Source organism: Micromonospora sp. C95, assembly GCF_018070465.1.
In the GTDB taxonomy this organism is placed as follows: Bacteria; Actinomycetota; Actinomycetes; order Mycobacteriales; family Micromonosporaceae; genus Micromonospora.
Genome location: NZ_JAGPXT010000009.1, coordinates 114,864 through 228,347 on the forward strand (window position 1 = coordinate 114,864; position 113,484 = coordinate 228,347).

A 113,484-nucleotide genomic window follows, 5' to 3' on the forward strand; every position below is an offset into this window, starting at 1 on the left:
TGGCGCCCGCCGGCCCGGTACGCCCCGGAGGACGAGGTGGCCGACGACGACACCCCCACCCTGGTCGACCTCGCCTCCCGGCGGGCCCGCCGAGCCTCCTCGGCGGAGAGTCGGCGCCGTCGTCGGGCGGATCCGGATTCGGTGGACGGCGCGTACTGGGCCGGGCTGCGGGGTGAGGCCAAGTGACGACGCGGACCACCGTTCCTCCGGTGGCCGCCGTGGGGGAGCCCCGGCTCACCGCGGGGTTCGCCGAGTTCGGCCGGCTCGACCTGCGTGCCCACGAGATGGTGCACGGCCCGATCAGCCCGATGGAGCCGTCCAACCTGCTGCGGCTGGCCGAGGGCATCCAGCTCAAGGGCAAGGGCGGGGCCGGTTTCCCGTTCGCGCGCAAGCTGCGGGCGGTGTTGGAGTCCTGTGAACGCCAGGATCTGCCGCCCGTGGTGGTGGTAAACGCCACCGAGGGCGAGCCGGCGAGTTGGAAGGACAAGGTGCTGCTCACCCGGGCACCGCACCTGATCCTCGACGGTGCCGCGCTCGCCGCGTTCGCGCTTGACGCCGAGGAGATCGTGCTCTGTGTGGCCGACGACATGGTGGGCCGGGACTCCCTGATGGAGGCCCTGGACGAGCGTCGGATGCCGGTACCGACGAGCGTCGTGACGGTGCCGCACCGGTTCATCAGCGGTGAGGGCGGCGCGCTGGTGAACGGGATCAACGGGCTGCCGCACATTCCACCCGGCACCAAGAAGCGTTCCAGTGACTCCGGCGTCGGCGGGCTGCCGACCCTGCTGTCGAACGCCGAGACGTACGCCCAGGTGGCGGTCGCCGCCCGACTCGGCCCGTACGAGTACGCGGCGCTCGGCACCGACGACGAACCCGGCACGGTGCTGCTCAGCGTCACCGGCGCGGCCAAACGCCACGCGGTGGTCGAGTGTGCGGCCGGCACCCCGTTGGCCGAGATCCTCGAACTGTGCGAGGTGCCGGACGGCCCCGGCATCCTGATGGGCGGCTACCACGGGAAATGGATCACCCGGGAGGCGGCCGAGCAGGCCGAGGTCTCCCGCAAGGGCCTCGCCGCGGTCGGTGGCACCCTCGGCGCCGGCATCATCGTCCCGCTCGCCGACGACACCTGCCCGCTCGGCGAGGCGGCGCAGGTGGTGCGCTACCTGGCCGGAGAGTCCGCCGGGCAGTGCGGACCGTGCAAGCGTGGGCTGCCGGACCTGGCCCGCGCCGTCGACCTGGCGGTTTCCGGCAGCGCCCCGGTGGAGGTCGTCCGGGCCGCCGCCGGCGACGTCAAGGGCCGTGGCGCGTGCAGCCACCCCGACGGTACGTCCCGGTTCGCGCTCTCGGCGATGGAGGTCTTCGCCGACGACCTGAAGAAGCACACCACCGGCGAGGGCTGCGGTCGGCGGGTCAAGGGCCTGATGGGCCTGCCCGGCGCTCCGGACCCCGACCCGCAGAAGCTGGTCCTGGACTGGTCCCGGTGTGACGGGCACGGCCTCTGCGCCCACGTGGTGCCGGACTTCATCCGGCTCGACCAGAACGGATACCCCGCCTTCCCGCCCACTCCCGTACCGACCTGGCTGCGGGAGGGCGCGGTGAAGGCGGTGAAGGTCTGCCCGGCACTGGCGTTGCGGCTGACCCAGGCCTGAGCCCGCCGACCGTGGCGGCTCCGCTGCCCGGACGACGGGTGTGTGAACCGAAGGAGACGCGGATGGAGTCGCTTTCACCGAGGAGACGGTCCGCCGGGGCGGCCATCGCCGCTGCGCTCGCCGCCGTGCTGGCCACCGCCGGTTGCGGTGCCGGTCCGGACGCCGAGGCGGCCCCGCCGGCTGGTCCGACGTCCAGCCCGGTCGACACCGTGTCCCCGTCGACCGGGCCGACCGGCCCGGTGCCGGACACCCTGCGGTTCACCGGCACCACCCTGGACGGTGCGGCCTTCGACGCCGCCACCCTGGCCGGCCGACCGGTGGTGCTCTGGTTCTGGGCGCCCTGGTGTGCCACCTGCGCCAGCCAGGCATGGACCATCGCCGAGATCGAGCCCGGCTTCCGGGAGACCGTGCCGATCATCGGTGTCGCGGGGCTCGGTGAACGCAAGGCGATGACCGACTTCGTGACCGAGTTCGAACTGGGCCCGATGCCGCAGATCGAGGACCGGGCGGGGGCGATCTGGCGCCGTTTCGAGGTCGTCGAGCAGAGCACCTTCGTCATCATCGACCGCACCGGCCGGATCATCCATCAGGGCTGGCTCGACGGCGAAGACCTGACCCGCCGAGTAACCGCCCTGGCTGGCTGACCCTGCCGCCGCCCCACCTTGTTGACCATGAGGTTGGCGGCACTGTCGATCTCCAAAAGTGCCGCCTACCTCATGATCAACGCGAGGGGGACTGTCAGGGGGTGAGGCGGTCGGTGTTGAGGCGGGGGCGGAGGACTTCGGGGACCAGGACCGAGCCGTCGGGCTGCTGGAACTGTTCCAGGATGGCCGGGAGGAGGCGGCTGGTGGCCAGGGCCGAGCCGTTGAGGGTGTGCACGAAGCGGGTCTGCTTGCCACCCGGCTCGCGGTAGCGGATCGCCGCCCGACGGGCCTGGTAGTCACCACCCCAGGAGACCGACGAGACCTCCTTGTACTTCCCGGTGCTGGGCATCCACACCTCGATGTCCAGCGTCTTGCGCATCGAGGCGCTGGAGTCGCCGGCCGCCAGCAGGCTGCGCTGGTAGTGCAGGCCCAACCCCTCGACCAGGCTCTCCGCGTGGCCGACCATCTGCTCCAGCGCCGCGTCGGCCTGCTCGGGCAGGGTGAACTGGAAGATCTCCACCTTGTTGAACTGGTGGCCCCGGACGGTGCCGCGCTCGTCGGAGTGCGAGCCGGCCGCCTCGCGCCGGTAGCACGGGGTGTACGCGAACACCTTCAGCGGCAGCTTCGCGGTCTCCAGGATCTCGTCCTGGTACGCACCGAGGATCGCCGTCTCCGCCGTCGGCAGCAGGAACTGCCCGCGCGGCGCGGACTGCTTGTCCAGGTGGTAGACGTCGTCGTAGAACTTGGGGAACTGGCCGGCGGCGAAGCCGGCGCTGTCCAGCAGCAGGTGCGGTGGCAGGAGGAACTCGTACCCGGCCTCGATGTTGCGCTCGATCAGCCAGTTGATCAGTGCCCACTCCAGCCGGGCACCCAGGCCGGTGTACATCCAGAAGCCGGAGCCGCCGAGCTTCACGCCGCGTTCGTGGTCGACCAGGCCCAGCATCCGGCTCAGCTCGACGTGGTCGCGGACCTTCTCGATGGCCGGTGGTGCACCGAAGGTCTTCACCACCCGGTTGGCCTCCTTGCCACCGGGCACCACGTCCTCGGCGGGGAGGTTCGGTAGCTCGCTCATGGTGGTACGCAGCCGCGCCTGCACCTCGTCGAGTTCCGCCTCCAGCTCGGCTACCTGCTTCCGACCGTCGTCGGAGGTGACCTGCGGCTCGACACCGGCCCGCTTCGCCTGCGCGTACGCCCGGGCCTCGGCCTTGCGGCGCTGGCGTTCCCCGTCGATCTCACTGATCAGCCGGCGGCGCTCCCGGTCGAGCTGCTGGATCTGCTCCAGCACCCGGTCGACCTCGGCGGCGTCCATTCGCTTCGCCAGCGCGGCCGCCACCGCGTCGCGATCCTTCCGGATCAACTCCATGTCGAGCATGCTGCTCCGTACGCCTCCGTCCGGGCTCGGGTGGACCTCCAGATGCTACCGTCGCGCCCGAATCGCCCTGCCTCCCGCACCCGCCACCCCGAAACGGCGGTCAGAGCCGGATCGGCATCAGGATGGAGAAGGCGGCCGAATCGTCGGGGCGGCGAATGGCCAGCGGGGTGACCGGGCCGTCCAGCTCCAGCACCAGGCGCGGGCCACCCGCCGCGTGCAGCGCGTCGAGCAGGTATCCCCCGTTGACGCCGACCCGCAGCTCGACCTCGGCCCGACCGGCTCCGTCGTCGGCCAGTTCGTCCGGTCCGAGCAGGCGTACCGCGTCCCGGCCGCCCAGTCCCAACACGGTCACCGGCAGCGGGCCGCCCGCGTGTTCGCGGGTCACCGTAGGGGCTCCGGAGCGCAGCGCGGCGACCAACCACGGCGCGTCGACCGGTACCCGGCGGATCGGCGCGCCGGTCGTTGCCGGCAGCAGGGCGCGGTAGTCGGGAAAGTCGTACGGCAGGGTCGTCACCCGCAACCGGCGCCCGGCGACGTCGGCGACGACCTGCCGGCCGACCAGGGTCAGCCGCACCTCGTCGGTGGGTGCCGCGTCGGACAGCCGACGCAACCGGTCGACCGCGGCCACGGGCAGCAGGGCACGCACCGCCGGACCGCGCACCACCGCGTCGGCCGTCGCCACCGCCATCCGGTGCCGGTCGGTCGCCACCAGCCGGACGCCCTCGTCGGTCACGTCGAGCAGTACACCGGCCAGCACCGGCAGCGCCGGATCGGCGCCGACCGCGAACCGGACGGCGTCCACGGCGGCGGACAGTTCCTGCCCGGCCAGGACGAGCCGGGTGACCGGCGGGGGATGGTCGGCGGCAAGCAGGCGACGGATTCGGCTGGCCTCGTGACGTGCCTCGGCCAGCCCGTCCGCCAGTCGGCCGAGGTGCGCCTCGATCAGCCGGTGCACCACCGGGGGTTCCGCGCGTACCGCCCGGGCGATCTCGGCGACCGGCAGGCCGATCCGCCGCAGCCCGGCCACCAGCCGGGCCGGTGCCACCTGGTCGTCGGCGTACCACCGGTACCCGGTGACCGGATCGACCCGGGCCGGGACCAGCACCCCCGCGGCGTCGTAGAACCGCAGTGCGCTCACCGTCAGCCCACTTGCCCGGGCCAGCTCACCGATGCTGCGCAGGTCACTGTCCACGACCCGATCCTGCCCCCTCGACCTGGTCGAGGGTCAAGCCCGCCCGGCGCCGGGGTCAGGAAGGCACCGTTTCTTCCGCCAACGTCCGGAAGGTGATGCCGGCGGCGGTGAGTCGGTCCAGCAGCGCGTCGCCCATCGCGGTGACCGGGGTGACCTGACCGGCGGTGGCCGGCAGGTCGTCGCAGGCCAGGCAGAGCGCCGACTCGGCGAGCATCTTCGCGGTCTCGTCGTAGCCGGGGTCGCCGCCGGCCACCTCCGTCACCACGCGGCGACCGCCGCCGACGCCGACGAACCGCACCCGGAACCACGACTTCGCCCGCTGCTCGGCGCTCGGCCCCTGCCCCGAGGCGAGCCGACCGAGCAGCCAGCGTCGGGTCGGCGGCAGCTTCACCAGCCCGACCACGGCACCGAGCGCCGCACCGGCGGCCAGCACCGTCGGCAGCCGCCGTACCGCCGCGAAGTGTCGGTAGCGGAAGTCCGGACCGTACTCGGGGCGGGCCGCCGCCGAACGGCGGACCACCTGCGGATCGATGGTCGGCAGCGGCACCGCCCAGACCGGCAGGTCCCGCGAGCGGGCCAACCGGCCCGGCACGGCCCGGACCCGACGGTCGGCCGGGCGAGGCTCGGCGGCGCGGCGCTCGCGGGCCGCCCGCGACGCCTCAGCGGTACGCGAGAAGGCGGTCAGCGCCGAGTGGTACGTGCCGGCGGAGAACCGCCCGCCCGCCCGCACATACCCGTCCACCGTGATCGGGGTGTCGGCGGGCAACTGCTTGATCGTGAACCAGACACCGAGGTCGTGCGGTATCGAGTCGAAGCCGCAGGCGTGCACCAGCCGGGCACCGGTGCGCACCGCCTCGGCGTGGTGGCGCAGGTACGTCCGGTCGACGAACTCCGGCTCACCGGTGATGTCGAGGTAGTCGGTGCCGGCGGCGGCACAGGCGGCCACCAGCGGCTCGCCGTGCTGCACGTACGGGCCGACGGTGCTGGCCACCACCCGGGCGTCGGCGGCCACCGCGCGCAGCGAAGCCGGGTCGGTGACGTCGGCGGTGAGCAGCGGCAACCCGGCCAGCGCCGGGTCGATCGCGGCCAGTTGGTCCCGGACCGCGGCCAGCTTGTCGGGGTTGCGCCCAGCGATCGCCCAGCGCAGCCCCGGCGGCGCGTGCCGGGCCAGGTAATGTGCGGTGAGCCCGCCGGTGAACCCGGTCGCCCCGAACAGCACCACGTCGTACGACCGTTGGGCAGCCATCCCGCGATCATGCCACCGTCGCCGCCGATCCGCCCGGTGCCGGTCACTGCGGGGTGAACACCGCGCGCACGCACTCCTCGGGCCGGTCCCGGAACAGGGCGTACCCCTCGGCGGCCCGGTCCAGCGGGAAATGGTGTGTGGCCAGGTGCTCGGTACGCAGCTCGTCGCGGGCCATCCGGTCCAGCAACATCGGGATGTGGCGCTGGCCGTGCTGGCGTCCGCCACGCACGGTCAGTCCCTTGTGCACCACGGGGCCGGCCGGGAACCCGTCGACATGACGGACACCACCGTTGAGCACGAAGACGCGGCCACCCTTGCGGCAGGCGTACACCGCCTCCCGGACCGCCTCCGGCACCCGGGCGCGGCCGGTGAACCGGTCGGCGAGCGACCGGTGTTCCCCGGCGGGCCCGCCGACCGCCTCGACACACACGTCCGGTCCCCGGCCACCGCTGAACTCCCGCAGCTGTGCCGCGACATCGGTGTCCCGCCGGTCGATGGTCTCGACACCGAGATGCTGCCGCGCCATCAGCAGCCGCGCGGGGTGCCGGTCGACGACGACGACCACCCGCTCGGCGCCCAGCAGCCAGGCCGCCCGGGCGGCGAGCTGACCGACCGCGCCCGCTCCCCACACCGCCACCACGTCGCCGGGGCGTACCTCGCCCGACTCGGCGCCCAGCCAGCCGGCCGGCGCGGCGTCCGAGGCGAACAGCGCCCGGTCGTCGCCGACGGACTCCGGCACCGGGAACGCCCCGACGTCGGCGTACGGCACCCGTACGTAGTCGGCGTGGCCGCCGGCGAAGCCACCTGCGGCCCGGGGCTGGCCGAAACAGCCGGCCACCGGGTGACCCCACTCCGCCTCGCTCGCGGTCGGGTCGGTGCTGCCGTTGTCGCAGCACGACGGCAGCCCCTGCCGGCAGTACCAGCAGGCACCGCAGGCCACCGACGCGCAGACCACCACCCGGTCGCCGATCCGGTGCCGGCGTACCGCGGCGCCCACCTCGACCACGTCGCCGAGGAACTCGTGGCCGAGCACGTCACCGGCGGCCAGGCCCGGCGGCTGGCCGGTGAGCAGCGGCAGGTCGGCGCCGCAGGTGGCGCTGCGCCGCACCCGGACGATCACGTCGTGGTCGTTGCGCAGCTCCGGATCGGGGACCTGACGTACGGCCAACTCGCCGCCGTCGGTCCAGCTCAGCGCTCTCACCGTGGCGGCCCCTCCGTTGGCGTTCGGGGGTGCCGGCCGGCAGCACCGGCCCGCGCTCGCCGGGCGGACGGTCGGCACGTAGCACCTCACCGGTCTCGGCGAGCTGCTTGACCTGCCACAACGTCTGTCGTACCAGCAGGCCGGGGTCGTCGCCGAGCAGGTGCGCGGCGAGCCCGGGCCAGGCCGCGTCCGGTCGTGCCCGGGCCGCCAGTTCGGTACCCCGGCCGCCCGGTGCGCGCGCTACCGCGACCTCGACGGCACCGCCGAGTCGGCGCAGCGGCTCCGGCCAGACCGCGGCGGGCAGCACCTGCTCCGGTGGCCGGTCGACCGTCACCACCTGCCAGCCTGCCGAGCGCCGCGCGGGCCGGGCCCGCCGCCGCAGGACGGCGGTACGCGCGGCCCGGACCGCCGCCACGCCGAGGGCGCCGGCCACCGCGACAACTGTCCCGACCCGTCCCACCCGTACCTCCAGCCCCCGCTCCCGGCCGTGTCGTCCCGTCACACCGACCGGCGTCGGCGGTTGATCCGGTTGGCTCCGCGACCCGTCCGCCCAGCTCATGGCAAGCGTCGCCGCCGGCCGGGTGAACCCGGTTCCCCCGGAAGGGGTGAACGGTCGCGGGTCGGGTAACCGCCCGCCGCAGGACCGGGGGAGGAAACACGCGTCCGTGGGGGTGGGGCCGGATGCCGGATGACCGCAGCACCGTCCAGGCCGACACGGCGGTCCGCGCACCGGGCGGCCCACCCCTGCTGGCCTCCCGGCTGGCACCCGCCGTGCCGGGAGAACCGATGGTCCTGCGGCCCCGGCTGGCCCGGTTGCTCGACGACGCGGTGCGCCGCCCGGTCACCCTGCTCCGGGCGCCCGCCGGCTGGGGCAAGACCACGCTGCTCGCCACCTGGCGGCGGACGCGGCAGGAGGCCGACCCGGGCGCGCCGATGCCGGCCTGGGTGTCGGTCGAGGCCGGTGACGACCCGGACCGCCTCTGGTCGTACCTCGGTGCCGCGCTGCGTTCCGTGGTGGATCCGGCGGAAACGCCGCTGCCAGGCCGGGCACCGAGCCCGGACGAGTTGGAGATCCTCGCCGCCGCCCTGGCCGCCCGGGACCAGCCGGTGCTGCTGATCGTGGACGACCTGCACCGGATCACCGAACCGGCGGCGCTGGCGGGTCTGGAGTTCCTGCTGCGCCACAGCGAGCAGCGGCTGCGGCTGGTGGCGGCCGGACGGACCGGTCCGCCGCTGGCGCTGCACCGGCTGCGGCTGGCCGGGGAGCTGACCGAGATCGGCCCGGACGACCTGGCTTTCACCGGCGACGAGATCGCCGACCTGCTCACCGCGCACGGGGTGGCGGTACCGGTCGCCGCCGTGGCCCGGCTGCGGCAACTGACCGGGGGATGGGCGGCGGTGCTGCGGATCGCCGCACTCGCCCTGGGTGAGCGACCGGATCCGGAGCGCTGGATCAGCGAACTCGGCGCCGACCAGCCGGAGATCGCCGGCTATCTACGGGCGGAGCCGTTGGCCGGGCTGGCGCCGGCGGACCGCGAGTTGCTGCGCCGCGCGGCCATCGTCGACGCCGTCTGCGCCGATCTCGCCGCCGCGCTCAGCGGTGCCGCGGACGCCGAGGAACGCCTGAGCACGCTCGCCGACGACAGCGGCCTGCTGCACCATGACGGCGGCCGGCCGGTCTGGTACCGGTGCCATCCGCTCCTGGCCGACCTGCTGCACCGCGAACTGGCCCGGTTGCCCGGGGACGAACTGCGCGACCTGCACCTGCGGGCGGCCGGCTGGTATGCCGGCAACGGCCGGCCCGCCGCCGCGTTGCGCCACGCGCTCGCCGCCGGTGACTGGACGGCAGCCACTGATCTGTTCGTGATCCAGTGGCCGGAACTGGTGCCCTACGAGCGGCCGCCCGGCGTCGGGCCGGCGCCCGCGCCACCCCCACCGGAAGCGGTGGAGCGCGACCCCGAACTCGCGCTGGCCTGCGCCGCCGAACGCGCCCTCGACGGCGATGCCGGCGCGGCCGTGGCATACCTGCGGCAGGCCGGCAGGCACAGCCGGCGGCTGCCGCAACCACGTCGAAACCGGTTCGGTCGGCTGGTCGCCGCGGTCGAACTCACCCTGGCCCGGCTGGCCGGCGACCCGCAGGCGATCCGGTCCGCCGCCGCCCGTCTGCTCGCCACCGACGAGGGCCACCCGACCGGCGACCCGCCGACCGTACGCGCCGTCGCGTCCGCCGCCACCCGGGCGGTCAAGCGTGGCCACGCCCCAGCGGCACCGGCCGGCGTGGGGATGCCCTCGGCCGAGACCGCCGACCCGGCGACGCCGACGGGCGGCGCGGAGCCGCCGCCGGCCGAGGTTGCTGGACCGGCGGCGGTGGTGGCGGGCAGTGGTGTCGCGGGGATGCGGGGACACGCCGGTGAGGACGCCGACGTGCGGGCGGTGGCCGGCACCGCGCTTGCCCTGCTCGCCCTGGACGAGGGCGATCTGGCCGGGGCGGCCACCGGCTTCGCGGGAGCGCTGGCGGCCGCCCGGGCAGCGGCGCGTCCGCGTACCGAGCTGGTCTGCGCCAGCCGGTGGTCGCTGGTGACGGCGTTGCGTGGGGAGTTGCGCGCCGCCGAGCAGGTGGCCCGGTCGGCGCTGGCCCTGCCACCGTGCCAGGGTTGGTCGGCGCTGCTCGACTGCGGGTACGCGCATCTGGCGCTGGCGGTCGTGGCGCTGCACCGGGACCAGCCGGCGGAGGCCGAGGCCCACCTGGGGCTGGCCGCACCGGCCGGCGGTGAACCGGTGCCCGGCGCGGTCGCCGGTTGGTGCCGCGCGTGCCTGCGCCACGACGAGGGTGAGGTGAGCGTCGGTCATCGGCTGCTGGTGGAGGCTCGCGCCGGGTGGGGTGCACGCGGCGGTGAGCTGGGCTCGTGGTTGCGCGCGGCGGAGCTGGATCTGCACAGCGCGCGGGGCGACGTGCAGACGGCCCGGGAACTGGTCGGCGACCGGCCGGCCGAACCGGCGACCGGTGCGGCGGCGGCGCTGGCCGTCGCGGCGGCCCGGACCGAGCTGCGGGCCGGTGACCCACGGGCCGCCGACCGGCTGCTGCCCGACTGGACCGCCGAGCCGGCGGCCGACTGGCCGCTGCCGGTGCGCCTCGACGCCGCGCTGCTGGCCACGGTGCTGGCCGTCCGGGCCGGTGACGACCGTCGGGCGGGCCGGATGTTGGAGCAGGCGCTCGACCTGGCCGCACCGGAGGATTACCGTCGCCCGTTCCTGCTGGCCGAACCGGGAGTGCGGGAACTGCTCGCCGCCCACCTCGACTCCGGCACCGCCCACTGGCCACTGGTGAGCGACCTGGTGCGCGCCGTCGACACGCCGGCCGGCCAGGCGGGCGGCACGGGAACCGCCGACGCGGCGGTGGCACCGCTGGACGAGCCGCTCACCGAGCGGGAGCTGACGATCCTGCGCTACCTGCAGAGCATCCTGTCCAACGTGGAGATCGCGGCGGAGCTGTCGGTCTCGGTCAACACGGTCAAGACCCACGTCCGCAACATCTACCGCAAACTCGACGCCACCCGCCGCCGCGACGCCGTCCGCCGCGCCCGCCAACTCCATCTCATCTGACCTGTCCCACCCGCGACCCCTCCCGTCGATCATGGAGTTGTTGTGCCGCCGCCCGGCGTGGCGGGACAACAACTCCATGATCGACGAAGCTCAGGGGGTGGCGGCGTCGATGGTGGCGAGAAGGGTGGCTGGGGCGAAGTCGCCGTCGTGGCGGATGTCGTCGACGAAGAGGGTGGGTGTGGCGTCCACGCCGCTGCGGATGGCGCCGACGAAGTCGTGCCGGATCCGGTCGCTGTGGGCGTGGCGTCCGATCTCCGCCTCCACCTCGTCGACGGGCAGGCCGAGCTGCTCGACGCCGAGCGTCAGGTGCACCGGATCCAACTGGTCCTGGTGTTCGTAGAGCCAGTCGTGCATCTCCCAGAACCGGCCCCGCCGGCCGGCGGCCTCGGCGGCCTCGGCGGCCCGCTCGGCGTACGGGTGCACGTTGGTGATGGGGAAGTGGCGGTAGACGTGCCGGACCGTGTCGGCGCGCTGTCGCAGCACGTCCGTCAGGGCGGCGTGGACCAGGCCGCAGAAGGGGCACTGGAAGTCGCCGTACTCGACGATCGTCACCGGTGCGCTGCGCGGACCACGGATGTGGTCGTGCTCCGTGACGGGTGTGCGCAGTCGCGCAGTGACCTGCAGGGGCGTGGTCAGCTGATCGGTCATATCCCCCAGCCTCGGACCGGGTCGGGTGAGCGCGGCTCACCCGACCCGGGTGGTTCCGGGCGGCTCAGCGCAGCACCGGGGCGACCGCGATGTGGTTCTGCACCTCCCGGATGCCGGGAGCGGACCAGACGACCCGTTCCACCTCGGCGCGTTCCGGCATCGAGTGCACCAGCCCGCCGAGCAGTACCGTGTCGCCGTGCACCCGCACCGTCACCTGTTCGGCTTCGGTGGCGCGGTTGCGAGCCAGCGCGTCGACGATCCGCCGGGCCAGCAGGGTGCCGTCGGGGCGTACCTGCGGCCGGACGGTCATGCCGTTGCTGACCCCGCGTACGCCGTTCAGTTGGCCGACGGCCTGCTCGGCGGCGCGACGCTGGTACTCCCACTCGACCTCGCCGTGCAGGGTCACCCACCCCTGCGAGACCGTCACGTCGAGCGTCTCGACCGGCACGAACGCCTGCCACTGCAGGGCGTGCTGGACCGCGGCGGCGATCTCCGGGTCGGTGCGTTCGGCACCGGTCACCAGTCGCACCGCTAGGTCGTTGGCCACCGCCCGCACCTGCGTGACCCGGTGCGCGGCACGCTCGGCCGCCCACTTCTTGGCGTAGCTGTCCACCCGTCCGGTCAGCGTCACCACGCCCTCGGTGACCGCCACGCCGATCTCGTGCGGCCGTACCCGGGGCTCCCAGCCGAGTTCGTCGAGCACCGAGGACTGGATGTCCTGATCGGTGCGGTTGATCGTCGAGATGCTGGCCATCGGTCGCTCCCTTCTCACCAGGGGTGGTGCGGACCGCTCAGCAGGGCCGCCGCGAACCGCTCGCAGTCCGGCCCGGTGCGGTGCGCGCCGCCACCCCGCGCGGCTGACCCGCCGGTGTCCGGCGCGAGCCGGCCCGGCCGCTGTACCCACGCCTGGTCCGGCGCGAGCCGGCAGGGCCGCTGCACCGGTACCGGGTCCGGCGGTGCCGGCGAGTCAGGTCCCGCCATGACCGAGCCTGATGGGTGTCCGGGTGAGTCGCCCTCACCCGTATCGGGCGAGGGCGGCGCCGGTGGCCATGGTCGGCGGCCGGAACACGTCCGGCGGCGAACGGTTCATCCTGCCGACGCCCGCGCTCGCCAGGTCCGGTGCGGGCACCGGCCGGCGGTGGGCCGGCAGCACGACGGGCCCCGCCCGGCCTCGTCGCTCGGTGGGGCCCGTCGTCCGGGATGCGTCAGTTGACGGGATCGGTGGGGTCGGCGGGGGAGTCTGGCCGGTCCACGTCGACGAACTCGATGTCCTCCATGGCGCGGTCACGACTTCCGGCGGCGCGTGCGGCGGTGCCGGCCGCCCAGCCGACCGCCGCACCGACCAGGACGGCGCCGATCAGCAACGTCCACGGCAACGCCGGCCGGCGTCCGGCGAGCGCGTCGAAGGCGAGGCTGGCGCGGTGCCGGGCCTCCTCGGCGGCCGACTCGACCAGGTCCCCGGCGTCGCCGGCGAGGCCGGCGGAGTTGTGCCGGGCGGTGCGGGCGGTGTCGCGGATGCTGTCGCCCGCGTTGTTCACCGCCGAGACGAGGTGCTGCCACGCCTGGTCCGCGATCCGCTCCGGCTTGCTGCGGCGGTCCAGCAGATGTGTTCCGAACATGATGATTCCCTCCTCGACAGAGCCGGAGCCGGTGCACGCATCAGCTGTCGGCGGCGTTGTCCGGCCGGTGGCGGTTCGCATCGGAGGCTGTGCCCCCACCGGCCCGGCCGCAAACCCTCAACCGCTCTCGCCCGGCCCCGAGGGATCGGCGCGTGCCCTGGCTGCCGTCCGGACCGGACCGGGTTCGCGGGTTACCGGGTTCGCCGGTTCGGGCCAGGGTCAGCGGGTGACCACCGCCACCACCGCTGCCCGGGCGAAGTCGTCGTCGTCGTCATCGTCGTCGTCACCGTCACCACCGCCGCCGAACCCGCAGGCCAGCACGAGGGCGAGCAGGGCACTGACACCGGCGAGCGCAGCGAGTCTGCGAAGCATGATGTCGTCCTCCCGTCATAGGGGTCACCCGTGATGCTAGGCACACCGCGCCACCCTCGCTTGTCCAGCGCAGGTCAGGTCGGTTCTCGCGGGGCACGCCGGCAGGGCTGGCAAGACGACGTGGGGGGCCTCGGCCCGCTACCCTGGTTCGGCGGCGTCGGCGTGGCCGCGCGCCAAGTGATAAAGCCAATAAAGTTCGGATATGGGTGATTTGGCATGCCCCTGTCCGTGAATTGCTCATCCCGAGGGGTGGCGACCGAGGTGGTTGAAGGAATACTGTCGGTCGCGGCCCGCGTACTGATGAGGCGCCCGTCGTACGGGCGAGTGGAGGTGCTCGCGTGAGCCTGTCGATCCTGCAGACGGTTCGGCCTGGTGGTGTCATCGAGATCGCCCCTCGAGGCGAGATCGACGTCGACACCGCGTACGAGGTGAAAGAGGCCATCGCCGAGGTGCTGGCCAAGGGGCGGCCAGCCCGGATCGAGCTCAACATGCGGCTGGTCACCTTCATCGACTCGGTGGGCATCAGCGCCATGGTGGCCGGCTTCCAGACCGCGGAGGTCAGCGGAGTGAAGCTGATCGTCACCGAGCCGAGCCGGTTCGTCCACCGGCAGCTCTGGGTGACCGGCCTGCTCGGTCTCTTCGGCGCGCCGGAGCCCTACTACGCCGGGGCCGCCACGGCCTCCGAGGTGGTCCCCGGGGCGTGACCCGCCCCGATCGGCCGACCGCCGGGTCACTCCCCGTCGAGGCCGGACAGATCCACGTCAGCCACCTCGGTGACCGCCCGCACCGCGGTCACCGAGGCGTAGCCGTCGGCGAGCAGGGCCAGGTCCGTGCCGGGCTGTACCGCCTGGCCCGGCTCCTCCAACGACGTGCGCACGAAGCCGTGCCCGGATTCGGCGACGGTCATCTGCACCTGCCCGAAGGTCGCGAGGGTGGCCTGGCGTACCCCGCGCAGCCGCCCCAGCGGTAGGTCCGGCGAGTTGACGTTCAGGACACTCTCCGTCGGCGCCGCGGTCAACCGAGGCAGCAGATCCAGGGCGACCCGGGCGGCGGTGGCCCAGTTGCGTTCGGCGTCGCGTACCCGGGCGGCCGCCGCCACCGCGGCACCGCCGCTGGCCGCGGTCGCCTCACCGGCCGAGAGCACGTCCAGCGAGACCGCCATCGCCCGGCAGCCGTTCGCCGCGGCGGTGAAGGCGGCTCCCACCGTGCCGGAGTGCAGCACCGCGCGTCCCGCGTTGGCGCCCCGGTTGATTCCCGACAGCAGCACCGACGGCGGCGGTCCGAAGGCACCGTGCGCGGCGATGAGCGCGATGAACCCGGGTGACCCACCGACGCCGAACGCCGGCACGCCGTCGAGGTCCGGCAGCGGATGCTCGCGGACCACCACCTGCCCGTCCTGCTCCATCGCGCTCATCGCGGCGCTGGTGCCGCTGGCCTCCTCCAACGGGGCGGCCACCACCACGTCGAGGCCCCGGTCGACGGCCGCCCGGGCCAGCGCCTGGATGCCCGGCGCGGCGATCCCGTCGTCGTTGATGATGAGCACCCGTAGCCTCACCGGCCACCCGCCCGTTGGGCCAGCTCGTCGGGGGTGGTCCGCTCCTGCGGACGGCTGCCCGCGGGTTCGAGTCGGACCCGGTCGACGAGGCCGTTTATCGAGTCGAGTCGGCCGGTGCCGAGGCCGTGCCGGGTGACGTTGAGCGCGCCGGCCGCCGCGCCGGTGCGGATCGCGGTGCGGACATCGCCACCCCGGGCCACCACGGCGGCCACCCCGGCGGTCATCGAGTCGCCCGCCCCGCGCGGGTCGGCCGCCTCCAGGCGCGGCATCTGCACCGCGAACACCTCGCCGTCGACGAGCGCCAGGGCAGGCTTGTCGGCGCGGCTGACCACCACGTTCTCGGCGCCGGAGGCGTGCAGGTCGTACATCGCGCGGGTGAGCTGCTCCTCGTCGTCGCCGTCGGCCCGGCCGTCGGCGATCAGCTCCTCGTGACTGACCTTGAGGAAGAAGACACCGCTTTCCAGGACGGCGGCGAGGTGCTCGCCGCAGAGGTCCACCACCACCCGGCCACCGTTGGCGCCGAGATCGGCGGCGAAGCGCCGGTAGAGGTCGGCGGGGACCAGTGACGGATGGTTCGGCCCGCTCAACACGCTCACGGGCGCGCGCAGGCCCTCGCCGAGCGCGAGGTTGTACAACTCGTCCAGCTCGTGCCGGCTCAACGGCTGGCCGATCACGTCGACAACCTCCCGACGGGTACCCTCGCGGCGGTCGTGCACGTACCCGCCGGTGCCGCCGGAGTCGCGGGTCACCACCTTGAGGTCGACGCCCTCGCTTACCAGCAACGGCTCCAGCACCTGCCCGACCTCGCCGCCGAGCGCCGCGCAGAGCACCACGTCGACGCCGAGGGACAGCACCATCCTGGCCTGCCACACCCCCTGCCCGCCCGGGTGCAGGTGCAGCTCCGGTGCGTCGCTCGGCTGGTCGACGGTGACGGTCAGCAGCGGGGTCGGCGCGAAGATCATGACGCGGCCGGTCATCACCGCACCCCGTCCGTACCGTCGAGCCTGGCGATTCGCTCGTTCATCAGCGTTCCTCCCCGCTAGCGGACAAAAACCGCTTCCTGGTACGACGGTAACCAAGGGGACGCGCCGACGCGCGCCGAAGAGACGGTGCCCGGCGGCACACGGAGAAAGCGCAACGCCGGGTGAACCGCTCGTGAAGAGCGGTTCACCCGGCGCGACGAGGAGTCAGTACACCGACAGGTGAACGTGATTGGTGTGGTCGCTGGACGGGTCACCCCGGGCACCGCTGTACGACTTCCAGCCGCTGCTGGGCAGCCAGATCTGCCTGTACCAGATCACGTAGAGCACCGCGAGCCGGTCGGCGTTGTCGACGAAGTACGCCGCCAGGTTGTTGCCGTAGGAGCGGTCGCCACCGGTCGCGTCCCCGCCGAAGCCCTTCTTCTGGGCCGCGAAGTCGCAGGCCCGACCCTTCGGGTGCTCGCCCGAGCCGCCGGACCGGTAGCAGGACACGTACCGGGTGAAACCGGCCGACTTGGCCTGCTTCAGCGCGTGCAGGGTGCGTGGGGTGATGCAGCCGTTGGCCGGGGTGGGGTCGTTGACGCTGCACGACTCCGAGGGCCACGACCCGTCGGAGTTGCGCGGGGCGGGCTTGGCGGTGGGGCTCGACCCACCGCTGCGCGACGGTGACCGGGCGGCCCGTTCGGCGGCCCGGGCCCGCTCGGCCGCCTCGTCCCGCTCGATGGCCACGGTCAACGCCCGTTCGGCCTGGTCCTTGCGCTTGGCCATCACGGCCACCTGCTTGCGCTGTTCCTGGATCTCCGCGTCCAGGGCCTGCTTGGTGGTGCTGACCTCGTCCCGGGCGGTCTGGAGTTCACGCAGCGCCCGGTCCTCGTTGGCGGCCACCGCGTCCAGCGCCGCCGCCCGGTCCATGAAACCGGCCGGTGACCCGCTGTGGAGCAGCGCGGACGCGGCGCCCAGCCGCCCGGTGCGGTACGCCTGCGCGGCGATCTCGGCGACCTTGGTGCCGCGCTCGGCGACCTGGCTCTCGGTCGTCTTGAGCTGCTCGGCGAGCTTCTTCTGCCGTTTCACCGAGCGGTCGAGCGCCGTCTTGGCGTCGAGGTAGCCCTTGCTGGCCGCCTCCAGTTGGGCGCGCAGTGCCGGGGTGCCACCCTCGTCGTCCACATCGCCCGGGGCTGCCGCCCGCAGTGGCTGCGGAGCCGCGCCGGCCGGGGCGAAGGGGGCCAGCGCGACGCCGAGGGTGAGGGCGAGCGCGGCGGCGATCAGGGCCGTCGTACGGGCGGCCGGTCTTACCGTTGCCACTGCTGGCATGCAAATGTCCTTCCGTCAGCCGCCGACCGGGTTAGCTGACGGGTTCGGGACGGAAGATCCCTACCGCTCGCGCGGATGCACCCCAGGAACGTGGTTCCCCGGTTCGCCCTGGCGGGCGATTAGGCGGCGGCCGCCGCCGGCACCGGTGGGTGCCGCCGGGCGATGGCCGGGTCAGAGCCTACCGGTGCGCACGTGACCGGTGCAGCTGCTGTTACTGCTGGTGTTCGGTTCTTGACTAGTAGACCAGAACAAATCGGATAATAGCCCCATTTTCTCGATTGGCCTGGTCACCACTGCACCGCTCCGCAGCCCCCGGGGTCGGGACGCGGTTCGACCTGGAGGGTCGCGTGCTCGATCTGGAAGTCCTCGTGCAGCGCCGAGCGGGCCGCCGCCAGGACGGTGCCGACATCGGCGTCCGGACTGACCGTCAGGTGCGCGGAGGCGACCTCCATGCCGGAGGTCAACGTCCAGACGTGCAGGTCGTGGACGCCGGCCACGCCCGGCACCGCGGCCAGCCGGTCGTGCACCGCGGTGACCTGCAGGTGTTCCGGTGCGGCCTGGACCAGGATGCGTACCGCCGCCCGGCCCAGGCGCCACGTCCGGGGCAGGATGAACACGGCGATCGCGACCGCCACCAGCGGATCGGCCCACCACCAGTCGGTCACCGCGATCAGCAGAGCGGCGGCGATCACGCCCAGCGAGCCGAGCAGGTCCGCCAGCACCTCCAGGTAGGCCCCCCGCAGGTTGATGCTCTTTCGCGCCCCCGGGCGCAACAGGGCGAACGCGGCGACGTTGGCGAGCAGGCCGAGCGCCGCCACCACGAGAACCGGGCCGGCGAGCACCTCGGGCGGATCGCCGAACCGACGTACCGCCTCGACCAGCACGTACACCGCCACGCCGGAGAGCAGTACGGCGTTGGCCAGGGCCGCGAGCACCTCAAGCCGGTAGAGCCCGAAGGTGCGTTGTGGGTCGGTGTCGGCTCGCCGGGTGGCCGCCACGGCCGCGAGGGCCATGCCGATGCCCAGCACATCGGTGAACATGTGCCCGGCGTCGGAGAGCAGGGCCAGCGAACCGGTCCGCAGGGCGGTCACTGCCTCGATCACCATCAGCGCACTGAGCAGGGCGAACGCCGCCCACAGCCGGCCGGAGTGGCGGTGTGCGGCGTTCGACACCGCAGCGTGGTGATGGTCATGGCCGGCGCCCACCCAGACACCTTGCGTCGTCCGCCGGGCCGGGGACGAAGCTATGCCAACATCGCTATGTGTGCAATCGTCGGGTGGGTCGCGGTGCTCGGGCTCAACCGGTCGGGTCGACGGTGGTCAACCGTTGGGTGGCCCGGGACAGGGCGACGTAGAGGGTACGGACGCCGGAGCCAGGCTCCGCCCGGATCTCCGTCGGGGCGACCAGCACCACCCCGTCGTACTCCATGCCCTTGGCCTCCAGGCTGGTCACCACCTGCAACCGCTCCCCGCCAAGTGCCCCCAACCAGGCCGCGACCTGGTCCCGCCGGGGCACCGGGGTGATCACGCCGACGGTGCCCGCCACCTCGCCGAGCAGGGCGCTGGCGGCCGTCACGACGGTGGTCTCCAACTCGGGTACCGGCACCACGAGCTGGACCGGATCGACCCCGGTGGACCGGACCGCGGTGGGCAACGCGAGATCCGGGTACGCCCGCCGGATCTCGGCCGCCGCCACCGCGAAGATCTCCGCCGAGTTGCGGTAGTTCGTGGTGAGGGTGAAGCGGTGCCGACGACGGCGACCGAGCGCCTGGTCACGGGCGCGGGCCAGCTCCTGCGGATCGCCCGTCCACGCGGTCTGCGCCGGGTCACCCACCACCGTCCAAGACGCCAGCCGACCGCGCCGGCCCACCATCCGCCACTGCATCGGCGAGACGTCCTGGGACTCGTCGACCACCAGGTGGGCGTAGTCGCGGTAGTCCTCGGGGCGTTCCCGGGCGGCCTGCCGGGCGGCCCGCTGCCGGTCGGCGAACGTGCTCAGCTCGCGTACCCCACCGGCCAGCTGGAACGGGTCCCGCTTCGGGCGGGCGGGCCGCATCGGCTTGCCGAGCAGCGCGTCCAACTCGTCCAGCAACGCGACGTCGGCGACGGAAGGCCCATCCGTGGCCAACCCCCGGTACGCCGCGCCGAGCAGCCGGATCTCGGCACCGGAGAGCAACCCCGAGCCGTAGCGGCGCAGCCGCTGTGGATCGGTCAGCCAGGCGAGCACGTGCCGTGGATGCAGCCGGGGCCACCACGCCTTCAGGAAGTCCCGGAAATCCGTCCGGTCGATCAGCTCGTCCTCGAAGGCGCGCTGCTCGGGCAGCCCGGTGATGCCCAGCCGGCGGGCCTGCGCCCAGAGCGCGGCGAGCACGCCGTCGAAGCCGGCCCGCCGCACCTCGTTGCGGCGGGCGCCGCGAGGCAGCGCGCGGTCCCGGATGGCGTCCAACTCGGCCCGCTCCAGCCGCAGCAGCGTGCCCCGGTACAGCAGGCGCAGCTCGGTCGGGGCGTCGGGGACCGCGTCCCGGGCCGCCCGTTCCAGCACCCGGCGCATCCGCAGCGAACCCTTCACCGCCGCCACCTCGGGCGGGTCGGTGCGGGTGGCCACCACCCCGGGGAACAGGGTGCCCAGCGAGTGCAGGGTGGCGGTGTCCTCGCCGAGCGACGGCAGCACCGAGGCGATGTACTCGACGAAGACCGAGGAGGGGCCGATCACCAGGATGCCGCCTCCGGCGTACCGGCTGCGGTCGGCGTAGAGCAGGTACGCCGCGCGATGCAGCGCCACCGCCGTCTTGCCGGTGCCCGGGCCGCCGGAGACGAGGGTCACCCCCGAGCCGGGGGAGCGGATCGCCTCGTCCTGCTCGCGCTGGATGGTGGCCACGATGTCCCGCATGCCGCGACCGGTCGTCCGGGACAGGGTGGCCAGCAGCGCACCGTCGCCGACCACCGGCATGTCCGGTGGGGCGGCGTCCGGATCCAGCAGGTCGTCCTCGATCCGGGTGACCCGCTCGCGGCTGGACTGGATCGTGCGGCGCCGGACGACGCCGAGCGGCTCGGCCGGCGTCGCCTGGTAGAAGGCGGCGGCGGCCGGGGCCCGCCAGTCCACCACCAGGGTGGTGGCGTCCTCGTCGCGGATGCCGAGTCGCCCGACGTACAGGGTCTGCCCGTCACGCAGGTCGAGACGGCCGAAGACCAGGCCCTCGTACTCGGCGTCGAGCAGGTGGCGTCGCTGCGCGGCGTGGAAGACCATCGCGTCCCGCTCGACAAGCGCACCGAAGTTGCCGACCCGGGCGAGCCGGTAGCCCTCCCGTTCCGCGTGGACGGCGGATCGGCGCAGCTCGGCCAGTCGCGCGTACACCCGGTCGAGATGCCGTTGCTCGGCGGCGATCTCCTGATCCAGGGTGCTCTGGTCCACCGCTCGCTCTCCTCGTGACGCCGCCCGGCCAACCGCACGAGATTACGCCCCGCGTTCGACCTGGCCGGAGGGGCACCTTGGCCGGGGGTGCTCGACGGTCAGCCGGGGATGCGCCGTCCGGCCGGGAGGTCATCCAGAACCCGGCGCAACACGCCGGCCAGGGCGGCGTTGACCTCCTCGGGCCGCTCCATCATCAGCATGTGTCCGGCACCGGGGCAGACGGTCAGGTCGGTGGCCGGCAGCGCGGCGGCGATCGACTCCGCGCACGGCGGTGGGGTGAGCCGGTCCCGGTCGCCGACCAGCGCCGCCGCCGGCAGGTGAGCCAGTGCGGTGAGCGTGTCCAGCCGGTGCTGGGTGCCGATGGAGGCCCGGAACCCGCCGATCGACCGAAGCGAGGCGCGGGCCACGGCCGAGGTGACCAGCCGGATGTCGGTGGGGTCGCAACGGTCCCCGAAGAGCATCCACCGGATGCTCGGGCGGAGCGCACGCAGCAGGGCCCGGGGCGGTCGCCAGGCGCCGCAGCGGGCGAGGACTCCCGCTCCGGTGGTCTCGGCCAGCCGGATGATCCGGGCGATCCGGGGAGAAAGACCGTAGACGGTGTGGGTGTGCCCCTCGGCGGTGGTGGAGACGAAGACCAGACCGGCGGTGCGTCGGGAGAAGTGGTCCGGGTGGCGGTGCGCGTACTCCATGATGGTCATGCCGCCCATCGAGTGGCCGACTAGCACCACCGGGCCGGTGGGCGCCACCGCGTCCAGCACCGCGGCCAGGTCGTCACCGAGTTGGGCCAGCGTGGCCGTGGGCAGGGTCATGCAGCTGGACCGGCCGTGCCCGCGCGCGTCGTAGGTGACCACCCGGACCGAGCCGAACGTCTCGCGGAGGGCGGCCACCTGCCGGTGCCAACTGCGTCCGTCCAGGGTCCAGCCGTGCAGCAGCACGGCGGTCACCTCGGCGTCGGTCGGGCCGGTGGTCTCCACGTGCAGGCGCACGTCGTCGCCCAGCCGTACCTCGGTCGGCTCCGGCATCGCCACCTCCCAACGGCGCACGGTCGTGTAACACCGGGGATACCCGGTGGTAACACCGGCTACCCGTCATGACAACACGCCAACCGGGTTGTTGAGAAGATCTCGTCGATCGGCTCCGCCGAGGGCGACGGCCCGGCCAGGCTGAGAGGCATGGCAACCACGGGGGGAGTACCCGCCGGCTCCGCGCTCGCCGGTCAGGCCCGCGGGGGCACGCCGCGCGCGGCCCTGGCCGAACTGCTCGCCGGCAACCGGCGCTTCGTCAGCGGCCAGCCGGTGCACGGCCATGACGTGACCGCCGCTGCCGCGACCGCCTCGGGCGACCAGCAGCCGTACGCCGTGGTGCTCGGCTGCATCGACTCGCGGGTGCCGCTGGAGGCGATCTTCGACCAGACCTTCGGCTCGATCTGTGTCATCCGCACCGGGGCACACGTGCTGGACCGGGCGGTGCTCGGCTCGATCGAGTACGTGGTCGAGGTGTTGGGCGTACCGCTGGTGATGGTGCTGGGCCACGAGCGGTGCGGCGCGGTGCAGGCGACCATCGACGCGCTGCGCAGCGGTCGGCGTCCGGCCGGCGCGCTGGCCCATCTGGTGGACCGGATCGCGCCGGCGGTCACCGAGGTGGGACTGGACGAGCCGGACCTGCTGCCGCTGGCCGTCCGCCGGCACGTGGCCCGCACCGTCGCCGCGCTGCGCGCCGACCCGAGGCTGGCGCCGCCGGTCGCCGCCGGCCGGCTCGCCGTCACCGGCGCCCGCTACGACCTCGCCACCGGCGAGGTCGCCCTGCTGGACCCGCCGGAACGGGCCTGAGCGGCCGGCGGCGGACCTCGTCGGCCGGGATCGCCGCAGCCGGCGCGGTCACCGGCGGTCGCTGCGCACGGCGAAACGCCCGCCGGGGGCGACCCGACGGGCGTTCACAGGCGGTGCGGAGAGGGCGTGCCCTCGGCCGATCAGGCCTCGAAGACGCCGGCCTCGACCAGGCGCTTCTCGGTGGCGTCCCAGCCGTCACCCGGGTGGGCGGCGTTGAGCCCGTTGAGCTCGGCCCGGATCTTGGCGGCGTGGCCGGCGGCGGCCAACACCCGGATCTCCTCGACGAAAGCCTCGGAGTCGGTGCGCAGGTGCGCCGTCCTGCCGTTGGTCAGGTTCCGCACGTAGGCGTGCTTGCCGCCGTTGAGCGGGATGACGTACTTGAACTCGCCCAGCACGCTGAGGGCGCCACCCTGGCCAGCCTGGCCGGCCCGGACTGACGCGCGCGCGGTCTTAGAGGTGTTGCTCGCCACGGAGGTACTCCTTGCAAGACGTACGGAGGACGGAACGTCCGGGGGCTGATGCGGGCGCCGTCAAGGCGAGACCCGCGGAGGCTTACGCGGCACAGGCCGCCGATGGAACTGTACACGACCCACGATGCCGGCTGGTCATCGCGGCGTCACGAGGTGGAACCCCGGTCACCTGTCCGGGTATTCCGGGCGGCGGATTTTCCGATTCCCTGGCGTACCATCCGTCACAGCAGTCATCATGTGTTCCACAAGCCCGGATCGGGCGAGGTCGTAGGGGAAGACGCACCTCGCACTCCGGGAGGTCACCGTGCCAACGCGTGGCGTCGTATACGTCCACTCGACCCCGCTCGCCGTGTGCTCGCACGTCGAGTGGGCGATCGCGCGCGTCCTCGCCGCGCCGGTCAACCTGCAGTGGACGGCCCAGCCCGTCGATCCCGGTGCCCGCCGGGCCGAGTGCGGGTGGTCCGGTCGCCCGGGAACGGGCGCCGAACTGGCCGCTGCCCTCCGGCAGTGGCCCATGATTCGTTTCGAGGTCACCGAGGAGCCCAGTCCGGGCGTCGACGGTGAGCGCTTCATGCACGTACCGGGCCGGGGCCTGTTCCGGGCGACCGTGGGCGCCGCCGGGGACATCCAGCTCGGCGAGGACCGGCTGCGCAGCATCATGGCGGGCGCGCGGGCGCCGGAGGCCCTGGCCCACGCCCTCGACAAGGCCCTCGGCACCGCGTGGGACGCCGAGTTGGAGCCGTACCGTCACGCCGGGGACGGCGCGCCGGTGACCCTGCTCACCCGGGTGGGCTGACCGGGGCGCGGGCCGAGGTCGAGTTGCCCGGTACGCGGTGAACTGGTGGGATGGTCCGCGTGTCGACTACCCCTCGGCGCGTCGCCGCCGCGCTCGGCCTGGTGACCGCGCTGCTCGTCGCCGGCTGTTCCGGGGCCGGTCAATCTCCCTCGGCGGGCCCTGCCTCCACCCCGGTTCCGCAACCCGCGCCGCCGTCGAGCGCCCCGCCCGAGGATCCGGCCACCCTGGCCGCGACCCTGGTCGCCGAACTCGCCGACGAGGACCTGGTCGGCCAGGTGCTGATGCCGTACGCCTACGGCGACCACGCGACGAAGGTGTCGTCCGGTTCGGCGGCCGGTAACCGGGCGCTGGCCGGGGTGGACACGCCCGCCGAGATGATCGAGAAGTACCGTCTCGGTGGGCTGATCCTGGTGGGCTTCAGCGCGGACGACCCCACCCAGGGCAACCAGGAGACCACGAACGTCGACAACCCGAAGCAGGTCCGCCGACTGACTACCGGGCTGCGTGAGGCCGCCGGGCGGCTGACCGCCGGCGGAGCGCCCTTCCTGATCGGCACCGACCAGGAGTACGGCGTGGTCACCCGGATCACCGACGGGGTCACCATGCTGCCCAGCGCGCTCGGTGCCGGCGCCGCCGGTGACCCGGACCTGACCGAGGCCGCCTGGCGTGCCGCCGGCACCGAACTGACCGCCATGGGCGTCAACGTCGACTTCGCGCCGGTCGCCGACGTGCTGGTGACCCGCAGCGCCGTGATCGGGTCCCGGTCCTTCGGCTCGGATCCCCAGCGGGCGGCCGACCAGGTCGGCGGCGCGGTACGCGGGCTGCAGTCCGCCGGGGTGGCCGCCACCCTCAAGCACTTCCCGGGGCACGGGCACAGCGCCGTCGACTCCCACACGGACCTGCCCCGGCTGCCGCAGTCCCGGGGCAAGCTGGCGGCCGAGGCGTGGCCGCCGTTCACCGCCGGCATCGAGGCCGGCGCGCTGGCCGTGATGTCCGCCCACCTCGACGTGCGCTCGATCGACCCGGGCGTGCCCGCCACCTTCTCGTACAAGCTGCTCACCGAGGTGCTGCGCGGGGAACTCGGCTTTCAGGGTGTGGTGATCACCGACGGGATGAACATGGCGCCGGCCCGTCGCTTCCCGCCGGGCGAGGCGGCGGTGCGGGCGCTGAAGGCCGGCAACGACCTGATCCTCATGCCGCCGCACGTCGGCCAGGCGTACGAGGGGCTGCTGACCGCGCTGCGCGACGGCACGCTGCCCCGCAGCCGACTGGTCGAGGCGGCCACCCGCGTGCTGACCATGAAGTTCACCCTTGGCGACGCACCCGCACCGGAGTTGTCCACGCTTGGCGCAATGGCACATCGCGAGGCGGCCACCGCGCTGGCCGCCGGCGCGGTGACCGTGCTGCGCGGCCGGTGCGACACCGGCGTCCGTGGGCCGGTGACCGTCACCTCGTCGGGCGGGCGGGCGCACACCCGGGCGGCGTTGACCGAGGCCCTGACCGCCGCCGGCGTGAAGGTGGTGCCCAAGGGTGGCACCGTGGTGCATCTGGTCGGCTACGGCGACGGCGCGCAGGATCTGCGCACCGGCGCGGCCGTCACCGTCGCCATGGACACCCCGTACGTGCTGGCCAAGGCGAAATCGGCCACCCTGCTGGCCACCTACTCGTCCAGCCGGGCCTCGATGACCGCGCTCGCCGACGTGCTCGCCGGCAAGGCTCGCCCCGCGGGCCGCTCCCCGGTCAAGGTGCCGGGGCTGCCCCCCACCACCTGCGCGGACTGACCCCCCGCCCGGGATCAGGGCGCCGCGACGAGGGTGTCGCGGGCCAGCCGGTACGCGGGCAGCACGTCGAGCGGCTCACCGAGGCTGGTGCTGCTCGCCTCGATGAGCACCGTCCGGTCGGCCACCGTCACGGCCAGCGCCCACTCCCGCACGTCGGAGTCGGTGAGCGCCCGCCGGCTGAGCCAGGTCGCCTCCACCACGTCGAGGTCGCCAACGCGGGCCTGGCGGTACTGCGGCCCGCTCGACTCCGGCTCGGCGGTGACGAACGCCTCCAGCGCCTGTCGGGCCGGGGTGCTCGCGTCGTCGGCCGTCCAGACGCGCAGGAAACCCGGCACCGCCGCACGTCCGTCCAGTTCGCAGCGCACTGTCGAACCGCCGCGGCGGGTCAGCGCCTCCGCCACGAGGTCACCCAACTCGTCGGTGGCCTCCGGAGTCTCGATCGGCTCCGCCTCCCAGCCGTCGGCCAGCCCGAAGGTGACCGGCAGCGGGCAGGGCGCACCGCCGCCGACCGTGCCGAGGGCCTCCGCCGCGGCCACCTCGTCGTGCCACGGCTCTCCGGTCGTACCGCCGGCAACCTCCCCGGTGTCGCCGCACCCACCGAGCAGTCCGATGGTCAACGTCGCCGCCGCGATCGTCAGTCGTCTCACGTGCCTCAACCCCCGTCATTGATCGACAAGGGAGCCAGCAAAGCGGTGTGGCGGGCGGGCGTCAAGTCGTGGTGCCGGGCGGCTGCCCCGTCGGTCCCGGAGTGTCGGGAAACACCGCAGGTCATGGCGTTTCCCGACACCCGAGTCGGCTCAGGGCCGGGTGAAGACCAGCGCCACGTTGTGACCGCCGAAGCCGAACGAGTTGTTCAGCGCGGCGGGTACGTCCATGTGCCGGGCCTTGTTGGCCGCCACGTCCAGGGTGAGACCGTCGTCCGGGTCGTCCAGGTTGATCGTCGGCGGCACCACGCCGTCGCGGATCGTCAGGATGGTGGCGATCGACTCCAGCGCGCCGGCCGCGCCGAGCAGATGACCGGACATGGACTTGGTGGCGGTGAGCACCGGGTGGTCGCCCAGTGCGGCCCGCAACGCGGTGATCTCGGCGATGTCGCCCACCGGGGTCGAGGTGGCGTGCGCGTTGACGTGGACGATGTCGGACTTCGCCACGTCGGCGTCGGAGATCGCCTTCGCGATCGCCCGGATCGCGCCCGCGCCCTCCGGGTGCGGCTGGACGATGTCGAAGCCGTCGGAGGTGATGCCCGCGCCGGCGAGCCGCGCGTACACCCGGGCGCCCCGGGCGGCGGCGTGGTCGGCGCGCTCCAGCACGATGACGCCGGCGCCCTCGCCGAGCACGAAGCCGTCGCGGCCCTTGTCCCACGGGCGGGAGGCCCGCTCCGGCTCGTCGTTGCGGGTGGACATCGCCCGCATCGAGGAGAAGCCGGCGATCGGCAGCGGGTGGATGACCGCCTCGGTGCCGCCGGCCACCACCACGTCGGCGCGGCCGGCACGGATCATGTCCAGGCCGAGCGCGATCGCCTCCGCGCCGGTCGCGCAGGCACTGGCCACGGAATGCACCCCGGCGCGGGCTCCCAGCTCCAGGCCGACCCAGGCGGCCGGTCCGTTCGGCATCAGCATCGGGATGGTGTGCGGGGAGACCCGCCGTGGACCGGACGCCTCCAGCACGTCGTCCTGGGCGAGCAGGGTCAGCGCCCCGCCGATGCCCGAGCCGACGCTCACACCGAGCCGCTCCGGGTCGAGGCCGGAGTCGGCCAGGCCGGCGTCCGACCAGGCCTGATGGGCGGCGATCAGGGCGATCGCCTCGGAGCGGTCCAACCGGCGCAGCTTCACCCGGTCGAGCAGACCGGCCGGATCGACCGCGAGTTGGGCGGCGATCCGGACCGGCAGTTGCGCGGACCACTCCTGGGCGAGTGAACTCACCCCGGAGCGGCCGGCGAGCATGGCGTCCCAGGTCGACGCGACGTCCCCGCCCAGCGGGGTGGTCGCGCCGAGCCCGGTGACGACGACGTCGATGCGACTCATGATCAGGACTGCGCCTCGATGTAGCTGACAGCGTCCCCGACGGTCTTGAGGTTCTGTACCTCGTTGTCAGGGATCTTGACGCCGAACTTCTCCTCGGCGGCGACCACGACCTCCACCATGGAGAGCGAGTCGACGTCCAGGTCGTCGGTGAAGGACTTCCCCTCGGCCACGTCGTCCGGGTTCACCCCGGCAACCTCTTCGAGGATCTCGGCGAGGCCGGCGGTGATCTCGTCACGGGTCATTGCGGTGGGTTCCTCTCATCGGGTTCTCTCGACGGGGTGGCGACGCCACCCGTCGTTCCTCGGCGCCGAGCGCCGTGGGGGTATCAGGGGCAGCGGACGACCTGACCGGCGTAGGTCAGGCCGCCGCCGAAGCCGAACAGCAGCACCGGGGCACCGGAGGGCACCTCGCGGCGCTCCACCAGCTTGGACAGGGCCAGCGGGATGCTGGCCGCGGAGGTGTTGCCGGACTCGACGATGTCCTTGGCGATGATCGCCTGTGGGATGTTCAGCCGCTTCGCGATGCCGTCGATGATCCGTGCGTTGGCCTGGTGCGGGACGAAGGCGGCCAGCTCCGACGGGTCGACACCGGCGCGTTCGCACGCCTGCAGGGCGAGCGGTGCCAGCGCCGTGGTGGCCCAGCGGAACACCGTCTGACCCTCCTGGGCGACGTACGGCCGCCAACCTTCGATGCGTACCGCGTCGCCGCGCTCCGGCACCGATCCCCAGACCACCGGGCCGACCCCCGCCGGCTCGTCCTCGGCGGCGGCGGTGACCACGGCCGCGCCCGCGCCGTCGCCGAAGATGATGCAGGTGGATCGGTCGGTCCAGTCGGTGAAGTCGGACAGCTTCTCCGCACCGATCACCAGGGCGTTGCGGGACGCGCCGGCGCGGATCGCGTGGTCGACCGTGCCCAGCGCGTACGCGAAGCCGGAGCAGGCGGTGTTCACGTCGAACGCCCCCGGGACGTTGATCCCCAGCTTGGCGGCGACCCGGCAGGCCACGTTCGGGCTGCGGTCGATCGAGGTGCAGGTGGCCACCACCACCAGGTCGATGTCGGTGGCGGTCAGGCCGGAGTTCGCCAGCGCCTTGTCGGCGGCGGCCGCGGCCATGTCGGCGACCGTCTCGTCACCGGCGATCCGGCGGGTCGCGATGCCGACCCGGTCGCGGATCCACTCGTCGCTGGTCTCCACCAGTTGGGCGATCTCGTCGTTGGTCACCACCCGGGACGGCTGGTAGTGCCCGAGGGACAGAATTCGGCTGCCCGTCATGACGAGGCCTCCCCAGCGTGGTCGCGAGACGTGAGCGGACTGTTTTCGTTGACCGGACCGTCCACGGCCGTGCCGTGCCGGGCGATGAGCTCCCGGGCGGCGGGCAGGTCGTCCGGGGTCTTCACGGTGACGATCTCCGGCGCACCGGCGCCGGCAAGCTCGCGCTTGACCAGGCCGGCGAGGGTGCCGGCGGGCGGCAGCTCCAGCACGGCGGTCACGCCGAGGGCGGCGAGAGTGGCCATGCAGAGATCCCAGCGGACCGGGGCGGTGACCTGGCGGACCAGCCGGTCGAGCAGCTCCCGGCCGGTGTCGACCGCCGTCCCGTCGAGGTTGGACAGCAGGATGCGGTCCGGATCGCTCGGGGTGATCCCGGCGGCGACGGTGGCCAGCGCCGCCTCCGCCGGAGCCATGTACGGGGTGTGGAACGCGCCGGCCACCTGCAACCGGACGACCCGGACCCGCTGCGGGGGCTCGGCGGCCAGCTTCTCCAGCCCGTCGAGCGCGCCCGCGGCGACGACCTGACCCTTGCCGTTGCGGTTGGCGGCGTGCAGCCCGTGCGCGCTGATCGCGGCGGTCACGTCGTCCGGGTCACCACCGAGCACCGCGGCCATGCCGGTCGGCTCCAGCGCGCAGGCGGCGGCCATCTCCCGGCCGCGTACCCCGGCGAGAGTGATCGCCGCCTCCGCCGGCAGCGCTCCGGCCAGCGCCGCCGCACCGAGTTCACCGACGCTGTGTCCCGCGGTCACCGCGACCTGGCGCATCGGCAGGTGCTCGGCGGCGAGCAGCGCGGCGGCGACCAGCAGCGGCTGGGTACGGGCGGTGTCCCGGATCTCGTCGGCGTCGGCGGTGGTGCCCAGGTGCACCAGGTCGACGCCGGCCAGCTCGGACCACGAGCGCAGTCGGGCCTCGGCGTCGGGCAGGTCGAGCCAGGGCGTCAGAAAGCCGGGTTTCTGAGAACCCTGGCCGGGGCAGAGTACGGCGAGCACGTCTATGACTCTCCTGGATACCCATGGGTTGCGCTGTGCCGGCTGGCACCAAACCGCACTAGGACAGTTGGAGGGATCCTACAAAGACTGACGCTGGTCATCACCATGCTGTGATCTTTTACTGACTGGTGGGGCCAATGTCTGGGTCGGCACCACCGGGTCGAGCCGGCCGACCGTCAACGCGACCCGCAGCGCGAACGCGTCCCGGGGCGCCAGCGGGCTGAACCCGGTCACCTCGGAGATCCGCCGCAGCCGGTAGCGCACGGTGTTCGGGTGCACGTACAGGGCCCGGGCGGCGCTCTCCAGCGTGCCGCCGGCGGCGAAGAAGGCGTCCAACGTCTCCAGCAGCTCGCCGCCGGCGCGGACCAGCACCGCGTACACGTCATGGCGTAGCCGCCGGCGGGCCTCGGCGTCGCCCGCCAGGGCCCGCTCGGGCAGCAGGTCACCGGCGTGCACCGGGCGTGGTGCCGCCGGCCACGCCGGCGCGGCCCGGTATCCGGCCAACGCCGCCCGGGCCGACTCGGTCGCCTCGTCCAGGCTCGGCACCGCCGGGCCGACCACCACCGGTCCGTCGCCGAAGGCGGTGAGCAGCTTGCCGGTGGCCGCGACCGGGTCCGCCGCACCGCCGAGCACGATGACCAGGCGGTCGCCGTGCACCCCGCCGATCACCTCCACCCCGATCCGGCGGGCCTGCCGGTAGACGGTGTGCAGGACAGCGGCGACCTCGCCGCCGGGGGAGTGACCGACCGCCACCGCCACCGGCGGCGCGTCCGTCCAGCCCAGCGCGGCGGCCCGACTGGCCAGCACGTCCGGCGAGTCGCCGCGCAGCAGCGCGTCCACCAGCAGGGCCTGCAACCGGGCGTCCCAGGAACCGCGCGATTCGGCGGCCCGGGCGTAGACCCGGGCGGCGGCGAAGGCGATCTCCCGGGAGTACCGCAGCACCGCCTCGCGCAGCTGCGGCTCCTCGCCGGGGGCGGCGAGGTCGCCGACCTGCTCCTCGACGACGTCGATGGTGACCTTGATCAGGGCGACGGTCTGCTGGAGGGTGATCGAGCGGGCCAGCGCCTGCGGTGCGGTGGCGAACACCTCGTCGGAAACCTCCTGGGTGCCCTCGGCGGCCCCGCCGCCGGAGCGCAACCACTGGACCAGGGAGCGGGCGCCGGCCTGGGCCACCAGCATCACCCAGGAGCGCTGGTCGGCCGGCAGTTCCCGGAACCAGGGCAGGGTCTCGTCCATCCGGACCACGCTCGCGGTGGCCAGTGCGCCGGCCGCCCGCTCGATCCGGCGCAGCGTGGCTGACAGGTCCGTGCCGCCCGACTCGCTCACCCGCCTAGCCTGACATGCGCTGAGCTGGACCTCGACGGCAGGCGTCGACGCCGGGACGCTGGCCGGTCGACAGGTACGCGCTGCGCGGCCGGTCAGAACCGGCCAGTACGGTGACAGGGCACGTCGGGTGGGCACCGGCGGGTGAGGGCGAGTGTGAGGAGACGCCGATGGCGTACGGGGAGGCCGACCACGGCTGTGCCCAGGGGGAGCCCTGCCGACCGGGCCCGCACGAGCAGCCGGCCCTCGCCAAGCACCACCGCCGGCCGCCCGGCCTGGCGCATCCGGCCGAGCCGGTCGCCGGTCGCGTGCCGGAACGTCCGGAGGACGACCCCGCGCCCGCCCGGCAGCTCGGCGGCGAGCCGCCGGTGCCTCGCCAACGCACCACCGAGCCGGCCACCGCCGGGCCGACCGACCCGACGGCCGGTGGGTGCCGCAGTGACCTGCCCGGCTGGGCCGGGGCGCACCGGCACGGTCCGGTCCGTCCGGCGCACCGCAACCTACGGCGGGAACGCCCGCCGGGTCGTTGGTGCTGAGCGGCGGGACAGGTCAGTCCGGGCACCGCGGTGCGCGCTCGCGGCTCGGACGGGCCGCGAGCGCGACGTGGCTCAGCGGGTACGGCGGCGGATCAGTAGCGCGATCCCGGCGAGTCCGACGGTGATCACCAGCACCACCGCGACGTTCAGCAGGAGCAGGCGGCGCAGGTCGCTGAACGCCTCGTTGATGTCCTGCGCGGGGTTGAGCGCCTCCTCGGGGATGATGCGCTCACCTCCGCCGACACCCCCGCTGACCGCCTCGTAGGTCCGTTCCAACGGCACACCGGCGGTCCGCAGCGTCTCGGACATGCTCACCCGGCCGAGATACCAGGCTGCGCTGACCTTGCGGTCGGGCTGCTTGGCGGGGCGGTAGACGCGCGGCCCGCCGACCGCCTTCGGGTACAGGTCGTAGGTCTGCTTCGGAGCGTCGCCGGCCAGCACCACGACCGTGTACTTCGGACCGAGGTCGGCCTTCTTCGGGCCGCCGGACTGCCGGACCAGGCCCTTGTGGTTGACCTGCTCGATGACGGCGACGACATGCGCGGGGTGGGTGTCGGCACGCAACCGCAACGGCTCGGCGAGCCCGTGCCCGGTGATGTCCACGCCGGCCGGCGGCGTCTTCGGTGCCGCCCCGGCCGTCTCGGCGGAGGTGAGCGACAGCAGCAGCGCCGCCACCGCACCCGCCGTCGCTCCGGTCAGTCGCCTCATCCGTCGGACCATGCCGCCTCCTCGCCCCGTTCGATGGGTGGCCGTGCTGCAGGGGTCACACGTTGGAAGGCTGACGGTGGTGACCCTGCCCGCAGGACAGGTACCCACTCAAAGACTCCGCGGAACGCCGATCGGTTGCAGCTGATGGAAAACTAATTGGAACTATCTGCCGTTGCGACTCGCTCAACGGCCAGCCGCGAAGCAGCGGGCCGGATCTTACCTTCGCGGAGGCCATGATGATGGGCAGAATAACGCGCGTGTCGTGGTCCTGGGCAGTGGTGTTCGGCGTGTCGTTACTGATCCCGACGGTACCGCCGCCGGCACAACCAGTTGTCACGCCGCGGCCCGGGTCCGCCGTGTTGTCAGACCAGACGGACCCGGGCCGCGCGCATCCGGGTCAGGGCGCGCTCGCGCCCGAGCACCTCCAGCGACTCGAACAGCGGCAGACCGACGGTACGGCCGGTGACCGCGACGCGTACCGGCGCCTGGGCCTTGCCGAGCTTGAGCCCGCGCTCCGCGCCGACCGCCTCCAGCGTGGCCTTGAGCGTTTCCGCGTCCCATGAGTCGACCGCCTCGAAGGCGGCGATGGCGGCGTCGAGCAGCTCCGCCGACCCCTCCTTCATCGCCTTCGTCCAGGCCGCCTCGTCGATAAGTGGTGAGTCGACGAAGAGGAAGTCGACGTTCGGCACGATCTCGCTGAGCACCGCGATCCGGGTCTGCGCCAGCGGGGCCACCGCGGCGAACGCGGCGGCGTCGAACTCGCCCGGCTGCCAGGGCGGCGGCGCGATGGTGCCGGTGCCGGTCAGCCAGGGCTGGCACGCCTCGACGAACTCCGCCACGGGCAGCGCCCGGATGTACTCGCCGTTGAACGCGCGCAGCTTCTTCTCGTCGAAGAACGCCGGTGAGGGGTTCACCTCCGTCAGGCGGAACTCCTCCTCGATGACCGACCAGGGAACGATCTCCCGGTCACCGGAGGGCGCCCAGCCGAGCAGCATCAGGTAGTTGCACATCGCGTCGGCGAGGTACCCCTCGTCCCGGTACGCCTCCAGGGCGACCTTGTCGCGACGCTTGGAGAGCTTCTGCCGCTTCTCGTTGACCACCACCGGCACGTGCGCCCAGACCGGCGGCTTCACGCCGAGCGCGTCCCAGAGCAGTTGCTGTTTCGGGGTGTTCGGCAGGTGCTCCTCGGCCCGGATCACATGGGTGATCCCCATCGTCATGTCGTCGACGACGTTTGCCAGCAGGAAGACCGGCGAGCCGTCACCCCGGGCGATGACGAAGTCCTCGATCAGCTTGTTCTCGAAGGTCGGCTCGTCCCGGATCAGGTCCGTCACCACCGTGGCGCCCTCGTCGGGAGTGCGGAAGCGCAGCGCCCGGCCCTCTCCCGGGGGCAACGCCCGATCGCGGCAGTAGCCGTCGTAGCCGGTGTACTGGTTGCCGGTGCGGGCCTGCACCGCCTCCCGGGTGCAGTCGCAGTAGTACGCCCGACCCGCCTCGTACAGCCGCCGCGCGGCGTCCCGGTGCTCACCGGCGTACGACGACTGGAAGTACGGCCCCTCGTAGCTGCCCCGTTCGATGCCGATCCAGTCCAGCGCGGACAGGATGCCCTCGGTCCACTCCGGCTTGTTGCGCGCCGCGTCGGTGTCCTCGATGCGCAGCACGAACACCCCGCCCTGCTGCCTGGCGTAGATCCAGTTCTGGAGTGCCGAGCGGGCACCGCCGACGTGGAACATACCGGTCGGGGAGGGGGCGAAGCGCACACGTACCGTCACGACCTCCAGCCTACGGCGACGCGCTACCGCATTCGGCCAAGGGGTACGCCTCAGGGCACCGAGCGGATCTTCAGGACCAGGACGCTACCGAGCAGGGTCACCGCCGCGGTGGTCGCGTACAGCGCCGGGTACCCGCCCAGGTGGACCACGATCGGCGCGGAGACGGCCGGACCGAGCACCTGCGGCGCGGAGTTGGCGATGTTGATCACGCCGAGATCCTTGGCCCGGTCGGTGGCTCTCGGCAGCACCTGGGTGATCAGCGCGGCGTCGACCGACAGGTACACCCCGTAGCCGGCCCCGAGGACCAGCGCGGCGACCACCGCCACCGGCCAGGTGGGTGCGGCGGCCAGCAGCAGCGCGGCAGCGGCCATCACCACGCCGGCAGCGATCACGAACACCTTCCGCTTGCCGGAGCGGTCCGAGAGCCGGCCGGCGATGACCGTGGTGGCCATCAGACCGGCGGTGTAGAGCAGGATCAGCACCAGCAGCCCGCCCTCGGGGTCGGCGATGCGGACCTCGTCGGTGAGGAAGTAGAGCAGGTAGAGCGTGCCGAAGGCGTTGCCCAGCTGGACCAGGAACCGGGTGATCCACGCCCAGCCGAAGTCCGGGTACCGGCGCGGTGAGACCCACATCCCGGCGAGCAGGCCGCGCAGCGTCGGACGGTGGGTGCGGGGCAGCGGATCGTCCGTCGTACGCAGGGCGAACGGCAGGGCGAGCAGCAGTACCGCTGCGGCCACGGCCAGGTAACCGGCGGTGTTGCCGGTGACCAGGACGGTGACCAGCACGACGCCGAGGACCAGCCCCAGTGCCTGCGGGATGCCGACCCAGCCGGAGACGCCGCCGCGCTGCGCGACCGGAACGCGGTCCGGCACGGCGGCGGTCAGGCTGGCCAGCATCGCGTTGAAGCAGACCTGCGCGGCCACCCAGCCGACGGTCACCGCGAGGACGGTACGCGCCTGGGCGAGCAGCACCAGGGCCAGCGCGCCGAGCACCGCGCCGCCGAGGGTCCAGACGTGCCGGCGACCGAACTCCCACCGGCCCAGACGCAGGCAGGTGCGATCCGACAGGGCACCGGCGAGCGGGTTGGCGAGCACCGCCGCGAGGGCGCCGAACCCGGTGACCACGGCCAGCATGGTCTCCTTGTCCGTCGGTGCGATCTGCCCGATCTGCTGCGGCAGCAGCACCTGGATCGGGGTGAAGAAGGCCATCCAGACGCCGAGGTTGGCGGCGAACAGCAGCGCGATCCAGCCGCGCCGGACCGGCACGGTCGGCTCGGCGAGCGCGGCCGGCAGCGAGGCCGGGGTGGGGTCGACGGTGGTCACCGAGATTCCCGCCGATCGGTCGCGATCACCTCGCGCAGCCAGGCGTACGACGACTTGGGCGTGCGTTGCCCGGTCTCGAAGTCCACGTGCACCAGGCCGAACCGCTTGGTGAACCCCTCGGCCCACTCCCAGTTGTCCAGCAGCGACCAGACGAAGTAGCCGGTCACGTCGACCCCGTCGTCGATGGCGGCCCGGACGGCCCGCAGGTGACCGTCCAGGTAGGCGATCCGGTCCGGGTCGGGCACCTGCCCGTCGGCATCCGGCGCGTCGTCGTAGGCGCAGCCACTCTCGGTGACCTGGATCGGCGGCAGCGCCGGGCCGTACCGGTCGCGCAGCCGGCCGAGCAGCTCACGTAGTCCGTCCGGCACCACCGGCCAGTCGAATGCGGTACGCGGGTAGCCGGTGAGCGGCACCAGCTCGAAGGGCAGTGGCGAGCCCTCCTCGGGGGCGCGGACCGCGGTGGGGTTGTAGTAGTTGACGCCGAGCACGTCGATCGGCGCGGCGATCACGTCCAGGTCGCCGTCGCGGACCATCGAGGTGTCGAAGCCCAGCTCCGCCGGGTACCCGCGCCCGAGCAGCGGATCGGTGAAGAGTCGGTTGTGCAGGGCGTCGTAGGTCGCCGCCGCGGCGGCGTCGGCCGGGCCGGCGTCGGCGACCCGTACCGGGGAGTAGTTGTTGGCGATGGCCACCGGGCTGGTGCTGCGGGCGCGCAGCGCGGCGACCGCGAGGCCGTGGCCGAGCAGCTGGTGGTGGGCGACCGGGAAGGCGTCGAAGAGCAGCATCCGGCCGGGGGCGTGCACACCGGTGGCGTGCCCGAGGCTCAGGTGGATGAACGGTTCGTTGAGGGTGATCCAGAGCCGGACCCGGTCGCCGAGGCGGGCGGCCACCAGGTCGGCGTACTCGGCGAAGCGGTGCGCGGTGTCCCGGTTCAGCCAGCCTCCGGCGTCCTCCAGCGGCTGGGGCAGGTCCCAGTGGAAGAGGGTGGCGACCGGATCGATGCCGTGCGCGAGCAGTTCGTCGACCAGCCGCTCGTAGAAGTCCAGCCCCGCGGGGTTGACCGCACCGGTGCCGCCGGGCAGCACCCGGGGCCAGGCGATCGAGAAGCGGTACGCGGTGACGCCGAGCCCGGCCATCAGGGCGACGTCCTCGGCGTACCGGTGGTAGTGGTCGCAGGTCACGTCGCCGCTGCTGCCGTCGACGATCCGGCCGGGCGTGTGCGCGAAGGTGTCCCAGATGGACGGTCCCCGTCCGTCGGTGCCGGCGGCGCCCTCGATCTGGTACGCGGACGTGGAGACGCCCCAGCGGAAGCCGGTGGGGAACTCGGGCATCGGTGCGGTCGACATACGCCCTCCCGGTGAACGCGAAACGTGCTCGGAACTTTAGGGGGCCGCGAGACCGTGCGCCATAGGCTCCCGAGCGGCCAGAAGCAATACCTTTCGGCGTGTCTTTTACGAACCCGTCCATATACATCCGTTTTTGCGCATAGAGTGCCGAATATCGTGGGATGTCCTCACTGGAGGAAGACGGAAATGATCCTCGTGGAACGCAGCGCGCACGTGGCGGCGCCGGTGGAAGCGGTCTGGGACGTGGTGCAGCGGGCCGAGCAGTTGCCGGCCTGGCTGGCCGGGGTCCGCGCGGCCGAGGTCCTCTCGGGGGAGGGCTTCGGCCGGCGGCAGCTGGTCCAGGCCGGACGCGGAGCCGCGCATGAGGCTGAGGTGATCGCCTATCAGGAGCCGACCCTGATCGGCTGGCGCGAACGCGCCAAGGGCGCCGGTGCCCGAGCGGAGGCGCGCACCGAGATATACGTCCAGCTCACACCCGACGAACAGGAGGGCGGCACGGTCGTACGGCTCATCGTCGTGCGCTGGCCGGCCGGCCCGGTCAAGGCCGCCCTGCTCCGGCTCGGCCTGCGTCGGGTCGGCGCCGACCTGGAGGACTCGCTGGCCCGGCTGACCGACCTGGCCGCCGTCGGCTGACGGGCCGCGTCCCGGCGTCACCCGCGAAGGTGGCGGCCCCGGTGCCCCCTCCAGAGGCACCCGGGCCGCCACCGCTCGTCGCCGCCCGGTTACCTCACACGACCACGGTGAACGCGGCGACGCGGACCTCGTCGAGGTGCCGGAACTCGAAGAACAGCCGGTAGGTGCCGACCGACGGCACGGTGACGCCGAACGCCACCACCGAACTGGGCTGGCTGGCCGCCGCCGGATGCACGTGCAGGTACGCCAGGTCGCCCTGACGCAACGCCACCAGGTGCCCGTACGCGCCCAGGTGCCGTTGCAGGTCGTCGACCGGCCGCCCGTCGTGGCCGAGCCAGACGAGCACCTGGTTGGACTCGCCCGCCCGCATCCCACCGTCCAGGGTGACCGTGTAGCCGTCCACCAGGATCGTCTCCTCCGGTGATGCCAGCGGACCGGCGGCGTACCGGCCGGGCACCGGCACGTCGACACCCAGGGTGACGCCCGCGGGCGCACCCTGCGGCCAGAAGTCCGCGATGGCCCGGAGCGGGCCGGGCCGGGCCGGCGTGACCGTGACCCGCCAGGTGCCGTCGGCCGACATCTCCGGATGTACGTGCTGGTAGCCGGAGAGGTCCCGACCGACCAGGATCAGGTGCATCCGGCGCTCGTGGTTCTCCTGGAACGTGGTGAGCGCCGCGCCGGCCGGGTCGGTGATCCGGAAGGCCAGTTCGCCCGGCCGGCCGGCGGTCAGGCGCGGGGTGTCCAGGGCCAGGGTCCACCCGTCGCGGGACACCTCAAGCCCGCCCGGGCCGTGGTAGGCATGCGCGCCGGAGGCCGTCGGCCGGGCCGGAGCGGACGCCGGGGCGCCGGCCCGCCCGGCGAAGAACCCGACGGTCAGGGTCAGGCCGAGCACCAGCGCGGCGGCGGCGTACCGCCAGAGCGTGCCGCCGGTCGGCAGCGCCGGGTCCGGGCGGGGGCGCCCCGGCTGGGACGCCCCCTCGATCTGGCTGACGGACGTCTCCACCCGATGGTCGGTGGTGGTCATGACAAGCGGGGCTGGAGGACGAACAGCCCCTGCTCGATGCCGCTGACCACCACGATGCCGCTCGGGTAGTACGGGTAGGTGCTCCAGGCTCCGTTCATCGAGGCGCTGTTGCTGGATGGGTAGATGTCGAAGTACCCGGCCTCGGTGGCCTGCCCGCCGGCCACGTTGCGCAGGTCCAGGATGCGCAGCCCGGCCCGGTAGTTGGCCTGGTAGCTGTAGCTGCCCTTGACGTACTGGTTGTGGTCGGTGGCCTGCACCCCGGACGGGGCGCTGTAGGTGCCGATGTGCCGGGGCGCGTCCAGGTCGGCCAGGTCCCAGATGTAGGTCTGCGTCCGCACGCCGCGCCGGGTCTCGTCCAACTCGTCGTCGAGCAGGAAGTACCGCTGGTTGTCGGTGAACCAGCCCTGGTGGGTGTACGCCCGCCCGCTGTAGCCGATGCGGGACAGCTGCCGGGGAGCCGACTTGGTGGTCACGTCCACCACGGTCACCGTGTCCTCGTTGGAGCTGACGCAGATCTCCCGCCCGGTGTACGTGGTGTCCGGACCCCGGTAGACCACGCACTGGGTGTCGTGGGTGTAACCGTCGTTGCTGACACAGCCGGCGTACACCGGGGACTTCGGGGTGCGGATGTCGACCATGTGCAGGCCGCCGCTACAGGTGTTCGTGCCGACCGCGTACGCGTACCCGGTCTGCTCGTTGATGGCGATGTTGTGCGAGTTGCCGAACCGGCTGTAGTGCGTGTTCGCCGTCCAGGTCTGCGGCGCGGTGACGCCACGCAGCCGGGTCAGGTCGAACACCTGCATGCCGTGCCCGGAGACGTCCGCCACCACGTACGCGTGGTCCCGGTAGACCTTGATGTCCCGCCAGATCGCGGTGCGGTTCTGGTACGCGGGCAGGTTGCCCAGGTAGACCGGGGCGGTCGGGTTGGACACGTCCACGAACGAGGTGCCGTTGCGCCGGCCGACGAGCGCGTACTCCTTGCCGGTCTGCGGGTCCGTCCAGCCCCAGATGTCGTTGGCCTGGCTGCCGCCGATGCTGGACAGCGGCAGGAACGACAGCAGGTCGACGTTGCGACAGGGGTAGCCCGACGCCTGGCCGTTGGTGCAGGTCGCGGCGGCGGCCGCGACGAGTTGCTGGGTGGGTTCGCGCTGGGCCATGAACTCCTGGGCCGAGGCGCGCCCGGCCGGGGTGGCCGGGTCGTGTGCCACCGAGGGCGAGCCCGCCGGGAGCATCGACACCACCAGGGCGCCGACGGCCAGGGTGAGGCCGATCCGGACGATTCGCATGAACGCTCCCTCCCGTCGCGCGCCGAGGCGGCGGTGACGTCCCCGGCCGGCGGTGGACGGGCGCGACGGGGGTGGGTCCACGGGCCGACCTGGTGTCCCGGGGTACAGCTGAAACACCTATCGGCAATTGTGGATGCGCTGTGTTACACGAAAAAGATGCTCATCGATACCGGAAGGGTCATAGCGCGCGAACGGGCCCGGCGGGTGTCACACCACGCCGGGCCCGTCCGACCGGGACTACCGCCCCAGGTTCAGCTGTCGCCGCCGGTCTCACCGACCGGGGCGGCGTTGACGTCGTCGATGGCGTACTTCTTGGCCGCCTCGGCCGGCATGTGGGCCGGCACCGCCCCACGCAGCGCGAGCTGCCGCAGCGTCGCGACCGCTACCGACTCGGCGTCGACGTGGAAGTGCCGGCGCAGCGCGTGCCGGGTGTCCGACAACCCGAACCCGTCGGTGCCCAGCGAGGTCCAGTCACCCGGCACCCACCGGGAGATCAGGTCCGGTACCGCGCGCATCCAGTCGCTGACCGCGACCTTCGGGCCGTCGACGTCGGCCAGCTTGCGCTGGATGTACGGCACCCGCTGCTCGGCACCCGGGTGCAGGAGGTTGTACTCCTCGCACTCCACCGCGTCCCGGCGCAGCTCCGTCCACGAGGTCACCGACCAGACGTCGGCGGCCACCCCCCAGTCCTGCGCGAGCAGTTGCTGCGCCTTGAGCGCCCACTGCATGCCGGTGCCGGAGGCCAGCAGGTTCGCCCGGGGGGCGTCCCCCTCCAGCGTCGGGGCGGGGGAGTAGCGGTAGATCCCCTTGACGATGCCCTCGACGTCCACGCCGTCGGGTTCCGCCGGCTGGTGGATCGGCTCGTTGTAGACGGTCAGGTAGTAGAAGACGTTCTCCGGCTCCGCGCCGTACATCCGGTGCAGGCCGCTCTCCATGATGTGCGCGATCTCGAACGCGAACGCCGGATCGTACGCGACGACCGCCGGATTGGTGGCGGCCAGCAGCAGGGAATGCCCGTCCTCGTGCTGGAGCCCCTCACCGTTGAGCGTGGTGCGTCCGGCGGTGGCGCCGAGCACGAAGCCCCGGGCCATCTGGTCGGCGGCGGCCCAGAAGCCGTCGCCGGTGCGCTGGAACCCGAACATCGAGTAGAAGATGTACATCGGGATCATCGGCTCGTCGTGGGTGGCGTACGACGAGCCGGCCGCGGTGAACGAGGCGACGGAGCCGGCCTCGTTGATCCCCTCGTGCAGGATCTGCCCGGCGGTCGACTCCTTGTACGACAGGAACAGCTCCCGGTCGACAGACGTGTACCGCTGGCCGTGCGGCGAGTAGATCTTGGCGGTCGGGAAGATGGAGTCCAGGCCGAAGGTGCGCGCCTCGTCGGGAATGATCGGCACCCAGCGCCGGCCGAACTCCTTGTCCTTCATCAGGTCCTTGAGCAGGCGTACGAAGGCCATCGTGGTGGCCACCTTCTGCTTGCCCGAACCGCGCTTGACGTCGGCGAACCGCTCCGCGCCGGGAATGGCGAGCGGCTTGGCGCTGGTCCGCCGGGTCGGCAGGTAGCCACCGAGCTGCTTGCGCCGCTCGTGCAGGTACTGCATCTCGTCGGACTTCTCGTCCGGCCGCAGGTACGGCGGCAGGTACGGGTTCTCCTCCAGCGCCGAGTCCGGGATGTCGAGGTAGAGCCGGTCGCGGAAGGTCTTCAGATCCTCAAGCGTCAGCTTCTTCATCTGGTGCGTGGCGTTGCGGCCCTCGAAGTGCGAGCCGAGCGTCCAGCCCTTGATCGTCTTGGCCAGGATCACGGTCGGCTGGCCGGTGTGCTCGGTCGCCGCCTTGTAGGCCGCGTACAGCTTGCGGTAGTCGTGCCCGCCCCGCTTGAGGTTCCAGATCTCGTCGTCGGTGAGCCCCTCGACCATCTTGCGGGTACGCGGGTCCCGGCCGAAGAAGTGCTCCCGCACGTACGCCCCGGACTCCGCCTTGTAGGTCTGGTAGTCGCCGTCGGGCGTGGTGTTCATCAGGTTGACCAGTGCGCCGTCGGTGTCGGCGGCGAGCAGCGGGTCCCACTCCCGCCCCCAGACCACCTTGATCACGTTCCAGCCGGCGCCCCGGAAGAACGCCTCCAGCTCCTGCATGACCTTGCCGTTGCCGCGTACCGGCCCGTCCAGCCGCTGCAGGTTGCAGTTGATCACGAAGGTGAGGTTGTCCAGCTCCTCGCGGGCGGCCACCCCGATCGCGCCCAGGGTCTCCGGCTCGTCCATCTCGCCGTCGCCGAGGAAGGCCCAGACGTGCTGGTCGGAGGTGTCCTTGATGCCCCGGTGCTGGAGGTACCGGTTGAACCGGGCCTGGTAGATGGCGTTCAGACCGCCCAGACCCATGGAGACCGTGGGGAACTCCCAGAAGCCCGGCATCAGCCGGGGGTGCGGGTACGAGGGGAGGCCGCCGCCGGGGTGGGACAGCTCCTGCCGGAAGCCGTCGAGCTGGTTCTCGCTGAGCCGGCCCTCCAGGTACGCCCGCGCGTACATGCCGGGGGAGGCGTGCCCCTGGTAGAAGATGTGGTCGCCGCCGCCGGGGTGGTCCTTGCCCCGGAAGAAGTGGTTGAAGCCGACCTCGTAGAGCGAGGCCGAGCTGGCGTAGGTCGAGATGTGCCCACCCACGCCGATCTCCGGCCGCTGCGCGCGGTGCACGAGCATCGCCGCGTTCCACCGCACGTACGCCCGGATCCGGCGCTCGACGTGCTCGTCGCCGGGGAACCACGGTTCGCGCTCCGGCGGAATGGTGTTGATGTAGTCGGTGGTGGTCAGCGACGGCACGCCGACCTGACGCTCCCGGGCGCGCTCCAGCAGCCGCAGCATGACGTAGCGGGCTCGCTTGGTGCCACGGTCGCCAATGACACCGTCGAGCGACTCGACCCACTCGCTGGTTTCTTCGGGGTCGATGTCCGGAAGCTGGCTCGGCAGGCCGGCCGTGATCACCGGGCGCTTGCGTTCCGTAGCCACAGGCGTTCCCTCGGTTGTGTGTGGGATAGGTCTCTAGCGCCATCCTGCCCCGTCGTGGCACTCGGCGTCACGTCCACCCGGCCTAAGGGCGACGCTCGACACACGTACCAACCAGTAACTTTGTCGTTGCACGGCGGTCTCGGCGGCCCGCTGCCCGGTGCGGAAGAATGCGGGGGTGCGCAGTGAGCTGATCACCGTCCGGACCGGTTCCCGGCCGACCGTCCGGGACATCACCGCCGAGGCCGAAAAGTTCGTCGCCGGCGCCGGCGCCGGCGCCGGCGACGGCCTGCTGCACGTCTTCGTGCCGCACGCCACCGCCGGCGTGGCCATCATCGAGACCGGGGCAGGCTCGGACGACGACCTGCTCACCGCGCTGGACGCCGTGCTGCCGACCGACGAGCGGTGGCGGCACCGGCACGGCTCGCCGGGCCACGGCCGCGATCACGTGCTGCCCGCCTTCGTCGCCCCGTACGCGACGCTGCCGGTGCTCGGTGGCCGGCTGGCCCTGGGCACCTGGCAGTCGATCTGCCTGGTCGACACCAACGGTGACAACCCCACCCGGCAGGTCCGCTTCTCGTTCCTGTCCGGCTGACGTCCCGCGTGGGTCAGGGGCGACTGGTCTCGCTCTCCACGGTGCGTTGCCCGGCGTCGACGTCCGCACCTGCGGACCGCGCGGCGGCGGGCGGGTCGTCCCGGGTCAGGTGCAGCCCCGGGACACGGTCCTCGACGACGAACCGGGCGCGGGTACGGGCCGGGGCACCCGGGCTGCTCACGAACGGCAGCACGTCGAAGTCGGCGGTGAGCTGCTCCCTGGTGAGCGTGGTGCGGACGTAACCCCGCAGGTTGTTGTGGAAGCGCAGGTGCGGGTTCCAGGCCAGCCACGGGTGCGTGCCGGTCGCCGAGTCCGCCCCGTCGCCGCCCGAGGTGATCGAGGAGCAGACCAGCTCGCTGCCGACGGTGCGTGAGGTCGGGTCGGCGTAGTCGAGCTTCAGGTCGCTGGCCCAGTGCGCGTGCACGTCGCCGGTGAGCACGACCGGGTTGCGTACCCCGGCCGCCAGCCAGCCCCGGGTGATCCGGTCCCGCGAGGCGAGGTAGCCGTCCCAGGCGTCCATGCTGGTCACCGTGAGCGGCCCGGAGTCGCGGTCCCGCTGGGCGAAGAAGACCTGCTGGGCGAGGAGGTCCCAGCGGGCCGAGGAGCGCCGGAAGCCGTCCAGCAGCCACGCCTCCTGCCGCTGGCCGAGGATGGAGCGGCTCGGCTCGGCCGCCTCCGGGCACGACTGGTAGCCGTCACCGCAGGCCTGGTCGTCGCGGTACTGCCGGGTGTCGAGCAGGTGGAAGGTGGCCAGCCGGCCCCACCGCAGCCGCCGGTAGAGCTGCATGTCGACACCACGCGGCAGCGAGGTGCGGCGCAGCGGCATGTTCTCGTAGTACGCGCGGAAGGCGGCCGCCCGCCGGGCCGGAAAGTCCGGATCGGGCGCCTCGGGCACGTCGTCGGCCCAGTTGTTCTCCACCTCGTGGTCGTCGAAGACCACCGCCCACGGCGCGACGGCGTGGGCCGCCTGAAGATCCGGGTCGGTCTTGTACTGGGCGTGCCGCTGCCGGTAGTTGGCAAGCGTCCGGGTCTCCGGACCCTCGTGGTCGCGCGGGTTCCCACCGGGTGCGTTGTAGGTGTCCCGGGCGTACTCGTACTGGTAGTCGCCCAGGTGCAGGACGAGTTCCGGTTCGGTCTCGGCCAGCCGCCGGTACGCGGTGAAGTACCCGTGCTCGTACTGCGAGCAGGAGGCGAAGGCCATCGCCAGCGTCGCGGGCAGGCTCCAGGGTGCGGGAGCGGTGCGGGTCCGGCCGACCGGCGACAGGTGCCGCTGGACCCGGAACCGGTAGAAGTACTCCCGGCCGGGCAGCAGGCCGGTGAGTTCGACGTGCACGCTGTGCGCGCTCGCCGCGTGCGCGTCGACGACTCCGCGCCGCACGACGTGCCGGAACCGCTCGTCGGCGGCGAGTTCCCAGAAGACCGGCACCATCCGGTCGGGCATGCCGCCGAGACCGTCCTCGGCCAGCGGCTGCGGCGCCAGCCGGGTCCAGAGCACGAAGCCCTCGTGGTCCGGATCACCGGAGGCGACACCGAGGGTGAACGGGTAGGCCAGGACTCTCGCGGGCGGCCGGGACGGAACCGGCGCGGCGCTCGCGGGCAGCGCGCCACCGGCGACTCCGGCGGCACCGGCCGCACTCGCCGCCAGGCCGGAGAGCAGGATGGTACGTCGGGACAACGACACGATTGCCTCCCCAGGTCGGTACGTGGTCCACGGGGAGACTCGCTGCCGTCGATGAATCGGGGGTGAAAGAAAGAACCCTTTCCCGCCGCTATTGCCCGAACAAAGGCCGAGCGCAGCAGACCCGACGAACCGCTCGGCCGCCCGACACCGATCGGACGAGGTCGGCGGGCATCCGGCGACCTAGGATGTGACCATGTCACGGCCGATCATCGCCCCGGTCGGTCCGGAACCGGTCGACCGCACCGGGCTGGCCGGTGACGCGGTACGCCGGATCATGCACATCGCCGACGCCCTGCGGCACCACCAGGATCTCGACATCGCCGCGCTGGGCCTGACCCCGGCCGTGGCCCGCGCCCTGTACCAGCTCGATCCGGACCGTCCGCTGCCCGCCCGCGACCTGGCCGAGCAACTGCGCTGTGACCGGTCCAACGTCACCGCCCTGGTCGACAAGCTGGAACAGGCCGGGCTGGTCGAGCGCCGGGTCGATCCGACCGACCGGCGGCAGAAGACGCTCGTGGTGACCGACGCCGGCCGGCGGATGCGCGAGCGGGTCCACTTCGTGCTCTCCGACTCCCGGCTGCTGACCCCGCTCGACAACGAGGAACTCGCCGCACTTCGTGAGCTGGTGTGGAAGGTCTCCGACGGCGGCTGCCCCGAGGACTGCGGCCCGACCGGGCGGGCATGAGACGCCCTCGACTGTGCGAGGCGTGCGCCGGTCGGTAATGCTGTCGGACGTGACCACCCCGCAGGATCTCGACGACCGGTTCCGGGAGTCCCTGGCCGCCCTCGCCGCACCGCCACACCGTGGCGACCCGGCGCGTCCGGTGGCCGAGGGCAGCGCGCTCACCGGTAACCAACTGCTGGACCTCTTCGACGCCCAGGTCACCAGCCGGCAACTCGATCTGGCCGGCCGCTGGCTGCGCAGCTTCGGTGAGGGCTACTACACCATCGGCTCCGCCGGTCACGAGGGCAACGCTGCGGTGGCGGCGGCCCTGCGGCCCACGGATCCGGCCCTGCTGCACTACCGCTCCGGCGCCTTCTACTGCGTCCGCGCCGCCCAGGCCGACCCGTCCGCGCCGCCCACACCGGCTGTGTCTTCCGCGCCGGCTGTGCCCGCCGCGCCGGTCGCGCCGCCCGCCCGGTCGCCGGCGCAGCCCGTGGAGATCGCCGGGGATGATCCGGCCACCGACGCGGCGGAGGCCAGCCAGCCCGCCGAGGTCGACTCCTCCGGCCGGCAGCCCGCCGTCCCGGACCTGGCGGAACCCGGCGAACGACAGGTCCCCGGTGCGCCGGACGAACCGGCGAGCGGTCCGGTCACGGCGGAAACCGACTCGCCGGGCGGTACGAGCGCGCCCGGTGACCGGCCCGACGCGGCGGGAACCGACTCGCCGGGCGGTGCGGGCGCGCCCGACGGTGGGCCCGACGCGGCGGCGATCGACCCGACGGACGCTGCCGCCGACGACCCCGCTGGCGACCCGGCGGGCGAGGCAGCTGCGGCCGCAGACCGACCGGCAACACTGCCACTTGCCGACTCCAGATCCGCCGCCGTGACCGTGCCGGTCACCGGGCCGGGTGACGGCGTCGGACCCGGCGGCGTCCGGATGACGGTGGTCAAGCGGCCGGTGCCCCGGGCGTACGCCGAGGCGGCCCGGGACGTCCTGCGCGGCATGGTGGCCTCCAGCCAGGAACCGATCGCCGGCGGCCGGCACAAGGTGTTCGGCCGCGCCGACCTCGGGGTGGTCCCGACGACCTCCACCATCGCCTCGCACCTGCCCCGTGCGGTCGGCATGGGTCTCGCGGTCGAGCGACTGCGCCGGCTCGACGCCCGAGGGGAGGCGAACCGGACCGGTGCGGAGCCCGAGCCGACGCCCTGGGCGGCCGACGCCATCGTGGTCTGTTCGTTCGGCGACGCCTCGATCAACCACGCCAGCGCCACGGCCGCGTTCAACACGGCCGGCTGGTACGACCACACCGGCCTGCGCATCCCGGTGCTCTTCGTCTGCGAGGACAACGGGCTGGGCATCAGTGTCCGGTCGCCGCAGGGGTGGGTGGCGACGGCCCTGCGGTCCAAGCCCGGCATCCGGTACTTCGCCGCCGACGGCGCCGACCTGGCCGAGACCTACGAGGTGGCGGTCGAGGCGGCGGCCTGGGTACGCCGGCACCGACGCCCGGCCGTGCTGCACCTGACCACGGTCCGACTGATGGGTCACGCCGGCGCGGACGCCGAGAGCGCGTACCGCACCGCCTCGGAGATCACCGCCGACGTGGCCCGTGATCCGGTGGTCGCCACCGCGCGACGGCTGGTCGACGCCGGCCTGGCCAGCGGCGCGGAACTGCTGGACCGCTACGACGAGATCGGTTGGCAGGTGCGCCGGATCGCCGAGGAGGTGCTCGACGAGCCGAAGCTTGCCGACGCTGCCGAGGTGATCGCCCCGCTGGCACCGCGCCGACCGGTCCGGGTCGCCCTGGCGGTCGCCGACGCGGGTACCCGCGCCGCCGGTCCGGACGCCGGGGCGCGGGCCGAGGCGTTCGGCGGCAAGCCGCCGGAACTCGCCGGGCCGCTCACCCTGGCGCAGAGCATCAACGCGGCGCTCACCGACGGGCTGCTCAGTCATCGGCAGATGGCGGTCTTCGGGGAGGACGTCGCCGCCAAGGGCGGGGTCTACGGAGTGACCAAGGGGCTGCGCGACCGGTTCGGTGCCGCCCGGGTGTTCGACACGCTGCTCGACGAGACCTCGATCCTCGGCCTCGGCCTCGGCGCGGGCCTGGCCGGGATGCTTCCGGTGCCGGAGATCCAGTACCTGGCCTACCTGCACAACGCCGAGGACCAGTTGCGCGGCGAGGCGGCGACCATGCGGTTCTTCTCACAGGGGGCCTGGCGCAACCCGATGGTGGTGCGGGTGGCCGGGCTGGCGTACCAGGAGGGCTTCGGCGGGCACTTCCACAACGACAACTCGGTGGCCGTACTGCGGGACGTGCCGGGCCTGGTGATCGCCGTGCCGGCCCGGCCGGACGACGCGGCGGCGATGCTGCGGACCTGCCTGGCCAGTGCGGCGGTGGACGGCAGCGTCTGCGTGTTCCTGGAGCCGATCGCGCTCTACCACACCCGCGATCTCTACACCGACGGTGACGGTGAGTGGCTCTCTGCCTACCCGGAGCCGGGTGCCTGGGCCGGTGGGCACGTGCCGGTGGGGCGGGCCCGGGTGTACGGCGTCGGTTCGGCCGAGGACGTCACCATCATCACCTTCGGTAACGGCGTACGGATGTCACTGCGGGCCGCCTCGGTGCTGGCCGACGAGGGCATCGGTACCCGGGTCGTGGATCTGCGCTGGCTCGCGCCGCTGCCGGTGGCCGACCTCATTCGGGAGGCCGCCGCGACCGGCCGGGTGCTTGTGGTGGACGAGACGCGCCGGTCCGGTGGGGTGGGCGAGGGGGTGATCGCCGCGCTGGTGGATGCCGGGTATGTCGGCGCGGCACGACGGGTGGCCGCGGTTGACTCTTTTGTGCCCCTGGGTCCGGCCGCCCGACAGGTGCTGGTGTCCGAGGAGGCCATCACCCAGGGTGCCCGTACGCTGCTGGCACGGTAAATTTCGTTCCACCCGGTGCGCCACTTGCGCAGGACGGCGCAACTGTGTGGACTTTGCCTGACGGCGTCGAGCAGACGCCGGCTCGGACGAGATGAGGAGGCACGCGACAGTGAGCGCGACCGCTGGTCAGGCTGCTGACGGGGTACGCAGCCTGGCGGACCGGTTCGGCATCGAGCCGGGGATGGTCGTCATGGAGATGGGCTACGACGACGACGTCGATTCCGATCTCCGGGACGCCCTGACCGACCGTTGTGGAGATCTGGTCGACGAGGACACCGACGAGGTGGTCGACGCGGTGCTGGTCTGGTACCGGGACGGCGACGGTGATCTCTTCGAGCTACTCGTGGACGCCCTCGGCCCGCTGGCCGACAACGGGGTCGTGTGGCTGCTGACGCCCAAGGCCGGCCGCGAGGGCCACGTCGAGCCGAGCGAGATCGCCGAGTCCGCACCCACCGCCGGCCTCCAGCAGACCTCCACGGTCAACGCCGGCAAGGACTGGAGCGGTGCCCGACTCGTGCTACGTCGCGGCGCCAAGGGCAAGAAGTAACCCGACCCACGGCGGGCGACCGAGGCCGTCCCGAACCCATCCGAGGAGTTCGCATGCCCATCGAGGTTGGCGCCGAGGCGCCCGACTTCGTGTTGAAGGACCAGAACAACCAGCAGGTCCGACTCTCCGACTTCCGTGGCCGGCGCACCGTCCTGCTGGTCTTCTATCCGCTTGCCTTCACCGGGGTGTGCCAGGGCGAGCTGACCGAGGTGCGGGACAACCTCGACGAGTACGTCAACGACGAGGTCCAGGTGCTGACCGTGAGCGTCGACTCGGTCTACGCCCACAAGATCTGGGCGGAGCGGGAGGGCTACCAGTTCCCGCTACTGTCGGACTTCTGGCCGCACGGCGCGGTCGCCCAGGCGTACGGCGTCTTCAACGACGTCGCCGGCATCGCCAACCGTGGCACTTTCGTCATCGACCGGGCCGGCGTGGTCCGCTTCGCCGAGATGAAGCTGCCCGGCGAGGCCCGCGACCAGCAAGGTTGGCGCAAGGCCCTGGCGGAGGCCGTGGCCTGACCCGATGCATCGGGTGCGAGGCGTCCGCCCGGGCCGGCGGGTGGCAGGGTAAGCTTGCCAACCGCCGGCCCGCCGTACGGCGTTCCGGGCGCGTAGCTCAGTGGGAGAGCACTCGCCTTACAAGCGAGGGGTCGCAGGTTCGAAACCTGCCGCGCCCACCACACCATCTACTCGGTCCGTCCGCCCGGGTTGAGGATCGCGGGCAGCAGGGTCAGCCCGAACAGGATCAGCATCACGCCCGACCCGAGGTCGAGCACGCCGATCAGGCTGCCCACCGAATTGTGCGTGGTGAAGGGTGACTCGCCCAGGAAGGACATGCTCGACGCGGTGTGCAGGCAGGCCGCGGCAACGGCGCTGGGACCGTAGCCGACCGCGCTGCCGTCGAGGTACCGGTAGGAGCCGAAGGAGACCGCCGCCGTCAGGCAGAGCATGGAGTTGGCCAGCACCATCGACGCGGCGAGGTAGATGTAGACCCGCAACTCCGCGAGGTTCTCCCCGGTCGAGTCGACCCGGGTCCGGTGGAAGCCCGTGGTGAGGAACCGACGGGCGTAGCCGCGTACGGTCAGATACCAGGTCAGGGCCTCGAAGAACATCGCGATGACGATGGCGGCGGCGACGAGTGCGGCACCGAGAGTGAGCCAGCGGGTGCCTGGCGGCCGGGGCAGGAGGAAGGCGGGCCCGGCTGTGCTGAAGACAGTCAACGCGACCAGCCCGGGCGCGGTGAAGCAGACCGTGGCCCAGCACCGCAGCGCGACGGCCGCCGCCCGCCACCGCCGGGATTGTCGCTGCCACCGTAGGTACCGTCGCCGGATCCGGTGATCTTTGGCGCCGAACGGGAAGAACGTGCCGCCGCACTCGTCCAGCAGGCGAAGCTTGGCCGCGTCGTCGGCGGGCGGCATCCGGTCGTACGCGAGCCGGTAGTCCCCTCCCCGCTCGCTGATCCAGCGGATCGCGTTCGTGATGGCGGTCACCTTGAGCAGTCCGTGCAGGATGATCGTGATGTTGAGCAGGTCGACGACGACGGCCACCGCAGCTCACCTCGTCCGGGTGGGCACCTACCGAGAGTATCGAGATTCACCGATCGTATCGGCGTCGACTCACTCGGCACTGGTCCGCTCGGACGATTCGGTGCGGCGTGGTCGGTCCCGCCCCGGACGCGGAAGGAATCAGATGGGCTACGCGCGACTCGACGGCGTCCGATTCTGGTACGAGACGCACGGTGCCGGTCGACCGCTGGTGCTGCTGCACGGCGGGTTCGGCACGGTGGAGACCTTCGCCGCGATCCGGCCGGCGCTGGCGCGGCGTCGCCTGGTGGTCAGCGTCGACCTGCCGGGCCACGGCCGCACCCCCGACACCGGCCGCCCGCTGCGGTACGAGTCGATGGCCGACGACGTGGCGGCGCTGATCGCTCACCTTGGTCTGGGCGAGGTCGAGATGCTCGGCTTCTCCCTCGGCGGTGGGGTCGCGCTGCGGTTGGCGGTGCAGCACCGGCAGCTGCTCCGACGGCTGGTGGTGGTCTCCGCGCCGTGTCGGCGGCAGGGCTGGTTTCCCGAGGTGCTCGCCGGCATGCCCGAGCCCGACGAGGCGGCCGCCGAGCGGATGCGCGGCACCCCACCCGAGCAGCTCTACCGGCGTGTGGCGCCCCGACCGCAGGACTGGCCGCTGCTGTGGACCCGGACCGGTGAGCTGCTGCGCCTCGACTACGACTGGTCCCCGGAGGTCGCCGCGATCACCACCCCGACGATGCTCGTCTTCGCCGACGCCGACTCGGTTCGCCCGGCACACATGGTGGAGTTCTTCGGCCTGCTCGGCGGCGGCCATCGGGACGCCGGGTGGGACGGCACCGACCGCCCTGCTGCCCGGCTGGCCGTCCTGCCCGGACTCACCCACTACGACATCGTCGACTCACCCACCCTCCCCGCGGCGGTCCTGCCCTTCCTCACCCACCCGTCCACCCCGCCCACCTGACACCCCGCCCACCCCTCCGGCCCCAGCAACTTCGGGATTGTTGCCGGGTCACCGCTGCTCCGGGGCAGCAGTTTCGGGGATGTTGCTGGGTCGCTGCGGCTGGAGGCAGCAGTTTCGGGGATATTGCGGACTCGACGCTCGGCGCGGCGCGGGGCGGGGCGGGGCGGGGCGGCGTGGGGCGCGGGCGGGGTCAGGTGGTGGCGCGCTCGGCCAGCCAGGTGAGCAGGACTTCGGCCTGGGCCTGCTGGAACGCCCGGAGGGTGGGGATGCCCGGCGGTGCGGGCAGGCGCGCCCGGTCGGTGAAGAAGCCGGCCAGGCCGGCGTAGAGACCGGTCACCGCGTCAGGGTCGGCTGCGGCGGTGAGCGGAAGCCGACGGATCAGTGCCTCGGTGTCGTGCCCGCCCTGCAGGCGTACGTCGAGCAGCAGCATCGCGGTGTCCAGCCAGTTAGGGCCGCGAGCGGCCCAGGGCCAGTCGACCACTGTGACGCGGCCGGCCCGGTCGACGAGCAGGTTGTCCGCGCGGATATCCACGTGGCACAGGGTGTCGCCGGTCAGCGACGCGAGGCCGTGGTCCGCCCAGGAGCAGAGGTCGTCGAGATGCGTCCGGGCCCAGGCGTTCAACTCCGGGGGCGGGTCGTCGACGATTCGCCGCCAGCCGGCGAATTCATCGGCCAGCCGCTCGGCGATGGCCGGCACCTCGGCCACCGGGCTGGGCGTGAGCGCCGTCGCCATCCGGTTCAGGGCGTCCAGCACCGCGTCGAGTTCCTCGGCGCGCCACGGAGTGACCGGGTGGCGCCCGTCGACGTCGGTGAGCACCAGCGCCACCCAGTGGCCGTCGTCGTGACAGCCGAGCAACCGGGGCGTCGGGGCGTACCCGGGCAGTGCGGCGGTGATCCGCGCCTCGGCCCGGTGCATGTCCGGGGTGTCCGGGTTCTGGGTCGGGCTGGCCGCCTTGACGAAGGCGCGACGGCCGCTGGCGGTGCGTACCCGGTCGGCGGTGCCGGGGGAGTATCCGCCGGGCTGTGACACCGCTTCGATCACCCGGTCACCGAGGATCTGCTCCACGCCGGATCGGACATCGATGGGCAACTGGCCCCACCGCAGCCGATCCCTCGTTTGCGTCCGCATGGCGTCCACGCTGCCCGGCGGCCACCTGTTGGGGCAAGGCGTTTCCGTCGTCGTCGGCACCCCGACGGTCGGCGAGGACTGTCGGGGTGCGAGGCGTCCGTGCGGGCCGGCGGCTGGCAGGGTTGCCGAACCGCCGGCCCGGCCTACGTCGGTCAGTGCGTGAGCACGACCTCGACCTGCTGGCGGGTGCCCCAACCGGTCCGCCAGCACGTCAGCGCCCCGTACCAGCGGATCACTCTCAACACCACTGCCGCGAACACCACCGCCAGCGGCGCCAACAGCCACGTCCACACCCGGTGGCCAGCCGGTTCGTCAGACCGGCGAACCGTCAGGTAGCGCAACGTCTGCGCCCACCCCACGATGAACGTCACCGAGAACAGCCACGGCAGTGCCGTGAGCGTCGGTTCGACCACCGGGGACACGAACACGACGGTCACGAACACCACGGTGGCGACCACCATCGACGCCCAGCGCAGCAGATGTGCCCACCAGGCGTACGACCGCAGCGGCAGGTACCGCACCCGCCACCAGGAGCGGATGAAACTGCCCCGCATCCACCGCAGATACATGCGGCACAGGTGGCCGAACCGGTCCGGCATCAACGCGAACGCGAACGCGGTCGGCTGCTGCACGGTGCGTCCCCGGACCATCGCGAACAACGTCAACAGTGAATCATCGGAGAAGGCCACGGTCCGGCCGAAGAACCTCTCCGTCAGGTAGCCGTCAAGGTTGTCCCGGACGACAGCAGCCCGATAAGCGGCGATCGGCCCGGAGTTGACCCACACCGCCCCGAACACCGACAACGACGACCGGTCGGTGAGCTGGCCCGTGACGAACCACAAGTCGGTGATCCGGGCCAGAAACGACGACCGCACGTTCGCGGCCATCACCACCCCCGCCACCGACTGCACCCGAGGATCAGCGAACGGCAGCAGCAGCTCGTCGAGCGCCCGCGGATCGGAAACCGTGTCCGAGTCGACCGTCCAGTAGATGTCCGCGTCGCCGGTGGTGCGTACCGCAACGGCCTGTGCGTGCCGCTTGCCGGCGTTGGCCTGCACATGCCATGACACCGCGATCCCACACGTGGGGGCGGTGGCGAGAAACCATCGCTTCACGGTCTCGTACCCGCCGACGTCGGTCGAACCGTCGTCCACGACGCAGATGACATCAGGGGTGCGGGTCTGCCTGACCATGGATTCGAGGCAGGCACGCAGCGCCGCCGGGTCCTCGTTGTAGACGGGGACGATCGCCACCACCCGCAATCCGTCCAGGTACTCACGAGCCCGGCCGGTCGCCGTCGCCGGCCGCTCCAGGTAGGCGCCGCCGACCTGCCACAACAGCAACAGGAACATGCCCGCGTACACGTAGGTGAAGCGGTGCCCGGCGCCGTCGAGAGCGCGCGAAACCGCGAACACATGGTGGGCCGCCCATACCGCCGCGGCGGCCAGCACGACCGCCGCCGCGAGCAGCACCCGTCGGGGTCCGATGCGCGCGCTCATCCGTTGATCGTCCGTCCGCGTCGGAATGTCAACCGGATCATGCAGGCACCGGCGACCACCATCAGCACGCCGACAGCGGCGATGGCGAGCGGCAACGACAGTTGAACGACGCCGACACCAGCGGTGCCACCGATGGCGATCACGTCGAATCCGGTGCGGGGCAGGGTGCTACCTGACGACATCGAGCTCTCCGCTCGGGGCTGCGGGGGATGTGACGGCGGGCAGGGTGCAGCCCCAGTCGTGCCCCGGCCGCCGCATGGATCAGCCGCTCGGGGTGCGGGATCCGGTCGACACCCTCGCAAAGCCGTCAACCAGGGTCAACCACGCTCTGTCACCCCATCGAGCTAATGTGTGACCGCCTGAGGCGTGCCGGAGTTGGCCACTGCCGGGGCAAGTCGGCTTGTCGACAGCGGCCCCGCGTGGAATGCCGCAGTCTGTGCGGTCGGCCGCAGACACCGGCCGGACCAGGTCCGCCGGTCGCACCGTCTCATCGGGGGCGAGGAGACCCGCGAGGACTGTTCCCCAGCACAGCGGGGAAACGTCGGAGCGGACGCACCTGGGGAGGAGCGACGGATGACGCGTGCCGGACTGACCATCGGCGTGCTCGGCTCGTACGGTGGGCGCAATCTGGGCGACGAGGCGATCCTCACCGGTCTGCTGACCGATCTGCGCCAACAGGAGCCGCACGCTCGGATCATCGTGTTCTCACGGAATCCTGCGCACACCGCGCTCGCCCACCCGGATGTGGAGGCGGTGCCGTGGGAGGGGGTCAGCCGGACCGACTCGGCCCTCGTGCTGTCCCAGCTCGACCTGCTCATCCTGGGCGGCGGCGGCATCCTCTACGACAAGGAGGCGCGCCGCTACCTGCGGGTGGTTCGGGTGGCGCAGGAGCGGGGCCTGCCGCTGCTGACGTACGCCGTCGGCGTCGGGCCGCTCAACGAGATGGTGGACACCGGCATGGTCCGCGAGACGCTGGCCGGCGCGGTCCAGGTGACCGTACGCGACCAGGAGTCGCGGATGGTGCTGGAGGAGGCGGGCCTGCTCAACCCGATCACCGTCACCGGCGATCCGGCGTTCCTGCTGGAACCGGAGGACTTTCCCGCGCAGTTCCTCCGCGAGGAGGGCGTGCCGGACGGCAAACGGCTGGTCGGGATGAGCGTGCGGGAGCCGGGCCGGGCGGCGGAACGGCTGGACGTGGACGGATACCACCGGTTGCTGGCCCAGATCGGTGACTTCCTGGTGCACCGGATCGACGCGCACGTGCTGTTCGTGCCGATGGAGCGCGACGACATCCGGCACTCGCACGGCGTGCTGTCCCACATGATCGCCGCCGAGCGGGGGCGGATCCTGCACGGCACCTACTCACCGCAGCAGATCCTCGGGTTGATGCGGCACTTCGACCTGGCGGTCGGGATGCGCCTGCACTTCCTGATCTTCTCCGCGATGATGGGCACACCGTTCCTGCCCCTGCCGTACGCCGGCAAGGTCTTCGACCTCGCGCAGCGACTCGGGGTGCCGGCGTTGCGTGGCGTGGAACGTGAGGTGGAGGGCCCGCTGCTGGCCGAGGTGGATCAGTTGTGGGACGAACGCGAGCAGCGGGCCGAGGTCACCGCCCAGCGAGTGGCGCGGGTGTGTGACGAGGCCAGGGGCACCGCTCAGGTCACCCGGGCGGTGTTGGAGAGCCTGCGCAACCGGTCGCTGGTCGAGGTCGGCGCCTGACCGGCGCGGGGGTCGGCTTCAGACCGCCGGCCCCCGCCAGCAGTAGCGCCACTGCTGCCGATCGGTGTCGACGGACTCCAACTCGTAGATCTCCGCTGCCGCCAGCCCCTGTGGCCCCAGGTGATGGTGGGTCAGTGGGGGCCGGCCGTTCGGGTCCAGCTCGACGGTGACGTGCTCACCGTCGGCCGTGCCGCCCACCATCGGGATCTCAACCGTGGATGCCATGCGCCCATCCTGCCCCGGCCGTCGCCGAACCGCAGGGCGAAGCGCGATGATCCTGCCGTCAACCGGGCGCGTTGCACAGGGCGGCGTAGCGGTCCAGGTAGAGCGGCCATCCTCCGTCGTTGGCAACGCCGTCGCGGACGGACTCCCAGCCGGGGCCGTGCCGGTCGAGGTGGCGGTGCTCCAGTTCCACCCGGGTGCGGTGCGGGGTTTCGGCGACGAACCGCACCTCGACCTCGCTGGTGTTGTCAGGCTCGGTCTCGACCTGCCACCGGGGGCTGATGTCCCAGCTGAACACGACCCGGTCCGGCGGGTCGTAGGCGAGCACCCGGGCCCAGCGGCACTCGGTGCCGTCGACGCCACGGTCGTAGATGTGGCCACCGACCCTCGGCTCGAACACGGTCTCGGCGATCGCGACGCCGAGCAGGTTGTGTTCCGGTGGCTTGAAGTCGCCGAAGCGTCCGGTGAACGTGGTGAACGCCCGTTCGATGGGCGCGTTCACGATGATCTGGCGGCGCACCACCACATCCGCTGCCTGGGTCATGAGTCCTCCTCGCTGGTTTGGTCGACGACCTCCTGGTAGCCGTCCAGCGCGCGGTGCCAGAACGTGTCCAGTTGGTCGCGTAGGGCGGCCACGCCGGCCGGGTTGAGCCGGTAGACCCGCCGGGTGCCGGCCTGCCGGTCGACGACCAGCCCGGCGTCCTTGAGCACCTTCAGATGCTGGGACACCGCGGGTCGGCTGATCGGTAGTTCCCGGGCGAGTTCGCCGACGGCACGTGGCTGTTCCGCCAGGCACGCGACGATGGCGCGACGGGTGGGGTCGCCCAGGGCGTCCCAGCCTTCGCCGAATTGGTAAGTAGCCACGAACGGTAAGTTATGACTTACCTAATGGGTTGTCAAGCACGACCCGCAGCGGTGCACTCCGATTGGTCAGTCGCGGGGAAGCAGTCCCGGTGGGTACTCCATGCCGTCGTGGGTGCAGGCGGCAGCGGCGACCCGGGACGCGTACCCGGCCGCCTCAGCCCAGGTGGCGCCGCGCGACCGGGCCGCGATGATCCCCGCCGCGAAGGCGTCCCCGGCGCCGTTGGTGTCGATCACCGGGCCGGGCGGGACGGCCGCCGGAACGCGATGGACGTCCCGGCCCAGGTGCAGATCGGCACCGTCCGCGCCCCGGGTCACCAGCACCGGGCGCGGTGCCAGCGTGCCGGCCACGGCCGCCGCCCGGTCGCCGAGCGCCGCACCGCTGACCAGCACCAGCTCGGCGACGTCGGCGAAGGGGCGGTGGTAGGGGTTGTACCCGTCCCAGTCGTGCAGGTCGGTCGAGGTGCCCACCCCCTCGCCGAGCACGTCACCGAGGTCGGGCAGCAACCCCCGCACCCATCCCATGATCGACAGATGTACGTGCGTGGCGTCCTGGATCAGCTCCACCACCCGGGGTGCCGCGACGGGCGGTGGACCGTCCGAGTCCCGGGGGTCGTACAGCGACATCCGCCGCCCGCCGGGGTCGACCAGGTTCACCGACCGTCGGGTACCCGCCGGATCGTCGGTCAGCACCGCGCGCACGCCGGTACGGGCCAGCGCGGCCCGCACGACGGCGCCGGCCGGGTCCGTACCGACCGTGTCGACCACCGTCACCCGCAGCCCGAGCGCGTGTGCGGCGAGGACCACCCCGGCGCCGGTGTTGCCGACCCGCAGCTCGATCGGGTCGACGGTGACCGAGTCGACCACCGGCAGCGGCAGCCGGGGCACCCGCACCCGCACGTCGACGCCGAGGCCGCCGATCACCAGGAGGTCGCACACGGCGGCGACGCTAGCCGGTCGGCGCCGCCTATCCTTGCCCCGGGTCGCCGTCGGTGTAGCGCGGGCCCGTTTGGTCCGAGGGGGAGTGCGTGCTGGTCGTCCATGGGATGTGGCTGCCTGGCCGGGGTCTCGCGGTCTGGGCCGAGGACAGCACCCTGCCACCGGCGGCCCCGCGCCGCCCCGGCCGGGCACCACGGGCCCGCCCACACCCCTTCGCCGCCGGGCCCGCCTCGCTCGTCGCGCTGCTGGCCGACGCCGCCGAACCGGACGACCTCGGCATGGCGCTGCTGCGCCTGCCCACCCGCGCCGGCTCGCCGCTGGACTCGCCGGAGCTGGTCCGCACCGCCGCCGTGGCACCGGTCCGTGGTCCGGTCACCCTCGCCGGGTGGCAGGTCCCGGTGCTGGCGTACGCCCCGGACGCCGCGCTGTCGTTGCTGCGTACCGTCGAGAAGCTGGCCGCCGCACCCGGCGCGAGCCTGCGTCACCTGGCCGAGCTGGCCGACTTCGCCACCGACCTGGCCGCCCGCGGTCGGGTCCTGCCCAGCCTCGCCGACCCGTCCGTGCCCGCCGACCCGTCCGTGCCCGCCGACCCGTCCTTGCCGGCCGACGCGCCCTCGGCCGCCGACCCGTCCTTGCCGGCCGACGCGCCCTCGGCCGCCGAGGTCTCCGCCCGGGCGGTGTGGCGGCCGTTGCTTACCGGCACGGACGCCGCCTGGGCCCGGTCGCTGGCGCTGGCCCTGCCCCCCGCCGCCCGAGCCGTGGTCGAGGCGGACCTGCCCGCGTTGACGCCCGGCGGCCGGTCCGGGCCCAGCCGAGCGACCCGACCGGGTGCCGACCATCGGCGAACGACGTCGACCGGCGGCCCCGCCGGCGACCTGGGCCGGCCGTCCGCGACGCGGAGGCCCGGCCTGTCCGCGACCTGGGTGTCCGGTGCGCCCGGCGGCCCGGTCGAGGTGCCCGGGCTGCTGGTCGCCGACGCGCTCGACGCGCTCACCGACGCGGCGGTGCGCGCCGCGCTGCCGCCGGTGACGCTGGCCCGGGGGGTGCGACCGAACGGTGCCGTGACCGCCTGGCTGGGCGCGTTGACCGGGCCGCGTCGCGGGTTCACCGCCGAGGCGGCGGCGCTGCGCACGCTCCGCTCCGAGCTGGACCAGTGGCAGCGGGACGCCGCCGGTGGCACGGTGCGGGCCAGCTTCCGGCTGGTCGAGCCGTCGGCCGACGAGCTGACCGAAGCGGTGACGGTGGTGCCCGCCGACCCCGGCGCCGTCGTCGCCACCACCGGCCGGTGGCGGATCGAGTTCGGACTGCGCGCCACCGACGAGCCGGGCCTGCACGTCGACGCCGGACAGGTGTGGCGCGGCGACGGCGTGACCGTGGCCGGTGACCAGCCACCGGAGATCCTGCTGGCCGAACTCGGCCGGGCCAGCCGACTGTGGCCGGAACTGGACGCGGCCCTGCGTACCGCCCGGCCGGAGGCGCTGGAGCTGGACACCGAGGGCGCGCACCGATTCCTGCGCGAGGGCGCGCCGACGCTGCACGCCGCGGGCTTCACGGTGCTGCTGCCGTCCTGGTGGCGGCGGCCCGCCTCGCGGCTCGGCGCCCGGCTGCGGGCCCGCTCCCGCAGCGCACCCGGTGCGGTGACCGGCCCGGACGACCGGGTGGGACTGGACGCCCTGGTCGACTACCGCTGGGAGCTGGCTCTGGGCGACGAGCCGCTGACCTCCGACGAGTTGACCCGGCTGGCGGAGCTGAAGACCCCGCTGGTGAGGCTGCGGGGGCGCTGGGTCGAACTGGACCCGAAGCGGCTTGCCGCCGGCCTGCGACTGCTGCGGTCCGCCGGCGAGCTGACCGTGGCCGACCTGCTGCGGCTCGGCCTGTCCGACGCCGAGCAACCGGACGCGTTGCCGGTGCTCGAAGTCAGCGCCGACGGGGCGCTCGGCGACCTGCTCGCCGGGGCCGTGGACCGCCGGCTCGCCCCGCTGGACGAGCCGCCGTCCTTTCAGGGCACGCTGCGGCCGTACCAACGGCGGGGGTTGGCCTGGCTGGCGTTCCTCCAGTCGCTGGGGCTCGGTGGAGTGCTCGCCGACGACATGGGACTGGGCAAGACGGTGCAGCTGCTGGCGTTGTTGGCCGCCGATCCGCCGCAGGCCGGTCCGACCCTGCTGGTCTGTCCGATGTCGCTGGTCGGCAACTGGCAGCGGGAGGCCGCCCGGTTCACCCCGGACCTGCGCGTACACGTGCACCATGGCGCTCAGCGGGCTCGTGGCGCGGAGTTCACCGCCGCCGTGCATGCCGCGGACCTGGTGCTCACCACGTACTCGGTGGCTGCCCGGGACGCCGCGGAGCTGGCCGGCGTCGACTGGCACCGGGTGGTGGTGGACGAGGCCCAGGCCATCAAGAACGCCGCCACCCGGCAGGCCGAGGCGGTACGCGCGCTGCCCGCCCGGCACCGCATCGCGGTCACCGGTACGCCGGTGGAGAACCGGCTGGCGGACCTGTGGTCCATCATGCAGTTCGCCAACCCGGGCCTGCTCGGCCCGGCGGCGACGTTCCGTAAACGGTTCGCCGAGCCGATCGAGCGGCACGGGGACGCCGAGACCGCCGAACGGCTCCGCCGGATCACCGGCCCGTTCGTGCTGCGTCGGCTCAAGACCGACTCGTCGATCATCTCAGACCTGCCGGAGAAGCTGGAGATGGAGGTCTTCTGCAACCTCACCGCCGAGCAGGCGGCGCTCTACCGGGCGGTCGTCGACGACATGCTGGCCCGGATCGAGTCGAGTGACGGCATCGAGCGGCGCGGGCTGGTGCTGGCCACCATGACCCGCCTCAAGCAGGTCTGCAACCATCCCGCACAGATGCTTCGCGACGGCTCGCCCCTGCCCGGCCGGTCGGGCAAACTGGCCCGGCTGGAGGAGATCCTCGACGAGGTCCTGGCGGCGGGGGAGAAGGCCCTGCTGTTCACCCAGTACGCGGAGTTCGGCGGGATGCTTCGCGGGCATCTGTCGGCGCGGTTCGGGCGGGAGGTGCTGTTCCTGCACGGCGGGGTCGGCAAGGCCGACCGGGACGCCATGGTGGCCCGCTTCCAGTCCGACGGCGGGCCGGCGCTGTTCGTCCTGTCGCTCAAGGCCGGCGGGACGGGGCTGACGCTGACCGCCGCGAACCACGTGGTGCACGTCGACCGGTGGTGGAATCCGGCGGTGGAGGACCAGGCCACCGACCGGGCGTTCCGGATCGGACAGCGGCGCCGGGTGCAGGTCCGCAAGTTCGTCTGCGCCGGCACCGTGGAGGAGAAGGTCGCCGCGCTGATCGCCGACAAGCGTGGCCTGGCCGCCTCGGTGGTCGGTACCGGTGAGCAGTGGGTCACCGAGCTGTCCACCGCCCAACTGCGTGAGTTGTTCGCCCTGGAGGCGGGGGCGGTGGCCGAGTGAGCGCCGACAGGTTCGCCGACTACGGCCCGCCGCGCCGGGTCGACGGTGGCCTGCGGGCGCGCAGCACCCGGGGCGCGATCGGGGTCTCCTGGTGGTCCCGCCGGTTCCTGGAGGTGCTGGAGTCGTTCGCGCTCGGCACCCGGCTCACCCGGGGCCGGTCGTACGCCCGGGCCGGCCAGGTGCTGCGCCTCGACGTCGCGCCGGGCGTGGTGACCGCAATGGTGCAGGGCTCGCGAGCCAAGCCGTACCGGGTGAGCGTCGCACTGCCGCCCTTTCCGGCTCGGCTGTGGGCCCGGATCGAGCAGGAACTCGCGGCCCAGGCGTTCTTCAGCGCCCGGCTGCTCGCCGGCGACCTGCCGGCCGAACTGGAGGAGCTGTTCGACGCGGCCGAGGCACCGCTGTTCCCGGCGGCGGTCGACGAGCTGGACCAGCGGTGCTCGTGCCCCGACGTCGCGGTGCCCTGCAAACACCTCGCCGCCACCTTCTACCTGCTCGCCGAGGCGTTCGACGCGGACCCGTTCACCCTGCTGCACTGGCGCGGTCGCAGCCGGACGGACCTGCTCACCCGGCTACGTCAACTGCGCTCCGGCACGTCGGGCGCCGACGCCTCGGCGGGCCGGCGGACCGGTGGCGGCGAGCCGGCGGTCCGAGCCGGCGCACCGGCAGCCGGTGTCGAGGCTCCGGCGCGGGACGTCGCGGCGCCGCCGGAGCCGACTCGTCGACGTGGCCGCTCCCGCACCCGGGACACCGCGCCGACCGGCACCGACCAGGATGCCGACGGCGGGTGGCCCGGTCAGCCCGGGGCGGACGTACCCGCCGCCGGTGCCCTCCGGGCGCTGGCCGACCTGCCCGGCACGCCGCTCGCCGAGGCGGTGGACCGGTTCTGGCTGCCGCCCGTGCCACTGCCGGACCGTCCGCCCAGCCTGACCGCCCGTCCGGATCTGCTGTTGCGACAACTGGGCGCGCCCGCCCCGGCCATCGGTGGACCGGGACTCGTCGAACGCCTGCGCCACGCCTACCGCCAGCTCGGCGACCAGGCCGATGTTCCGCCGTCCGGGTCACGCTCGGTCCCGGACCGAACGGCTTCCTCGCCATGAGGTCACCCCGATCCTGGACGGCACGCGGCCCTGACACTCACAGCCAACGTTGGCGGAACCGCCACATCAGCGCCGCGTTCGTCAACAGCACCACCGCGAAGATCGCCCCGGCAAGCCGGCCGGCGAGTACGGTGGTCGCCGGCAGCGCCGCCCAGAGCACGACGGTCAACAACAGCAGCCAGCGGCCGTGCCGACCCCGGGCCCGATTGTCGAGCCGGGCGAAGAACGCCGGATCGCTCTCCCGCAGGTGGCGGGTGATCTGCTCGAATCTGCGTTGGTCCTCTTTGCTGAGCATGTGCCTTCCCCTCACGCGTTCAGCAACGGTGCGGCGGAATACCCGCTGCGGAGCGGGCTCACGCGCTGTTGCTGTTGCTACTTTGGTGACCGACGACCCACCCGCGTGGCCGGTCGACAGCTGAGCGGCCCCTTATCCGCGTCTTAAATTTCACCGGTGTGACGGCCCGGCACGGCGACGGCACCGGGGACGGAAATGTCGCCCGCGCGGCGGCGGCGGCCGGCAAAGGGCCTGCTTGTGACGTGCGTACCCGATCGGCCGGTAACCGCCCGACGTCGGCCTCCGATGGGCGCCGCGTTGACTGCCCCCGATCTGCCGGCCTTGTCGCCGGTGCCGACCGGTGACTACCTTCCCGGGGCAAACCCTCAGGCATCAGTCGTCGCATCTCGGGAGACCGGTCACGTCCCGGGTCGACGCTCCCGGCAGGAATCGGAAACGGTGCATGGCCGATCAGCTCGACGAGTGCGGCGGCGGCGCGTGACGACCTACCCCCGCCCGTACGCCGATCCCCGGTCGACCGGGCCGGGGCCGACTGCGTCGGCGTCACCGCCGGCCGTGCCACGGCGTGGCGCCGGTGGCCGGCGGCTGCTGATCGTGCTGTTCCTGGGTGGTCTGGTAGCCAGCGTGCTGCCGTGGTGGCGGGACACCCCGGCCGGTTCGTTGACCGGTGCCACCGCGATGACCACCGCCGCCGGGCAGATCACCGGACTGGTCGCCGGCTACCTGCTGCTGGTCCAGATGCTGATGATGAGCCGCCTGCCGGTGCTGGAACGGTGGGCCGGCGGGGAGCGGATCGCCCGCTGGCATCGCGACGTCGCCGCCACGCTGCTGGTCGCGGTGCTCGCCCACACGGCCCTGATCCTGGTCGGCTACGCCGGGCTGGAGGGTCGCTCGCTGCTCGGCCAGGCCGGCGTGATGTTCCGCGAGTACCAGGACATGGCCGCCGCGTTCGCCGCCGCCGGCCTGCTGGTGCTGGTCGGGTTGGCCAGCGTGCGGGCGGTACGCCGGGTGCTGCCGTACGAGCTGTGGCACGCCACCCACCTGGCCGCGTACGCCGTGCTGCTGCTCGGCTTCGCCCACCAGTTCAGCAACGGCAGCCAGCTGTTCCGGCCCGGCCCGGCGCGTACCGGATGGATCGCCCTGTACGTGCTGGTGGTCGCCGCGTGGCTGTGGGGTCGGGTGATCGTCCCGCTGCGGTTCAACCTGCGGCACCGGCTACGGGTCGGTGACGTGGTCCCGGAAAGCCCCGACGCCGTCTCGCTCTATCTGACCGGGGTTGGTCTCGACCGGCTGGAGCTGCTGGGCGGGCAGTTCTTCCGCTGGCGTTTCCTGACCCGGGGCTGCTGGTGGCAGTCGCACCCGTTCTCGGTCTCCGCCGCCGCCAACGACCGCTGGCTGCGCCTGACCGTGCGGGTGGTCGGTCGGCACACCCAGGACCTGCGCAACCTCGACCCGGGCGTGCGTGTCTGGGCGGTCGGCCCGTCGGGCACCTGCACGGCGGCCCACCGAACCCGCGAGCGGGCCCTGCTGATCGCCGCCGGCAGCGGCATCACCCCGCTGCGGGCGATGCTTGAGGAACTGCCGCCGGGCGCCGCACTGATCTACCGGGCCCGTACCCCTGCCGACCTGCTGTTGCGGGAGGAACTGGACTGGCTGACCCGCAACCGCGGCCTGCGGGTCTGGTACGTCGTCGGCTCCCGCGACGACCCGGGCCCACGGCAGGTGACGACCCCGGACGGACTGCGCCGGCTGGTGCCGGACGTGGCCCGTCGCGACGTCTACCTGTGCGGACCACCCGGCCTGGTCGAGCAGTATCGCCGGGTGCTCCGGCAGGCCGGCGTCCGCCGCCGCCAGATCCATCTCGCCACCTTCGAACTCTGAGAGGGTCCATCGCATGCGTCGCGCGTTACTCGCGATCACCGGCCTGGCCGCCAGCACCACCGCGCTCGTGGTGTTCAAGGCCGCCCCGGGCACCGGTCACCTCGCCCAGGCGGTGCCTGCCCCGGCACCCACCGCCACCGAAAAGGCGGAACCGACACCCGGCAAGGGCGCGACGAAACCGAAGGCCAGCAGCTCGCCGAAGCCGACGCGCAGCGCCTCCGGGGCGAGCCGGTCCGGTTCCAGTGCTGCCCCGAAGACACCCGCCGCGCAACCCAGCCCCAGCACCGTCGTCGGGCCGGTGGTGCGCAACGAGTTCGGTGACGTGCAGGTCCGCATCACGGTGGTCGGCGACGAGATCGTCAACGCGGCGGCGCTGCGACTGCCGCGCGGGACGGCCCAGTCCGACCAGCGCAGCGACCAGGTCGACAGCCGGTACAGCGGGACGGTGGGCATGGTGGTGGAACGGCAGAGCGCCGACCTGGACACCGTCTCGGGCGCGACCGCGACAAGCGACGCCTACCGGCGGTCGGTGCAGGCCGCGATCGATCAGGCCCGGTGAGCATGGCCACCGCTACCCGACCCGGGCTGCGACGGGTCGAACCCGTGATGGGTACTCCGGTAAGCCTCGACATCGCCGACGACCGGCCCATGACCGAGCTGGCCGCGCTGGCCGACGAGGTGTTCGCCTGGCTGCGGGAGGTGGACGCGAGGTTCAGCACGTACCGGCCGGACAGCGAGGTGTGTCGCTTCGACCGGGGCGAGCTGCTGCTCTCCGAGGCGTCGGCCGACCTGCGCCGGGTGCTGGAACGCTGCGCAGACCTGTGGGGTGCCACCGACGGCTTCTTCGACGCGTACGCCACCGGCGGGCTGGACCCGTCCGGATACGTCAAGGGCTGGGCGGTCCAGGTGGCCTCGGATCGGCTGCGCGCCGCCGGTGCCGACAACCATTGCCTGAACGCCGGTGGTGACGTCCGGGTACGGGGGCATTCGTCGACCGGGTTGCCGTGGCGGATCGGCGTCCGGCATCCCTGGAACCCGTCGGCGGTCTGTCTGGTGCTCAGCGGGACGGACCTCGCGGTCGCCACGTCGGGGGTCTACGAACGCGGCCACCACGTGCGGGATCCACGTCGTGGCGCCCCGGCCCGGGGTCTGCGGTCGGTGACGGTGGTCGGGCCCGACCTCGGGCTGGCCGATGCGTACGCCACCGCGGCCGTGGCCATGGGCGTGGCCGGGATCGGCTGGCTGGATCGGCTGCCCGGGTACCGGCACGCGGTGGTCACCGACGACGCGCGGTGTCTGCACTCCACCGACCTGCCACTGAGCACCACCGACCCCGTCAACTGACCACCCGCCCGTACGCGGGAAACTGGTGCCGGGTCAGGGCCAGCGGGCCGGGCGGTGGGTGCTGGCCGGGCGGGATCCGGTCGGTCGCGGACGGCCGGGTCGGGCGCCCGGGGGACGGGTGGCCGCCCAGCGGTGGCCGGGCCGGTGTCGCCGGGGCGGCTCTGCGCCGCCCGGATGGTTTCTGGTGTCGCCGGTGGACATCGCATCCCCGCTCCCGGCGCAGGCGCGCCGTCGAAGGGTTCAACGAGCGCTGGTCCGTCGGGGTCTCGCTGCCGGCGCGTCGCAGCGCGGGCCACCCGCTTCAGCGGCCCCGGCGGGGCAGTGGCAACTGGCCGGGGACCAGCGCCGAGGTGAGCGTCACGCCGGTCGCCCGTAGCGCCTCGACAAGCGTGTTCTGCACCAGGTAGGAGTCCGGTAGCTGCCACCGGGCCTGCTCCGGTGCGACCGCCCAGCGGACCTGTCCCTCGGGCAGCCGGGTCGGTGGCGCCGCGACCCAGGAGCCGCGGCCGTGCAGGACCACGTCGAAGCAGTGCTCCAGTTCCGGTCGCAGCGGGTCGCCCGGGCGGACCAGGAACATCCACCGTCCGGTCGGGCTGACCAGCACCGGCCCGCGTACCCCCGGGCCGACCGGGTGGACGCGCACCGCGTCCAGGACCAGCCGGCCCAGGTGGGCGGGGATCTCCAGCACGTCGAAGGAACGGCCGGTGGGCAGCAGTACGCCGTGCGGCCGGGACCGCCACCAGGTGGCCACCCGCGCCGGATCGGTGCTGGCGGCGCGCTCCCAGTCCTCAAGCGCGGGATGGCAGCCGACCGTCGGGCAGCCGGCCCGGCCGCAGACGAAGCGGCTGCGCGCCAGGCAGGCGCCCGGGGTCACCGCCCACCCGTGCAGGGCGTAGCGCACGGCGACCCGGCGCAGTCGTACCCGTTCCAACGGCGACAGACGCGCCACGTGTGGCCCGACATTCCCCCACATTGGTGCCATCTCCCCTCGCCGCGCCCGGCCGGCGCCAGCTCGTACGTCGAGACCCGTCACTGCCGCAGCCCGTCCTCGTTCTGTTTGACAAAGTGGCCGATGCAACTTGCACGAAAAGTACGAGGTTCGGCCGGACGGCTGACGCACCTCCTGTGCGACCAGCGGAAACCTGGTCTACGGACGGATCGCCGCGCCCACGGAACGGCCCCCGGCCCCCGGCCAGGGCTCCAGCAAGGGGAGGACTGGGCAGATGGACGAGTTACCCATCGGGCGGCGGGTGGCCTACTGGCGCGGCCGGCGCAAGATGTCACAGCAGGTTTTCGCCGACCGGTTGGGCAAGTCGAAGAGCTGGGTCGACAAGATCGAGCGGGGCGTACGGCGGCTGGACAAGTTCTCCGTGCTCTACGAGATCGCCGACATCCTTCAGATGGACGTGCAACTGCTGCTCGGCAAGGACCCGGAGCGGCGCACCGACGCACTCAACTGCATCGACCAGTTCGAGGTCGAGGAGATCCGGGCCGCCCTGGAGCGGTACGACTCGATAAGCGCCTACTTCGACGCCGTACCGAGCCCGCCGCCGCTCGCCGACATGAGCAAGGCGGTCACCCACGCCTGGCTGACCTACCAGTACGGTCGCTACGGGATGCTCACCCGGGCCCTGCCGAAGCTGCTCCGCGACGCCCAGGCGGCCGACGCCGCCTACGGCGGTGACCAGTCCCAGCGCGCCGCCCACCTGCTCGGGCAGGTCTACCAGCTCGCCTCCTCGGTGCTCCGCAAGCTGGGCGAGTGCGATCTCGCCTGGCTCGCCGCCGACCGTTCCATCGCGGTCGCGCAGCGCGCCGACGATCCACTGCTCGCCGGGGTCGCCACCACCCGGGTCTGCAACGCGCTGGTGGCGATGGGTCGGCCCCGGCCCGCCCTGGAGCTGAACGTGCGGATCGCCAACCAGCTCGCTCCGGGCGGCGGCAACGACAGCCGTCCAGAGCGCCTGTCCGTCTACGGGATGCTGCTGCTCCAGGGCGCGATGGCCGCCTCACGCATCGGTGACACCGCCACCGTGGAGGATCTGCTCGACGGAGCCCACGCGGCGGCGACCGAACTCGGCGGCGACCAGAACCACTACTGGACCTCGTTCGGGCCGACGAACGTGGAGCTGCACCGGGCGGCGGCCGCTGTCGAGCTCGGCGACGGTGGGCGGGCCGTCGAGGTGCACCTCCAGCGGATCCAGCCGGCGCCGTTCGACGCGATGCTGCCCGAACGCCGGGCGCACCACCTGCTGGACCTGGCCCGGGGCTACGCGCTGATCGGCGACGTCGCCAACGCCGGGGAGATGCTGCTGCGCGGCGACCGCCTGGCACCGTCCGAGATCCGCTGCCGCCCGATCGCGCACGAGGTGATGTCGGACGTGCTTCGTCGCACACGTGGTGCGCCGCCTTCGCCGATCGCAGAGTTGGCTGAGCACATGGGAGTAGGAGTATGACCTCGGAGCCGGCATGACCGGTTCGCACCGCCACGACGGGCACCGCCAGGTGCTCTACATCATCGCCTGTGGCTCGCCACTGGCCCGAGACGTGGGCCGGCTCGTCGACCTGGCCCAGCAGGACGGGTGGGACGTCTGCGTGATCACCACGCCCGACGGCGCCAAGTTCGTCGACCGCACCGCACTGGCGCGGCAGACCGGCCACCCGGTACGCACGCACTACAAGAACCCGGGCGACCCCGACGTGCTGCCCACCGCCGACGCCATGATCGTCTGCCCGGCCACGGTCAACACCGTGAACAAGTGGGTGGCCGGCATCGCCGACACCCTCGCCCTGGGGCTGCTGGTGGAGGCGCAGGGTCGGGGGATACCGCTGGTGGCCGTGCCGTACACGAACGCGGCGATGGCCGCCCACCCCGCCTTCCGGGCGGGCCTCGCCCGGCTCTCCGAATGGGGGGTGGGCGTGCTCTTCGGTGACGACGTCTACCCGCTGCATCCGCCCGGAACGGGTGAGCGGCACCAGCACACCTTTCCGTGGGCGCTGCCGCTGACCGCCGTGCGGGACCGCCTCTGCCGGACCGGTTGAGGTGACGCCTCCGGTTCGGCCCGGGCGACAGCTCGGTACCGCCGCCGGAGAATTCACGGCCCGGCCACGGCGAAGGTCCGTGGCCGGGTGACGTCCGGTAGGAGGGCTGACGCCGGTAAGCTCACCGGCCGTGAGCACAACCGCAGCCGTGCCGACCGTCGCCGACGTGGTGGCCGAGGTGGCGCGGCACTACCCGCCGGCCTGGGCCGAGGAGTGGGACCGGGTCGGCCTGGTGCTCGGTGAGCCGTCCACCCCGGTACGCCGGATCCTCTGCGTCGTGGACGTGGTTCCCGAGACGGTCGCGGAAGCGCTCGACGCCGACGTCGACATGATCATCGCCCATCATCCGCTGCTGCTGCGCGGGGTGTCGTCGGTGGCGCCGACGACCTACAAGGGGCGCATCGTCCACCAGCTGATCAAGGCCGATGTGGCGCTGTACGTCGCACACACCAACGCCGACGTGGCCGTGCCGGGTGTGTCCGACGCCCTCGCCGCCCGCTTCGGCCTGCTCGACCTGCGCCCGCTGCAACCCGCCCGCCCGGGCACACCGGCCGAGGGGGAGGGTCGCGGCGCCGGCCGGATCGGCCGGCTGCCGCAGCCGCTGACCCTGGCTGAGCTGGCCCATCGGGCCGCCGTCGTGCTGCCGGCCACCGCCGCCGGGGTGCGCGCCGCGGGCGATCCGGACCGCGCGGTGCGTACCCTGGCGGTCTGCGGTGGCGCCGGGGACAGCTTCCTGGCCGACGCCACCGCGGCCGGGGTGGACGCCTACCTCACCTCGGACCTGCGCCACCACCCGGCCGGCGAGCACCTCGCCACCGGAGGGCCGGCGTTGCTCGACGCCACCCACTGGGCCACCGAACGGCCGTGGCTGGACGACCTCGCGGCGCTGCTGCGGGCCGCGCCCGGCGTCGAGACCCTGGTGTCCGACCTGGACACCGACCCGTGGACCGTGCACGCCGCCGCACCGCACCCCGACGAACGCGCGCCGGACGAACCCGCAGCGGACGACAAAGGAGCCCGACCGTGAAGGCTGACCCCCAGGTCCAGCGCCGCCTGCTCGATCTCCAGGCGATCGACACCGCCCTCGCCCAGCTCGCCCACCGGCGTCGGTCATTGCCCGAGCGGGCCGAGCTGGAGACCCTCGCCCGGGAGTTGTCCGCCCTGGAGGACGAGCGGGTCCGCGCCCAGGTGGCCGTCGACGACCTGGACCGCGACATCGCCCGGCTGGAGAAGGACGTCGACCAGGTCCGGGCGCGCAAGACCAAGGACGAGGACCGGCTGGCCGCCGGCACCGGCCCGGCCCGTGAACTGGAGGCGCTCCAGCACGAGCTGGCATCCCTCAACCGCCGGCAGAGCGACCTGGAGGACGCCGAGCTGGAGCTGATGGAGCAGCGGGAGACCGCCCAGTCGGTGCTGGACGGGGTGGAACAACGGCTGACCGAGGTGCGGGAACGGCGGGCCGCCACCGAGCAGCGGCGCGACGACAGCCTCGCCGAGATCGGCCGCGAGGAGGAGTTCAAACGCTCCGCCCGGCAGCCCCTCGCCAACGACCTGCCCACCGACCTGGTGCAGCTCTACGACCGGATCCGTACCGACACCGGACTCGGTGCGGCGCTGCTGACCGCCGGCCGTTGCGGCGGATGCCGGCTGGAGCTTTCCGGCGCCGACCTGGCCCGGATCCGCAAGGCCGACCCCGACGACGTGGTCCGCTGCGAGGAATGTCGCCGGATCATGGTCCGCACCAACGAGTCCGGGCTGTAGCCGGTGGCCGTTCGGACGGTGCTCGTCGAGGCCGACGGTGGATCCCGGGGCAACCCCGGACCGGCCGGCTACGGCGCGGTGCTGCGCGACGCGGCCACCGGCGAGGTGCTGGCCGAGCGGAGCGAGGCGATCGGCACCGCCACCAACAACGTCGCCGAGTACCGGGGACTTATCGCCGGCCTGGCCGCCGCCGTCGAACTGGGTGCCGACGAGGTCGAGGTCCGGATGGACTCCAAGCTGGTGGTCGAGCAGATGTGTGGCCGCTGGCAGATCAAGCACCCGGGGCTGCGCCCGCTGGCCGCCGAGGCCGCCCAACTGGTCGGCCGCTTCTCCGCCGTACGGTTCGGCTGGATCCCCCGGGACCGCAACACTCACGCCGACGCCCTCGCCAACGCCGCGATGGACGCCGCGGCCGCGGCCGGCGTCGCCACGCCGACCGTCGAGCCGCCCCGCGTGGTCGAGCCGCCGCGTCGCCTCGGCGGTCCGGAGCCCGCCGGTGGCGGCGCCGCCGAGGTCGCCGCCCGCGCCGAGTCACCGGGTGCCGACCTGACCAGCGCACCGGTGTCCTGGGAGCCCCGGCCCAGCTTCACCGCCACCCGGCTCATCCTGGTGCGGCACGGCGAGACCGAGTACACCGAACAGGGCCGCTACTCCGGTCGTGGCGACATCCCCCTCAGCAGCACGGGCCAGGCCCAGGTGCGGGCCACGGCCGCGCGGCTGGCCGCGCTCGCGCCGGACGCCGTGGCGGTGGTCAGCTCACCGCTGTCCCGCTGCGTGGCGACCGCCGAGGCGATCGCCGCCGCCCTCGGTGACCTGCCGGTACGCCGTGACGACGAGCTGATCGAATGCGACTTCGGCGCCTGGGAAGGACGCACCTTCGCCGAGGTACGCGAGGGCTGGGCCGGTGAACTGGACGCCTGGCTCGCCTCCACCCGGGTCGCCCCGCCGGACGGTGAATCGTTCGCCGCGGTCGCCGAACGGTGCGCCCGGGTGGTGCGGCGGCTGCTCGACGGGTACCCCGGTCAGACCGTCGTGGTGGTCTCGCACGTCTCGCCGATCAAGCTGATGCTGCGCGACGCACTCGCCGCCACCGACTCCTTCCTGCACCGCCTCTACCTCGACGCGGCCGGTGTCTCGGTGTTGGACCGCTGGCCCGACGGCGGCGTCGCCGTCCGCTCGGTAAACGAAACCGCCCACCTCGCTTCCCTCTGACCCCGTTCCTCGCCCCGCTCCTCGCCTCGCCGATCTTGCACTTCTGGTCGCCGAAAAGTAACTGATGTCCCGATTCGCGGGGTCAGGAAGTGCAAGATCGCGGGTTCAGGCGAGGGCGCGCCAGAGGAGGTAGGTGCCGATGAGGGTGCCGAAGACGACGATGATGGTCTTCAGGACCACCGAGGGGAGCCGGCGGACCAGGCGGGCGCCGGCGTACCCGCCGACGAGCGTGGCGGGGGCGACCACCGCCACGCCGGCCCAGTTCACCGGGCCGGCGACGGCGAAGACGACCACCGTGGTCAGACCGATCACGGCGGAGAGCAGATTCTTGATCGCGCTCACCCGGGCCAGCGTCGCGTCCAGCACCAGCGCCAGCCCGGCGACAAGCATCACCCCGACTGCGGCACCGAAGTAGCCGCCGTACACCGCCGCCACCGCCACCACCACCTGGACGGTCACCGCGCGGCGGCGCGGCGCCAGGTCACGCGGGTGGCCGACCAGCCGGCGCAGCGGATCCTGGAACGCCAGCAGCGCGGTCGCCCCCAGCACCAGGAAGGGTACGACCACCTCGAACGCCCGCGCGGGGGTGACCAGCAACAGCCCGGCACCGGCCAGCGCGCCGACCACGGTGGTGGGCAGCAGCGCGGCGAGCAACCGCGACCGGGGCAGATCCACCCGACTGCCCGCAACGGCGGCGAGGTACCCGGGGGAGACCGACAGCGAGTTCGTGACGTTCGCCGGCACCGGCGGCAACCCGATCGCGAGCAACGCCGGAAACGTGATCAGCGAACCACCGCCGGCCACCGCGTTGACCGTGCCGGCGGCGAGACCGGCGGCGACCAGCAATGCGGCGTCGGCGAGTTCCATGATCCACAGGCTAGCGGTCCGGAACGCACGCCGGTCGCCCTCCCCGGCTACTCGCCGACCGGGCCACCGGCCAACTCGGCCACGATGTCGAGGTGCCCGAGGTGACGGGCGTACTCCTGCACCAGGTGGAACATCACCCGCTCCAGCGATGCCGGATCCGCGCCCTCCCACCGCGGCCCCGGCGCACCGCGCGCGGCCAGGTCGGCACCCTCGACCACCGCCCGGGTGTGCGCGCCCTGAGCCCGCAATACGGCCGTCAGCTCCGCGAAACTCTCCTCCGGCGCCACGTACCACCGGTCGTCCCGATGGTCGCCCCACGGGTCCGCGACGTCGCGCCCCTGAAACCCCCACTCGATCCAGCGAAGCTCCACGTGGCGCAGGTGCTTGAGCAACTCCAGCGGAGTCCAGCCGGACGGCAGCCGGCTACCCCGCCGCTCCGCCTCGGCCAGCCCGGCCACCTTCGCCAGCACGCTCTCCCGGAAATAGTCGAGGTAGCGCAGGAACACCTCGGCCCGCCCGTCGGCCGGCACGGTCGGTTCGGGAAACGGTGGCATCGTCACCGCGCCATTATGCGTACCCCGTCGAGCCACCCGGCGGCCCACGGGGAGGCAGCAACTTCAGGGTTGTTGCGGTGTCGCGGTCCGGCGGAGGCGGCAACTTCAGGGATCTTGCTGCCTCCGCAGGCCGTCGAGCCGCCCCTGCCCTGTGCCGCCGGTCTCGACGCGGGCGCGGCATAGCCGGCGACCCGGTGTCGTTAGGATGGGTACGCGACGGACGAGTCGACCGGGCGGTCGCGTCGGCGGGTTCCGGCCCGCCGCCGAGGAACGTCCGGACTCCACAGGGCAGGGTGGTTGCTAACGGCAACCCGGGGCGACCCGCGGGACAGTGCCACAGAAAACAGACCGCCGGCCCGATCGGGGACGGTAAGGGTGAAACGGTGGGGTAAGAGCCCACCAGCACCCCGGGTGACCGGGGTGGCTCGGTAAACCCCACCCGGAGCAAGGCCAAGAAAGGGCCGTCATCGCAGGATGACGCCCGCGCAGACGCTTGAGGGCGGCCCGCCCGATGTCTGCGGGTAGGCCGCACGAGCCTGCCGGCAACGGCAGGCCGAGATGGATGGCCGCCGCCGGCACGCACCCCAGGTGCGCGCCGCGCACAGAATCCGGCGTACAGGTCGACTCGTCCGTCGCCCTCCAGCTCAGAGCCGTGACCAAGGCTCTGCTGGTTGTATGGCCGGTCGCCTCGCGATGGCGTTCAAGCTCATCGAGGCCGCAGGATCGGAGGCGGGCGGTCAACGCACCCCACCTCGTCGCTCTCGTCCGCGCTGGCGCGCGGTTTACCCATGGACGCCTGGTCGAACGTGAGGAGATCGTCGCCTGATGGACAACCCAGAACCGATGACCGACCAGGAGCTCGCCGAGATCGAGGATCTTGCCAACGCCGCTACTCCCGGCCCCTGGTACGTGCGTCAACTCGACGATGACTTCGCCATGAGCCTGGTCGCCATCAGCACGAGCCCCGACACCGGGTTCGGTGAACGCTGGCCGGACTTTGACCATCACGAGATTGTGGCCGCCACCCTCGTCCAGCAGCCCCGCTATGTTGATGTCGCGGACGAACGCTGGGATGAAAACGCCCAGTTGATCGCCAGTGCCCGCCAGAACATCCCTCGCCTGATCACCGAGATCCGCAGGCTCCGCCGCCTACTTGCGGGCAACGGATAGAAGGCTGCTGCCGGACTGACCTGCCTCACCCGTCCACAGGAAGCGACCTGTTGCCAATGCGATTCTCGGCCCAGACCGGCGATCGACAGGTAAAGTCGATGCGATCACTGGCGTGTCCTTGGACAAATCGGATGAGTTGATTAACGATTACTGACATGTGAGTATTGATGCGTGGCTTGGGAATGGGTGGCTCCGGCGGCAACCGGTGCAGTGGGAGTGGCGACGGTTTCGGTGACTGCCTGGATGGCACACAAGACGCTTCGGGTGCAAGGGGACCGTGCGGCCAAGTCGGAGAGACGCACACTCTACGGGCGATTCCTGCAGGCGACCCATGAGATGAGGGACTGTGCTACCCGCTTGGTCGGAGATGGTGCGTCGAGCGACGGAGATATCGAGGCTGTCGCAACTTTCCGACACGCGCGGGCGAGTGCTAACGCCGCGCTGGCCGAAATCTCGATCCTTGCGCCGGCCACGGTCGAGCGCGTTGCCGAGGAGTATTTGGACGCGATTCTGCGGTACGGTCTTGAGTCGGACCGCTCGGAAGTTGCCCGCAGGCACCACAAATTGACGTCCGAGATGAAGCGAGACGTGTCGTAGCGTCAGGCTCTGGCGTCGACAAACTCGCGCATCGATCCTCGGTGGCGTCGAGGCGTTGCGGTTGGCATGATCTCCACCTCTGCCCGCTCGATCTTCTGCCGGATCTCTCGGGCGTGCCCAGTGCCCTGGCGCTCTGGGCGCCTCGCGGGCTGTCGGTCGACGTCGCCCCTAGTCTGCTTGCGTGAGTCACCTTGCGACGGCACTACTGTCGCTCGTGACGAGTTACCTTTGTCTGTAGCGCGAAAAACACTCTGGACTCGGCTGAAGATCCAGACGAGAGACTTTGTGATGTACAGGACGAGGGATAGCAGCCAGCCGAGAGTCGAGCCCCACATCAGATGTTTTGCCGTCGCAACTCTGTAGTCGCGAAGGTAGCTGACTAGGATCTGCTGGTCCTCGGGTGTCTCGCCGGCGCCGAGTATGTCCTCGAAAACAGAGGTGTCCCCGTCGACCTTGAATATGGCGATCGCTAGTAGGGAATCAGCGATAGTGTGTCGCCCGGCGACCTGAATCTGTTCCTCGATCATGTTCTGCACTGATTGGGCGGCATGGCTCCTAGCTATTTTTCCCCTACGTAGGTCGTCAGTTATCTTGTCGCGGAGTATCCATAGCCTGTTTCGGTATGAGCTGTGTGCAAGACTGGTGAGTTGATATATAACGAAGAATGGGGTCAGCGCGATGCCGAGAAGCATGATCAGAAGGAGTGCCGAGGTTACGTGCATGTCAGCTTCCACCCTTCTGCAGCTCGTTTAGCTCGCGCTCCAGTTCTGAGAGACGCTTGCGCTGTACTTTAATTTTTGTCTTTCGAAGTCGGCAAATGTTGGCCGTGACGAGCCAACCCGAGGTTACCACGAGACAAAAGGCGATTGCGACCCACATCCCTGCGTCCGGTTGGGTGCGCTGCTCGGCGACAAGGCGGGCGAGCGGCTCGACGGCAGTGAGGGGAAAATAGCTCGCGGCGATTATTGCGGCCCACCATCCACCATCAATGCCCCTACGCCACAGCTTGAAGCGCTCGTGGGACAGCTGGTCTTTGCCCCGAAATTGCCGGATCTGCCCTTCGAGCGTTGCTACCTGCAAGCGGAGTTGGTCGGCTCGTAGTTCAGCTTGCTCGGCGCGCAGGACGGCCTGCTCGACTCGGAGGGTCCGCTCCGCCTCTCTTGACATGGCGGGGAGCATAGCGGTTCGCAAACGATCACTGGGCGTGACCCGGTGCCTCGGCGGGAGCTGGTCCAGCAAGGCGATTCTGTCCATGCTGATCAATGTTGAAGATGCCATGATCTCCCGATTCGCTGGCCCGGGCATCCAACTACTACCGCAGGCAGAAGCAGTACGACGGGAGGTGTCGCCGATTGTCCAGAGTCGGGAATATGACAACACTGGTGGATGCACCTCCATGCTTCTTTGACTGCTCAAAGGCTCGTCGCCCATACGGCAAAGCCGCAGTCGGCGTACTGATCAACGCTGACGTATCGAGGTGTACTGGGGACGGCTCGCGGGACAGCGGGGGTGGGTCGCCGCCGATAGGGTCCGAGGATGGTGGAGAGCCGTCCCGACCCCGTGGCCGTAGCGATGATGTCGACCACGGCAGACGAACGCGCCGTGCTCGACTCGTTTCTCGACTTTCATCGCGCGATGTTGCTGCGCAAGCTGCGGGGGGTCTCCGACGCCGAGGCTGCCCGCCGGCTGGTGCCGTCGGCGACCACCCTCGCCGGCCTGGTCAAGCACCTGACATTGGTGGAGCGCAACTGGTTCCGGTGCCTGCTCGCGCCCGGCCCAGGCGACGTCTATCTCACCTCCGAGGAGGACGCGACGGCCAGCTTCACGTTGGCCACGGGTGACACCGTCGAGCGGTTGTCGGCGGCGTACGAGGCGGAGTGCGCCCGGTCGCGGGAGGTGGCGGCCCGGTTCGACCTCGACCACGTGGTGCCCCACCCGCAGCTGGGGGAGGTTTCGGTGCGCTGGATCCTGGTGCACCTGATCGAGGAGACGGCCCGGCACGTCGGGCACGCAGATATTCTCCGTGAACTGACCGACGGCTCGACCGGCGCCATCTGACCGGTGGCGCACCTCCGACCCGCCGATCAGGCGGGGGCGAGCAGTTTCGCGAGGCGTTCGGCGACCGGTGGGGCGTGCAGGTGCAGTCGGGCGACGTTTATCGCGTCGGCGCCGACCACCGACAGCAGCGCGTGCGGGCCGACGGCGTACACGGAGAAGTGGCCGGCCTCGTTGCGGACGGTGGACTGACGGAACTGGCCCTGGCCGAGGCGGAGGCTGACCTGCCGGCCGAGGCCGAAGGTCGCCGCCGCCATCGCGGCCAGGTCGTCAGGGTCCAGGGTGTCGGGCACGTCGTGGGCGATGAGCAGGCCGTCGACCCCACCGAGGACACTTCCCTGCACCCCGGGGATCTGTAGGCGCAACTCGTGCAGTTCGGTGCCGATCGCCGGGTACGGCAGCGACGGGTCACCGGCCAGCGACGGGGGAAGCTTGACCGGCGGTGGGAGCTTCGGCTGCTGCGCGGTCCGGCGGGGGAGGAAGGTGTCGCCGGTGCTCACAGTTCCAGCTGCTCCTCGATGGTGCGCAGCTGGTGCCGGGCCAGCGCCAGGTTGGACCTTGTCTTGCTGAGCATCAGGTAGAGGAACAGCCCCTTGCCGTTGGAGCCGGTCAGCGGGCGGATGATGTGGTACTGGCCGCCGAGGGTGATGAGCATGTCCTCGATCTCGTCGTTCAGCTTGAGCATCTCGATGGTGCGCATCTTGGCGCGTACCACGTCGGTGTTGCCGGCGGCGGCGACCGTGAGGTCGATCTCCGGGGTGCCACCGACGACGCCGAGGGTCATCCCGCTCGTGTAGTCGACGAGCGCGGCGCCGATGGCGCCGTCGATCGTCATGGCGTCCTTCAGTGCGGTGTCGAGGTTTGCCACGTGCCTCTCCAGGTTCTGCTGACGAGCTGTCGGTGCGCCCCGGTACGCGGTCGTGCCGGGTGAAGAAAACTCGGATGAGACTCGCACACGCAACCTGCCATCCGCATCTTGTGCAGCGCGAACAGGCTGAGCGGACCACGGTGGGTGACCACCGGGGCGGCCCACAACCGCCGCAGCGGCTGATGCCAGGGGACCGAGTCCGTCTGCTAACTGCGGGGCCTGCGTCCCCGATCCCACCCGGACGACCGGGCAGCACGCTCGACGAGATCAGGCCGACGCGGCAGCGAGGTCGGCGAGCACCCGTCGCTGGAAGGCGCGGGCAGCCGCCCCGGTCGGTGGCACACCGCCGTCGCGGGCGGCCATCGACCGCTCGACCAGGTCGGTGGTGTCGGCGTCGACAAGCGGTCCGGCCTCGTCCAACAGCCGCCGGGCGGCGGCCACCTTGGGCAGCCACACCCCGAGGCGCAGGCGTACCCAGGAACGGCAGGCACCGAGCACGGCGTCCTCGGTTCCGGGCGCCGGCACCTCTCCGGCCGGCAACGGTCGCGCCAACCAAAAGCGCAGCGCGTCCAGCACCAGTCGGCGCAGGTCGTCGGGGGCCAGGTCGGCGAAGGCGTCGGCGGCGGGCGGACCGAGCAGGGCCCGCCCGCTCTGGTGCAGGATGCTGCGGTCCAGGCCGTACCAGAACAGACCGTCCGCGCTGGGGCGCTGCGCCGGGCCGTACGACACCCGGAAGTCCATCCGTGGGCCGGTGTTCAGCTCCACCTCGAAACCCGGCTCGGGACTGCCGGATCGGGCCACCGCCTGTCGATACACGACAAGTTCCAGGCCGCGCGCCGGGCAGGGCAGGGCCTCGTGCCGCAGCCGGGCCACCAGACCCTCGGCGACGTCGTGGTCCAGCGGGCTGGAGCAGACCAGTGCCACATCCACGTCGCTGCGTCCAGGTTGGTACGCGGCCAGCCCCACCGAGCCCGCCGCGTAGGCACCGCACAGCTCGGCACCGAGCACCTCGTCGGCGACCGTGACCAGGTCGCTCAGGTACCGCCGGAGCGGTTCAGGCGTACTCCAGCTCACCGGGCTCGCCCCACAGGGTGCCGGCCGGCAGGAAGAACGCCGAGGTCTCGCCGCCGAGAGCGTGCCGGATGACCAGCCGGGCGTGCTCGTCGAGGTCCGGCAGCCGTCCCGGCGGGAACCACCGGACGTCCAACGACTCGTCGTCGTTGACGCGCGCCTCGCCGCCCAGCAACCGGCAGTGGAAACCGAGATTGAGGTACTCGCAGTGGTCACCGTTCGGGTACGTGTGCGGGTGCGACACGGCGCTGCTGAGCCGCAGCGGTTCGACCGCCAGGCCGGTCTCCTCCAGCACCTCACGCACGACGGCGGTGGCCGGCTGTTCACCCGGCTCCACGAAGCCGCTGACCACCGACCAGCGACCGTCGTCGGCCCGTTGGGCGAGCAACAGCTCACCCGCGTCGTTGCGGACGATCGCGCTTACGCTGGGTAGCCAGAGTAGGTCGTGGCCGACGTGCTTGCGCATCCGCAGGATGTAGTCCGGTACGCCCATCCGGTGACCTTAGCCCGCCGAGGTGCCCGCGCCCTCCGCCGGGTCAGGACAGACTGATCTGGCGGCGGATCCGCTCGTATTCCTTGGCCAACTCGGCGTCGATGCGCTCGGCACGGGCCTCCGTGAGCACCACCTTCGGCTCGTGCCAACGGCGGCTGGCCACCATCTGCCGGCGAAGTCCAACCGGTGGATGGGTGGCGAACAGCGACGCCTCCTCGCGTACGGAGAGTTGCCGAAGGTGCGGCAGGCGGTGTGCGGCGGCGGCGAGCGACTCGGCCGCCGCGGTCCGCCAGGCAACCGGACCGTGCCCGGCCCGCGACTCCCGGCGTACGGCCAGCGCCATCGACTCCGACCGCAGCGTCTGGTCGAGCAGTTCGGTCGCCGCCTCGGAACCCGCGGCCGTCGCGGACATCTCGTCGGCGAGATACTCCGCGCGATGGCCGTCCCGCAGGGCTATGCAGAGCAGCACCACATGGGCCACGGCGAGCAGCCGGGACAGGGTGCCCAGGAACACCTTTGCCAGCGCGGCACCGAGCAGTTCCAGCAGGCCGCCGCGGTGCCCGTTGTCCATCGGCCGCAACAGGTCGGCGGCTTCGCCCAGCGTACGGAACGCCGGTTGGGTGAGCAGCATCCGGCGTGGGTCACCGTTGACGAAGTGACCCAGTTCGTGCGCGAGCAGCGCTACCCGCTGCTGCGGACCGAGCGCGCCCCAGAACGGCAGGCCGAGACAGAGCACCCGCCGCTGTCGCAGCCCGACCTGGCCGGCGTACGCGTTGAGGTCGCCGTCCACCCCGATCACCTGGGGCGTCGGTGTGTCGAGTGCCGCCGCGACCTCGTCCACAAGTGCGAACAGGTCCGGGGCCTGCTGCCGGGACAGCACCGTGAGGTCCGGGTCCAGCCGGCCGAACCGTGGCCGTAGCACGAAGGCGAAGGCGAGCAGGGTGACCCCGGGCAGCAGGGTCAGGCTCGGAAACGACCGTAGCGTCAGCCAGAGGCCGATGGCCGCGATCGCGACGACCCCGGCGAGCAGCAGGACCGAGGCCGTGATGATCAACACCTTCGTCGCCCCGGCGCCGGTCGCGCCGATCGGTCGCGCCGACAGCCGGTCGAACTGCTGGCGGGTCATCCGGTACGCCAGCCGGTGCGCCCGCCGGTCGACCCAGACCCAGCCGAACACGGGCCGGCTGCGGCTCGCGTCGTACGCCTCCAGGTTCCACTCGCACGCCGGGCACCATGGTGCGGCGTCGAGTTCGGCGACCGTCCCGGTGTGGCAATGCGGACAGTCGGTCGCCGGCACGGCTGTGGTGGTCATGGAGGCAGATTGTGGTGCACTCGGCATCGCCCGGACAGTGGCCCTTCGGATGATCGACATTCCTCGGCGCACGCCTGCCGACGGGCTCCGGCGATCGGGCGTGGAGGTGGTCGGAACGAGCATTTTCGCAGTTCAGGCCCGCAGGGCAGGGAGCACGTCTACTGTGGAAGGGCCTGGTGACTTGCCGTGTTCCGGTGGCGGTCGGTCGTTTCCCGGTGCACAGTGATGCCATGAGCGACAGCGGACGTGGACGTTACTACTGGTGTACGCGACACCACCGGGTCGAGTCCGGTGCCGACGTGTGCCCGGCGCGACACGTTCTCGGCCCGTACGACTCGGCGGCCGACGCGGAGAACGCCCTGCAACAGGTGCGGGAACGCAACGAGGCGTGGGAGGCCGAGGACGCCCGCTGGACCGGGGAGGACAGGTAGACGGCGCGGGACGCCTCCCGTGCCGAGGCACTGCGTGCGTCGCGAGGGCGGCGGCACGTCCCCATGAAGGGAACCGAGATGGCCGAAGCGCAACAGGCCACCCGCCCGGCCGCGAAGCGTACGCCCGCGAGGAAGACCGCCGCGACGGAACGCACCGCCGGTCTCGCCCGTACCCCGTCCACCCGCCGCGCGTCCGGCACCGCACCGGCCGCCCGTAAGGCGACCGGCGGCGGGTCGACGGCGAAGAGCTCGACCAGAGCGGCCACCCTGGCGCGGAAGACCGCCGAGGCCAGGAAGGTGGCGCCCGCGAAGAAGACGGTGTCGGCGAAGACCGCACCGACGAAGGCACCCGCCGCGCGGACCACCTCGGCGTCGACCCGGACCGGCCCGCGCAAGACCACGACCACGGCGCAGCGGGCCACCGCGAAGAAGGCGACGTCCGCTAAGAAGGCGACGCCCGCCCGGAGCGCGGCGGCGAAGGCCCCTGCGAAGAAGACGGCCCCGGCCCGCAAGACGGCGCCCGCGAAGAAGGCCACGGCCGCTCGGGGTACGGCGGCGAAGGCCCCCGCGAGGAAGACCACGTCGGCGAGGAAGGCGGCGCCGGCCCGCAAGACCGCCCCCGCGAGGAAGACCACGTCCGCGAGGAAGGCGGCTCCGGCCCGCAAGACCGCCCCCGCGAAGAAGGCGACGGGTACGCGGAGCACATCGGCCGCGCGTAAGGCGCCCGCGAAGACCGCGACGTCGGCGGTGAAGAAGGCGGCGGCGCGCACGAGTACGTCGACCGCGGCGCGGAAGACGGCGGCGAAGAAGGCTCCGGCGCGGAAGGCACCCGCGAAGACGGTGGCGGCCAAGAAGGCGCCCGCCCGGAAGAGCACGACGGCGGCGACCCGGGCGACGGCGGCGAAGAAGACGGCCACGTCGCGGGCTCCCGCGAAGAAGGCTCCCGCGTCGAAGACGACGGCGAAGAAGGCCCCCGCGAAGAAGGCGCCCGCGAAGAAGGCCCCGGCGGCGAAGAAGGCACCTGCGAAGAAGGCACCCGCGTCGCGGGCGGCGGCGAGACGAGCGCCTGCGAAGACGGCCGCCGGGCGGGCGACGTCCGGCACCGGGCGCCGGACGGCCGGCTGACCCGGCGTACGCCGACGACCCGTCGCTCGGTGGAGGGCGAGGTGTGTTCGGGGCTGTCAGGATGGGCGCATGGTCATCCGACGGGTGCTGGCACCTCGCATCGACTTCGGGGCGCTGCGCCGAGAACTGGGTCTGCCTGAGACCTATCCGGAGGCGGCGCAGCGGGAGGCCGACGAGGCAGCCGCGGCAGCGCCCGGGCCGGCCGTCGACCGCACGGACATCCCGCTGGTCACGGTCGACCCGCCCGGCTCGCGCGACCTGGACCAGGCGATGCACCTCAGCCGGCGCCCCGGCGGCTACCGGGTGCGGTACGCGATAGCCGACGTCGCCGCCCACGTGCGCCCGGGCGGGGTGCTGGAGGACGAGACCTGGCGCCGAGGGCAGACGGTCTACCTGCCCGACGGCAACGTGCCGCTGCATCCACGCTCCCTCGGCGAGGGCGCGGCGAGCCTGCTGCCCGACGTCGACCGGTCGGCCGTGCTGTGGACCATCGACCTGGACGCCGACGGTGGCACCACCGCGGTGGTGGTCGAGCGTGCCCTGGTCCGCAGCCGGGCCCAACTGGCGTACCCGCAGGTGCAGGCCGACGCCGACGCGGGCCGGCTACCCGAGCCGATCGCCCTGCTGCCTGAGGTCGGTGCGCTGCTCACCGCCCGAGGGCTGCGTCGGGGAGCAGTGAACCTGCCGATACCCGAGCAGGACGTGGCGGCCGACGGTGACGGTTGGCGGCTGGTGCTGCGGGCACCGGTGCCGATGGAGGAGCACAACGCGCAGATCTCCCTGCTCACCGGGATGGCCGCCGCCGACCTGATGCTGGCCGGTGGGATCGGCCTGCTGCGGACGATGCCCGCGCCGAAACCCGAGGCGGTGCAGCGGCTGCGGGCCGCCGCCGGCCCGCTGGGCGTGCACTGGCCGGATGACGTGGGCGTGGGTGACCTGCTGCTCCGGTTGGATCCGGCCCAGCCCCGGGCCGCCGCGTTCATCGACCAGGCGGCGGAGCTGATGCGCTCGGCCGCGTACACCTCCTTCGACGGCGAGCCGCCCGACCAGCCGGCGCACGGCGGGGTCGCGGCCGCGTACGCCCATGTCACGGCGCCGCTGCGACGACTCGCCGACCGGTACGCCACGGAGGTCTGCCTGGCGTTGCACGACGGCCGTGCGGTGCCCGACTGGGCCCGCGCGGCGCTTCCCCGACTGCCGGCGGTGATGGCGGCCACGGACCGCGCCGCGTCCGCGGCGAGCCGGGGCGCGATCGACCTGGCCGAGGCGGTGCTGCTGGAGCACCGGGTAGGGGAGACCTTCGACGCCGCCGTGCTCGACGTCGACGCGCCGTCGAACGGCAAGGCCCGCCCGGGCCGTCCGCCCGGCGGCACGGTTGCCCTGGACGACCCGCCGGTACGTGCCCGCTGCCTCGGTGAACTGCCACTCGGCACCCGGGTCCGGGTCCGACTGGTCGCCGCCGATCCGGCCACCCGCTCGGTCGCCTTCGAACTGGCCTGACACTCCGAACTCACGCCGCGACCCGGGTCGCCGGTTCGATCGGGCGCCGCGAAGCTGCGTCGGCTGTCGTGCCGCGAGCTGTGTTGTCGGTTGAGCCGGCGCGGCGACCGCCGCAGCGGGCATTGTCACAGCGTCGGGCGCTGCTGCCGGGCCAGCGGATTTGCGAGGATGACGACCATGGCATACGACCCGAGCACCCTGCCCGACGTTTCCGGGCTCACCATCGGCATCATCGGTGGCACCGGCGACCAGGGCCGTGGACTCGCCTATCGGTTCGCCCGGGCGGGTCTGACGGTGCTCATCGGTTCCCGTTCCGCGCAGCGGGCAGCGGAGTCGGCCGCCGAGATCGCCGCGTTGCCCGGCGTGCCGGCCGGTGGCAGCGTCACCGGCGCCGACAACGACGAGGTGGCCCGGCGCAGCGACGTGGTGATCATCGCGGTGCCGTGGGACGGGCACGCCGCCACCGTCGGCGCGCTCGCCGAACCGCTCACCGGGAAGATCGTCGTGGACTGCGTCAACCCGCTCGGCTTCGACAAGCAGGGCCCGTACGCGCTGCCCGTGCCGGAGGGCAGCGCCGTCCAGCAGGCCGCCGCGCTGCTGCCCGACTCCCGGGTCTGCGCCGCGTTCAACCACGTGAGCGCTCCGCTGCTGGCCGACCCCGAGATCGACCGCATCGAGCTGGACGTGCTTATCTGCACCGAGGAGCGGGAGCTGGTCGGCATCGTCGGCGCGCTCGCCGCACACATCCCCGGCATGCGTGGCATCTACGCCGGCCGGCTGCGCAACGCGCACCAGATCGAGGCGTTCACCGCCAACCTGATCGCCATCAACAAGCGCTACAAGGCGCACGCGGGCGTCCGCGTCACCGACCTCTGAACCCGCGCGCCCCGCTCGTCGCCGCCGACGCAACGCCGCCGGGCCTGCCGGCCATAGTGTGATGTGACGATCCAGATGGAGCCGACCGACCAGGAGTTGTGGTCGGCGGCAGTGGCCGGCGACGAGGTGCGGTTCGCGCTGCTGTTCGACCGGTATGCGCGGACCGTCTACAACCACGCGTTCCGGCTCACCGGGTCCTGGTCGCTGGCCGAGGATGTCACGCAGTCGGCCTTCCTGGTCGCCTGGCGCCGTCGCGACGACGCCCGGCTGGTCGACGGCTCGATACTGCCCTGGCTGCTCGTCATCACCACAAACACCGCCCGCGGCGAGACCCGCTCGGCGCGGCGTTGGCGCGCGCTGCTGCGGCGGATACCGCTTGAGCGCGCTACGGAACGCGACGTCGCTGAGGACGCGGCCGGGCGGGTGGACGATGAGCGACGGATGCGGCTGATCCTGGCTGCGGTGCGCCGGTTGCCTCGTGCCGAGCGGGAAGCCGTCGCGCTGTGCCTGTGGTCCGGCGTGTCCTACGCCGACGCGGCGGTCGTGCTGGACATCAGCGAGAGCTCGGTTCGCTCCCGGGTCAGCCGGGCTCGTGCCCGGCTGGCCAGTCAACTTCTCGATGCGGAGGACGAATGAACGAGTTGCTCCGCCCGCCCGCCGAGCGTGACCTGCCGGCCGGGCGGGCGGCTCGGATACGGGCCCGAGTCGTGACGGAGGTGCGGGCGGTGTCGGGCCCTGCGCCGGTCCGTCGCCGGGTCGCCGTCGCGCTCGTCGCCGCCGCGATGATCGCCACGATCGGAGTGGTCACCTGGCCTGATCCGGATCGGGGGGCTCACTTTCTAGCCTTCGGGCCGGACGAGCTGTCACCGACGCTGCGGCAGTCCGCCGAGCGGTGCCTGGCCCTCGGTGACGAGCCGGCCCGGGCGTCGGCGACCATCGCCGATCTGGCGGTAGCCGTGGAACAGGGCGACCACGCGGCGTTGATGTTCCTCACCGATCAGCACTACGTCGCCTGTGACCTCTGGGATCCACCCCACCAGTCGTGGTCGGGTGGCACGGCGACCTCCGTTGACGATCCGACCTGGCGGAGAGCCTGGCTGCCCGGCCCGGTGCAGCGGCTCCTGCTCACCCTGACCGACCCCGACGATGGCGAGGTGGTGGCGATCGGGCGGGTCAGCGCGCGGGTGCACCGGCTGGTGTTGCAGCAGGCCGATGGCACGATCACGCCGGCCCGGGTCGCAGGAGGCGCGTTTGGTCTCGTGGGTGAGGGCGTCAGCGAAAACGACGGGGCGGACCTGGTCGCCTACGACGGGGCCGGGGTCGAGATCGACAGGCGACCGCTGTTCACCCCGTTCGATCTACTCGGTCGCTGCTACGTCGACCCGGCCGGCGCGGTCGTCTACGGCGCCCCCGGTCCCGCGTGCCAGCCCGCCGAGCCGTGGCAACGTCAGTGACAGCAACGCCCTGGTGCCCCTGCCGAACAGGGTTCGGCGGGGGCACCATCCGGTAATGGAACGCCTCCCGGCTCAGACGGCGGTGCCGGCGGTCAGAAGGTGGCGGTGACTCCGGCCGACTTGCAGGCCTTGCTGAGGGAGGCGCCGGCCTTCTCGAAGGCCGGGTTGTCCGCGGCCGTCGCCGGGTCCGTGGCGTTGGCGGCCTTGCCGGCCTCCGCGCCGAACTCCTCCAACGCGGCAACCACCTTGCTGTCGCTGGCACCGGTGTCGGCCACCCGGGTCATCTCGTTCTGCAACCCGGACAGGATCTTCTGGAACAGTGCCGGCGACGGCTCGCTACCGGAACTGACGGCGGCGACGAGATCCTCCCGCATCTTGTCGCTGGCCTGCTTCGCCGACTCGCAGAGCTGCTTGTCGCTCACCACGTCCGCCGCGTCGGCGGTGGGCGGTGCCGGGGTGGGCGAGGTGGCGGTGGCCGACGGCACGGTGGCCGACGGCGACGTTCCGGCCGTCGGGGCAGCGTCGTCGCCACCGCAGGCGGCCAACGCCAGCAGCGAGGCGCAGGCCAGGACAGCGAAAGAAGCACGAATCCTATTCACGGGCGAGAACCGTAGCGGCTTTCGGGAAATCCCGCTCGCCCTATCCGGCGTCCAGGCGCGGCACCCACCAGTCGCCGAGCAGTTGGCCGAGCACCAGCACCAGCATGCTGCTCAGGAGCGCGGCGACGAGGCCGAGGACGAAACCGAGGGCGCCGTGGCTGCGCTGGCGCGGGCCGGCGGGCGGGGAGTCGGCGTACGTCCAGGGACGCTCCCGGGCCAACCACCACAGGAGCCCGAGCCCGAAGGGTACGAGGCAGACCAGCCAGAACCAGAACCATCGCGTACCCTGCACCGGCGCGGGACCGGCCAGCAGGACACCGATGATGGCCACGGCGGCGGCGAGGCCCGTTCCAGCGACGAGGTTCCCGAGTGGCTGGAGAGCGGCGCTGCGGCTGTCCAGGCCCGCTGCCTGCAACCGCTCTGCGATGGCGACCGCGCCAGGGCCGTCGTAGGACCTCTCGTGCACGGTGCCGATGATCGTGACCTGATCGAAGTAGGTGGTGTCGGTCCACCAGACCCGGCCGTCGGTCGTACGCCAGGCGAACAGGGGGCCGAGCGGGCCGGAGGACTCCAGGTCAGCCGTGCCGAACCACGGGGTTCGCCGCTCGGCGTCCCAGCGTTCGCCCCACTGGTGGGCCACCACCCGGCCGGCAGCCACGTCCGCTTCCGCCTGGTCGTAGCTCTGCTGCCGGGGAGCCGTCCACCAGGCGGTTCCGGCCGCGACCAGCCACAACATGACGATGATGAGCCGGAGCGCCGCCCACCAGCGCCACCTGCGCCCAGCGCCCTCGGTCCGGGTGTCGTCGATCATGGCCACATCGTCGCAGCGCGCGTCGAGTCGCGACCGGCGCAGAGGCCCGCCGTAGGGATCGGCAGTTGCCGGAGCAGGCCGGAGTTTGTCGTACGTGTGTTCTATCGTCGGTGGCGTGTTGGGGGAGTTGGAGCGGGCGGAGATGGCGACGCGGCCCTGCGTCGACGCCGCTGTGTGGGCCATGCCGGAGCGCGAGCTGATCGATGCTCTGGATGCCACGCACCGGCTGGAGCAGCGGCTCGCCGCGATGAAGCTGGCGCTGGTGCGTGAGCTGGACGGCCGTGGGGTGGCGGTGGCGCAGGGCGCGTCGTCCACCACCGTCTGGCTCCGTGACCGGCTCCGGCTCGGCGTGCCGGCGGCCCGCCGGTTGGTCGACCTCGCTGAGACGCTCGACCGCGAGTCCGACGAGATAACCGCCGCACTCGCCGCCGGCCGGATCGATCTTGAGCAGGTCCGGGTCATCGCCGATGTCGCGGCCACGGTTCGAGGTGAGGCGGGCACCGAGGCGGCTGGGTCGGCCGTCGAACTTCTCCTCGGTTGGGCCCGGCAGTTCGATCCGTCCGCCCTGCGCCGACTCGGGCGCCGGATCCTCGAACACGTGGCACCCGAGGTCGCCGAGGCGGCCACCGGCAGAGCGTTGGAAGTGGAGGCGGCCCGCGCCACACGTGACCGGCAGGTGACCCTCTCCGACCTGCGGGATGGACGCACCCGGTTGACGGGCAGCCTCGACGCGGAGACCACGGCACTGTTGCGGGCCGCCATCGAGCCCCTCACCGCACCCGCCGGCCCGGACGATCCCCGGTCGCCCGGGCAGCGACGCCACGACGCCCTCGGAGACATCTGTCGGCTCGTCCTGGGCAGCGGCGCGTTGCCCGAGCACGGCGGCGACACCGCCCAGATCGTCGTCACCACCGGGTATGACGCCCTCACCGGGAGCCTCGGGCCGGGCACGTTGGACAGCGGTCTCACCCTCACGCCCGCAACGGTGCGTCGGTTGGCCTGTGACGCGGCCGTCCTGCCCGCAGTGCTCGGTGGCGCGGGTCAGGTCCTCGACATGGGTCGGCAACGCCGGCTCATCACCGGGCCGCTGCGGCGGGCGCTGGTGCTACGAGATCGGGGCTGCGCCTTCCCGGGCTGCGACCGGCCACCCCGCTGGTGTGAGGGCCATCATCTGCGGCACTGGGCCGACGGCGGCGCCACCAGCCTCGCCAACGCGGTGCTGCTCTGTCGCTACCATCACCGGCACGTGCACCAGCACGGCTGGCAGGTCCACCTCGCGGCCGACGGTCGTCCGGAGTTCATCCCGCCCGCCTGGCTCGACCCCGGTCAGCGTCCCCGTCGCAACCACCTACACCACTCGCCTGCGCCCGGGACGCCGTGGCCAGCAGACCCAGCGTCCGGCCGGTCGAAGCCGTCACCCTCGATGCCCGACCGGCCCGGCTCGGCCACGCCGGTGCCCACCGCCCCGGCACAGGTGTCCTGCGTGTCCGCCGGGCCGCGATCGCTTACGCAGGTGCCTGCCGGGCTGCGAGCCCGCCCGGTCGTGACCCGTTCGCCGGCCAGCCGGGACGTGCGACTGCCGGGCGTGGCGGCACGACAGACCACAACGCACCCGTGCGGTCGACCCGCTCGCCAGAAACGCCCGCCCTGACCGTCCAAACCGTTGCTGACCTCCAGCCGTTGCTGCGCCCGAACCGTTGCTGCGCCCGAGCCGTTGCTGACGTCCCAGCCGTTACTGACGTCGAGCCGTAGCGGTGTGCCTGCCCTACGGGTGCTCGTTGCTGCCGCTGCGGCGTCGGCGATGACCGGCTGCCGGCGGTCGGGCCGGGCGTGGCGTGGCGATGGCAGCCCGGCCGTCATCGAGGGGCGGCGGCCGGGCTGCCATCCGTAGGCGGGACGGTCAGAAGGTGTGGTCGGCGGCGGGGAACTGGCCGGAGCGGACCTCGTCGGCGAAGCGGCGGGTGGCCTCGTCGAGCGTGTCGGCCAGGGCTGCGTAGCGCTTCACGAAGCGTGGTGCCTTGCCCGTGCGCAGGCCGGCCATGTCCTGCCAGACCAGCACCTGGGCGTCGGTGTCCGGGCCGGCGCCGATACCCACCGTGGGGATCGGCAGCTCGGCGGTGACCCGCTTGGCGACGTCGCCGGGCACCATTTCGAGCACCACCGCGAAGGCGCCCGCCGCGGTGACCGCCCGCGCGTCGGCCAGTACCTCGTCGGCGGTCTCGCCACGGCCCTGCACCCGGTAGCCGCCGATGGTGTGCTCACGCTGCGGGGTGAAGCCGATGTGCGCCATCACCGGTATGCCGGCACCGACGATCGCCTCGATCTGCGCCGCGCAGCGCCGGCCGCCCTCCAGCTTCACGGCGTGACAGCCGCCCTCCTTCATGAACCGGACGGCGGTACGCAGCGCCTGGGTCGGGCCCTCCTCGTACGAGCCGAAGGGCAGGTCACCGACGACCAGGGTCTGCCGGGTGGCCCGGACGACCGCCCGTACCAGCGGCAGCAGTTCCTCGGCGGTCACCGGCAGGGTCGTCTCGTAGCCGAACACGTTGTTCGCCGCCGAGTCGCCCACCAGCAGCACCGGTATCCCGGCGGCGTCGAAGATCGAGGCCGTGTACTGGTCGTACGAGGTGAGCATCGACCATTTCTCGCCGCGCTCCTTGGCGGCGAGCAGGTCGCGGGTGCGCACCCGACGGGTGGCCGGGCCGCCGTAGAGGGCGGTCACCTCGGCCGGAGTGGATTCCACGATGTTCTCCTTCCTCGAGGCCGCGTACGCGGTCCCCGGGTTCTGCCGCGATCGTCCCACCGTGCGGGCGGTCGACGGCAGGGCGCAGTGGAGGATGTCACTCCGGCCCGGCGTCACGAGCCAGCCGCTCGTGACGCCCGGTCAGCCGTTCTCGCGCCACCGGTTGGTGATCGGTAGCCGCCGGTCCCGGCCGAACGCCTTCATGGAGATCTTCGTACCCGGCGCGGACTGGCGGCGTTTGTACTCGGCGGTATCCACCATCCGCAGCACCTTGTCCACCACAGCCGGGTCGTGACCGTCGGCGATCAGCCCGTCCCGGCCCAGGTCACCGTCGATGTAGCCGATCAGGATCGGGTCGAGCACGTCGTAGTCGGGCAACGAGTCGCTATCGAGCTGCCCCGGGCTCAGCTCGGCGCTCGGTGGCTTGCCGATCGAGTTCTCCGGGATCGGTGGCGTCAGGCCCACCCGGGTGGCCTCCGTGTTGCGCCACTTGGCCAGCCGCCAGACCAGGGTCTTCCACACGTCCTTGATCGGGTTGAAGCCGCCGACCGAGTCGCCGTACAGGGTCGAGTAGCCGACCGCCAGCTCGCTCTTGTTGCCGGTGGTCAGCACCAGGTGCCCCTCCTGGTTCGACAGCGCCATCAGGATGACGCCGCGTACCCGGGCCTGGAGGTTCTCCACCGCGACCCCGGACAGCGACATGTTCGCCAGGAAGGTGTCCACCATCGGCTGGATCGGTTCCACCCGGTAGTCCAGGCCGGTCCGCTTGGCCAGGTCGGCCGCGTCGGAGCGGCTGTGCTCCGAGGAGTGCTGGCTGGGCAGGGAGACCCCGACCACCCGGTCGCCGCCGAGGGCGTCCACCGCGATGGCTGCCACCACCGCCGAGTCGATGCCACCGGAGAGCCCGAGCACCACCGAGGGGAAGCGGTTCTTCTCGACGTAGTCCCGCAGGCCGAGCACCAGTGCCTGCCACACCTCGGCCTCGTCGGCCACCGGCTCGATGAGACCGCCGGTCGCCGCCGGGCCCGTCGGCGAGGGCGGGATCTCCCCGACGGTACGCCGCACCACCCGCAGCCCGTCGGCCAGCTGCTCGCCGTCGTTGCCCGCATCGGTGCCGTCGGTGGCGGCGGGCAGGTCGACGTCGTGCACGAGCAGGTGGGTGACGAACTGCGGTGCCCGGGTCAGCACCGTCCCGTCCGGTGCGACGATCATCGAGTCGCCCTCGAAGACCAGCTCGTCCTGACCACCGATCATGTTGACGTACGCGATGGTGGCACCGGCCTCGGCGGCCCGCCGGCGGACCAGCGGCATCCGCTGGTCGTCCTTGTTCAGCTCGTAGGGCGAGCCGTTGATGTTGACCACCAGCCCCACCCCGGCCCGCCGGGCGGCGGCGAACGGCCCGCCGGCCTGCCACAGGTCCTCGCAGATGGTCAGCGCCACGTCCACCCCGCCGAGCCGGACCACGGTGAGCATGTCGCCGGGCACGAAGTAGCGGTCCTCGTCGAAGACGCCGTAGTTGGGCAGGTGGTGCTTGAAGTAGGTGGCGACCACCTCGCCGCGGTGCAGCAGCGCGGCGGCGTTGCGTGCCCCCCGGCCCGGCTCGGCGTCCGCGCTGACCTGCGGCGGCCCGTCGGCGTCCAGGTAGCCCACCACGACCGGCAGGTCACCGAGGCCGTCGGCGGCCAGGTCGGCGGCGAGCCGGGTGAGCGCCGCCTGGGAGGCGGCCACGAAGGACCGCCGGAAGACCAGATCCTCCACCGGGTACCCGGTCAGCATCAGCTCGGGGAACAGGACGAGCTGGGCGCCGGCGGCGGCGGCCCGGCGGGTCCAGGCACGGACGAGACCGGCGTTGCCGGTGAGGTCACCGACACTGGGGTTGACCTGGCACAGGGCGAGACGCAGGGTGGGCATGTCCTCATCTTGCCCCAGCGGTACGGGCTCGACACGCCGGCGTGGAGCAGTCCGGCCGGGTCGGACCGCCGGTCGGGACGGGACGGGACGCAACGGCCGCAGTTCGGTTAACGTCTGCGTAATCGGGTCGGTGGAGACTGGTCGGTCAGGTCGGGCAGAGTCAGACCGAAGGCGGACATAGCGTGTCGCGGAAGGTTGGGGAAGTGGACCGTCAGCAGGAGTTCGTCCTCCGTACGCTGGAAGAGCGGGACATCCGTTTCGTCCGGCTGTGGTTCACCGATGTGCTCGGCACGCTCAAGAGCGTGTCGGTCGCCCCCGCCGAACTGGAGGCCGCCTTCGAGGAGGGCATCGGCTTCGACGGCTCGGCGATCGAGGGGTTCGCCCGGGTCTTCGAGTCGGACATGGTCGCCATGCCGGATCCGACCACCTTCCAGGTGTTCCCGTTCGAGGGTGGGGTCAGCGGCGAGAGCGCCCGGATGTTCTGCGACATCCTGCTGCCCGACGGCGGCCCGTCCTGGGCCGACCCCCGCCACGTGCTGCGTCGGGCGCTGTCCCGGGCGGCGGAGAAGGGCTTCACCTTCTACACCCACCCGGAGATCGAGTTCTTCCTGCTGGAGAACGGGCCGATGGACGGCTCGGTGCCGATCCCGGTGGACACCGGCGGCTACTTCGAGCACACCACCCACGCCGTGGCGCGGGACTTCCGCCGCCAGGCGGTGCTGTCGCTGGAACGGATCGGCATCTCGGTGGAGTTCAGCCACCACGAGGTCGCTCCGGGCCAGCAGGAGATCGACCTGCGCTACGCCGACGCGCTCACCACCGCCGACAACATCATGACGTTCCGGCACGTGGTCAAGGAGGTGGCGCTCTCCACCGGCGTGCAGGCCACCTTCATGCCCAAGCCCTTCACCGACCAGCCGGGCAGCGGGATGCACACGCACCTGTCGCTGTTCGAGGGCGAGCGCAACGCGTTCCACGACGCCAGCGACCCGATGAAGCTGTCCAAGGTGGCCCGGGCGTTCATCGCCGGGCTGCTGGCCCACGCCCGGGAATACACCGCGGTCACCAACCAGTGGGTCAACTCGTACAAGCGGCTGTTCCCGCAGGCGTTGCCGGACCGGGTCACCGAGAGTCCCGCGTACGTCTGCTGGGGGCACCTGAACCGTTCCGCGCTGGTCCGGGTCCCGGCGTACGGCAAGCCGAACTCGGCCCGGGTGGAGATCCGTTCGCCCGACTCGGCCGCCAACCCGTACCTCGCCTTCGCGGTGCTGCTCGGCGCCGGGATGAAGGGCATCGAGGAGGGGTACGAGCTGCCGCCGGGCGCCGAGGACGACGTGTGGGCGCTGACCAGCGCCGAGCGACGGGCGATGGGGTACGAACCGTTGCCGGAGAACCTGTCCGAGGCGATCGACGTGATGGCCGGTTCGGAACTGGTCGCCGAGGTGCTCGGCGAGCACGTCTTCGACTTCTTCCTCCGCAACAAGCGGGCCGAGTGGGAGCAGTACCGCCGCGAGGTCACTCCCTACGAGCGCCAGCACTACCTCTCGCTGTAGCCGCTGCTCCCGGGCTGGCCTATCTGTCGCCGCGGCCGCAGCTGTGGGTGGGTCCGTGGGAACGGGCCCACCGGCGGGCTGCCGGGCGTTGCCCGGTGCCGCTATCGTCTCGATCACCGTGCCGGCACCCGCCGGCCGGAGACCCGTCGGGAGGCAGTCGGTGCTGGAGGATCTGCTCAGCGGAGCCTGGCAGAGCGTGGTGTTCGGGGTCGTCGGAGTTGGCCTGATGGCCGCCGGCTTCGTCCTGGTCGACCTGCTCACCCCGGGCAAACTGCGGGACCTGATCTGGGTACGCCGCAACGCCAACGCCGGCCTGCTGCTCGCCGCGAACCAACTCGGCGTCGCCGGCATCGTCTTCACCGCGATCCTGACCAGCTACAGCGACTTCGCCAAGGGACTGGCCTCGACGGTGATCTTCGGGCTGATCGGCCTCGGCATCATGGCGCTTGCCTTCTTCGTGCTGGACCTGATCACGCCGGGCAAGCTCGGCGAGGTCATCTGCGCCGACGAGCCGCACCCGGTGGCCCGGGTCAGCGCCGCCAGCCACTTCGGCGCCGCGCTCATCGTCTGCGCCTGCATCGCCTGACCACTCCCCGGTCCGGCCCTCCGGGTCCGGCGCCCCGGTCTGGCCCGGTTCCCGGGCCTGCGCCGTCAGCGGTCGCCGGATGCGGCAAGTCGGGCCTTCCCCGGCTCTGGAGACCGCGACTTGCCGCATGTCGTGAGTCGGGCGGCCCCGGGCGTGCCCGGTGGGCGGCCCCGCAGGAGTGGAGCGGGGCCGCCCACGCGGCGCGGTACGTCGGCCCGGGCGTGCCCGTCGATCAGCCTGGGCCGCGTCGGGCGGTTACCTGTGCACGTGGCGACGGGTGGACGCCGGCCGAGGCGTTACTTGCCGCCGCGAAAGCCCGGGCCGCCCCAGCCACCGAACACGCCGGCCTCGACGGCGGCGGTGATCGCGTCGGCCTGCTCCTGGGTCAGCTTGCCGTCCTCGACCGCCTGCGCGAGCCGCTCGGCCAGCGCCTCCTTACGCTCCTCGGCCGACGGCGGGGTCCGCCGCTCGCCCTCGCCGCCCATGCGGCCCTCACCGCGCCCCGGGAAGCCCCGGTGGCCCTCGCGGTCCGTCCGACCCTGCTGGTGCTGCTCGCGGAGCTTCTCCAGCGCCTCGGTCACCTGCTCGGCCGGCACGCCCAGCTCCTCGGCCAGCGCCTCGGCGAACTGCGCGTGCCGTGCGGCCCGCTGGTCCTGCCGGTCGCCCTGCGGCGCGCTGCTCGCGCTGGCGCTCGGCGTGGCCTTGTCGTCGGCGAGCGCCACGGTGGGAGCGGCGATTCCCACGCCGAGCACGCCCGCCGTGGCCAGCCCGGCCAGCAGGTGCTTCTTCGAGATCGTGCGGAACATCGTTCCTCCAAGTCGTCGGTGATTGCTGACGTCACCGACAGTGACGAGCTGGGCTGGGCGCGAACCATGGCGAAGCTGTCAACGAGCTGGCAATCCCGATCCAGAAGACAGACGATCCTGACAAGGGTTCAGCAAACGGCGGCGACCACGCTGAGGGTGCCGGCGTCGGCGTCGAGACTCGCCCGGGTACCGACCGGGACGGTGAGCTGACCGGGGCCGTGACCGACCGGCAGGCCACCGAGCACCGGTACGCCCAGGTCGCCGAGGCGCTCGCCGAGCACGTCGGCCACCGTGGTGTCCCAGCCGTCGGCGCAGTCGGTGAACTGCCCCACCGCCACCCCGGCCAACCCGTCCAGCGCGCCGGCCCGGCGGAGCTGGGTCAACATCCGGTCGACCTTGTACGGCGGCTCCTGCACGTCCTCCAGCAGCAGCACCGCGCCGGTCAGGTCGGGCATGTCCGGGGTGCCGAGGGAGGCCACGACCAGGCAGAGGTTGCCGCCCAGCAGCCGGCCGGTGGCCCGGCCCGCGACGCGTACGCCGAAGGTCTCCTCGCCCTCGACGGCGCTTACGGTGACCGGTTCGGTGCTGGTCATCGCCGCGTGCAGGGACTCGGCCGAGGCCAGCGGGGTGCGCTCGTCGCGCCAGGCCGCCCCCGGACCGTGCACGCCGGCCAGCCGGGCACCCCGCCAGAGCGCCAGTTGCAGCGCGGTGATGTCGGAGAATCCGGCCACCACCTTCGGGTCACGGCGGACCGCCGTCATGTCGATCGCGTCCACCACCCGCTGCGCCCCGTAACCACCCCGGGTGCAGATCACGCCGCGCACCTGCGGATCGGCGAACGCGGTGTTGAGGTCGGCCGCCCGCAGCGCATCGGCCCCCGCCAGGTAGCCCTGCCGGGCGTAGGCGTTGGGCGCGAGCACCGGCCGCAGCCCCCAGCCGGTGAGCAGTTCCACGCCCCGGGCCACCCGTTCCGGGCGGGTCGGTCCGGACGGCGACACCAGCATCACCGTGTCGCCGGGACGCAGGGCGGGCGGGCGTACGACGTCGTCGGGCGTGGTGTGGTCGGACACAGCGGCAGCTTAGTTGCGGTGGCCAGGAACGTTCCCGCGCTCGGCGGTCCCGCTGGTCGGCCGGATCGGCCGGACCGGATAGCCTCGACGATGTGGCAACTGCGTTGGTGATCGAGAACGACCCGACCGACGACCCGCGCCGGCTGGGGGAGTGGCTGACCGAGGCCGGGCTGGAGCTGGCGGTGGTCCGCCCGCACGCGGGCGAGACCCTCCCCGCCGACCTGGACGGGTACGCCGCCCTGGTGGTGCTCGGCGGTGACCAGCAGGCCTACCCGCTCGTCGACGGGGTGCCGGCGGCGCCCTGGTTCCCGGCGGTGGAGAAGCTGCTCCGCAAGGCGGTGCGGCACCGGCTGCCGACCCTGGGCGTCTGCCTCGGTGCGCAGCTGCTCGCCACCGCCCACGCCGGCACGGTCGTGCGCAGCCCGTCCGGGCCGGAGGTGGGGCCCGCCGTGGTCGGCCGGCGGGACGCGGCCGAGTCCGATCCGCTCTTCCGGTACGTGCCGCTGATCCCCGACGTGTTGCAGTGGCACGCCGACGAGATCACCGAGCTGCCCGCCGGTGCCACCCTGCTGGCCGCCTCCACCCGCTATCCGCACCAGGCGTTCCGGCTCGGCGACCGGGCCTGGGGGTTGCAGTTCCACATCGAGTGCGACACCGCGATGATCGCCGACTGGGCCACCGACTCGGTGCTGCTGGCCGAGCTGGGCTACGACCCGCAGCTGGTGATCTCCGCCTGCGACGCGGTGATGGCCGACGTCGAGGAGGTCTGGCAGCCGTTCGCGGCGCGGTTCGCCGCCGTCGCCCTCGGCGAGCTGGACGAGGGGTCGCGGCGCAGCCTGCCGCTGCTCGGGCACTGATGGGCCGGCCGACCAGCGCCACGGGCCGCCTCGCCCGGTACGGCTTCGGCGTCACCGACGACGAGGCGGGCGCTCGCGCCGCCGACCTGCTCGGGCCGGACGGGCTCGACCTGTGGCGCCCGCAGACCCAGGAACCCACCGGTGAGCAGGCTCAGGAGCTGCTCACCGCGCTGTCCCGGGCCGCCGACCCGGATCTGGCGCTGCGTCAGCTGCACCGGTTGGTCGAGGCGGAGCGCCGTGCGGCGGTCGGCCCGAACGGCACCGGAGGCCCGGGCGCGGCGCTGCGGCAACGGGGTGCGGGGCCCGGGCGCGTCACGGCGACCGCCACCGGCCAGAGCGGCGCCACCGGGAGCGGGGATGCCGGTGCCGCCGCGAGCGAGGGTGCGGCCGGCAACGGCGGCAGCCCCGGACGTGACGGTGTCGCCGGGGGCACCACTGCGGCCGGCGGCGGCATCGGAGCGGGCTCGGTGCTGCTCGCCGCGCTGCACGACGACCCGGGTCTGCGTCGCCGGCTGCTCGCCGTGCTGGGTGCCTCCTCCGCGCTGGGCGACCATCTGGTGGCCAACCCCGACCAGTGGCCGGTGCTGCGTACCGAGCCGGACGGTCTCGCCCCGACCGCGGACGGCCGGCTCGACAGGTCGGGCGAGGGCAACCCCGTCGCGGTGCTGCGGCGGGCGTACCGGCTGGCGTTGCTGCGGGTCGCGGCGGCCGACCTGACCGGCGGGCGCGGCCTGGAACAGACAATGGCCGCGCTGTCGGCACTTGCCGACGCCACGCTGTCGGCCGCGTACCAGATCGCCGTGGCGGAGTTGCCCGAGGGCACCCGGGAGCCACGACTGAGCGTGGTCGCCATGGGCAAGTGCGGCGGCGGCGAGCTGAACTACGTCTCCGACGTCGACGTGATCTTCGTGGCGGCCGAGGACGACGACCTGACCACCGCCACCACCGTGGCCACCCGGCTGATCCACATCTGCGGGCTGGTCGCCTGGCCGGTCGACGCGGCCCTGCGCCCGGAGGGCAACCGGGGGCCGCTGGTGCGGACCCTCGCGAGCCACCTGGCCTACTACCGGCGCTGGGCCCGGACCTGGGAGTTCCAGGCGCTGCTCAAGGCCCGCCCGGCCGCCGGTGACCTGGTGCTCGGCCAGGAGTGGATCGACGCGCTGGCGCCGCTGCTCTGGCAGGCGGCCGAGCGCCCCGAGGCGGTCGAGGACGTTCGGGCGATGCGGCGCAAGATCATTGATCACATCCCGCCGAAGGAGCTGGAACGCGAGATCAAACGCGGCCCCGGCGGGTTGCGCGACATCGAGTTCGCGGTGCAGTTGCTGCAGCTGGTGCACGGCCGGGGTGACGAGACGTTGCGGGCGCCCGGCACCATCCCCGCCCTGCGGGCGCTGGTCACCGGCGGCTACGTCGGCCGGGCCGACGGCGAGGCGCTGCTGCGCGGCTACCGGTTCCTGCGCAGCGTCGAGCACCGGCTGCAACTTCAGGGCCTGCGACGCACGCACACCGTACCGACCGAGCCGGGCGCGTTGCGCTGGCTCGCCACCGCGCTCGGCTACACCGCCGGGCCCGGCCGCAGCGCCGTCGAGGAGTTCCGCGCCGAGTGGGTCACCCACGCCACCGAGGTACGCCGACTGCACGCCAAACTGCTCTACCGGCCGCTGCTGGAGTCGGTGGCCCGGGTACCGGCCGACGGGCTGCGGCTGACCCCGCAGGCGGCCCGCAACCGCCTGGAGATCCTCGGCTTCGCCGACCCGGCCGGGGCGCTGCGTCACCTGCAGGCCCTCACCGGCGGGGTGAGCCGGACCGCCGCCATCCAACGCACCCTGCTGCCGGTGCTGCTCAGCGAGTTCGCCGACGCGCCCGAGCCGGACCGGGGGCTGCTCAACTACCGCCAGGTCTCCGACTCCCTCGGCAGCACCCCCTGGTACCTGCGCCTGCTGCGCGACTCCGGTCCGGTGGCCCGCCGGCTGGCCCGGGTGCTCTCCGCCTCCCGGTACGTCGCGGACCTGCTGAAGCGGGAGCCGGAGGCGCTGCGCCTGCTGGCCGAGGAGAGTGAGCTGAGCCCGCGGCCACGCGAGGTGCTCTTCGACGGGCTCACCGCCGCCGCGGCCCGGCACACCGACCCGGTCGAGGCGACCCGGGCGGTACGCGCACTGCGTCGCCGGGAACTGCTCCGCCTTGCCTGCGCCGACGTGCTCAGCCGGGCCGGTTCGCTGGCCCCGGCCCGCCCCGACGGTGCCCGGAGCACGCCCGCCCTGTCCGACATCACGGCGGTCGGCACCGCGCTCTCCGACGTCACCGACGCGACCCTCGCCGCCGCGCTGCGGACGGCCCGCGCCGCCCAGCCGGCCATGCCGGGACTGACGTTCGCGGTGATCGGGATGGGCCGGCTCGGCGGGTACGAGTCGAACTACCTCTCCGACGCCGACGTGCTCTTCGTCTACGAGCCGCCGGAAGGGGTCAGCGAGAGCGCGGCCAGTGCCGCCGCGCACGCCATCGCCGAGGAGCTGCGGCGGCTGCTCGGCATGCCCGCACCCGACCCGCCGCTCGGCGTCGACGCCGACCTGCGTCCCGAGGGCCGGCAGGGGCCGCTGGTCCGCAGTCTCGCCGCCTACCAGCAGTACTACGCCCGCTGGTCGAGGGTGTGGGAGGCGCAGGCGCTGCTGCGCGCCCGCTGCGTCTGCGGCGACGCCGACCTGGGCACCCGGTTCGAGCAGATGGTCGACCCGATCCGGTACCCGGCCGACGGGCTGACCCGGGAGCAGGTCATCGAGATCCGCCGGATCAAGGTGCGGGTGGAGACCGAGCGGCTGCCCCGTGGCGCCGACCCGGCCACCCACACCAAGCTGGGCCGGGGCGGCCTGGCCGACGTGGAGTGGGCGGTGCAGCTGCTCCAACTGCGGCACGCCGGCGCGTACCCGCAGCTGCGCGGCACGCGTACCCTCGACGCGCTCGCCGCGGCCCGGGAAGCGGGCCTGGTCGACCCGGCGGACGCCGAGGCGATGGCGGCCGGCTGGACGCTCGCCGCGCAGGTCCGCAACGCGCTGATGCTGGTCCGGGGCCGTGCCGGCGACCAGCTGCCCCGGCACGGCGTGGAACTGGCCGGCGTGGTCCGGCTGCTCGGTCGCGACGACCCGGGCGAGTTTCTCGACGAGTACCTGCGCACCGGCCGCCGCTCCCGCGCCGCCACCGAGCGCGTCCTGGAGATGTGACGCCGGTGTCCGGGTGACCCGCTACCAGGGCCGGTCACTGATCGTGGTAGGACTGCTCGGTGCCGACATCGACCCACGCTGCCGTTCCCGACGGGAAGGCCGCCGAGGACGCTGGCGCACCGTGGCCGGGCTACCCGATCCTCGGCGCGCTGGTGCTGTCGCTGCTACTGGCCGCCGCGTTCCTGCTGGCCCCGCCCATGGGCACCGACCTCTCCGCGCAGGTGGCCCGCGCGGGCTTCGCGGCGTGCAACGGGCTCGCCCCGCTGGACTTCTCCTGGTACGGCGGGGTCAACCAGTTCGGCTACAGCCTCTACACCCAGACGCTCGGTGCGCTGGTGGGGGTGCGTGCGCTCGGCGCGGTCGCGGCGGTCGTCTCCGCTGTGGCGCTGGCCTGGCTGCTGGTGCTGACCGGTGCCCGCCGTCCGCTGCTCGGCGGCCTGCTGGGTGCGATCGTCCTGGTGGGAAACCTGGCCAGTGGCCGGATAACCTTCGCCGTCGGCCTGATGTGGGCGCTGCTCGCGCTCTGCCTGGCGGCGCTGCCCCGGGGTGCGCGTTGGTGGCGGCTGTCGGCGGCCGGTGCGGCGGCGGTGCTCGCGACAGCCGCCAGCCCGGTGGCCGGCCTCTTCCTCGGCCTCGCCGGCGGCACCCTGCTGATCCTCGACGTCTGGCGGCACCGGCGACCCGGACCCGCAGCCCTGGTCCTCTGCCTCGCGCCGCTGGTGACGGTGGCGCCGATGGCGGTGCTCTTCGGCAACGGTGGCCGGCAGCCGTTCAGCGCCGAATCGCTGCGGATCAACCTTGCGCTGGCCGTGGTGGTGTTCGCGCTGGTACCGGTACGGGCCCTGCGGGTCGGTGCCGCGCTCACCGCGCTGCTCCTGGTCGCGGCCTACCACCTGCCCAGCCCGATCGGCTCGAACGCGCTGCGCCTGCCGATGCTTTTCGCCCTGCCGCTCGTCGCGGCATACGTCGGACTGGGCCGGCGGTGGCTGGCCGCGCTGCTCGTCGCGCTGTTCTGGTGGCAGTCCCCGGTGATGACAAACGACATTGCCCGCCGTGGGCCGGCACCGGCGTACGCCGCCTTCCACCAACCGCTGCTCGACGAGCTGCACCGGCAGGCCCCGGTGGGCCGGATCGAGGTGGTGCCGCTGCGGGACCACTGGGAGAGCGCCTTCGTGGCCGCCGAGGTACCGCTGGCCCGGGGCTGGGAGCGGCAGGTCGACGTGGGACGTAATCCGCTCTTCTACGACGGCAGTCTCGACGCCGGCCGGTACGGCGAGTGGCTGCGCCACAACGCCGTCAGCTACGTCGCCGTCGCGCCCGACGCGGCACTGGATCGGTACGGCCGGGACGAAGCGACTCTGGTGCTGGCCGGCCAGCCGTACCTGCGGGAGGTCGGCCGCCCCGGGCAGTGGCGTCTGTACCAGGTGCTCGACCCGGCCCCCCTGGTCTCCCCTCCGGCTCGGCTCGTCACCTCCGACGAGGCGGGGCTGCGATTCACCGTCGACGCCCCCGCCGAGGTGCTCGTCCGGGTCCGTTGGTCCCGTTGGTTGTCGCTGGCGGCCGGGTCGGGTTGCCTGTCACCCGGCGCGGACGGCTGGGTCACGGTCCAGGCCCGCGAGCCGGGCACCTTCCGGGTCACCAGCAGCCTGCGGCCCTCCGGCCACTGCTCGCCCGGCTGACGGCGGGCGCTCGACGGCGGGCGGTGAGCGGGCGCCGGTGCGTGGTCGCCGGTGGGCGCGGGCGGAGGCCGGGCAGGGGCGGCGCGTGTCCGCCGGACGATGCCCACCTCCGTTTCGCGATCACGGTACTGGCAGCATGGCGGGCGTGCCCCATCACCTCGTGCGCTGGACCGGACTGGCCGGATCGATCATGCTCGCCGTGGCGGCGTTCCTCGGCGGTGCGCTGCCCGACGGTGATCTGCGACCCAACCCCATCAAGATCTGGCTGGGCCCGAACGGGCCGCTGATCATCGGGCTGTGGTTGTTCGGCACCGCAGCCATGGCGGTGGCCTGGTGGACCCTGCGGGACCGGGTGCCGTCGGCGCGATGGGCCCTGGTCACCGCCGGGCTGTGGGTGCTGCCGTTCCTGGTCACCCCGCCGCTGGGCAGCCGGGACGCCTACGCGTACGCGTGCCAGGGGGCAAGCTACGCGGGCGGCATCAGCCCGTACGAGTACGGCGTGTCCACGCTGCCCTGCCCGTGGCTGGACACCATGTCGTACATCTGGCGGGACACCCCGGCGCCGTACGGGCCGCTGTTCGTGGTGCTCTCCGGCGCGGTGGTCGCGGCGACCGGTTCCCTGATCGGCAGCATCCCGTTGTTCCGGGTGCTCGCGGTGGCCGGCGTCGTGCTGACGGCGGCCTGCCTGCCGGTGCTGGCCCGTCGCAGCGGCGTGCCGGTCGGCCGGGCCCTCTGGCTCGCCCTGGCCAGCCCGCTGGTCGGGGTGCACCTGATCTCCGGCGTACACAACGACGCGCTGATGGTCGGGCTGCTGGTGGCCGGGCTGGCCGTGGTGGTCAGTCGCCCCGGGCGACCCTGGCCGCTGCTGGCCGGCGGCGTCGTCCTCGGCCTGGCCGCCGGCATCAAGGTGACCGCGCTGGTGGTGGTGCCGTTCGCGGCGCTCGCCGCGATCACCGGCGGCTTCTCGCTGCGCGCGCTGCTGCGCCACGGTACGCCGGTGGTCGGCGGTGCCGTGGCCACGCTGTTCGGGGTGACCCTGGCCGCCGGGCTGGACCTCGGCTGGATCACCGGGCTGTCCCACGGCAACGAGGTGGTCGCCTGGACCTCGCCGCCGACCGCCGTCGGGCAGACCGTCGGTTACCTGGTGCTGCCGTTCGGCCTGCACATCGACGCGCTGCCGGTGACCCGGGGCATCGCCGTGCTGGTGTTGGCGGCGTTGCTGGTGTGGCTGTGGTTCCGGGCCCGCCACCGGGAACCGCTCTGGCACGCCGCGCTGGCGTTGACCGCGACGGTGGCGCTCGCCCCGCTGTTCCACCCCTGGTACTGGTTCTGGCCGCTGACCCTGCTCGCCGCCACCGCTCGGCGCACCTGGTGGTTCAGCGCGGTGACGGTGTACGCCGCGTTCCTGGTGCTGGCCGACGGCACCGGCCTGCCCCGCTACACCAAGACGGTCGGTGCGCCACTGATGACGCTGTTCGTGATCGTGGTGGCGGCCCGCTTGGTACGGTCGGCGAAGGAGGCCCGGGCGGCACCCCGTCAGCCGGTGCCGGTCGAGTAGGCGTCCCGGCGGACGGTTCTGGCCGCCGCACTGGAGGAGAGGTACCGCCGGTGAGCGATCCCGGCGTCCGTTCCCACCTCGGTCCCCACTTCGCGTCCGACGCCGGTGGCGATCCGGGTTCCGGACGCGGTCCCGATGCCCGGGCCGTGGGCTCTCGGGACCGGGTCGCCCGCTACGTCGGACTGGTGGGGGCGCTGCTGCTGGCGGTCGTCGGGTACCTCGGGGGAGCGCTGCCCGATGCCACCACCGCACCCGACGGTGGCCCGCTGACCGTCACGCCGTGGTTGCTCGGCACCGCCGCCATGGTGGGCGCCTGGTGGGCGTTGCGCGCCGGTGCGCCATCGACGAGGTGGGCGTACGTCACCGCCGGGTGGTGGACGCTGCCGCTGCTGGTCACCGCCCCGCTGGGCAGCCGGGACGTCTACTCGTACGCCTGTCAGGGCTGGATCTACGCCGACGGTGGTGACCCGTACGCCACCGGGGTGGCCGCGGCCGGCTGCCCCTGGGTCGAGGCGGTCGCGCCGGTCTGGCGCGACACCCCGGCCCCGTACGGGCCGTTCTTCGTGCTGCTCGCGGCGCTGGCCGTGACGCTCGGCGGTGGGCTGGTCGGCACGGTGCTGCTGCTGCGGATGCTGGCGCTCGCGGGCGTGCTGGCGGCGGCGGCCTGCCTGCCCGGCCTGGCCCGGGCGGCCGGCGTGCCGCCTCGCCGGGCGACCTGGCTGGTGTTGGCCTGCCCACTGGTCGGCGTGCACCTGGTGGCCGGGGCGCACAACGACGCGGTGATGCTCGGCCTGCTCCTGCCCGCCCTGCTGGTGCTGGTCCGCCGTCCGGGCCGCTCGGGCGCGACCTCCGCTGGGTCCTCCGCTGGGTCCTCCGCGCCTGGCGGGTCGGTGCCGCGCCCACCTGAGTCGAGTCGGCTCGGATCGCTGCGCTCGGTGGGTGTGTTGCTGGTCGCCGGGGTGCTGCTCGGGCTGGCGGTGTCGGTGAAGGCGACCGCCGTGGTGGTGCTGCCGTTCGCTGCGCTGGCCGCCGTGCCGGGCCGGCCCGTCGTGCGGACGCTGTTGCGCGACGGCGGCGTGCTGGCCGTCGGGGCGGTCGGCGGGCTGCTGGTCCTCTCCTGGTTGACCGGTCTGGGGTTCGGCTGGCTCGGCGGGTTGGGTCACAGCGGCGACACCGTGCAGTGGACCTCGCCGCCGACCGCCGTCGGCATGCTCGTCGACTACGTCGGCGAACTGCTCGCTCGCCACCCCGACGCGGTCCCGGTAACGCGCACAGCCGCCCTGCTCCTCCTGGCCACCCTGCTCCCCCTCCTCTGGTTCCGCACCCTCTCCGCCCTCCACCCCCCACCCGAGTCCCGCCCACCACACGCGGGCATCGAGCGGTTGATCATGAAGTTATTGCCCTGGGTAAGCGTTTACCGAGGCGACAACTTCATGATCAACCCGGCTGGGGTTGGGGTGGTGTTGGGGGGTGCGGGGGTGGGGTTGGTGGCCACCGTGGTGCTCGCGCCGGTGTTTCATCCCTGGTACGCGACGTGGCCGCTGGCGGTGCTCGCGGTGGCCGCGACGCGGACGGCCTGGTTCGTGGTGCCGTGTGCACTGGCCTCGTTTCTCGCTCTGCCGGACGGCACCAGTGTGGCCCGGCTGACCAAGGCCCCGGGCGCGATCGCGATGACCGCTCTGATCCTCGCCGCGGTCATCTGGACCCTGTCCCGCGTCCTACGCTGGCGGTCGGCCGCACCCTCCTGATCCCAGCCACACCGGCCGCCGCTGACCCGTGGCAGCCGCGCCAACCCGCGCCGGTCCGGCGATGGACTGTGGCAGTCCAGCTGTCTGACACGCCGATGCGGAGGCCCCTGCACTGCCACAGTCAGGAGCCTGCCGTTCGCGTGCGTCGTGCAGAATCCGCCGTCCCGATGCGCGGTGGCGGAGTGCCCACTCAGTGGCGGCGCTACGTGCCGTCGGTGTGCCCGACGGCGGCGACCACCCCGTGCTGGGGTGGGTGCCCGGTCAGCGGTGGGCGGGGGGCCGGGTCAGCGGCGGATGCCGCAGGTGGGGCAGGGTTCGCCGGGGCTGCTGCCGCCGAAGCGTCGGCGCAGGGCGACGGCGGCCGGCAGCACGGCCGGCCCGAGCAGGCCGACGGTGAGCGCGGCAACTACCAGGGTCGGATAGGTCGGACGCGGTGCGCCACCGAGGCCGTCCACCGCCCCGGCCAGGATGTGCACGCTGAGCAGGCCGATCGGGGTGAGCAGCGCGACCACCGCCCAGCCGCCCCGCCTGTCCCGCAGGACGGCCAGCCCGACGGCGAGCAGCAGCGCAACCCCCAGCAACACCACCCCGGTCGCCGGCAGCAGCAGTTCGGACGTCCACCGGTAGGAGCCCCAGTAGAGCTGGTTGCCCGCGCCACCGGCGAATGCGGCGCCACCCGCTGCCGCCACGATCGGCAAGGCCCGAGCGGGCATCGGCAGGCGGCTGTCCACCGCGAGCGCCAGCACACCGAGGGCGACCTGGGGCACCAGGACCAGCAGTGGCGGTCTGGGCAGGCCCACGACCGGGCTCACCAGGAGCACCGCCACGGTGGCCAGCACCGCCACCGCGATGGCCACCCGGGTGGGCCGACCCGGCGCGACGAGCACCAGCAGCGCGGAGATCACCCAGGCGAGCCACGCGACGATGCCGATCGACTCGAACGGGCCGAATGTCGGCACGCCCGCCTCGGTGGGTGGGGGGCTCTGCTCTACCAGTGTCCAGAAGCCGGCCAGGAAGGCGGCGGTGGTCAGCGCGAGCAGCGCCGCGAGGCGTACCCCGGGAATCAGGTCGGTGGCGCCGGCGGCCCGCAGCCGCTGGCGGAGGCCACCCCGCACGAGGTCGGCGGCGTCCGCGACGGAGGGCCAGCGCCGTCGTGGGTCAGCCAGGTCGAGGTACGTGCCGACGATCTCGTCACCCCGGTCGTGGCGGTAGTCCGTCGGGTACGCCCGCATCAGTTGCCGGTAGCGACGCTCCAGGATGCTCATGCCGGTCCTCCGCTTCGCTGCGTGCCGGCCCGAGGCACCAGCGCACTGCGTTGATGAGTCGCTCGCTGACGCTCGCTCATGCCAGACCTCCGGCGGTACGCGGGGCGAGTGGGCGTACCGATCGGGCGCGCAGCCGCGCGGTGGCGGCCTCGACGTTGCGGCGCAGCCGTTCGGTCTCGGCGGCGAGGGTGGCGTCACCGGTGGGGGAGAGGCGGTAGTAGCGGCGCAGCCGCCCGTCGACGGTCTCCTCCCGGTCGAGTTCGACCAGGCCGGCGTCGGTGAGCCGGTCCAGCGCGCCGTAGAGGGTGCCGGGGCGCAGCGACAGCCGGCCGTCGGAGAGGGCCGCGACCTCGCCGATGATCGCGTAACCGTGCATCGGCTCGCGGGCGAGCGCGGTCAGGATGAGGAAAGTGGGTTCGCGCAGCGGGGTGTCCACGCCCCCAATGTATCGGACGCGAAGGTATTAGGTGGGCCGACATGAGGGCCGACATGCCGCGGGCCGGCTCCGCGAGGTGCGGAGCCGGCCCGGGCGGGTGCTGAGCCGAATCAGCAGTCGAAGTACATCGCGAACTCGTGCGGGGTCGGGCGCAGACGCACCGGGTCGACCTCGTTGGCCCGCTTCCAGTCGATCCAGGTGGAGATCAGGTCGGGGGTGAAGACGCCGCCGTCGAGCAGGTAGTCGTGGTCGGCCTCCAGCGAGTCCAGCACCGCCGGCAGCGAGCCCGGCACCTGCTTGACGTCGCCCCACTCCTCCGGCGGGAGGTCGTAGAGGTCCTTGTCGATCGGCGCCGGCGGCTCGATCTTGCTCTTGATGCCGTCGAGGCCGGCCATCAGCATCGCCGAGAAGGCGAGGTAGACGTTCGCCGACGGGTCCGGCACCCGGAACTCGACCCGCTTGGCCTTCGGGTTGCTGCCGGTGACCGGGATACGGGTGCAGGCGGAGCGGTTGCGCTGCGAGTAGACCAGGTTGACCGGCGCCTCGAAGCCCGGCACCAGGCGACGGTACGAGTTGACCGTCGGGTTGGTGAAGGCCAGCAACGACGGCGCGTGGTGCAGCAGACCGCCGATGTACCAGCGGGCGGTGTCGGACAGGCCGGCGTAGCCGGTCTCGTCGTAGAACAGCGGCTCGCCGCCCAGCCAGAGGCTCTGGTGGGTGTGCATGCCGGAGCCGTTGTCGCCGAAGAGCGGCTTCGGCATGAAGGTGGCGGTCTTGCCGGCGGCCCAGGCGGTGTTCTTCACGATGTACTTGAAGAGCTGGAGCTGGTCACCGGCGTGCAGCAGGGTGGAGAACTTGTAGTTGATCTCCGCCTGGCCGGCGGTGCCGACCTCGTGGTGCGAGCGCTCCACGGTGAAGCCGGTGTCGATCAGCCGGCGGACGATCTGGTCACGCAGGTCGGCGTAGTGGTCGACCGGCGGCACCGGGAAGTAGCCGCCCTTGTACGCGGTCTTGTAGCCGCGGTTGCCGCCCTCCTCCTCGCGACCGGTGTTCCAGGCGCCCTCGATCGAGTCGATGTAGTAGTACGCCTGGTGCGCGGAGGTCTCGTGACGGATGGAGTCGAAGATGTAGAACTCCGCCTCCGGACCGAAGTAGGCGGTGTCGGCGATGCCGCTGGCGGCGAGGTATGCCTCGGCCTTCTTCGCCACGTTGCGCGGGTCACGCGAGTATGCCTCGCGGGTGAACGGGTCGTGGATGAAGAAGTTCAGCGCGAGGGTCTTCTGCGCGCGGAACGGGTCGATGAAGGCGGTGGCGACGTCCGGGAGCAGGAGCATGTCCGACTCGTGGATCGCCTGGAAGCCGCGGATCGACGACCCGTCGAAAGCGAGACCGTTGGTGAAGAAGTCGTCGTCGACGGACTCCACCGGCAGGTTGAAGTGCTGCATGACGCCGGGCAGGTCACAGAAACGAACGTCGACGAACTTCACGTCCTCGTTCTTGAGGTAACGCAGGAGTTCCTCGGGATTGGCGAACACTCGTCCTCCTGGCACGTCCACGGATAGCTAGGCTCCTGGCGACGCTATGGCCGTGCGGTTGCCCGGCCATGTCTCCAGTGTTTCTGCCGTGTTACGTCCCTCGCGTTGGGTCACCTCGGTGCCTGACTCGGACACCTCAACCCGAGGGACGGGTCCGGCTGTGCCAGTGTAGTGAAACTTGATGAGATTGGTCCTTTTTGGCGCCACCCGTCGGCCGGGTCCGCTGCCCGGTGCGGTCCGCCCGGCGCCCGGGCCCGGCCGCTCCGGTGCCCGGGCTCGAACCGGGTCCTGCCCGCGCCGGGCCTGCACCCGGGGCGGTTCCGGCGCTGACTAGGCTCGTGCGGGTGACCACCCAGCCGAGCCCAGCGCCGCCTCCCGCCAAGGATCCCGACTTCGTCCCGACCGACCTGGGGCGCCGCTTCGGGGCGCTGGTCATCGACTGGATCCTCTGCCTGCTCGCGTCGGGCCTGTTCGCCAGCCCCACCCGGGACGCCTGGGCGCCCGTGCTGGTGCTGATCCTGCTCTACGGCGTCTTCCTGGGCATGTTCGCCCAGACACCCGGCATGTACCTGACCAGGATCCGGTGCGTCGACTGGACCGACGGTGGCCGGATCGGGCTGCTCCGGGCGCTGCTGCGGGGCGTACTGCTGGCCCTGGTCGTCCCCGCCCTGCTGATGGACCAGCACCGGCGTGGTCTGCACGACCGCCTCACCGGCTCGGTCGTCACCCCCGCCCCACGCTGACCGGCCCTCCCCGGCGTGCGGGCTCAGCGTCCGCGCATCTGGCGGGACGCGCCGCGCGGCGGGCGGAGGTTCTTCGGGATCGCACCCTTGGGCATCTGCGGGCGGGAGGTGAGCGCCTTGAGCCGCTTGTCCAGGGAGTTGACGTCCTTGCCGCTGAGGTTGCGGGGCAGCCGCATCAGCGTCATCCGCAGCTTGCGGATCGGCAGCTCGCCCTCGTCCTGCCCGATGACGTAGTCGTAGAGCGGCGCATTGCCGATCACCTTGGCCAGCCGTCGCTTCTCCTGGCCGAGCAGGCCGCGAACCCGCTGCGGATTGCCCTCCGCCAACAGGATCACGCCGGGCCGGCCGATGACCAGGTGCACCATGTCCATCTGGGTGGTCGAGCTGACCGCCGGGGAGACCCGCCAGTCACCGCGCATGTTCTCCATGATCTGCGCGGCCGCACCGGGCTGCCCCTCGGCCGCGTTCATCATCGCCCGGTTCGACCGGAGGTTGAGCACGATCAACAGGCAGAGCAGGGCGAACAGGATGCCCAGTGGCAACCAGAGCCAGCCCCAGAGCGCGACCGCGACCACGGTCAACGCGAGCGGGATCAGCACCGCACCGGTGGCCAAGGGGGCGAACCACTTGTCCTGCTTGGCGGTGAACCGGAACACCAACCCGATCTGCTTCAGCCGCTGGCCGAACGAGACCTTCTCCTGGGGCTTTGCCATGGCGTCGAGTCTAGTGGTCGCCCGCCGCCCGGTTGATCCGCGGCCGGCTGAGTACCTTACGACCCCGACACGGCGCCAGCGACCCGGCGTAAACAGGGCGAGCGGGCACAGATCAGGCGCGGTGCCTCAGACGCAAGATCGACAGTGCGCGGTCTGGATTCAGGGGGTGGTCAGGGGAACGGTTCGGCGGGCGGCGAGAGCCTGTTGGTAGAGGCGGCCGGCGCGGTAGGAGGAGCGGACCAGGGGGCCGCTCATCACCCCGGCGAAGCCGATCTCCTCGGCCTCCTCGCGCAGCTCGACGAACTCCTCCGGCTTGACCCAGCGTTCCACCGGGTGGTGCCGGGGGGAGGGGCGCAGGTACTGGGTGATGGTGATCAGCTCGCAGCCGGCGGCGTGCAGGTCGCGCAGGGCCTGGGAGATCTCGGCCCGCTCCTCGCCCATGCCGAGGATCAGGTTGCTCTTGGTGACCAGGCCGTCGGCACGGGCCTGCCGGATGACGTCCAGCGACCGCTCGTAGCGGAAGGCCGGCCGGATCCGCTTGAAGATCCGGGGAACCGTCTCCACGTTGTGCGCGAGCACCTCCGGCCGGGCGCCGAAGACCTCGGCGAGCTGCTCGGGTACCGCGTTGAAATCGGGGATCAGCAGCTCGACGCCACAACCGGGCTGCAGGGCGTGGATCTGCCGGACCGTTTCGGCGTAGAGCCAGGCACCGCCGTCGGGCAGGTCGTCGCGGGCGACGCCGGTGATGGTGGCGTACCGCAGACCCATCGACACCACCGACTCGGCGACCCGACGCGGCTCGTCGGCGTCGAACTCGGCCGGCTTGCCGGTGTCGATCTGGCAGAAGTCGCAGCGGCGGGTGCACTGGTCACCGCCGATGAGGAAGGTGGCCTCGCGGTCCTCCCAGCATTCGTAGATGTTGGGGCAGCCGGCCTCCTGGCACACCGTGTGCAGCCCTTCGCGCGAGACCAGGCCCCGCAGCTGGGTGTACTCCGGGCCCATCTTGGCCTTGACCTTGATCCACGGCGGTTTGCGCTCGATCGGCGTCTCGGCGTTGCGTGCCTCGATCCGCAGCAGTCGCCGCCCCTCAGGGGCGGGCGTCGCGGTACTCGCGGCCTGGCCGGTCGTCGGCGCGGAGTGCTCGATCGTCACAAAACGAGCCTACGCCGGACGGCGGCCGTCGATGAACGGCGGGCGACGGCCGTCACCCCGGAAATCCTGTGACACCGGACACCGGGGACGGAAAAAACGGGTCACACGGCGACGGTGGGTGGTGTTAGCGTGCCCGACACGAAGCGACGACGGAGCCGAGTAGCGTCCCGCCCCGCCAGTTGAAGAGAGCCGCCGGTTGCTGCGAGGCGGTCTGGCACCGGGGCCGCGAAGACCCTCCCGAGCTGCGGGAAGAACAGCGTGCGGTGACGGCCCTGGTTGAGCGGGGCCGCGCCGGCATCCGCGCCCAGTAGACCCCGCCCGGCTGGCCCCGGTGAAAAGGCGACGAACGAGGCTCCCGTCCCGACGGGAGCGAAGGTGTGGTGGCACCGCGAGGTTTCCCGCTCGCCCACACCTCCCGGGGCTGAGGCGATGCCTGGCCACCCGAGGTGGCCGGGGCGTTGCGATCGACCGAGGAGAGCCACTGTGCAACGCATCCTGTCCGACCAACTCACCCGGCACACCGGCCGTACCGTCCGGATCTCCGGCTGGGTGCACCGCCGCCGACTGCTCAAGTCGGTGGCCTTCCTGATCGTCCGGGACGCCGCCGGCCTGGCGCAGGTGGTGGTCACCGACCCCGTGGTGCGCGCCGAGGTCGCGGCGCTGCCGGAGGAGACCGTCGTCGAGGTGGTGGCCACCGTGGTCGCCAACGCGGCGGCACCCGGCGGGTTGGAGCTGACCGACCCGACGGTACGTCCGCTCTCCCCACCCGCCGCGCCGCCCCCGTTCGACCTGTACCGGCCCGAGCTGGCGGCCACCCTGCCGACCCAGCTGGACCACGCCCCGGTCGCCCTGCGCCATCCGACCCGGTCGGCCGCGTTGCGGATCTCGGCGGCGGCGGTGGCCGGCTTCCGGGCCACGCTCGACGCCCGCCGCTTCGTGGAGATCCACACACCGAAGGTGGTCGCTTCGTCCACCGAGAGCGGCGCGAACGTCTTCGCCCTGGACTGGTTCGGTCGGCCCGCGTACCTGGCCCAGTCGCCACAGTTCTACAAGCAGCTGATGGTCGGGGTCTTCGAACGGGTCTACGAGGTCGGGCCGGTGTTCCGCGCCGAACCGCACGACACCGTGCGGCACCTGGCGCAGTACACCTCGCTCGACGTCGAGTTGGGTTTCGTCACCGACCACCGGGACGTGATGGCGGTACTGCGGGACGCCCTCGCCGGGATGCTCGACGCGGTCGGTGACCGGGCCGCCGGTGCGCTGGCCACCCTCGGCGTCACACCCCCACCGGTGCCGGCGCAGATCCCGGCGGTGCACTTCACCGACGCGCTGCGGATCGCCGGCGCGTCGGCCGACGAACCGGACCTGGCCCCGGCGCACGAACGGGCGCTGGGGGAGTGGGCCCGGCGCGAGCACGGGTCGGAGTTTCTTTTCGTCACCGGGTACCCGATGGCGAAGCGGCCCTTCTACACCCATCCGGACCCGGCGCGGCCGGGCCACTCAAACGGTTTCGACCTGCTGTTCCGGGGCCTCGAACTGGTGACCGGCGGACAGCGGCTGCACCGGCACGCCGACTATCTTGCCGCGCTGGCCGCCCGAGGTGAGCCGGTGGAGCCGTACGCCGGCTACGTCGACGCCTTCCGCCACGGCATGCCCCCACACGGCGGCTTCGCCATCGGCCTGGAACGCCTCGTCGCCCGCCTGACCGGCGCCCCCAACATCCGCGAGGTAACCCCTTTCCCCCGCGACCTCCACCGCCTGACCCCCTGACAGTGCGCCCACCCCACCCCACCCACCCCACCCGATCGACCTCGCCGCTGATCATGAAGTTGTTGTCACCGATGCCGGCGTGGCGTGACAACAACTTCATGATCAACCGAGTGGGTGGGGGGGAGTCAGGGGGTGGGGGG

The 113,484-nt window shown here is 72.5% G+C and carries 104 protein-coding genes, 1 tRNA gene, 1 other RNA gene, 3 pseudogenes and 1 riboswitch (1 of these 110 cut by a window edge); of the genes and pseudogenes, 47 read left to right on the forward strand and 62 right to left on the reverse strand.

Features of this window, described 5'->3' with window-relative positions:
• From KBX00_RS13610 to KBX00_RS13620, 3 genes are all read left to right on the forward strand, one after another.
• Positions 1-186: the 3' end of a ferric reductase-like transmembrane domain-containing protein gene (locus KBX00_RS13610; RefSeq protein WP_307868599.1), read on the forward strand. 1,599 nt of this gene lie to the left of the window's left edge; 186 of the gene's 1,785 nt are visible here — the last part of the coding sequence; its start codon lies beyond the left edge, outside the window; the stop codon is at positions 184-186.
• Positions 183-1,649 (forward strand): NADH-quinone oxidoreductase subunit NuoF family protein, encoded by a 1,467-nt coding sequence (locus tag KBX00_RS13615; RefSeq protein ID WP_210826822.1) that lies wholly within the window; start codon positions 183-185, stop codon positions 1,647-1,649. The genes KBX00_RS13610 and KBX00_RS13615 overlap by 4 nt, the downstream gene beginning before the upstream one ends.
• 62 nt (positions 1,650-1,711) lie before the next feature.
• Positions 1,712-2,293 (forward strand): redoxin family protein, encoded by a 582-nt coding sequence (locus KBX00_RS13620; RefSeq protein WP_210826824.1) that lies wholly within the window; start codon positions 1,712-1,714, stop codon positions 2,291-2,293.
• Positions 2,294-2,387: 94 nt separating this feature from the next.
• Here the strand turns inward: KBX00_RS13620 and serS are convergent, their stop codons facing one another.
• The 5 genes and pseudogenes from serS to KBX00_RS29300 form a co-directional block, all read right to left on the reverse strand.
• Positions 2,388-3,665, reverse strand: coding sequence for a serine--tRNA ligase (gene serS / locus KBX00_RS13625; RefSeq protein WP_210826825.1), 1,278 nt, complete (start codon positions 3,663-3,665; stop codon positions 2,388-2,390).
• A 100-nt stretch (positions 3,666-3,765) separates the two neighbouring features.
• A complete protein-coding gene (locus KBX00_RS13630) occupies positions 3,766-4,845 on the reverse strand; it encodes a MerR family transcriptional regulator (protein ID WP_210826974.1) in 1,080 nt (359 codons plus the stop codon).
• A gap of 67 nt (positions 4,846-4,912) precedes the next feature.
• A complete protein-coding gene (locus tag KBX00_RS13635) occupies positions 4,913-6,103 on the reverse strand; it encodes a trans-acting enoyl reductase family protein (RefSeq protein WP_210826826.1) in 1,191 nt (396 codons plus the stop codon).
• A 43-nt stretch (positions 6,104-6,146) separates the two neighbouring features.
• Entirely contained in the window at positions 6,147-7,304 is a 1,158-nt protein-coding gene (locus tag KBX00_RS13640; RefSeq protein ID WP_210826827.1) for an alcohol dehydrogenase catalytic domain-containing protein, read from the reverse strand.
• 46 nt (positions 7,305-7,350) lie between these two features.
• A pseudogene (locus KBX00_RS29300) lies at positions 7,351-7,737 on the reverse strand (hypothetical protein); the annotation flags it as partial.
• Positions 7,738-7,985: 248 nt separating this feature from the next.
• Between KBX00_RS29300 and KBX00_RS13650 the strand changes: the two are divergent.
• Positions 7,986-10,907, forward strand: a complete 2,922-nt coding sequence (locus KBX00_RS13650; protein ID WP_210826828.1) for a LuxR C-terminal-related transcriptional regulator — start codon at positions 7,986-7,988, stop codon at positions 10,905-10,907.
• 90 nt (positions 10,908-10,997) lie between these two features.
• Here KBX00_RS13650 and KBX00_RS13655 read toward each other — a convergent pair whose 3' ends face one another.
• From KBX00_RS13655 to KBX00_RS13675, 5 genes are all read right to left on the reverse strand, one after another.
• Complete coding sequence (locus tag KBX00_RS13655; RefSeq protein ID WP_210826975.1) at positions 10,998-11,543, reverse strand: DsbA family protein; 546 nt, start codon at positions 11,541-11,543, stop codon at positions 10,998-11,000.
• Between the two features lie 76 nt (positions 11,544-11,619).
• Positions 11,620-12,309 (reverse strand): BON domain-containing protein, encoded by a 690-nt coding sequence (locus KBX00_RS13660; RefSeq protein WP_210826830.1) that lies wholly within the window; start codon positions 12,307-12,309, stop codon positions 11,620-11,622.
• 14 nt (positions 12,310-12,323) lie between these two features.
• Entirely contained in the window at positions 12,324-12,536 is a 213-nt protein-coding gene (locus KBX00_RS13665; protein ID WP_210826832.1) for a hypothetical protein, read from the reverse strand.
• Between the two features lie 224 nt (positions 12,537-12,760).
• Positions 12,761-13,174: a hypothetical protein gene (locus KBX00_RS13670; RefSeq protein WP_210826834.1), complete on the reverse strand. Its 414-nt coding sequence runs from the start codon at positions 13,172-13,174 to the stop codon at positions 12,761-12,763.
• 219 nt (positions 13,175-13,393) lie between these two features.
• On the reverse strand, positions 13,394-13,546 hold the full coding sequence (locus KBX00_RS13675) for a hypothetical protein (protein ID WP_210826837.1): 153 nt from the start codon (positions 13,544-13,546) through the stop codon (positions 13,394-13,396).
• A 338-nt stretch (positions 13,547-13,884) separates the two neighbouring features.
• On the opposite strand from KBX00_RS13675, the gene KBX00_RS13680 reads away from it, so the two are divergent.
• Positions 13,885-14,250: an STAS domain-containing protein gene (locus KBX00_RS13680; RefSeq protein ID WP_210826839.1), complete on the forward strand. Its 366-nt coding sequence runs from the start codon at positions 13,885-13,887 to the stop codon at positions 14,248-14,250.
• A 26-nt stretch (positions 14,251-14,276) separates the two neighbouring features.
• On the opposite strand, the gene surE is transcribed toward KBX00_RS13680, so the two are convergent.
• The 6 genes from surE to KBX00_RS13710 all read right to left on the reverse strand — a co-directional run bounded on the left by surE (position 14,277) and on the right by KBX00_RS13710 (position 21,825).
• The gene (gene surE / locus KBX00_RS13685; protein WP_210826840.1) at positions 14,277-15,101 is read right to left on the reverse strand and encodes a 5'/3'-nucleotidase SurE; all 825 of its coding nucleotides are present in this window, start codon (positions 15,099-15,101) and stop codon (positions 14,277-14,279) included.
• Positions 15,098-16,078, reverse strand: coding sequence for a 1-phosphofructokinase family hexose kinase (locus KBX00_RS13690; protein ID WP_210826841.1), 981 nt, complete (start codon positions 16,076-16,078; stop codon positions 15,098-15,100). Before KBX00_RS13690 ends, surE begins: the two co-directional genes overlap by 4 nt.
• A gap of 210 nt (positions 16,079-16,288) precedes the next feature.
• Complete coding sequence (locus KBX00_RS13695; RefSeq protein ID WP_210826842.1) at positions 16,289-17,392, reverse strand: hypothetical protein; 1,104 nt, start codon at positions 17,390-17,392, stop codon at positions 16,289-16,291.
• A gap of 4 nt (positions 17,393-17,396) precedes the next feature.
• Positions 17,397-17,528, reverse strand: a riboswitch (cyclic di-AMP (ydaO/yuaA leader).
• 151 nt (positions 17,529-17,679) lie between these two features.
• Positions 17,680-18,597, reverse strand: coding sequence for a cation diffusion facilitator family transporter (locus tag KBX00_RS13700; protein ID WP_210826843.1), 918 nt, complete (start codon positions 18,595-18,597; stop codon positions 17,680-17,682).
• A 91-nt stretch (positions 18,598-18,688) separates the two neighbouring features.
• Positions 18,689-20,803: an AAA family ATPase gene (locus tag KBX00_RS13705; protein WP_210826844.1), complete on the reverse strand. Its 2,115-nt coding sequence runs from the start codon at positions 20,801-20,803 to the stop codon at positions 18,689-18,691.
• A gap of 98 nt (positions 20,804-20,901) precedes the next feature.
• Positions 20,902-21,825 (reverse strand): alpha/beta fold hydrolase, encoded by a 924-nt coding sequence (locus KBX00_RS13710; protein ID WP_210826846.1) that lies wholly within the window; start codon positions 21,823-21,825, stop codon positions 20,902-20,904.
• A gap of 150 nt (positions 21,826-21,975) precedes the next feature.
• On the opposite strand from KBX00_RS13710, the gene KBX00_RS13715 reads away from it, so the two are divergent.
• Entirely contained in the window at positions 21,976-22,632 is a 657-nt protein-coding gene (locus KBX00_RS13715) for a carbonic anhydrase (protein ID WP_210826847.1), read from the forward strand.
• A gap of 140 nt (positions 22,633-22,772) precedes the next feature.
• Here the strand turns inward: KBX00_RS13715 and KBX00_RS13720 are convergent, their stop codons facing one another.
• Complete coding sequence (locus KBX00_RS13720; RefSeq protein ID WP_210826849.1) at positions 22,773-23,102, reverse strand: hypothetical protein; 330 nt, start codon at positions 23,100-23,102, stop codon at positions 22,773-22,775.
• Between the two features lie 304 nt (positions 23,103-23,406).
• On the opposite strand from KBX00_RS13720, the gene KBX00_RS13725 reads away from it, so the two are divergent.
• Together KBX00_RS13725 and KBX00_RS13730 are read left to right on the forward strand one after the other, a co-directional pair.
• Complete coding sequence (locus KBX00_RS13725; RefSeq protein WP_164449338.1) at positions 23,407-23,898, forward strand: DUF3145 domain-containing protein; 492 nt, start codon at positions 23,407-23,409, stop codon at positions 23,896-23,898.
• A gap of 50 nt (positions 23,899-23,948) precedes the next feature.
• On the forward strand, positions 23,949-25,679 hold the full coding sequence (locus tag KBX00_RS13730; protein WP_210826851.1) for a glycoside hydrolase family 3 protein: 1,731 nt from the start codon (positions 23,949-23,951) through the stop codon (positions 25,677-25,679).
• Between the two features lie 14 nt (positions 25,680-25,693).
• On the opposite strand, the gene KBX00_RS13735 is transcribed toward KBX00_RS13730, so the two are convergent.
• The 6 genes from KBX00_RS13735 to KBX00_RS13760 form a co-directional block, all read right to left on the reverse strand.
• Positions 25,694-26,326 carry a lipoprotein gene (locus tag KBX00_RS13735; protein WP_210826853.1) on the reverse strand — a complete coding sequence of 211 codons (633 nt, stop codon included), beginning with the start codon at positions 26,324-26,326 and terminating at the stop codon, positions 25,694-25,696.
• A 150-nt stretch (positions 26,327-26,476) separates the two neighbouring features.
• A complete protein-coding gene (fabF, locus tag KBX00_RS13740) occupies positions 26,477-27,703 on the reverse strand; it encodes a beta-ketoacyl-ACP synthase II (RefSeq protein ID WP_210826855.1) in 1,227 nt (408 codons plus the stop codon).
• Between the two features lie 2 nt (positions 27,704-27,705).
• Positions 27,706-27,945 carry an acyl carrier protein gene (locus KBX00_RS13745; RefSeq protein ID WP_007072348.1) on the reverse strand — a complete coding sequence of 80 codons (240 nt, stop codon included), beginning with the start codon at positions 27,943-27,945 and terminating at the stop codon, positions 27,706-27,708.
• Positions 27,946-28,028: 83 nt separating this feature from the next.
• Positions 28,029-28,973 (reverse strand): beta-ketoacyl-ACP synthase III, encoded by a 945-nt coding sequence (locus KBX00_RS13750; protein ID WP_210826857.1) that lies wholly within the window; start codon positions 28,971-28,973, stop codon positions 28,029-28,031.
• The gene (locus KBX00_RS13755) at positions 28,970-29,959 is read right to left on the reverse strand and encodes an ACP S-malonyltransferase (RefSeq protein ID WP_210826858.1); all 990 of its coding nucleotides are present in this window, start codon (positions 29,957-29,959) and stop codon (positions 28,970-28,972) included. Before KBX00_RS13755 ends, KBX00_RS13750 begins: the two co-directional genes overlap by 4 nt.
• A 78-nt stretch (positions 29,960-30,037) precedes the next feature.
• Entirely contained in the window at positions 30,038-31,285 is a 1,248-nt protein-coding gene (locus KBX00_RS13760) for a CdaR family transcriptional regulator (protein WP_210826859.1), read from the reverse strand.
• Between the two features lie 167 nt (positions 31,286-31,452).
• Between KBX00_RS13760 and KBX00_RS13765 the strand changes: the two genes are divergently transcribed.
• A complete protein-coding gene (locus KBX00_RS13765; protein ID WP_210826860.1) occupies positions 31,453-31,818 on the forward strand; it encodes a hypothetical protein in 366 nt (121 codons plus the stop codon).
• 72 nt (positions 31,819-31,890) lie between these two features.
• Here the strand turns inward: KBX00_RS13765 and KBX00_RS13770 are convergent, their stop codons facing one another.
• The 4 genes from KBX00_RS13770 to KBX00_RS13785 form a co-directional block, all read right to left on the reverse strand.
• A complete protein-coding gene (locus KBX00_RS13770) occupies positions 31,891-32,538 on the reverse strand; it encodes a hypothetical protein (protein WP_210826861.1) in 648 nt (215 codons plus the stop codon).
• A gap of 350 nt (positions 32,539-32,888) precedes the next feature.
• A complete protein-coding gene (gene gltX / locus KBX00_RS13775) occupies positions 32,889-34,298 on the reverse strand; it encodes a glutamate--tRNA ligase (protein ID WP_307868606.1) in 1,410 nt (469 codons plus the stop codon).
• Positions 34,299-34,348: 50 nt separating this feature from the next.
• The gene (locus KBX00_RS13780; RefSeq protein ID WP_210826862.1) at positions 34,349-35,620 is read right to left on the reverse strand and encodes an MFS transporter; all 1,272 of its coding nucleotides are present in this window, start codon (positions 35,618-35,620) and stop codon (positions 34,349-34,351) included.
• Entirely contained in the window at positions 35,617-36,963 is a 1,347-nt protein-coding gene (locus KBX00_RS13785) for a GH1 family beta-glucosidase (protein ID WP_301547886.1), read from the reverse strand. The genes KBX00_RS13780 and KBX00_RS13785 overlap by 4 nt, the downstream gene beginning before the upstream one ends.
• A gap of 186 nt (positions 36,964-37,149) precedes the next feature.
• Between KBX00_RS13785 and KBX00_RS13790 the strand changes: the two genes are divergently transcribed.
• Positions 37,150-37,596 (forward strand): SRPBCC family protein, encoded by a 447-nt coding sequence (locus KBX00_RS13790; protein ID WP_093401307.1) that lies wholly within the window; start codon positions 37,150-37,152, stop codon positions 37,594-37,596.
• A 94-nt stretch (positions 37,597-37,690) separates the two neighbouring features.
• Here KBX00_RS13790 and KBX00_RS13795 read toward each other — a convergent pair whose 3' ends face one another.
• The 3 genes from KBX00_RS13795 to aceE all read right to left on the reverse strand — a co-directional run bounded on the left by KBX00_RS13795 (position 37,691) and on the right by aceE (position 42,902).
• Positions 37,691-38,620 carry a hypothetical protein gene (locus KBX00_RS13795; protein WP_210826863.1) on the reverse strand — a complete coding sequence of 310 codons (930 nt, stop codon included), beginning with the start codon at positions 38,618-38,620 and terminating at the stop codon, positions 37,691-37,693.
• Entirely contained in the window at positions 38,617-39,906 is a 1,290-nt protein-coding gene (locus tag KBX00_RS13800; RefSeq protein ID WP_210826865.1) for a choice-of-anchor B family protein, read from the reverse strand. Before KBX00_RS13800 ends, KBX00_RS13795 begins: the two co-directional genes overlap by 4 nt.
• 251 nt (positions 39,907-40,157) lie before the next feature.
• Positions 40,158-42,902, reverse strand: coding sequence for a pyruvate dehydrogenase (acetyl-transferring), homodimeric type (aceE, locus tag KBX00_RS13805; RefSeq protein WP_210826866.1), 2,745 nt, complete (start codon positions 42,900-42,902; stop codon positions 40,158-40,160).
• 175 nt (positions 42,903-43,077) lie between these two features.
• Between aceE and KBX00_RS13810 the strand changes: the two genes are divergently transcribed.
• Positions 43,078-43,494: a YjbQ family protein gene (locus KBX00_RS13810; protein WP_210826867.1), complete on the forward strand. Its 417-nt coding sequence runs from the start codon at positions 43,078-43,080 to the stop codon at positions 43,492-43,494.
• A 13-nt stretch (positions 43,495-43,507) separates the two neighbouring features.
• On the opposite strand, the gene KBX00_RS13815 is transcribed toward KBX00_RS13810, so the two are convergent.
• Positions 43,508-45,175, reverse strand: a complete 1,668-nt coding sequence (locus KBX00_RS13815) for an alkaline phosphatase (protein ID WP_210826868.1) — start codon at positions 45,173-45,175, stop codon at positions 43,508-43,510.
• A gap of 193 nt (positions 45,176-45,368) precedes the next feature.
• Here KBX00_RS13815 and KBX00_RS13820 point away from each other — a divergent pair, with 193 nt between their 5' ends.
• From KBX00_RS13820 to KBX00_RS13840, 5 genes are all read left to right on the forward strand, one after another.
• Complete coding sequence (locus tag KBX00_RS13820; RefSeq protein ID WP_210826869.1) at positions 45,369-45,860, forward strand: MarR family winged helix-turn-helix transcriptional regulator; 492 nt, start codon at positions 45,369-45,371, stop codon at positions 45,858-45,860.
• 37 nt (positions 45,861-45,897) lie between these two features.
• Entirely contained in the window at positions 45,898-48,762 is a 2,865-nt protein-coding gene (locus KBX00_RS13825; protein ID WP_210826980.1) for a thiamine pyrophosphate-dependent enzyme, read from the forward strand.
• Positions 48,763-48,871: 109 nt separating this feature from the next.
• Positions 48,872-49,309 (forward strand): DUF3052 domain-containing protein, encoded by a 438-nt coding sequence (locus KBX00_RS13830; protein WP_164449321.1) that lies wholly within the window; start codon positions 48,872-48,874, stop codon positions 49,307-49,309.
• 53 nt (positions 49,310-49,362) lie between these two features.
• Positions 49,363-49,827, forward strand: coding sequence for a peroxiredoxin (locus KBX00_RS13835; protein ID WP_210826870.1), 465 nt, complete (start codon positions 49,363-49,365; stop codon positions 49,825-49,827).
• Between the two features lie 86 nt (positions 49,828-49,913).
• Positions 49,914-49,988, forward strand: a tRNA-Val gene (locus KBX00_RS13840).
• Positions 49,989-49,994: 6 nt separating this feature from the next.
• Here KBX00_RS13840 and KBX00_RS13845 read toward each other — a convergent pair.
• Positions 49,995-50,855, reverse strand: a complete 861-nt coding sequence (locus KBX00_RS13845) for a hypothetical protein (RefSeq protein WP_210826871.1) — start codon at positions 50,853-50,855, stop codon at positions 49,995-49,997.
• A 142-nt stretch (positions 50,856-50,997) separates the two neighbouring features.
• Here KBX00_RS13845 and KBX00_RS13850 point away from each other — a divergent pair, with 142 nt between their 5' ends.
• Positions 50,998-51,795, forward strand: coding sequence for an alpha/beta fold hydrolase (locus tag KBX00_RS13850; protein WP_210826873.1), 798 nt, complete (start codon positions 50,998-51,000; stop codon positions 51,793-51,795).
• A gap of 190 nt (positions 51,796-51,985) precedes the next feature.
• On the opposite strand, the gene KBX00_RS13855 is transcribed toward KBX00_RS13850, so the two are convergent.
• The 3 genes from KBX00_RS13855 to KBX00_RS13865 all read right to left on the reverse strand — a co-directional run bounded on the left by KBX00_RS13855 (position 51,986) and on the right by KBX00_RS13865 (position 54,605).
• Positions 51,986-52,924, reverse strand: a complete 939-nt coding sequence (locus KBX00_RS13855) for a phosphotransferase (protein WP_210826875.1) — start codon at positions 52,922-52,924, stop codon at positions 51,986-51,988.
• A gap of 152 nt (positions 52,925-53,076) precedes the next feature.
• Positions 53,077-54,423, reverse strand: a complete 1,347-nt coding sequence (locus tag KBX00_RS13860; protein ID WP_210826877.1) for a glycosyltransferase — start codon at positions 54,421-54,423, stop codon at positions 53,077-53,079.
• Positions 54,420-54,605, reverse strand: a complete 186-nt coding sequence (locus KBX00_RS13865; RefSeq protein WP_210826879.1) for a hypothetical protein — start codon at positions 54,603-54,605, stop codon at positions 54,420-54,422. Before KBX00_RS13865 ends, KBX00_RS13860 begins: the two co-directional genes overlap by 4 nt.
• Before the next feature lie 391 nt (positions 54,606-54,996).
• On the opposite strand from KBX00_RS13865, the gene KBX00_RS13870 reads away from it, so the two are divergent.
• Complete coding sequence (locus KBX00_RS13870) at positions 54,997-56,142, forward strand: polysaccharide pyruvyl transferase family protein (protein WP_210826882.1); 1,146 nt, start codon at positions 54,997-54,999, stop codon at positions 56,140-56,142.
• 18 nt (positions 56,143-56,160) lie between these two features.
• On the opposite strand, the gene KBX00_RS13875 is transcribed toward KBX00_RS13870, so the two are convergent.
• The 4 genes from KBX00_RS13875 to KBX00_RS13890 form a co-directional block, all read right to left on the reverse strand.
• Positions 56,161-56,367, reverse strand: a complete 207-nt coding sequence (locus KBX00_RS13875) for a hypothetical protein (RefSeq protein ID WP_210826884.1) — start codon at positions 56,365-56,367, stop codon at positions 56,161-56,163.
• Between the two features lie 58 nt (positions 56,368-56,425).
• Positions 56,426-56,908 carry an SRPBCC family protein gene (locus tag KBX00_RS13880; protein WP_210826886.1) on the reverse strand — a complete coding sequence of 161 codons (483 nt, stop codon included), beginning with the start codon at positions 56,906-56,908 and terminating at the stop codon, positions 56,426-56,428.
• Complete coding sequence (locus KBX00_RS13885; RefSeq protein ID WP_210826888.1) at positions 56,905-57,228, reverse strand: helix-turn-helix transcriptional regulator; 324 nt, start codon at positions 57,226-57,228, stop codon at positions 56,905-56,907. The genes KBX00_RS13880 and KBX00_RS13885 overlap by 4 nt, the downstream gene beginning before the upstream one ends.
• 66 nt (positions 57,229-57,294) lie before the next feature.
• Entirely contained in the window at positions 57,295-58,164 is an 870-nt protein-coding gene (locus tag KBX00_RS13890; RefSeq protein WP_210826890.1) for a carbohydrate kinase family protein, read from the reverse strand.
• A gap of 89 nt (positions 58,165-58,253) precedes the next feature.
• Here KBX00_RS13890 and KBX00_RS29815 point away from each other — a divergent pair.
• From KBX00_RS29815 to KBX00_RS13900, 3 genes and pseudogenes are all read left to right on the forward strand, one after another.
• Positions 58,254-59,385: pseudogene (locus KBX00_RS29815) on the forward strand (ATP-dependent helicase); the annotation flags it as partial.
• Between the two features lie 152 nt (positions 59,386-59,537).
• Positions 59,538-61,592 (forward strand): DEAD/DEAH box helicase, encoded by a 2,055-nt coding sequence (locus tag KBX00_RS29820; protein WP_374225300.1) that lies wholly within the window; start codon positions 59,538-59,540, stop codon positions 61,590-61,592.
• A complete protein-coding gene (locus KBX00_RS13900) occupies positions 61,589-62,689 on the forward strand; it encodes an SWIM zinc finger family protein (RefSeq protein WP_210826894.1) in 1,101 nt (366 codons plus the stop codon). The genes KBX00_RS29820 and KBX00_RS13900 overlap by 4 nt, the downstream gene beginning before the upstream one ends.
• A gap of 37 nt (positions 62,690-62,726) precedes the next feature.
• Here the strand turns inward: KBX00_RS13900 and KBX00_RS13905 are convergent, their stop codons facing one another.
• Positions 62,727-62,984, reverse strand: coding sequence for a DUF3040 domain-containing protein (locus KBX00_RS13905; RefSeq protein WP_204006085.1), 258 nt, complete (start codon positions 62,982-62,984; stop codon positions 62,727-62,729).
• Positions 62,985-63,539: 555 nt separating this feature from the next.
• On the opposite strand from KBX00_RS13905, the gene KBX00_RS13910 reads away from it, so the two are divergent.
• Genes KBX00_RS13910 through KBX00_RS13920 form a run of 3 tightly spaced genes read left to right on the forward strand, consistent with a single transcriptional unit; the run spans position 63,540 to position 66,209 of the window.
• Positions 63,540-64,865 carry a ferric reductase-like transmembrane domain-containing protein gene (locus KBX00_RS13910; RefSeq protein WP_307868613.1) on the forward strand — a complete coding sequence of 442 codons (1,326 nt, stop codon included), beginning with the start codon at positions 63,540-63,542 and terminating at the stop codon, positions 64,863-64,865.
• A 13-nt stretch (positions 64,866-64,878) separates the two neighbouring features.
• Positions 64,879-65,424 carry an FMN-binding protein gene (locus KBX00_RS13915; protein ID WP_210826898.1) on the forward strand — a complete coding sequence of 182 codons (546 nt, stop codon included), beginning with the start codon at positions 64,879-64,881 and terminating at the stop codon, positions 65,422-65,424.
• Positions 65,425-65,471: 47 nt separating this feature from the next.
• Positions 65,472-66,209: an FAD:protein FMN transferase gene (locus KBX00_RS13920; RefSeq protein WP_210826900.1), complete on the forward strand. Its 738-nt coding sequence runs from the start codon at positions 65,472-65,474 to the stop codon at positions 66,207-66,209.
• Between the two features lie 301 nt (positions 66,210-66,510).
• Here the strand turns inward: KBX00_RS13920 and KBX00_RS13925 are convergent, their stop codons facing one another.
• On the reverse strand, positions 66,511-67,191 hold the full coding sequence (locus KBX00_RS13925) for a bifunctional DNA primase/polymerase (RefSeq protein WP_210826902.1): 681 nt from the start codon (positions 67,189-67,191) through the stop codon (positions 66,511-66,513).
• Between the two features lie 241 nt (positions 67,192-67,432).
• Between KBX00_RS13925 and KBX00_RS13930 the strand changes: the two genes are divergently transcribed.
• The 5 genes from KBX00_RS13930 to KBX00_RS13950 all read left to right on the forward strand — a co-directional run bounded on the left by KBX00_RS13930 (position 67,433) and on the right by KBX00_RS13950 (position 72,221).
• Entirely contained in the window at positions 67,433-68,662 is a 1,230-nt protein-coding gene (locus KBX00_RS13930) for a helix-turn-helix domain-containing protein (protein ID WP_210826904.1), read from the forward strand.
• Positions 68,663-68,675: 13 nt separating this feature from the next.
• A complete protein-coding gene (locus tag KBX00_RS13935; protein ID WP_210826906.1) occupies positions 68,676-69,248 on the forward strand; it encodes a flavoprotein in 573 nt (190 codons plus the stop codon).
• Positions 69,249-69,378: 130 nt separating this feature from the next.
• Positions 69,379-70,275, forward strand: coding sequence for a Nif3-like dinuclear metal center hexameric protein (locus tag KBX00_RS13940; RefSeq protein ID WP_210826909.1), 897 nt, complete (start codon positions 69,379-69,381; stop codon positions 70,273-70,275).
• Complete coding sequence (locus KBX00_RS13945; protein WP_210826910.1) at positions 70,272-71,009, forward strand: zinc ribbon domain-containing protein; 738 nt, start codon at positions 70,272-70,274, stop codon at positions 71,007-71,009. The genes KBX00_RS13940 and KBX00_RS13945 overlap by 4 nt, the downstream gene beginning before the upstream one ends.
• 3 nt (positions 71,010-71,012) lie before the next feature.
• Positions 71,013-72,221 carry a bifunctional RNase H/acid phosphatase gene (locus KBX00_RS13950; RefSeq protein ID WP_210826911.1) on the forward strand — a complete coding sequence of 403 codons (1,209 nt, stop codon included), beginning with the start codon at positions 71,013-71,015 and terminating at the stop codon, positions 72,219-72,221.
• Between the two features lie 105 nt (positions 72,222-72,326).
• Here the strand turns inward: KBX00_RS13950 and KBX00_RS13955 are convergent, their stop codons facing one another.
• Together KBX00_RS13955 and KBX00_RS13960 are read right to left on the reverse strand one after the other, a co-directional pair.
• Complete coding sequence (locus tag KBX00_RS13955; RefSeq protein WP_210826912.1) at positions 72,327-73,088, reverse strand: sulfite exporter TauE/SafE family protein; 762 nt, start codon at positions 73,086-73,088, stop codon at positions 72,327-72,329.
• Between the two features lie 47 nt (positions 73,089-73,135).
• A complete protein-coding gene (locus KBX00_RS13960) occupies positions 73,136-73,642 on the reverse strand; it encodes a DinB family protein (RefSeq protein WP_301547928.1) in 507 nt (168 codons plus the stop codon).
• 221 nt (positions 73,643-73,863) lie between these two features.
• On the opposite strand from KBX00_RS13960, the gene rnpB reads away from it, so the two are divergent.
• The 3 genes and pseudogenes from rnpB to KBX00_RS13975 all read left to right on the forward strand — a co-directional run bounded on the left by rnpB (position 73,864) and on the right by KBX00_RS13975 (position 74,812).
• An RNA gene (gene rnpB / locus KBX00_RS13965) (RNase P RNA component class A) lies at positions 73,864-74,274 on the forward strand.
• 52 nt (positions 74,275-74,326) lie between these two features.
• A pseudogene (locus tag KBX00_RS13970) lies at positions 74,327-74,468 on the forward strand (IS256 family transposase); the annotation flags it as partial.
• The gene (locus tag KBX00_RS13975) at positions 74,468-74,812 is read left to right on the forward strand and encodes a hypothetical protein (protein WP_210826914.1); all 345 of its coding nucleotides are present in this window, start codon (positions 74,468-74,470) and stop codon (positions 74,810-74,812) included. The pseudogene KBX00_RS13970 and the gene KBX00_RS13975, both read left to right, overlap by 1 nt.
• Before the next feature lie 599 nt (positions 74,813-75,411).
• On the opposite strand, the gene KBX00_RS13980 is transcribed toward KBX00_RS13975, so the two are convergent.
• The gene (locus KBX00_RS13980) at positions 75,412-76,143 is read right to left on the reverse strand and encodes a hypothetical protein (RefSeq protein WP_210826916.1); all 732 of its coding nucleotides are present in this window, start codon (positions 76,141-76,143) and stop codon (positions 75,412-75,414) included.
• A complete protein-coding gene (locus tag KBX00_RS13985; protein ID WP_210826918.1) occupies positions 76,133-76,576 on the reverse strand; it encodes a hypothetical protein in 444 nt (147 codons plus the stop codon). Before KBX00_RS13985 ends, KBX00_RS13980 begins: the two co-directional genes overlap by 11 nt.
• Before the next feature lie 369 nt (positions 76,577-76,945).
• On the opposite strand from KBX00_RS13985, the gene KBX00_RS13990 reads away from it, so the two are divergent.
• The gene (locus KBX00_RS13990; protein WP_301547887.1) at positions 76,946-77,467 is read left to right on the forward strand and encodes a DinB family protein; all 522 of its coding nucleotides are present in this window, start codon (positions 76,946-76,948) and stop codon (positions 77,465-77,467) included.
• Positions 77,468-77,493: 26 nt separating this feature from the next.
• Here KBX00_RS13990 and KBX00_RS13995 read toward each other — a convergent pair whose 3' ends face one another.
• The 6 genes from KBX00_RS13995 to KBX00_RS14020 all read right to left on the reverse strand — a co-directional run bounded on the left by KBX00_RS13995 (position 77,494) and on the right by KBX00_RS14020 (position 82,742).
• A complete protein-coding gene (locus tag KBX00_RS13995) occupies positions 77,494-77,964 on the reverse strand; it encodes a roadblock/LC7 domain-containing protein (RefSeq protein ID WP_210826920.1) in 471 nt (156 codons plus the stop codon).
• Positions 77,961-78,332, reverse strand: a complete 372-nt coding sequence (locus KBX00_RS14000; protein WP_210826922.1) for a hypothetical protein — start codon at positions 78,330-78,332, stop codon at positions 77,961-77,963. The genes KBX00_RS13995 and KBX00_RS14000 overlap by 4 nt, the downstream gene beginning before the upstream one ends.
• 267 nt (positions 78,333-78,599) lie before the next feature.
• Positions 78,600-79,406, reverse strand: a complete 807-nt coding sequence (locus tag KBX00_RS14005) for a nucleotidyltransferase domain-containing protein (RefSeq protein ID WP_210826923.1) — start codon at positions 79,404-79,406, stop codon at positions 78,600-78,602.
• Entirely contained in the window at positions 79,387-79,896 is a 510-nt protein-coding gene (locus KBX00_RS14010; RefSeq protein ID WP_210826924.1) for an NUDIX domain-containing protein, read from the reverse strand. Before KBX00_RS14010 ends, KBX00_RS14005 begins: the two co-directional genes overlap by 20 nt.
• A gap of 43 nt (positions 79,897-79,939) precedes the next feature.
• Positions 79,940-81,208 carry a M48 family metallopeptidase gene (locus KBX00_RS14015; RefSeq protein WP_210826925.1) on the reverse strand — a complete coding sequence of 423 codons (1,269 nt, stop codon included), beginning with the start codon at positions 81,206-81,208 and terminating at the stop codon, positions 79,940-79,942.
• Between the two features lie 256 nt (positions 81,209-81,464).
• Positions 81,465-82,742 carry a hypothetical protein gene (locus KBX00_RS14020; protein WP_210826926.1) on the reverse strand — a complete coding sequence of 426 codons (1,278 nt, stop codon included), beginning with the start codon at positions 82,740-82,742 and terminating at the stop codon, positions 81,465-81,467.
• A 91-nt stretch (positions 82,743-82,833) separates the two neighbouring features.
• On the opposite strand from KBX00_RS14020, the gene KBX00_RS14025 reads away from it, so the two are divergent.
• From KBX00_RS14025 to KBX00_RS14040, 4 genes are all read left to right on the forward strand, one after another.
• Complete coding sequence (locus tag KBX00_RS14025; RefSeq protein WP_210826927.1) at positions 82,834-84,264, forward strand: RNB domain-containing ribonuclease; 1,431 nt, start codon at positions 82,834-82,836, stop codon at positions 84,262-84,264.
• Between the two features lie 177 nt (positions 84,265-84,441).
• Positions 84,442-85,140 (forward strand): NADPH-dependent F420 reductase, encoded by a 699-nt coding sequence (npdG, locus tag KBX00_RS14030; RefSeq protein ID WP_210826982.1) that lies wholly within the window; start codon positions 84,442-84,444, stop codon positions 85,138-85,140.
• A gap of 75 nt (positions 85,141-85,215) precedes the next feature.
• Positions 85,216-85,776 (forward strand): RNA polymerase sigma factor, encoded by a 561-nt coding sequence (locus tag KBX00_RS14035; RefSeq protein WP_301547888.1) that lies wholly within the window; start codon positions 85,216-85,218, stop codon positions 85,774-85,776.
• Positions 85,773-86,594 carry a hypothetical protein gene (locus tag KBX00_RS14040; RefSeq protein WP_210826929.1) on the forward strand — a complete coding sequence of 274 codons (822 nt, stop codon included), beginning with the start codon at positions 85,773-85,775 and terminating at the stop codon, positions 86,592-86,594. Before KBX00_RS14035 ends, KBX00_RS14040 begins: the two co-directional genes overlap by 4 nt.
• A 92-nt stretch (positions 86,595-86,686) precedes the next feature.
• Here the strand turns inward: KBX00_RS14040 and KBX00_RS14045 are convergent, their stop codons facing one another.
• Positions 86,687-87,193 (reverse strand): hypothetical protein, encoded by a 507-nt coding sequence (locus KBX00_RS14045; protein WP_210826930.1) that lies wholly within the window; start codon positions 87,191-87,193, stop codon positions 86,687-86,689.
• Positions 87,194-87,233: 40 nt separating this feature from the next.
• Complete coding sequence (locus tag KBX00_RS14050; RefSeq protein ID WP_210826931.1) at positions 87,234-88,004, reverse strand: hypothetical protein; 771 nt, start codon at positions 88,002-88,004, stop codon at positions 87,234-87,236.
• 115 nt (positions 88,005-88,119) lie between these two features.
• Between KBX00_RS14050 and KBX00_RS14055 the strand changes: the two genes are divergently transcribed.
• Positions 88,120-89,655 carry an HNH endonuclease signature motif containing protein gene (locus KBX00_RS14055; RefSeq protein WP_210826932.1) on the forward strand — a complete coding sequence of 512 codons (1,536 nt, stop codon included), beginning with the start codon at positions 88,120-88,122 and terminating at the stop codon, positions 89,653-89,655.
• A gap of 249 nt (positions 89,656-89,904) precedes the next feature.
• On the opposite strand, the gene panB is transcribed toward KBX00_RS14055, so the two are convergent.
• Both panB and KBX00_RS14065 read right to left on the reverse strand, forming a co-directional pair.
• Entirely contained in the window at positions 89,905-90,750 is an 846-nt protein-coding gene (gene panB / locus KBX00_RS14060; protein WP_210826983.1) for a 3-methyl-2-oxobutanoate hydroxymethyltransferase, read from the reverse strand.
• A gap of 138 nt (positions 90,751-90,888) precedes the next feature.
• Positions 90,889-92,658: an NAD+ synthase gene (locus KBX00_RS14065; protein WP_210826933.1), complete on the reverse strand. Its 1,770-nt coding sequence runs from the start codon at positions 92,656-92,658 to the stop codon at positions 90,889-90,891.
• 203 nt (positions 92,659-92,861) lie between these two features.
• Here KBX00_RS14065 and glnA (KBX00_RS14070) point away from each other — a divergent pair, with 203 nt between their 5' ends.
• Entirely contained in the window at positions 92,862-94,211 is a 1,350-nt protein-coding gene (glnA, locus tag KBX00_RS14070; RefSeq protein ID WP_210826934.1) for a type I glutamate--ammonia ligase, read from the forward strand.
• Between the two features lie 160 nt (positions 94,212-94,371).
• Positions 94,372-94,797 carry a DUF350 domain-containing protein gene (locus KBX00_RS14075; RefSeq protein ID WP_099850791.1) on the forward strand — a complete coding sequence of 142 codons (426 nt, stop codon included), beginning with the start codon at positions 94,372-94,374 and terminating at the stop codon, positions 94,795-94,797.
• Between the two features lie 296 nt (positions 94,798-95,093).
• Here KBX00_RS14075 and KBX00_RS14080 read toward each other — a convergent pair whose 3' ends face one another.
• Positions 95,094-95,603 carry a hypothetical protein gene (locus KBX00_RS14080; RefSeq protein ID WP_210826935.1) on the reverse strand — a complete coding sequence of 170 codons (510 nt, stop codon included), beginning with the start codon at positions 95,601-95,603 and terminating at the stop codon, positions 95,094-95,096.
• A 128-nt stretch (positions 95,604-95,731) separates the two neighbouring features.
• Positions 95,732-96,607, reverse strand: coding sequence for an LD-carboxypeptidase (locus KBX00_RS14085; RefSeq protein WP_210826984.1), 876 nt, complete (start codon positions 96,605-96,607; stop codon positions 95,732-95,734).
• A 158-nt stretch (positions 96,608-96,765) separates the two neighbouring features.
• On the opposite strand from KBX00_RS14085, the gene KBX00_RS14090 reads away from it, so the two are divergent.
• The 5 genes from KBX00_RS14090 to mptB (KBX00_RS14110) all read left to right on the forward strand — a co-directional run bounded on the left by KBX00_RS14090 (position 96,766) and on the right by mptB (KBX00_RS14110) (position 105,730).
• Positions 96,766-97,530: a type 1 glutamine amidotransferase gene (locus tag KBX00_RS14090; RefSeq protein WP_210826936.1), complete on the forward strand. Its 765-nt coding sequence runs from the start codon at positions 96,766-96,768 to the stop codon at positions 97,528-97,530.
• Complete coding sequence (locus KBX00_RS14095; protein WP_210826938.1) at positions 97,530-100,745, forward strand: bifunctional [glutamine synthetase] adenylyltransferase/[glutamine synthetase]-adenylyl-L-tyrosine phosphorylase; 3,216 nt, start codon at positions 97,530-97,532, stop codon at positions 100,743-100,745. Before KBX00_RS14090 ends, KBX00_RS14095 begins: the two co-directional genes overlap by 1 nt.
• 59 nt (positions 100,746-100,804) lie before the next feature.
• Positions 100,805-102,424: a hypothetical protein gene (locus tag KBX00_RS14100; protein ID WP_210826939.1), complete on the forward strand. Its 1,620-nt coding sequence runs from the start codon at positions 100,805-100,807 to the stop codon at positions 102,422-102,424.
• Between the two features lie 145 nt (positions 102,425-102,569).
• Positions 102,570-103,982: a polyprenol phosphomannose-dependent alpha 1,6 mannosyltransferase MptB gene (mptB, locus tag KBX00_RS14105; RefSeq protein ID WP_210826940.1), complete on the forward strand. Its 1,413-nt coding sequence runs from the start codon at positions 102,570-102,572 to the stop codon at positions 103,980-103,982.
• 146 nt (positions 103,983-104,128) lie between these two features.
• Positions 104,129-105,730 carry a polyprenol phosphomannose-dependent alpha 1,6 mannosyltransferase MptB gene (mptB, locus tag KBX00_RS14110; protein ID WP_210826985.1) on the forward strand — a complete coding sequence of 534 codons (1,602 nt, stop codon included), beginning with the start codon at positions 104,129-104,131 and terminating at the stop codon, positions 105,728-105,730.
• 284 nt (positions 105,731-106,014) lie between these two features.
• On the opposite strand, the gene KBX00_RS14115 is transcribed toward mptB (KBX00_RS14110), so the two are convergent.
• The 3 genes from KBX00_RS14115 to glnA (KBX00_RS14125) all read right to left on the reverse strand — a co-directional run bounded on the left by KBX00_RS14115 (position 106,015) and on the right by glnA (KBX00_RS14125) (position 108,966).
• Positions 106,015-106,995: a hypothetical protein gene (locus tag KBX00_RS14115; RefSeq protein ID WP_210826941.1), complete on the reverse strand. Its 981-nt coding sequence runs from the start codon at positions 106,993-106,995 to the stop codon at positions 106,015-106,017.
• Between the two features lie 76 nt (positions 106,996-107,071).
• Positions 107,072-107,431, reverse strand: a complete 360-nt coding sequence (locus tag KBX00_RS14120; RefSeq protein WP_210826942.1) for a PadR family transcriptional regulator — start codon at positions 107,429-107,431, stop codon at positions 107,072-107,074.
• 110 nt (positions 107,432-107,541) lie between these two features.
• A complete protein-coding gene (gene glnA, locus KBX00_RS14125) occupies positions 107,542-108,966 on the reverse strand; it encodes a type I glutamate--ammonia ligase (protein WP_164449279.1) in 1,425 nt (474 codons plus the stop codon).
• Positions 108,967-109,373: 407 nt separating this feature from the next.
• On the opposite strand from glnA (KBX00_RS14125), the gene KBX00_RS14130 reads away from it, so the two are divergent.
• Positions 109,374-109,709 (forward strand): RDD family protein, encoded by a 336-nt coding sequence (locus tag KBX00_RS14130; protein ID WP_301547937.1) that lies wholly within the window; start codon positions 109,374-109,376, stop codon positions 109,707-109,709.
• Positions 109,710-109,732: 23 nt separating this feature from the next.
• Here the strand turns inward: KBX00_RS14130 and KBX00_RS14135 are convergent, their stop codons facing one another.
• Together KBX00_RS14135 and lipA are read right to left on the reverse strand one after the other, a co-directional pair.
• Entirely contained in the window at positions 109,733-110,422 is a 690-nt protein-coding gene (locus KBX00_RS14135; protein WP_093401255.1) for a DUF4191 domain-containing protein, read from the reverse strand.
• Positions 110,423-110,581: 159 nt separating this feature from the next.
• Positions 110,582-111,574: a lipoyl synthase gene (lipA, locus tag KBX00_RS14140; RefSeq protein WP_210826944.1), complete on the reverse strand. Its 993-nt coding sequence runs from the start codon at positions 111,572-111,574 to the stop codon at positions 110,582-110,584.
• A gap of 483 nt (positions 111,575-112,057) precedes the next feature.
• Here lipA and aspS point away from each other — a divergent pair, with 483 nt between their 5' ends.
• Positions 112,058-113,344 carry an aspartate--tRNA(Asn) ligase gene (aspS, locus tag KBX00_RS14145; RefSeq protein WP_210826946.1) on the forward strand — a complete coding sequence of 429 codons (1,287 nt, stop codon included), beginning with the start codon at positions 112,058-112,060 and terminating at the stop codon, positions 113,342-113,344.
• The last annotated feature ends 140 nt before the right edge of the window (positions 113,345-113,484 follow it).

Bases quoted from the DNA above. Each gene is read 5' to 3' on its own strand.
- KBX00_RS13620 (WP_210826824.1), top strand. From the start codon at position 1,712: ATGGAGTCGCTTTCACCGAGGAGACGGTCCGCCGGGGCGGCCATCGCC.
- serS (WP_210826825.1), bottom strand. From the start codon at position 3,665: ATGCTCGACATGGAGTTGATCCGGAAGGATCGCGACGCGGTGGCGGCC.
- KBX00_RS13635 (WP_210826826.1), bottom strand. From the start codon at position 6,103: ATGGCTGCCCAACGGTCGTACGACGTGGTGCTGTTCGGGGCGACCGGG.
- KBX00_RS13650 (WP_210826828.1), top strand. From the start codon at position 7,986: ATGCCGGATGACCGCAGCACCGTCCAGGCCGACACGGCGGTCCGCGCA.
- KBX00_RS13660 (WP_210826830.1), bottom strand. From the start codon at position 12,309: ATGGCCAGCATCTCGACGATCAACCGCACCGATCAGGACATCCAGTCC.
- KBX00_RS13665 (WP_210826832.1), bottom strand. From the start codon at position 12,536: ATGGCGGGACCTGACTCGCCGGCACCGCCGGACCCGGTACCGGTGCAG.
- KBX00_RS13670 (WP_210826834.1), bottom strand. From the start codon at position 13,174: ATGTTCGGAACACATCTGCTGGACCGCCGCAGCAAGCCGGAGCGGATC.
- KBX00_RS13675 (WP_210826837.1), bottom strand. From the start codon at position 13,546: ATGCTTCGCAGACTCGCTGCGCTCGCCGGTGTCAGTGCCCTGCTCGCC.
- KBX00_RS13690 (WP_210826841.1), bottom strand. From the start codon at position 16,078: ATGACCGGCCGCGTCATGATCTTCGCGCCGACCCCGCTGCTGACCGTC.
- KBX00_RS13695 (WP_210826842.1), bottom strand. From the start codon at position 17,392: ATGCCAGCAGTGGCAACGGTAAGACCGGCCGCCCGTACGACGGCCCTG.
- KBX00_RS13710 (WP_210826846.1), bottom strand. From the start codon at position 21,825: ATGCCGGAGCCGACCGAGGTACGGCTGGGCGACGACGTGCGCCTGCAC.
- KBX00_RS13715 (WP_210826847.1), top strand. From the start codon at position 21,976: ATGGCAACCACGGGGGGAGTACCCGCCGGCTCCGCGCTCGCCGGTCAG.
- KBX00_RS13730 (WP_210826851.1), top strand. From the start codon at position 23,949: ATGGTCCGCGTGTCGACTACCCCTCGGCGCGTCGCCGCCGCGCTCGGC.
- fabF (WP_210826855.1), bottom strand. From the start codon at position 27,703: ATGAGTCGCATCGACGTCGTCGTCACCGGGCTCGGCGCGACCACCCCG.
- KBX00_RS13745 (WP_007072348.1), bottom strand. From the start codon at position 27,945: ATGACCCGTGACGAGATCACCGCCGGCCTCGCCGAGATCCTCGAAGAG.
- KBX00_RS13750 (WP_210826857.1), bottom strand. From the start codon at position 28,973: ATGACGGGCAGCCGAATTCTGTCCCTCGGGCACTACCAGCCGTCCCGG.
- KBX00_RS13765 (WP_210826860.1), top strand. From the start codon at position 31,453: ATGGCGTACGGGGAGGCCGACCACGGCTGTGCCCAGGGGGAGCCCTGC.
- KBX00_RS13770 (WP_210826861.1), bottom strand. From the start codon at position 32,538: ATGGTCCGACGGATGAGGCGACTGACCGGAGCGACGGCGGGTGCGGTG.
- KBX00_RS13785 (WP_301547886.1), bottom strand. From the start codon at position 36,963: ATGTCGACCGCACCGATGCCCGAGTTCCCCACCGGCTTCCGCTGGGGC.
- KBX00_RS13790 (WP_093401307.1), top strand. From the start codon at position 37,150: ATGATCCTCGTGGAACGCAGCGCGCACGTGGCGGCGCCGGTGGAAGCG.
- KBX00_RS13795 (WP_210826863.1), bottom strand. From the start codon at position 38,620: ATGACCACCACCGACCATCGGGTGGAGACGTCCGTCAGCCAGATCGAG.
- KBX00_RS13800 (WP_210826865.1), bottom strand. From the start codon at position 39,906: ATGCGAATCGTCCGGATCGGCCTCACCCTGGCCGTCGGCGCCCTGGTG.
- KBX00_RS13820 (WP_210826869.1), top strand. From the start codon at position 45,369: ATGTCACGGCCGATCATCGCCCCGGTCGGTCCGGAACCGGTCGACCGC.
- KBX00_RS13825 (WP_210826980.1), top strand. From the start codon at position 45,898: ATGCTGTCGGACGTGACCACCCCGCAGGATCTCGACGACCGGTTCCGG.
- KBX00_RS13835 (WP_210826870.1), top strand. From the start codon at position 49,363: ATGCCCATCGAGGTTGGCGCCGAGGCGCCCGACTTCGTGTTGAAGGAC.
- KBX00_RS13850 (WP_210826873.1), top strand. From the start codon at position 50,998: ATGGGCTACGCGCGACTCGACGGCGTCCGATTCTGGTACGAGACGCAC.
- KBX00_RS13855 (WP_210826875.1), bottom strand. From the start codon at position 52,924: ATGCGGACGCAAACGAGGGATCGGCTGCGGTGGGGCCAGTTGCCCATC.
- KBX00_RS13860 (WP_210826877.1), bottom strand. From the start codon at position 54,423: ATGAGCGCGCGCATCGGACCCCGACGGGTGCTGCTCGCGGCGGCGGTC.
- KBX00_RS13865 (WP_210826879.1), bottom strand. From the start codon at position 54,605: ATGTCGTCAGGTAGCACCCTGCCCCGCACCGGATTCGACGTGATCGCC.
- KBX00_RS13870 (WP_210826882.1), top strand. From the start codon at position 54,997: ATGACGCGTGCCGGACTGACCATCGGCGTGCTCGGCTCGTACGGTGGG.
- KBX00_RS13875 (WP_210826884.1), bottom strand. From the start codon at position 56,367: ATGGCATCCACGGTTGAGATCCCGATGGTGGGCGGCACGGCCGACGGT.
- KBX00_RS13880 (WP_210826886.1), bottom strand. From the start codon at position 56,908: ATGACCCAGGCAGCGGATGTGGTGGTGCGCCGCCAGATCATCGTGAAC.
- KBX00_RS13905 (WP_204006085.1), bottom strand. From the start codon at position 62,984: ATGCTCAGCAAAGAGGACCAACGCAGATTCGAGCAGATCACCCGCCAC.
- KBX00_RS13915 (WP_210826898.1), top strand. From the start codon at position 64,879: ATGCGTCGCGCGTTACTCGCGATCACCGGCCTGGCCGCCAGCACCACC.
- KBX00_RS13920 (WP_210826900.1), top strand. From the start codon at position 65,472: ATGGGTACTCCGGTAAGCCTCGACATCGCCGACGACCGGCCCATGACC.
- KBX00_RS13925 (WP_210826902.1), bottom strand. From the start codon at position 67,191: ATGGCACCAATGTGGGGGAATGTCGGGCCACACGTGGCGCGTCTGTCG.
- KBX00_RS13930 (WP_210826904.1), top strand. From the start codon at position 67,433: ATGGACGAGTTACCCATCGGGCGGCGGGTGGCCTACTGGCGCGGCCGG.
- KBX00_RS13935 (WP_210826906.1), top strand. From the start codon at position 68,676: ATGACCGGTTCGCACCGCCACGACGGGCACCGCCAGGTGCTCTACATC.
- KBX00_RS13955 (WP_210826912.1), bottom strand. From the start codon at position 73,088: ATGGAACTCGCCGACGCCGCATTGCTGGTCGCCGCCGGTCTCGCCGCC.
- KBX00_RS13960 (WP_301547928.1), bottom strand. From the start codon at position 73,642: ATGCCACCGTTTCCCGAACCGACCGTGCCGGCCGACGGGCGGGCCGAG.
- KBX00_RS13975 (WP_210826914.1), top strand. From the start codon at position 74,468: ATGGACAACCCAGAACCGATGACCGACCAGGAGCTCGCCGAGATCGAG.
- KBX00_RS13985 (WP_210826918.1), bottom strand. From the start codon at position 76,576: ATGTCAAGAGAGGCGGAGCGGACCCTCCGAGTCGAGCAGGCCGTCCTG.
- KBX00_RS13990 (WP_301547887.1), top strand. From the start codon at position 76,946: ATGGTGGAGAGCCGTCCCGACCCCGTGGCCGTAGCGATGATGTCGACC.
- KBX00_RS14010 (WP_210826924.1), bottom strand. From the start codon at position 79,896: ATGGGCGTACCGGACTACATCCTGCGGATGCGCAAGCACGTCGGCCAC.
- KBX00_RS14015 (WP_210826925.1), bottom strand. From the start codon at position 81,208: ATGACCACCACAGCCGTGCCGGCGACCGACTGTCCGCATTGCCACACC.
- KBX00_RS14025 (WP_210826927.1), top strand. From the start codon at position 82,834: ATGGTCATCCGACGGGTGCTGGCACCTCGCATCGACTTCGGGGCGCTG.
- npdG (WP_210826982.1), top strand. From the start codon at position 84,442: ATGGCATACGACCCGAGCACCCTGCCCGACGTTTCCGGGCTCACCATC.
- KBX00_RS14035 (WP_301547888.1), top strand. From the start codon at position 85,216: ATGGAGCCGACCGACCAGGAGTTGTGGTCGGCGGCAGTGGCCGGCGAC.
- KBX00_RS14040 (WP_210826929.1), top strand. From the start codon at position 85,773: ATGAACGAGTTGCTCCGCCCGCCCGCCGAGCGTGACCTGCCGGCCGGG.
- KBX00_RS14050 (WP_210826931.1), bottom strand. From the start codon at position 88,004: ATGATCGACGACACCCGGACCGAGGGCGCTGGGCGCAGGTGGCGCTGG.
- KBX00_RS14065 (WP_210826933.1), bottom strand. From the start codon at position 92,658: ATGCCCACCCTGCGTCTCGCCCTGTGCCAGGTCAACCCCAGTGTCGGT.
- KBX00_RS14080 (WP_210826935.1), bottom strand. From the start codon at position 95,603: ATGTTCCGCACGATCTCGAAGAAGCACCTGCTGGCCGGGCTGGCCACG.
- KBX00_RS14085 (WP_210826984.1), bottom strand. From the start codon at position 96,607: ATGCTGGTGTCGCCGTCCGGACCGACCCGCCCGGAACGGGTGGCCCGG.
- KBX00_RS14095 (WP_210826938.1), top strand. From the start codon at position 97,530: ATGGGCCGGCCGACCAGCGCCACGGGCCGCCTCGCCCGGTACGGCTTC.
- KBX00_RS14115 (WP_210826941.1), bottom strand. From the start codon at position 106,995: ATGAGCATCCTGGAGCGTCGCTACCGGCAACTGATGCGGGCGTACCCG.
- KBX00_RS14135 (WP_093401255.1), bottom strand. From the start codon at position 110,422: ATGGCAAAGCCCCAGGAGAAGGTCTCGTTCGGCCAGCGGCTGAAGCAG.